The sequence below is a fragment of the Proteus sp. G2674 genome, assembly GCF_009915195.1.
Taxonomy (GTDB): Bacteria; Pseudomonadota; Gammaproteobacteria; order Enterobacterales; family Enterobacteriaceae; genus Proteus; species Proteus mirabilis.
The window spans coordinates 115,343-230,685 of record NZ_JAABLS010000012.1; the positions used below are offsets into that span (position 1 = coordinate 115,343).

Consider the following 115,343-nt stretch of genomic DNA (forward strand, 5'->3'; position numbering starts at 1 on the left):
GTCCTTTTGTACTATCCTTGCCCACTTCCTTGTTAATTTGTAATAGGTTATCCATTACCTATTTTTCTCCACATATTAGTCATTACAACAAATTAAATAATATTTAAATTCAATACGTTGTATCTCCACATGTAGGTTTAACGTGAAATCATTATCTATAAATTTTGTATTTTATACTAGTAACTTTGTTCGGTTATTGTCGGTTAATAGTGTTTAACCGAGGTTAACCGAATTATTTTTAGTCAAATAAACAAATAAAGTTGTTTTTCATGATAAAAATCAGTTAACAACAAATTAAAATACAAAAAAACAATAATATTACTGGTGATTGTACAAACTTAGGCTAATATAGAAGGTGGTGATAGGTTGATAATAAAGAGAAAATACCATGCGTGTTTTAACAATTTACTGTCCTGAATGTGGTGAAAAAGCGATGATAAAGAAAAGTAATCGCAAGCATAAAGAGTTAACAGATCTTTATTGTGCCTGCCGTGATCCGCTTTGTGGGCATACCTTTGTGCTAAATCTTACCTTTAGTCATACTCTAAGTCCCAGCGCCAAAAAACAAGATGCCCTTTTATTAGCAATGATAAAAAATCTCTCGCCACAGCAACGAGAAAAAGCCTTAACCTTGTTACAAGAGATATAACGCTTTTTTACTTACTCTATTTTGCCTTAATTTTATGATCCTGCTCCCATTCTGGCAGGTAAATAAGTTAACTGGTTCTTATATAACCATAAATGATGTAGATTTAATTTAATCCAACAGAAACATTCTTATATCGCTTATTAAAGCAACATAGCAATTCAACAACCACAGAACGCGGTTTTGATTAAAAAAGCCATAAAATGAGTCATTCCTTTAATCAGAATTTGTCGAAATCTTATGTAACAGCATTCTGTTACATAAAATTTCAATACAAGTTTTAAATGGAGTATATAGATGAAAAAGCTTATTAATCGTGTTGATGATGTTTTATCAGAACAACTGCAAGGTTTTGCTAAAGCCCACCCTGAAATCAATCTCCATCCCTCTTCTTTTTATGTCACCCGTCATGATGCCCCCGTAAAAGGTAAAGTAGCCCTTTTATCTGGAGGTGGCAGTGGACATGAACCAATGCATGCCGGTTTTGTTGGAAAAGGCATGCTTGATGGGGCATGCCCTGGTGAGATCTTTACCTCTCCAACCCCAGATAAAATGTACGATTGCGCAAAAGCAATTGATAGCGGTGAAGGTGTATTAATGATCGTTAAAAACTACACCGGTGACGTACTCAATTTTGAAACTGCGACAGAGCTACTACATGATGAAGGTGTAAAAATTGCTACGGTATTAGTTGATGATGATGTTGCGGTTAAAGATAGTCTGTATACCGCCGGTCGTCGTGGTGTAGCGAATACCGTATTAATGGAAAAATTGCTAGGTGCTGCAGCTGAGCGTGGCGATACACTCGATGATTTGGTTAAGCTAGGTCATCAAATTAATAATAATGGTTTTTCTATTGGTATTGCACTACAGGCTTGCACCGTACCTGCTGCAGGAAAACCCTCTTTTACTCTCCCTGAAAATGAAATGGAATTTGGCGTTGGGATCCACGGAGAGCCAGGAATAGACCGTCGCCCATTTACTTCATTAAATGATACCGTTGATGCAATGTTTAATACCCTAATTGAAAATGGTCACTATCAGCGCACCATTCGCAGTTGGGATCGAGTCAATGGTGATTGGATTGAAGAGACACAAGAAAAACAGCCACTAAAATCAGGTGATCGTGTTATAGCCCTAGTCAATAATCTTGGCGCTACTCCCCTTTCTGAATTATATGGTGTTTATCATCGCCTTGCCCTGTGCTGTGAAAACTTTGGCCTTAACATCGAACGTTCGTTAATTGGCTCTTATTGTACATCGCTCGATATGTCGGGGATCTCAATTACCTTATTAAAAGTAGATGACGCGCTACTTACTTTGTGGGATGCACCCGTTGCTACACCTGCGATGACAAAATAAGTTTTCCTATAACGATAACTAAGGATCAGAAAATGGTATTAACTCATCATCAAATTATTCTTTGGCTACAACAATGCGCCCAACTTTTTGAACAAAACAGTGACTATCTCACCGATCTCGACCGTGAAATTGGCGATGCTGACCACGGCTTAAATATGAATAGAGGCTTCAAAAAGGTAGCGGAGAAATTACCTGAATTTGCCGATAAAGATATTGGTTTTATCCTTAAAAATACCGGTATGACATTACTGTCTAATATTGGTGGTGCCAGCGGTCCTCTTTTTGGCACCTTCTTTATTCGTGCCGCTAAGCCCACTGCATCATTACAAAGTCTCGATGTAAATCAACTTTATGAAATGACTAAAGAAGGTGTTGATGGCATTGTCAGTCGTGGTAAAGCACAACCAAAGGATAAAACTATGTGTGATGTTTGGTGGCCTGTGGTTGATAGTTTAAAGCATGCGAATGACCAAAGTTTACCTATTGAAGATGCTATCGATAATGCACTGAAAGTTGCAGAAAAAGCGGCGGAGGAAACTATTCCTATGCAAGCGAAAAAAGGCCGTGCCAGTTATCTTGGTGAGCGCAGTATAGGACATAAAGATCCCGGCAGTGCCTCTGTGGTATTGATCCTCCAAGCGCTGTCTAATGCTATCCACGCATAATCATTCACAATATAATCAAGAGAGGTCTGCCATGATTAATATCGTGATTGTTTCTCATAGTAAACATCTTGCTGAGGGTATTGAGGCCTTGGCGAATCAAATGCTTAACCCAACGCATTGCCGACTAGCCATTGCCGCAGGTGTTGATGATGAAGCGCACCCTATTGGTACTGACGCTGTTAAAATTATGACGGCGATTGAATCGTTCTCCGATGCTGATGCCATTATTGTTATGATGGATTTAGGTAGTGCCATACTCAGTACAGAAACAGCAATTGAACTGCTTGATACAGAATTAGCGCAAAAAGTGACACTATGCTCAGCTCCGCTGGTAGAAGGAACATTAGCCGCTGTTGTCGCAGCGTCATCCGGAGCTAGCTTAGAAAAGGTTCTCGAAGAAGCCAACCATGCACTAACCCCTAAAAAGATACAATTGGGTGAAAACATCGATGGCTCAGAGCCAAATGATGTCACGCCTTCTATCCAAATGCACGGCAAAGAAGCTCATTGGGTGGTAAAAAACCCTCATGGTTTACACGTTAGACCTGCAGCGACACTGGTTGAGCTACTGTCAAAATTTCGTGCTGACTATCAATTAATTAAGGGAGATAGACGCATTAATCCCCTTAGTTTAAATCAACTTTCTCTTATTCAAATTCGTCAAGGTGATGAAATAACCTTAATTGCTTCAGGGGAACAAGAAAATGAGGCTATTGATGCCTTTTTAGCACTGGCTAAACAAGGTTTTGGCGAAGCATTACCGAATGAACTCACAGAGCAAAGTTTAACCGGTACTCTCGTACCCGCTTCCCCCATCAAGGGACCGGCTTTTATTTGGCATGAGCTAGAATTAGCCCCTATTGAAAATTTATCTGCACCACTCGATAGCACAATACAAATTGAGCAATTTAATCAAGCGATAAAAGATACACTCAATGATTTGAAGCACTATGCTGAAAAAGCCAATCACACATTAGGTGAACAAATAGGCGCTATTTTTAACGGCCATATCATGATGCTGGATGATGAAGAATTACTCACCAATGTTATCGATCGTATTAAAACAGATAACGTTAGCGCTCAGCAGAGTTGGACGAATGAAATGAAAGAACGTATCCAACTCTACCGTACTCTCAGTGATCCTTATTTGAGAGCACGGGAGTTAGATCTTCGTGATCTGCGCAATCAAGTTCTTTACCATTTACAACAGAAAACGCCTCCTAAATTTACCCCATCACAACCCTCTATTTTAGTGGCTAAAGAGTTATTCCCCTCGACATTAATTCAGTTTGATGCGACTCAATTATTAGCCATTACCTTAGCTGAAGGGGATAGTTGTTCTCACAGTGCCATTATCGCCACGCAGATGGGGCTACCTATGTTAGTTCATTTAGGTGATGGATTATTAAAAATAAAAGAAGCACAAGAATTAACCCTTGATCTCAAGAGTAGTGAATTAATTATTGAACCAATAAGTTAATCAGTATAAATAAAAAAACCCGCACATAGGTGCGGGTAAGTCAACAAATATACTATCATTAACAGGTCATATCGACTTTTTTATTATTAAGGTATAGATAATACCAGTGTCGTTGAACCACTGAAGTTACCTAATGAAGGCGTGCCTACTGTTTTTAATGTAGATTCGACATTAATATCAATGTACGCATTTTTTTCCGCATAAACGATGAGTCCTTTTTTAATAGGCGTATTATTTAGCGTTAAATAGGAACGAATACTTCCATTTGGCGTTAGTTTTAAATAATCCTCTATTAATGAACTTGATATTTTAATGTACATATTTTGGTTACAAGTAACAGTAAATATATCACTAACACTCTGATTATCAATATGAGATGGGTCTAATTTGCCGTGGGATAATGTCAAGTTACTCGCATTAAATGCACATCTACCTTCTGGTGGCGGAGCAACACCACAGACTCCATTCGGGACTATTTGACCATAACCGTCCTCAGGTCCTTGTGTTAAAAAGAATCCAACACACTCATCAGTAATAATAGCGCCAGCATGCCTACTGGCATTAGCCATAGGAAGAATTAATCCACACTCATTCTTTAAATAATCCACAAGTGCTTTTTCATTAGGAAGCGATGAAACATCTTTCCGACAACGCCAAGCTGCTCGATCTGGAGCTCCCCCCATCGTTGCTCCTTGATGTAAATGATTGATATGTATATAACATCTCGAATCAATGCCAAACCTCATATGGCATGGATTTGGATTGGAACTACTGGCATTCCAATATTCCATTATAAAAGAATAAGTTGTTTCTGGGGGACTGACATTCGTAATATAAGAAAAATAACTTGCTTTAGTATTAAATATTAATAACGAAAGCGAAATCATCCATAACATTAAGAACCTATGTAATAATTTCATAATAAATTTACTCATATTTTAAAGAAAATGTGGCCTTAGCCGTAAAAGCCCCTGGATTAATAGTTTTATCTGTAATACCTTTTGAGGTAGATTTTAAATTAGCACCAAAATTCAGCTCAATATCACCAGTATGAGTAATATTATATAGCTTACTAAACTCACCTAATGTAATGGAATTACCTTCTTTAGTGGTAATCTCAATACCAAGCTCTGGATTATTAGCACTATCATCTAATGCCAATAACCCTAATAATTTAGCATGGGGTTTCCCATCAAATTTAACTTTCACTTGTTGGGCGATGGAAGGATCGCATTCAGATAAATTAATTTTAAAACTTTTTCTCTCAATTTGGGGATTATTATATATATCACTCAGTTGAATTTCACCAAAATCAACTTCAAGTTGAGCATCCCCTGATAAGACTTTACAAGGAGTATTAATTAATGAACCGTGGATCTTTAAGTTATCAGAAAAACTAAAGAATGAAGATAGTAGTAAAAAAAAACTAATTATATAGTAAAAGATATGTAATTTTCTCATTATTGATACTCCACAAATAAAGTACCATAAGAAGAGAAATCACCCGTTTTTAATACGCTATTTTCTTTTTTAACTAATACAGCCCATATCTGCTCTGGCTGATTAATATTCACAATATACTTTTTATTTAACTCTATAATATTCTTTCCCATCATAAATTTAATCGCTAAATCGTCTATATTGGTTTTTAACCCATTGATATCAAAATTACTTTTATCACCATTTATCCATAAATATGTCTTTAAATTATTTGAATTACTTTCACAAGTAATTTTATAATTCAGTTCCCTTTTCTGCTCATATCCTTTAATACTTTTAGCTGAAATTAGACCAAAACCAACGTCAACGACATTACCATTGTTTACTTTACAGGGTGGAGCCGTAAGTAAATTACCATGTATATAAATTTTTGTGGTAGTCTTCTGATGAGAATTTACTAAAAAGGAGAATGAAAATAGAAAAAACATAACAATAAATTTATAAAAATACATTTTTTCTTTTCCTTATTAAAGATAAATTAATTGCATAGTGGCATATACATAAAATTTCCCATTCCGTAAATTAGCGCCTTTCTTTTTAGTTAAAATAGCATAAATTTCTGGCTGTTTTTTATAATTAACAATGATCCCACTCCCCATATTAAAACTTTTATTGCCGTTTTTAAAAGCAATAAGTAAATTATCGTTATTAGTTTTTAAATAATATCCTTCTCTTTCACCAAGAATTGACATCAAGAACTCGGGATTACCGCTAGATTTACAATTTATATTATAATCAATTTTTCGTTTATAATACTCATCCTTGATTTTATCTATGTAAACATCATTAAAATCAACATCTATAGTTTGACCATTGTTAATAGAGCAAGGAGAGGCCTCCACACTCCCATTAACATTTAATCTCAAAAATCCTGATACAGCCCATACAGAAGATGATAACAGGCTCAAAAAGATAAAAAATAGTATTCTTCGGATTATTTTCATAAGTTTTATCTCTTTTTGTTATCACCACTAACTATGCAACGATTTCCATTACATTGAAATGTGGTTTCAACTAATCCACCAAAATCATTAATATATTCAAGTTTTGTTGTTTTTCCTAAGTCAATAATATTATTTCCTAAAGAATGCTGTCCAAAAGGTTCGACCATAATAGCCTCAAAATCCTCTACTTCTTGATTATTTTTTTTAACTTTCGTTATTGTCAGATAATAAGGGGAAGGATTTTTTATATTATAGTGGCCACCTTGTTTTTCCAGTATAAAATCTTTTTCCATTGGGTTTGCTTCTAAACGATTTGGTACCACAATACTTTTAGGTCGATAAAACATTTTTATTTTAGTTTGTAATGCTATTTGTAAAACATTTGGTGAATCGCTACGTGGTGGTATTTCACGAACATTAAGATAGTAAATACTTTCTCTATCTGTAGGTAATGTCTTTATAGCTGGTAATGCTTGAATTTTTATCTGACTTTTATTTCCAGCTTCAATACGTTGTACCGGAGGTGTAACAACAAAAGGTGAATTGATTTTTTCATCTTGACTATTCTCCAGCCAAGATTGTGCTAAATAAGGTTTAGATTTATTTTCATTTTCTAACACCATACTGACTGAACGCTCGCCTTCATTGTATAATACTCGTGTCCTATCTAATGCAATAGCAGCATAAGTTGATTGAGAAAAAAGGCTAAGCATTACAACAGCACTAAGCATTTTTATATTTTTCATATCATTCACCATAAAATTAAAAATAACTTGTTGACTTAAAATTATTTACAAGGAAGCAATAACGTATTGCTTAAATTATTTTCTAGTGTTTCAGGTAATTGAAATTCACACATTCCATTTTCCCATTTAACACCTAATGTCTCTCCCACTTTAACCCCTGATAAATAAACAAAACCATCATCTGATATCATTCCCACTTCGATATTATTTTTGTTATAAACACTCGCACCAAAAGGTGGAAAACTATGATCGGTAACACGGGTAATGACGGCAAGCACCTTCTCACCTTCAATCACATTAAATTTACGATAACCAATCGCCCCTTCTGTTAAAGTGGCATATTGTGATGATTGAACCGCATCTGCCTTTTCTGGTAATTGGTTAATATCAATAGAAATATTACTACGAGAATAATTTTGTCGAGCCATCAATACCGCTTTACCATGGCGATTTGTTTCTACTGGTACTAATCCTGTTTTTATTGGTATATCTGCAACATGATTGGTATCAACTAATATTCTAGAACTTCCCATAGTCGAAATACGATGTATCGCTCCACCTTCAGGTGTAAGAGTTATACCTCCCATTAACTGCATAGATAATGCACTTTGATTCCCTTCTGTATAAGTTCCACTTGCAGATAATTTTGCTAAATTACCATCATGCGTATAAAAACCTGAAAGATTCGTTTTATTGCTATCCCACGTTCCTGCGGATAAATTATAATTACTCTTTTCATCTAATCGCTCATAGTAATTGACTGTGTTACTGGTACTTCGACGATTAAACGAGCCAGAATAGCTAACATTCGCTTCATTACGTTCAATAGGTATACCTAATGAAACATAAACCCCTTCATCATTATTCTGTACTGATTCCACTTTATAAGCAGATAAATTAATAGATACATTTTTAAAATTAGCCCAATCAAAATAACTAGAAAGAGTCATACTATAATTATTTGTTGACGGACGATCCCAATAGGTTTGTCGTGAGTAATTTAAGTAGGTATTAATATGATAATCAGGAAATGCCGTACCAAAAATAATACTATATAATTCTTTCCCACTATCGATAGCCACGCCTCGATAACGCCCATCTAGAAATTGCGACATACTCATATAATCGCGTTGAGAAAAACGATATCCTGCAAAAGTTATCTGACTATTAATTTCATCGAATTGTTTCGAGTAAGTGACATTATAAGAGGTGCCCGAAAGGGTTTTATCACCCAAATAGTGTCCCATTTCAGCACGGGAAGCTGAAACATTAAAAGATAATACGCCAAATGGTGCTAAGTCTTGCCCCACGCCTAATGCAATATTTTGATATTCTGTTGATGCTAATAAACCACCATACAACGTTGTATTATTCATCGCCCCCCATGAAAATGAGCCTAATGAAAAAGCAGGTCCTTCAGTATCATGCTCATTTTTTGTTGGCTTACCCATAACAAATTTATATAAAAATTGTCCAGGTCGTGTCAGTGTCCCTAATCGCGACGTTTCCATCTGATAATTTTGCACAGAACCGTCTTGCTCTTCGATAGTAACATCTAAGGTACCTCCGCCAAAAGCATTCACATCTTGAATACGAAATGGGCCAGGACTGACATCATTTTGATAAATAATTCGGCCATCTTGGCGAACAATAACGGTTGCATTAGACTTAGCAACCCCAGCTATTTCTGGAGCATAACCTTGTAAGCGGGGAGGGATCATCGCATTATCACTTTCTAATGACACACCAATATAACGAAAACTATCGAACAACTCAGATGCTAGATATTGCTCACCTAACATCAATTTAGCACTTAAAGATCGAATAGCACGAAACAAATAAATCTGATCCCAACGCCAAGATCTATCGCTACGATTTAGGTTCCCTCCTGATGCCTGCCAATCAGCACGTAAACGCCAAGCACCCATATTAATGCCCATTACACCATTAATATTAGTACCTGTTTTCGTGCTTTTATTATTGCTTTCATTACGAATTAAACGACTGGACATATTATAATCAATAAATGCTCCAGCTATACCATCATCCCAACGTGAAGGTGGATCCCAATTCGGATCCTGATATTCCATAAAGGCCTGTGGAATACTGATATTAAGCATACCAGTGTAAAGATCACCTACCGCACTCATATTTGGAATAGATCGAAAATCAAGACACTGCATATTATTTGTTGTTAGCCAAGTGACTTTCTTTTCCCATTCAGGTTTTAAACCTAACAATGGGTAGACCTCTGTGGTAATACATGGAAGTGATAATTTATTATCGTAATCTGGCACAAAAAATAAGATTGATTCTTCGTTTTGTATTCTTTGTTTATTTACAGCTGTAGCTAATAGATAGCTACCCGGTTGAATATAATTAGCATAAGCAAATTTAGAAAAATCCGTATTTTCAACACCGGTATCTGTTAAAAAATCGGTATTAAAATCGACAGCATCTTCAGCAAAAATAGGTAATGAGAGAGATGAACAGAGTAAAATGATTATCTTTATGTTGTTTTTTATTTTCTCATATTCCATCTTACACACCATCTCCTGCACTCTTAATAGAAGATAAAAACAACAGTTAATCAATATGTGGTGCATAAGCACCACATAAATTATGGATAAATCTATTACTGATAAACCACTTTGAAGTTAGCTACAGTATCAAAAGAACCAGTGGTTGCTTTCTTATTATCATCTTCATTACCTTTTACATAGGCTGAAAATTGAAGGGTAGTTTTTGCACCATCACCATTATTTAATGCTTTACCGTCAGTTGGGAATGCTTTACCAAAGGTAATTGGGTTATTACCACGGTCGGTAATTACAATACCCGCATTCTCAACTTTGCTTCCTAATCCCAATAACTCACCTGTATAACCTTCAAAACCACTTACTGTTGAACCAGTAAAAGCAACTTTTGCTGTTTTATAGGTTTCTGTAGAGCAGTTTTTTAATACGATATCGAAATTCTCACTATCTGAACGGAAGTTGTTGGTAGTCAGTTCATGTAATGCGATTTCGCCGAATTTTACTGTTTGGTTTAAGTTATCGTTATCAATAGAGCAAGGAACATCATTAATAAATCCTGTAAAACGAATGGTACCTTGACTACTTTCTGCTTGTGTTGTTGGATTTGTTGGATTTGTTGGATTTGTTGGTTCTACTGGATCTTCTGCAAAAGTGGGGGCAACAACTATCATAGATAAAGCTACGCCTAATGCTAATTTATTAAATTTCATATCTTTTCCTTAACGCTCAATGAAGTTTATTGATATTTATTAGAGATAAGCCAAGTAAATAATAAATAAAAATATAAAATCATATTTTTATTTAACACTATCATTACATAGTTAAATATTAAAAAAATACAAACAATAAATGATTGTCATATTTTGATAAGCCATTTATATATTCATAATAATTTTTTAGTACTATGTTATTACTTATTAATATAAGTGAAATTGAAACTAAAATAGGTTTAAAAAACATAATTTGAAAACCTACCTTTTGTTAAAATGATCTCATTCTATTGTTATTATGTCAAAGCTGAATAAGACGTCCTATTTTCACCTAAACAATAATTTATTATTAACCAATCAATAAAAGATAAATATTAGATAAAAAAACCATGCAAAAAAAAATATAAATTTTTTATATTAAAAAAAAAGCTAAATAACTACAAACACCTAAAAAGAGTAGATTAGGATTCAAAATTACAAAAGCAAATAAATCTCAACAAATAAATCAAAAAAAATAAAATTTTTAGTTTTAAAAATCAAAAAAGAAAGAATTACAAGTTATTTAGCAAAAAGATACTTATGTAACGTTTTTTATTTTATTTTCTTTAGATAATCTAATTCTGAAATATAAATATATATTCCTATCTATTTAAGATAATCTCTCGTTGATAAAGTGATTAAGTGTATTGTATAAATATATTAATTTATCTATATAAGATAATCCATTGATGACTCAATTAAGTTTATTATATAAAAGCAACATTTAATTTATAATAATAAAGAAACGTTATTAACGTTTCTTTATTGTTTACCTTGTAAATAATAATTGTATTAAATAATCATATCAAACCTTAGGTTTATAACTCTCTTTATCCAGTTCATGCTTTTTCATGCGTAAATAGAGTTTTTTACGTGGGATACCTAAATAATCAGCCACATCGCTCACACGGCCAGCAAATAAATAGAGTGCATCTTCAATTAAGCGACGCTCATAATCATCAACTAAGTTATCTAAAGGCCCTTCAGGGGGGATAATGGCTCGATGTTGCTCACTATCAACCATTTTCACAATACCAACAGCATAGAGTTCAGCGACATTCCGTAGCTCACGAATGTTTCCAGGCCAATCATAACGTTTTAATATATCGAGATAATTACGATCAATTTTTGGTACGGCGATCCCAAGCCGCTGAGCACTTTGCCGTAAAAAAGCTCTAAATAGAGGAATAATATCCGGGCGTCTTGCGCTTAATAGTGGCAAAGAAAAAGTTATTTGCGAAAAGTAGTAATAGAACTCAGGTATCAATCGCCCTTCAGTGACCAATTGCTGGGTATTATTTTCTAAAATCGCGATCGTTCTAAATTGACGCTTACCCTGCCTTTCCATATCTAATAGGTAAGCACTTAACCAACGTTGTGCACCAGAAGGTAAATCATAAGGGGAGCGTAAAATCAGTGTACCGACTTCCTCTTGCTCTATTTGAGCAATCAGTGGCTTAATATCTACTAAATTTTGACAATCTACCGTAGTCACCGCTTTATCGCTGTGAGGACTTAATTCATGTAATAACTGAGCGAGTAGATGTCGCCCTGTCCCCATCTCACCTTCAATCATTAAGTCTTTATCAATATCAGCAATTTGCTGTACTTGCTGTCTAATGGCGGTAATTTGTGCACTATCGCCAACTAAACGCTCTTGAGTGGTGGTGATCATCGTTTTTCTAAGTGAAAGAAGTGATTTTCGCTCTTTATGCGCTTTAGCAACTAACTCTAAAAATAGCGGTGGATTAATGGGCTTTTCAATAAAATCATAAGCGCCTTTTTTAACGGCCTCTACAGCAAGGGGTATATCACCGTGGCCGGTGATCATAATCACCGGAATACGAGGATCAATTTGTTGAATACGCGCTAAGACTTCCATGCCATTCATCGCAGGCATGTAAATATCTAACACTACCGCACCTTCATATTCTGGTGTCAGCAGACTCAATGCTTTTTCTGGCGAATCAGTCACTCTGGCAACCATTCCGGCAAGATTAAGCAAATGACGATAAGATTCGAGAATATCCTCATCATCATCAATTAATAGTACATCAATATCAGACAGCAGTGACTGTGTCATGAGTAAACTCCAAAACAACCATCGCACCGCCATTTAATGCCGATGCTAAGTAAATTTCATAACCAAACCGTTGCATAATAGAACGGCAAATCGATAGCCCTAACCCTAGCCCAACATCTTTGGTGGTGGTAAAAGGGGTGAATAATTTTGGTAAAACATCAGCATTAAATCCTTTGCCACTATCGGTAATGGCCACTCGTTGATATTTAGCTTCATCCGATAATAGGTCGACGCTGATCTGACTTTCGCCCATTCCTGCGACCGCATCCATTGCATTAACAAACAGGTTAACTAAGACCTGCTCTATTTGTGTTGGATCGGCACAAATATTCAGTTCACTGGGGATATTATTGATAATGGTGCACTGCTCTCGTTTAGAGCGCGATTCCACTAATACCATGGCACTTTCCACCAGCCCTTGTAACGGCGCTGAAACATAACTGACTTCAGATGAGGATTTTTTAGAAAAATTACGTAATGCCGTAATGATCCTATTCATACGAGCACATAATTTTTCAATACGCTCAATGGGATCAGGGAGTTGGTCATATTTCTTCATCTGTAGTGTTAATTTAACGCTATATAAGTAGGTATTAATAGCTGAAAGCGGTTGATTTAATTCATGAGCAAGACTGGTCATTGCCTGTCCTACTACTGCCATTTTGGCCGCTTGCACTAACTCTTCTTGTGTCTGAATTAAGTGTTTTTGTGCTTGTTCACGACGCACAATCTCTTCATTTAATTGTTGGTTCTTTTCTTGTAAATCTTGGGTTTTTAATGCCACAAGATGTTTTAATTCTAATCGACTTAATTCTTGGCGAGTAATATCCGTGATAGTCACAATATATTTATGCTCGTCTTTATGAGGATATTCGCGAATATTAAATTGCAGAAAATGAGGCTTTCCTTGTTTTACCATGCTCACAATAGACTCACTTTGCCCAAACAAATAAAGCGGACTTGTGGGACTAAACTGCGCTCTTAATATCGTATTGGCTTCACCACTAAATAATAACCATAATGGTTTATTGCTCTGTTCATGACCAATACCTAATAAAGTAGCAGCACTGGGATTGACGGTTTCCATACGTCCATCATGATGACAAGTAATTAAACTGGCATCGGTATTATTAATCAGATTCAGGGCATTCGTGGCTTCAACTTCTTTCATTTGACGCCAAAAGCGTCGCAAACGGCGACTTAATAATCCAATTTCATCTTGCCCTTCAATTAATACAGGCTCTGTTAAATGACCTTTAGCAACATGGGCGAGATCATCACTCAACTTATTTAATCTAGCAATCAGTCGCCTATCTATTAAGATTTTCATGACAATAATGCTGAGCAATAGTGAAGCAACGACAATTAAGATAATGACAATTTTTCCCGTTGCCATCAGTTGTCGCGTATTATCATTGAGCTTATTCAATGCTTCACTGGTGGCAAGCACATTACTTCTTACTGCATTATCAAACTGAGATAATTTTTCATTTAATTTAGGGGTAAGTGCTTTAAGTTTTTTTTCGGTTTCGACATCATCAATCAATGTTTGATAGATATCACCGTCAAAACGAGTGATCGCAATAATTTCTTGCAATACTTGGCGATGAGCAATGGTAGAAGGATAGCTTTTTAGTTTTTGATTTAAAGCGATAATTTCATCAATTTTGACACTTATATAGTGAAAGGCGACATCAATATCACGGCTATAGCGTTGATGTGCAATTTCTTCCACTAAGCTAATTAATTCATTTTCTGTAGTGAATAACTCTTGAAGTAACGTTGATTCTAAAAGCAGTTGTAAGCTATTTTCCTGTACATTTTTTTCATTAAGCATTTGGCTGACATGCCACTCAATTTCATTAAGTAGAGGCTTAATATCTTCACCTACCGCATCATGCATCCAAGCCAATTGACCTAAAAGCTGTGCTAACCTATTTTCGAGTTCACGACGTTTATCTAATAAAATATCTTGCTGCTCGATTAAGTTTGATAAGTCATCCACTAATTGATTATAAAAAGTGCGTTGTGATTGTTGCTCAATCGGAAACTCGCGCAGATTATCTAATAGTTGATAAATCTGCTGTTTTTGTTGTTCTGAAACTGATTTACGTTGTGTTTGTTCACGCTCTTTTAATAGCATCTGTAAATTAGTGCTGTAACGCTCCATATTATAGCTGGTGGTTAACATAGGTAAGGAGTCACCAACAGACGCATTGATTTGAGTGGCTAATTTTCCCCACATAAAAAATATCACCCCACCAATCAATAAAGTGAGTAACGAACTAAAGATAAACGCCAAATAAAGGCGTCTACCGAGTTTGCCCGATTGCTTAGGCATTAATATCTGCATCCATCATACCTTTCAAAAAAACAGTATTTTCAACTGTATATCTGAACCACAAGGCGGTTAGGGAGATTTAGTTTCTTTCAATAAAACTAATGCTTGTTCAAGTTTTTCCGCTTCTAATGTACGCCATTGGTACAATACGGCTAACGCTTGATCTGAATATTCCCGCTGATCGGCTTCTTTCATAAATAAGGCTTGTAATGTCGGTGAATTGGCTTCTTTTTCGCTAATTAGCACTGAACTGGCTATTTTTCGGGCTTGACTGGTTGCCGCGATCCGTTCTGGTGATCGATTTTGTTGTTTTTCTGCCTCGTGGATCTCATTCCAAACTTGGCGCATTAATGGAAAATTATGGGTGATCATTTGATCAAAAAGAACATTGACCACTTCGCTACGGCGATAGGCTTCATTACTGTTTAAAATAAACTCAGTATTATTAGCAAGTTCATCATTATTACGTAAAATTTCTTTGCTGAGGGGGATCTTCGCCATGTCACTTTTATAGATAATCTCTTGTCCTTCATCCGATAAAAGAAAGGCGATAAATTTGGCCGCAGTATCTCTTTTACTGCTTTCAGCCACAATAGCGACATAAGCAGGTAAAATAATTGATTTATCAAAATAACTAAAATCAACAAAATCAAAGCGTTTTTGGTGGTTAAAAGCGTAATTATCAATAATAGGCCCCGCCCCCACAATACCTCTGGCAATAGCGTCACTCACTCGTGAACTACGTGCCGATATCGAAGAAAGGTTACCACTGGTTTCTAGTAAAATTTGCCATCCGCGCTCCCAACCATATTCTTGCAGCACATTTTCAACCATCAGTTGCATCGTGCCAGAGTTGGCTGGTGTCGTCATAGTTAAGTGCCCTTGGTAAATCGGATCACTTAAATCAATCCAACTTTTAGGTGCCGGAATACCTAACTTTTGCAAGTATTGTCTGTTACTCATGATCCCAATACCTGAATAACCCACCGTGGTTATTTTGTCATTTAAGATATCACTATGACGAGTTAGCCATTTTGGTGTTTCATAGTTAATCGGTAAGCGCGCGAGTAGTCCTTCTCTATCTAAATGATGAAAAAAATTAGCCGAAGAGGACATCACTATATCAACAGGTTGCGTAGGATACTGCTTCATCATCCGTGTAGCGATCGCAACACGCCGATAAACCACTTGTACCTTAGTTTCAGGATAACGAGCACTAAAAGCTTCGGTAAGTGGTCGCATGGGTGTATCTGAAAGTGTCGTCAGTATAACCAATGGCTGCTCATCACTTTTTGCTGGAGTGATAAACAGCCAACTAAATAATAGTATGAGGCTAAAGATTATTTTTATTCTCATGACATACCCCCTGATTTTGTGTTGAATAAACCTAAAAATGTGTTGAGCATCAAATTTCTGATATTTAGCAATATTTATTATTTTCAGTGAATGAGTCCTTAATGACCCATTTTCGATGATGATACGACGATATATTCACTCATTTTTAGTCCAACACCTAATAGCAATGTTACAAATTTGACTCACCGATTCAGCAGAATGTGTCAGCTCTGACTCAAATTAGCGCTTTTGCCCTCTGATGGCCTAAATGAATAGCATCTGCCCTGAAAAACAAAATCAGCTTCAGGCATGAATAATATTCGGAGTCATCTCTATGTTAAGTTTCTTTAAAACCAGAAAGGATCTGCCGCTAATCGAAGCGTCCAATGAAAAGATCCGCTCAATATATAAAAAATATCAGTGGCAGGTTTTTCTTGGGCTAGTACTAGGTTATGCCATGTTCTATGTGGTACGTATGGCACTTGGTGTCGTTAAAAAGCCGATGCTAGATGCCGGTATTGTGACCACTGCAGAACTGGGTTTAATGGGGTCGGCGTTCTTCTTTACCTATGCCTTTGGTAAGTTTTCCAATGGCTTCTTGTCGGATTATGCCAATATTGGCCGCTTTATGTCCATCTCGCTGATTGCGTCCTCTTTTGTTTGTATCTTTATGGGAATGTCGACTGCGAGCCTATTCTTCATCTTATTGTGGGGAATTAATGGTTGGTTCCAATCGGTAGGATCTGCCCCTTCTTGTGTGTCTATTTTCCAATGGTTTTCTCCGAAACAGCGCGGTACAGTCTATTCTATCTGGGGTGGCTCACGTAATATCGGTGAAGCAATCACTTGGATATTAACTGCGACCATAGTGAGTTTCTTTGGCTGGCGTGCCGGTTTTATCGGTGCAGGTATCGCGGGTATTGCAGCAGGTATCATCTTACTGATGATCTTAAAAGATCGTCCTCGTACTTATGGTCTACCTGATCCTGCTAGTGCGTATGGTGAAGAGTCAGAAGCCGTTAAATCAAGTGATCCAAAAGAAACTCGCCGTGCTCAATTATTTGTCCTAAAACAACCTACCGTATGGATCATCGCTGCAGCTTGCGCTGCTATGTATATCTCACGCTACGCAATCAGTTCATGGGCGGTACTTTATCTGCAAGGCTCAAAAGGCTATTCACTGATTGATGCTGGCTTTGCTATGTCAACTTACCCTATTGCGGGCTTCTTTGGCGCCATCTTAGCCGGTATGGCCTCTGACAAACTATTTAATGCCAATCGTCATATCCCAACACTTATTTATGGTATCGCCAATATTGCCGGTTTCGCCCTCATGTTCTGGGGACCACAAAGCCGTGTTATGGATGCCATTGCATTAAGTATGATTGGCTTTGCTATGGGCGGACTGGTGGTGTTCTTAGCGGGCTTAACGGCTTGCGATCTGATGCCAAAAAACGCAGTAGGTGCAGTAAAAGGCTTTATCGGACTTTTTGCTTATATTGCCGCATCTGCTCAAGAGCTTGTTTCTGCCTCGCTGATTAAAGTCACGCAAGTCGGTGATATCACTCACTATGATTTCACAACGGTACAGTATTTCTGGATTGGTTCTGCCATCGTGTCCATGATCTTAGCTACGCTGGTCTGGAATGCGAAAAAAGTCACCATGGATTAATAAATTAAGTTGTTATCAAGGGATACTTTTCAGTATCCCTCTTTAAAAAAGAGAATGTCACTATGCGTAAGACAAAAATTGTTGCGACTCTTGGCCCTGCTAGTTGCTCAGAACAGATGATTGAAAAACTGATTTTAGCTGGCGCTAATGTATTTCGTTTAAATTTTTCACATGGTACTCGCGAACAGCATCAGTCCACAGCCGCAACTATCCGTCAGGTCGCAAAAAAACATCGTGTATTTATCGGCATTTTAGCTGATCTGCAAGGCCCTAAGATCCGTATAGCGAGTTTTAAAAATAATGCTATTCAATTAACACAAGGAGATAGTTTTATCCTCAATGCAGATTTAGACAGCACACAAGGCGATGAACAACAAGTGGGGTTAGATTACCCACAACTTGTACAAGAAGTCACACCAGGGAATATTCTGTTACTTGACGACGGTAATATCCAATTAAAAGTCCGTGCAGTAAATAATAATAATATTGAGACAGTGGTCACTGTCGGTGGAAAATTATCTAACCGTAAGGGAATTAATTTACTCGGCGGCGGTTTATCCGCACCAGCCTTAACGGACAAAGATAAGCAAGACATACACACAGCAGCCGCTATTCAAGCAGATTATATAGCCGTTTCTTTCCCTCGTAACGGTGCTGATATTGAGTATGCCCGTCGTTTAATTGTTGCTGCTGGCAGTCAGGCAAAAATTGTTGCCAAAGTAGAGCGTGCAGAAGTCGTTTCATGTCAAGCCAATATGGATGACATTATTAAAGCATCGGATGTCATTATGGTAGCGCGAGGGGACTTGGCGGTTGAAATTGGCGATGCCTGTCTTCCTGGTGCACAAAAACAGTTAATTGCTCGTTGTCGTGCTCTAGGCTGCCCGGTTATTACAGCCACCCAAATGATGGAGTCCATGATTGAAAATCCCATGCCTACCCGTGCGGAGGTGATGGATATCGCTAATGCAGTAGGTGATGGCACAGATGCGGTGATGCTTTCTGCAGAAACAGCTGCAGGTAAATATCCTGAAGAAGCCGTTCGTGCAATGGCTCGTGTTGCAGAAGGTGCAGAGCGCTCTTTTGCCGCCAATGCCGAAAACCCATGGCAATCCCCTTCTTACTATTCACAAACAGGCCGTTGGATTGCTTTAGCGGCGACCACAGCAGCTTTTCATAATGATAAACATCTGAGCGTTGCTGCTTTAACTGACAATGGTCAATCAGTCACGCTTCTATCGCGCTTTATGCCAAATAACAATATCTATGCATTAACAGATAACCCCGCACTTGCTGGTCAGTTGACTGTATTACGTGGTGTAACGCCTGTCACTTATCAACGTCAAAATAATAATGATGGTGATGAAAACATCATGCAAAAACTGCAAACAGAAGGATTATTAACAGATATTCATTCACTCTTAATCACCCGTTTATCGACCTTTGAAAAAACCGGTGAAAGTGACTGTTGTCATCTGGTTCCGGTAAAACAAGTTACAACAGCTTTAACTTAATTGTCTGTTATCAAATAGCTTATGAGAGAGGCAACCTGAAGAGGCCAATAACAAGAAAAACAGTATAGCCAATTATTTTAGCCACATGGAACGTGGCTATTTTTCTTTTTAATGTACCTAACCATCATTATCTATCAAAAAATAGTGCTCCTAGCTGTTGCTTTTTTCGACAGCATCCCAATATTAATTCCTATATTCACTGTATTAATAGGAGAATATGATGGCAAGTGGATGGGCAAATGATAGTGCTGTTCAAGAACAAATTGATGCCACTATTGATGATGCCATTGCAAGAGCGCGTAACCAAATGACTCAGGGAGAAAGTGCTGAGTTTTGTGATGAGTGTGGTGAAGCAATTCCATTAGCTCGGCAAAAAGCGATTCGAGGGGTTCGCTATTGTATTAACTGCCAAGAGGCGATAGATAAAAAATATAATACCTTTAGTGGCTATAATCGCCGTGGTAGTAAAGATAGCCAACTCAGATAATGAGCACACTTCTTATACAAAAAACTGTACCTTATGTAAGCTTACTCAATCAAGGTACAGTTTATTTTATTCAATCAACTCACGAGTTAAATCTTGCTAACTTTCTTAGCACTTAAACTATGGCTCATTTCAGTAATTATTTTTAAGAAATTATCAATATGGGAACGTTCCGTATTCGGGTTCATAAAGACAGCTTTTTCCCCCGGAATATAAACATAGCGATTATTTTTTGCATACTTAGAGCAAGCAATAGAGTCAACCCAGTTGGTAAATAATCCTTTTTTACCCCGTTGTAAGAATAATTTTCTATGCCATTGTGCATTATGTACCATAAAGTCATAGGCTTCTTTATCTGTCGCACAGGTTGATTCTAGATCAAAGGCAACATTAGGATCAGAGACTAAGTTTGGATCATATAATTTAAACCCAACACTTGGGCCTTGGTTTTGAGGCACTATGACTTTGGCATTCCCCATAGCAAGTAATTGATGGCGCATATAGTTCGCGTTTTGTAGGCAATGGGCAATGATAGTTTGATAGCCTTCAATCCCCATATAATGCATCGCAGAATAAGCACCAAAAATACCAACCCCACTACGTGTACATTCAATAGTTGATTGTAAATGGGTTTGACCTTCTAATTCATGTTCAAAGTAAGTGAAGTTTTCCGGATCATTTTCAAGGGCAACAAAGTCATTGCCATTTTTCACTAACACTAAACTTGAGGTATAAGGTACATATCCCCACTTATGGAAATCGATAGTAATTGAATCAGCATATTTTAGATGTTTAAATTTCGCCACATTTTGGCGTAAACCTTCTAAAGTAATATCGTTGATAGCCAGAGGGTTGCTATTAAAATCATAATCTAAGAAGAAAATAATTGGCCAACCTACTGCTGCATCGACGTGAATATGTGGTTTAACCGCGATTTCAAATTCTTCACACAGACGATCTCTTAATTCGCAAACGCCTTTAACATCATCAACGCCAAAGGTGTCCGTCGTCCCTGTCGTCAGCATAATAGTTGGTACTTTACACTTAACAGTAAAACAAGCTCTTAATTCACGCTCTAAGTGTTCTAAATTAATCGTGTTATCTTCAGACACCTTAATGCGGATAGTCTTGTTATTAACATCAACCCCTAATAGCGCCAAGTTGGTCATATTAGAATAATGGCCCCCTTGAGAGTTAATAATACGATAATCCTGATCGGCTGCCATGCCTAAATGTTTAGAATTAGGCATTGATTTACGTAAACCAAACAGATAACCATATAAGTTACACATGGTGCCACCTTGGGTGAAAACCCCAGAGGCGACTTCGGGATCGTACCCTACTAATTTAGCTACTTTTTTAATGGTGACTTTTTCTAAAACGTCAGCAACACCTGAGTATTCACAATAAACCATATTAGGATTGCCCATTAATCCTAATATTGAGCCATAAACACCCGGATCGCTTGGCATCGCAATGACATTCTCAACCGCTAATGGATTTTCCCAGTTTTTGCATAACGTCGACACTAACATGAGTAACTCGTTAGGGTCATTCTCTGGATAATTAATATGTTGCTGGATCTGCCCATCAGCCATTAAACGGTCAAATAACGCCTGTCCATTCTCATAACGCTGTAATTGATCCTTATCATTCGTCATGGTCTTTCTAAACTGTGTAATAGACTGAATGGTTTTATCCTGAAATATCGGCCAATACTGCGGATCACGGCTGAAAAAGTGAGTAATAACATCACGGTACTTCTTCTCAAATTCAGCATTTAGAATGTTAGCAGAAGATAAACCCAACAAATCTTGACTTTTCACTATATTCTCCAAATAAAAACCGACAATAGCTTAAATAAACTGAATAGCAATACTATACATTTTCTTATTAAAATAGTTAGTGATCTATATATAACAGTTGTTATTTAAATAGTTAACTAATAATTTATTTTATTTAAAAAATATCAATAAGATAGGGATAAATGGCAAGCTATATTGACAGTCATTGCACTCCTACCCTTGCTTTTATGTGACTGACATCACAATAAAAATAGTCTCACTATTAGCATTATCGCCGGAATTAACTGTAATAATTTGATATATAATGAAAAAATATTAAAACCAAATAACTTATTGAAATTATTAGAATAGATATTTAATTAAATTAATTAATCTATTTTTAATGAAATTAATGCAATTAAAATTGCATTTAATGTAACTACAATACTCAAAATAAGAATAAAAAACCATATTATTCTTTATTGATAGATAATTTATTTTTTACTTAACTTTTACGTGACATTAAATATTAAAATAATAGTTAATGATGCTAAAGCAGCTTAATAAAAACAATCAAGTTAATAACATTAGTTATTTATACTAAAAATAATTAAAAAATTAGCATAAGTTAAAAACTTAATATATTAAACTGTTAGGGCAAATAGTATTGGTAAGCAATGATAACGAACTTTACTAATAAACTGATAATAGTGATGAAACAGCTGAAATAGCTGATAGAAGATTGAGTAGGAAAATCAAATTGAGATGGGGATTAATACATAAAGCGGGAACAGTATTTCTTCCCGCTTTATTAATTAGAATTCGACCTTAATGTACAAAAATTAAAACAGTCCCAATAATGTGCCAACACCTAGGGTAAAGAAGCTAAATAGCCAAATCCAACCAAATGAGTAACGTAAATGTTTACCCATATCAGTGCCTGCAAGCCCCATAGCAAGCCAAGCAGCTGGTGAGAATGGACTTACAAAGGTTCCGGCATTATTACCTATGGCCATAGCATACACAACATCAGCAACATGGACACCACCACTAGCAGTGACCTCCTGCACAATAGGCAATAGCGCAAAATAATAAGCATCAGTGCTGGTAAAGATATCCATGGGAACGCCTAATATACCCACAACAATATGCAAATTATCGACCCAATGAGAAGGTAATACTGCTGCTAAATCGAGGGCAATAGCTTCCAGCATCTTCCCATTAGACATGATGCCTAAAAAAGCACCTGCCGCTAAAATAATTGCTACCATAGAGAGTGCTTGAGGAGCATGATGATTAATTATCGCTATTTGATCTTTCGGCTTAGGATAGTTGATCACTAGGGCGGCTGATAATGCAACCATAAAAATATAAGGCGCCGAAAATAATCCTAAGGCTAAACACGTGATTGAGCCGATAATTAACAGAAGGTTGATCAAAAATTTTTGTGGTTTTTCTGTTCCTGTTTCTGGCTGATCTTCATCAAATTGTCTTAATAAAGAATCTTGCTCATAAGGCGTAGTCCCTTTTAGTTTTGCTTTAGCAATACGTTTGGTTTCTCGCACTCCCATAACCGCAGCAAAGAGCATCGAGCCAAAAATACCAATTATCTGTACTGGGATGATCTTTTGCCACAATTCCGCAGCCGAAATACCGGTTACAGCCGAGGCTCTACCTAAAGGCCCTCCCCAAGGTACCATATTCATCACCCCCATACTGGTGCACATAATTAGCAACATAAGATAAGGGCTCATACCTAAACGGCGATATAGCGGTAAAAAAGCAGGAATAATAATTAAGAATGTCGCCGCACCCGAACCATCTAAATGTACAACAGCCGCGACTAACGCTGTGACAATACACACTATAATGACATTGCCACGGGTGATACTGATCATCATACGGATCAGAGGATTAAAAATATGCAGATCTTTCATTATGCTAAAAAAAAGTATCGCAAATAAAAACATCGTTGCGACACTACTCACCTTTTTAATACCTAATTCAAAAAAAGTAGATATTTCAGTAAATGAATAACCTGCGACAAGCGCACCAATTAATGGTATGACCGACATTGCAATAATTGGGCTTGTTTTCCCCATCATTAGTAATGTCACAATAGAAATAATAATGAGTAATCCGATAATCGTTAGCACATGAGGATCCTTGTAGTCGTTATTATATTTGCACTTTATGTTACAAAAATGCTAACCACTCATGTAAAAACAGTTTCAATGATGTGAAGTTAATCACCGATTATTTTCTATATAAATATACTTAGTAAAAATCCTAATTATATTAAATAAAGTTAAAAATCAAATGAATAAAAAGAAAAATAGACATAAAAAAACCCAATGCAACATTGGGTTTCAATTCAATTTAAGCAACGAAATGTATCAATTAGTCTTCTAATAACAGAACAGATTCTAATGCAATTTCAATCATTTCATTAAAGGTAGTTTGGCGCTCTTCTGAGGTTGTTTGTGTACCTTTCTTAATATGATCAGAAACAGTACAAATTGTCAGGGCACGTGCACCATATTCCGCAGCTACACCATAAATACCTGCAGCTTCCATTTCAACACCTAAGATGCCGTATTTTTCCATCACATCAAACATTTCTGGATCAGGCGAGTAGAAAAGATCCGCTGAGAAAATATTACCCACACGAACTTTAATATCTTTTGCTTTCGCAGCAGATACAGCATTTTGTACTAATTCAAAATCAGCAATAGCCGCAAAATCTTGGTCTTTAAAGCGTAAGCGGTTAACTTTAGAATCTGTACATGCTCCCATACCGATCACAACATCACGTAATTCAACATCTGGTAATACCGCACCACATGAACCCACGCGAATAATCACTTTTACACCAAAATCAGTAATTAGCTCTTTAGCATAAATTGAGCAGGAAGGAATACCCATACCGTGGCCCATTACAGAAATTTTACGGCCTTTATACGTACCAGTAAAACCTAACATGCCACGAACATTATTTACTTGACGTACGTCTTGTAAAAAAGTTTCAGCAATGTATTTAGCACGAAGCGGGTCGCCCGGCATTAAAACGACATCAGCAAAATCGCCCATTTCTGCGTTAATATGAGGGGTAGCCATAATTCTTCCTTTTAATATTGATCTTTCACTATTCAAATATAATTCGGTAGACATATTGCTATGCCTACCGAAGTAAAATTAAAACATTGCTTTACCGTATTCTACTGGTGATAAACCGAAGTATTTCACAACAGTTTGTCCGATATCAGCAAAAGTTTCACGGTGACCTAATGAACCTGGTTTAACTTTTGGCCCATAAACCAGAACAGGAATGTGTTCACGGGTGTGATCTGAACCTTGCCAAGTTGGGTCACAACCATGGTCTGCGGTTAAGATCAAAATATCATCTTCTTTCACTAATTCCATCAGCTCAGGTAAGCGACGGTCGAATAATTCGAGTGCTTCACCATAACCGACAACATCACGACGGTGACCATAAGATGAGTCGAAATCAACAAAGTTAGTGAAAACGATAGTGTTATCACCCGCTAATTTCATCTCTTCAATCGTTGCATCGAACAGAGCATCAATACCTGTTGCTTTCACTTTCTTAGTAATACCTACATTTGCATAGATATCAGCAATTTTACCGATAGAGACAACGTGGCCTTGTTTTTCATCAACCAGTTTTTTCAACATAGTTGGTGCTGGTGGCTCAACAGCTAAATCATGACGATTACCTGTACGTGAGAAATTACCTGGTTTGTCGCCAATAAATGGACGAGCAATGACACGACCGATGTTGTAATCACCTTTGTTTAGTTCATCACGAGCAATTTCACATAGCTCATATAATTTATCTAAACCGAAGGTCTCTTCATGACAAGCAATTTGGAAAACGGAGTCAGCAGAAGTATAGAAAATAGGTTTCCCAGTTTTCATATGCTCTTCACCCAGTTCATCCAGAATAACTGTACCAGAAGCGTGACAGTTACCTAAATAACCCGGCAAATTGGCACGTTTAACAATGTTGTCTAGCAACTCTTGAGGGAAAGAGTTTTTCAAATCTTTAAAGTATCCCCAATCAAATAATACAGGGACACCCGCGATTTCCCAGTGGCCTGACGGTGTATCTTTACCAGAAGAGATCTCACTCGCGTAGCCATAAGCACCAATAATTTCCGCATCTTTGTCTAAACCAACAGGGAATTTACCTGTTGATTCTTCAGCCGCTTTACCTAAACCTAAACGGCAAAGATTAGGTAGGTGAAGAGGACCTTTACGACCATCTTTATCCGCTTTACCTTCTGCAAATGCTTGTGCGATATGTCCTAAAGTGTCTGCGCCTTGGTCACCGAATTTCTCCGCATCACCAGCAGCACCGATACCAAAGGAATCTAATACCATGATATGTACACGTTTCATAATTCTCTCTCCTGTGTCATTTTCCGTAGACCACGGATATGTCACTTATAAATCATCATTGAGTTCTTATTCGCTGACTTGGCGATACACCATTGGTGACGTTTCACGTTTTGTCTCACCAATTACCATCGCTTTACGGACTTCTGCCGCAGCTTCTTGCCATGATTTTTCACTATTGGCATGGATCATCGCGAGTGGTGTATCTGTATTGATTTCTGTTCCTAGTGCCGCGATTTCACTTAATCCAACACTGTAATCAATAGCATCAGTTGCTTTACGGCGACCACCGCCTAAAGTCACAACTGACATACCTAAAGCACGGGTATCCATTTCTGTGACAAAACCGGTTTTCTCAGCAAATACAGGCTTACTTAATACCGCCGTTGGCAGGTATTTATTGTAGTTTTCAACAAAATCTGTAGGACCATTTTGGGCTGCAACCATACGAGCAAAGACTTCCGCTGCTTTACCGTTATCCAGCACATCTTGCAGTTTTTGGCGAGCTTGTTGACGTGAGTCAGCTAAACGACCTGACACTAACATTTCTACACACAGTGCCATCGTAACTTCAAATAAGCGTGGATTACGGTATTCACCCGTTAAGAATTGTACTGCTTCACGGACTTCCACTGCATTACCTGCACTTGATGCTAATACTTCATTCATATCAGTCAGTAGTGCTGTAGTTTGGCATCCTGCACCATTTGCTACTTGTACAATTGATTCTGCTAGCTCTTCCGATTTCTGATATGTTGGCATAAAGGCACCTGAGCCAACTTTAACGTCCATCACTAATGCATCTAAACCTTCAGCTAATTTTTTACCTAAAATAGATGCAGTGATAAGCGGGATTGAATCAACAGTAGCAGTAATATCACGTGTAGCGTAAAAGCGTTTATCAGCAGGTGCTAATGAATTGGTTTGCCCAATAATTGCTACACCAACATGACGAATAATATCGCGGAATTTTTCATCATCAGGGAAAATATCAAAGCCGGGAATAGCCTCAAGCTTATCAAGAGTTCCACCAGTATGACCTAATCCACGACCAGAAATCATCGGAACATAACCACCACAAGCAGCGACCATTGGCCCTAACATCAGTGATGTAACATCGCCAACACCGCCTGTTGAGTGTTTATCAACAATAGGACCATTTAAGTTTAGACTTTTCCAGTTTAGTACAGTACCGGAATCACGCATGGCTAATGTCAAAGCCACACGTTCAGGCATGGTCATATCATGAAAATAAATTGTCATTGCAAGTGCTGCAATTTGACCTTCAGAAACAGTATTATCTCTGACGCCATTAATGAAAAAACGGATCTCTTCTTCAGTTAAAGGATGACCATCACGCTTTTTACGAATAATTTCTTGGGCAAGAAACACTGCAACCTCCTGGTATTATAGCATTGATAACGCCCACCCATTGTAGGGTAGGCATACTTCATAAATGAATTAATAACCACTAGACGATTTTTGTTCGCCATGACCGAGTGTGGCTAATAAATTACCTAACAGACTTGATGCACCAAAACGGAAGTGGCGAGCATCAACCCAGTTATCACCCATAATACGGTTTGCTAATGCAAGGTATTGCGCAGCTTCTTCAGCTGTACGTACCCCACCCGCTGGTTTAAAACCAACTTCTTTGCCAACTCCCATATCGTGGATCACTTGAAGCATTAATTCAGCGCTTTCCAGTGTTGCATTAACAGGCACTTTACCTGTGGATGTTTTGATAAAATCAGCACCTGCTTTAATTGAGATTTCAGATGCTTTACGAATGAGCGCAGCATCTTTCAACTCACCCGTTTCAATAATAACTTTCAGTAAAGCACCCGCTTTAGCGCAAGCGTCTTTACATGCTTTAACGATATCAAAACCGATCTGTTCATTACCTGCCATTAATGCGCGGTAAGGAAAAACAACATCAACCTCATCAGCACCATAAGCTAATGCTGCATTAGTTTCAGCTAATGCGATATCTAAATCATCATTACCATGAGGGAAGTTAGTTACGGTTGCAATACGAATTTCTGGTGTTCCCTGTTCACGTAATACTTTACGAGCCAGTGGAATAAAGCGTGGGTAGATACAGATTGCGGCTGTATTACCTTCTGGGCTTTTCGCCTGATGACATAGTTTTGTCACTTTTTCATCAGTGTCGTCATCATTTAAGGTGGTTAAATCCATCAAAGACAGCGCAAGGCGCGCTGCAGCGGTTAAATCTGTCATAAAACTCTCCAACGATGTTTCTCAAGCCCTCTATGGGCATACGCTTTAAGGTTAGCGATTAATTTTGTTGGCGAGCGGACTTGGTTCCTTGAAGATGTGGTTGTAACAAGTGCTACAACGACAGCTGAGCTCCCTCTCACCGCGCTATGCTCACTTCGGCGACCCGTCATTGAGCTTTCGCCATTCCATGAAGTTTCAGCACATCTTATTTGAACACGCTAGAGAACAATTAGATGTGCCTTCTGTCACAATAATAAAATGAAACTTGCAACTAAAGACATTAAATTGTGATTAGAATCACAAAAATTTTATTTTCTGGTTTAATGTTACTCGAATAAAGTCAGTAAGTCGTCTTTATAACGTAAAAACTTTTACTTTTAATGAAATGACTCATTAATTGGCTAACTTCTCTACAAGTTGCGAAGTAACTCACATATATATAAAGGTAGTTAACATTACAACAGAAAACAAACAAAAAGAGCAGATAAGCAATTACCTATCTGCTCTGTAAATACTTTCTTATTTAAGCAGCAACCACAGCCATTGCGGTTAATGCAAAAAAGAAGCCGGCGATGGTTGCACTCATTAAGTTAGAGAGTGTACCAGCCAAAACGGCTTTCATACCTAAGCGTGCGACATCTTTACGACGGTTTGGTGCCATTCCCCCTAAACCACCCAGTAATACCGCAACAGAGGAAAGGTTAGCAAATCCACACAGCGCAAAAGAGATAATCACTTTTGTTTGTTCAGACAAGGCCATTAAGCCTGCTGCTGCTAATTGTGATTCATCTTGCAGATATTTACTAAACTCCGAGTAAGCATAGAATTCGTTGATCACCAGTTTTTGACCAATAAAAGAGCCAGCAATGGTTGCCTCACTCCAAGGCACACCAATTAAGAAGGCGATTGGTGCAAATACCCAGCCTAAGATTAATTCTAGCGAGAAATCTTCATAACCGAACCAGCCACCAATTCCGCCAAGAATACCATTAATTAAGGCAATTAATGCGACAAAAGCGAGCAGCATTGCACCTACGTTTAACGCAAGCTGTAATCCTGAAGAAGCCCCTGATGCCGCAGCATCAATAATATTAGCGGGTTTTTCTTCATCACTTAAGTTATCAAAAGCATCTTTTTGATCATCCGGTGTTTCTGTTTCAGGAACCAAGAGTTTTGCGAAGAGTAAACCACCGGGTGCTGCCATAAATGAAGCGGTGATCAAATACTCCAATGGCACCCCCATACTTGCATAACCAGCCAGTACCGAACCTGCCACTGATGCTAATCCACCACACATCACCGCAAAAAGTTCTGAGGTTGTCATTCTAGCAATATAGGGGCGAACCACCAGTGGTGCTTCTGTTTGTCCAACGAAGATATTGGCTGTTGCAGACATTGATTCAGTACGAGAAGTGCCTAATACTTTTTGTAATCCGCCACCTAAAATCTTAATGACAAATTGCATGATACCTAAGTAATAAAGTACTGCTATCAATGAAGAGAAGAACACAATAACAGGTAAAACACGCAAAGCAAAAACGAAGCCACCGCTGCCAAATAGCTCAAACATTTTGTCAGAAACTAAGCCAGCAAAAAGGAAGCTCATGCCGTTTTCACCATAATCGATGACATTTTTAACGGCATCAGAAATAGCCAATAACACTTTACGGCCACTTTCTGAATAAAGTACAAATGCGCCTAAACCAATTTGAATAAGGAATGCGCCACCGACCGTGCGTAATTTAATTGCACGTCGGTTGCTGGAGAAAAGAATGGCTATCAATATCAATGTGGCCATTCCGACCAAGCTCATAATGAGGTGCATTGAAGGATCCCTGTTCATATAAAAATTTAATGGATTATCAATAAGCTTGTTACTAAGTTTATTGACTCTTTTTTTGCCAGATAATTATACCTAGTCCCAGAAAAGAACCCTCTATATCCATCACAATTAGCATCTTAAAAAAGTAACATAAAAGTCACAAATGAGATCTAAATCACACTAAAAAGCAAAAAACGCACTTAATGGATAAAGTTTATTTGGAAAAGTGGTTAGCAGTTTAATAAAAAACGGTAATACGAATGGCAGAATAATTACTAATTTACTTAAAACCAGGCATCATCTGTTAACTGAAATAATTGTAGACTATTCAGGTAAAGTTGGTTTGCAATAACCTCTGCTGACTCTTGACGCAATTCACAAAGAGAAGAAAAAACAGCGAGAATTCGCTCAGGGCGGTTAGGCTCGCCTTGAAAACCACTTACAGGCATATCAGGCGCATCCGTTTCTAATAACAAGCGCTCTAAAGGTAGAGAGGCAATTGCACGACGTGTTTTTTGTGCGCGTGGATAAGTGATAGTGCCCCCTACCCCAATAAAATAGCCTTGTTGAACAAAACGTTCTGCTTGTTGCAGACTGCCGGAAAAACCATGGATCACACCTTTACGAGGAACTGAATAACGGCGCAAAATAGCACTTAGATTATCATGAGTTTTACGTGAATGAAGGATCACTGGTAAATCAAATTCTATCGCCAATTTAAGTTGTGCTATTAAAAATTGTTGCTGTTTTTCCGGATGTGGATTTGTCATATAGTTATCCAAACCCATCTCCCCCATTGCAACACAACGTGGCGTCGTTTTTAGGCGTGTTTTAAGTTCAATCAAGTGCTGCTCTGTATGCGCTTCAATATATAAAGGATGCAAACCTAGTGCACAATATAGTGCATTGTTATAACGAGACAATTCCGTTACCGCGTCCCAATTCCACTGAGCAACCGCAGGAATAATAATTTTTTTTACCTGAGCCTGTTGTGCTAAAGCAAGGCTATTCTCAAGGTCGTGATAAAAGACGGGAAAATCAAAATGACAATGCGTATCAATAAATCGACTCATTCTTGAACACTCCTTACTTCAGGGTGCACACTCCGAGTTCCTTTTTGAATGATTTCGGCATCTTCAGCTTTATCTGCTTTTGCTTCATTTTCAAATAGGCTAAATATTTTTTTATCGTGTTGCTGAAATTTTTTCTTAGAGAAGTGTTGACCAATAGTGGCTAGAAAATAGCGCCCACAGCGTCTACCAACATGATAATCATGATTTAATGCACTTAAACGGCTTCCTAATGCACTAGATTGTAGTGTTGTTGGTGGATATATTTCAATGATAACGGCATCTTCAGGTGGAGATTGGATAAATCTTAGTGTGTCAGTATAAGTTTCAATATGGACTTGAGCCATATTGAGAAAGCGTTGAAAACGGCCATTCTCAAACCATTTTCCCATTTTATCCACCCACTCGGTGGTATATTGATATTCAGACGGTACGGTTCGTATAACGACAATTGTACGACAACCACGACGATAAGCCTCTTTTACCGGGATCGCATCACTAATACCGCCATCATGGTAAACAACATCTTGAAATAAAACACCATTGCGATAAAACGCGGGGATCGCACTGGAGGCTTTCACAATATCAAGCCATGTGCTTTTTTCTGGTTGAAAATAATTTGCCTTAAAATTGTCGGAGCGACTTGCCACCATATAAAACTCGCGGCCACTATCGAAACGACGTAATGCTTTAGGCATATTTAAAGGCATTTCTTTCGAAGTGGTTTCTATATACCAGTCAAGATCGAGTAAATTCCCCCCACGAACAAAGCGAATCGGATTAAAGAATTGGTTATTGGTGGTATAACGGTTAATGACTCTGCGGGCGTACCCCCTTTGTCCACAAGCAAAAGCAGATAAGTTTTGCGCCCCCGCGGATACCCCTAGGAGTAGATCAAAAGGATCAAATTGAGAGCGCATAAATTCATCAAGAACACCGGCAGTAAAGATGCCTCGCTGTCCACCGCCTTCGCAAACTAATGCAACTTTGCCTTGTGGTAAGGATGATTGAAATTCAAGTGCAGTAATATTATTTAATGTAACCGGTATATACTTCCCCATAGAGTCTCCTTAATACAACCTTATAAGGATACTCGCACCTGTTTTCAAGGTCATTCTTTTTAATCACTAATTAAAATAAATTAAGTCGCTATTAAGTTAGCCTTGAATATTCACTGATGATTCAACGCTTTTTACACCATCAATTTTTTCAATGATCTGAATGATCTGTTTTTCCTGCTCTGCATTTTTAACAAAGCCGGCAACTGTGACATGACCAAATTCAGTACGAATTGAAAGTGATCCACTGTCAATGGAGGGGTTAGGTAATAGTGTTTCTTCGATTTTTTTCGATATTGCCGTATCGCTTAATTCATTGTTAACATTACTGGTAGTTTTATCAATTTCGTTATACCACGATGTCTCCGCAATAGTTGCTGTACTTATCATTGTCACCGTCATACCCGTGACTAGCGCTAATACAAATTTTATTTTTTGTTGATTCATTGCTTCCCCCTGCTCATAAATTAATCATGACAGGAAATGTGTGTATTTTTTATCAAATTATTAACAAGTACTTCAGTTACACTACTAAGTTATGAGTAGCAAATAAAGTAATAAATAGTAAATAAAGATAACTTTTTGTAATTTTAATCTGAAAAATAGCCATTTATATGTAAAAAGTTTTTATTTTATTTATACAATGAGTATAAAAATATCATTATTAGGATAGCAGAGAATAGAAAGAGTAATAGCTGATTAAAGGGTAGTTTTTATTAGAATATCGACGGAATATAAATAGTATAGATAAGATTATTGAGTAAATCTAAACAGATACTGGGGTTGATTTTACAATACATCATTGTGAAAAAAGCCATAAAAAATATGGCTTTTTATATGATTTATAAAAGAAAATTAGTGTTCACGCGTTTGATGGAACTCAATATCAGGATAGCGTTCACGGGTTAAATTTAAGTTAACCATCGTTGGTGCAATATAAGTTAAGTTATCACCACCATCTAATGCCAGATGTTGCTCATTTTTACGCTTAAATTCTTCGAGTTTCTTTTCGTTACTACATTCAACCCAACGAGCCGTCGATACATTCACTGATTCATAAATGGCTTCAACGTTATACTCACCTTTTAAGCGTGCAACCACGACATCAAACTGTAGCACCCCAACTGCGCCAACAATTAAATCATTATTAGCTAGGGGTCTAAACACCTGTACCGCACCTTCTTCAGATAATTGCACCAGACCTTTTAACAATTGTTTTTGTTTTAGTGGATCACGCAGACGAATACGGCGGAATAATTCCGGAGCGAAGTTAGGAATACCGGTGAATTTTAACATTTCACCTTGAGTAAAAGTATCACCAATTTGAATGGTACCGTGATTATGCAGGCCAATAATATCACCAGGATAAGCATGCTCAACATGAGAACGATCCCCTGCCATAAAGGTCAATGCATCTGAAATCACCACATCTTTTTTCGTGCGTACTTGGTGCAGTTTCATCCCTTTATCATACATGCCTGACACCACCCGTAAAAAAGCAACACGGTCGCGGTGTTTGGGATCCATATTAGCTTGAATTTTAAAGACAAAACCCGTGAATGTCTCTTCAGCCGCTGTCACTTCTCGCATATCAGTTTGACGAGGCATTGGCGCTGGCGCCCACTTCACCAAACCATCAAGCATGTGATTAACACCAAAGTTACCTAATGCGGTACCAAAGAAAACCGGGGTCAATTCACCCGCTAAGAAAGCTTCATGATCAAACTCATGTGATGCACCTAACACCAACTCTAGCTCATCACGTAATTGAACGGCTAAATCATCACCAATCGCTTCATCTAACTCAGGATTATCCAACCCTTTGATTACTCGTGAGTTTTGGATAGTATGACCTTGGCCTGTTTGATAAAGATAGGTTTCATCTCTTAAGATATGGTAAACCCCTTTAAACAGTTTTCCACAACCAATCGGCCAAGTAACAGGGCTACAGGCAATTTTTAGCTCAGTTTCAACTTCGTCCATTAATTCCATCGGATCACGAATATCACGATCCAATTTATTCATAAAGGTCAAAATTGGCGTATCACGTAATCGAGTCACTTCCATTAATTTACGGGTACGATCTTCGACCCCTTTTGAAGAGTCAATGACCATTAAACAACAGTCAACGGCAGTTAAAGTACGATACGTATCTTCAGAGAAGTCTTCGTGCCCTGGGGTATCAAGTAAGTTAACTAGACAATCAGCGTAAGGAAACTGCATAACAGAAGTGGTAATGGAGATACCACGTTGTTTTTCCATTTCCATCCAGTCTGATTTAGCATGCTGATTTGAGCCACGCCCTTTTACTGTTCCTGCACGTTGGATAGCTTGTCCGAATAACAACACTTTTTCAGTGATGGTTGTTTTACCCGCATCGGGGTGGGAAATAATGGCAAAAGTTCTACGACGAGCAACTTCTTGCTGAAAAATAGGATTAGACATCAATAGTGATCTTCTAGTTGATAAACAAGTGAATGCACTGCACTGAGATATTTCTATAACGACTTATTAAGTGACTATAAAGCACATTCACCCGTAAGTTAATCTTAGTTGGCGCTTATTTTCGCCTATCTTGGCTTTATAAACAATCAATGGTTATCTATTTATTCTCAGCATTGTGCCAATGCTCTGTTGTCGTTGTTTGCAATCGTTGTTTTTTTAGCTGATGAACAACCGAGGCTAGGCCACAAATTTCTTTGCTACAAAAAATCGATAATAGCTTATCGTGCTACACCAATGATGGTGCCGTTATCGTTGCTCGCTGTTGCTGAATATTGGGAGTCCAGAGGCTTTAGGTATTTCTGTTCATCGTCAATGACCAACTGCTTAAAGGTTGCTTCTTTCGAATCATCCAAACGCGCAACAACCAATAAATCTGAAGAATAAGATAACTCAGGATCAACAACGATCACAGCCCCCTCGGGTATGATTTTTTTCCGCTTGGATTTTCCATACTGTCGCCTTTTACGCGAAGTGCGAAACCACCCTCATGCTTTCCCTGTGACTTCACGCCACTCTTCAGCATCTTCATAGGCAAATTCCTTCGCTATTTCAGTCCAATCACCGGCCTGAACCCAGTTAATGAGAGGAATTCTTCCCTTGATATCAGGCACGACTTCTACATTACCGACTCCCAAGTCAATCTCGACGTCAAAGCAATGACATTTCGTTGATCAATGGCCTTTTTCCACAAAAAAACGTCACCGATTAAGAACCTTAGAATAAAGGGCATCAATGAAAATGCTACACTGCTCTTTCATTTTCCTATTAAAATCAATATAAGTATCTTCAGGGATTTTTAGAAAAAGCACATGGAACGGTATCTCTTGCCCTTGCTGGTGAATAATATCTGAAATCACCCCCTGTGTTTTTTCAAGGTTAAGTGAAGCCCATCGTTCTTCTGATATAGGGTAAATAAACCCACACCCCTTGATTGCGGCAATATTTCCATACTGACCTATGTAAGTATGTAGCTGAAAAAGATCTTCACGCTTCACCCCAAATTGTGAATCAAATGCTTTATACTTCACATCAAATACGAATAATCTCTCATCGATTTCTATAACAAGATCAGGTTCAAGTTTTCTCATATAACCGCTGAGCGCACCAGATGCTATTTCCTGACATAGCTCGAACTTACCTAGCAGGCGTAACCCATCTCGCTTGATGAGCTTACGAATGAAATATTCAAACAACATCGAAATATCGAAAAAGAAAGCACTCGAATCCTGCTGCGAATCAAAATCAGAGCCCTTCCGGCCAATAACTTGCTTAGATAAGTCAATGAGCACGTTATAATCATTGTAGAAAGGATTGGTGAAATGAGAAGTCCTCAAAATTTCTTGCTGTGACCTTTTTATCCCCTGATTGGCAGTCAGAAATGCACTATAGATATTTCGTGTTTGGTGACAAAATGAGTAATGTGCAACTGCTTCATAAGCTTTTATAAAAAGTGAAGTTGCAGGGCTATCGTAGCTGTGCTCTCGGTACGAGCATAAATATTTTCCAGATGATTTATTCTGGAAATAATCTGTAGCATTTATAGTTCCCCTTACGCGGGAAATACGATCATTTCTTGTAATATAAGTCTTTGGCAAGCCCAAGCGGTAGGCTCTCTTAAACTTAATGTTCCATAGATATGCTAAAAGCCATTCGTAACCGTCTGCGTGACTTTCTCCTCCAATGTTTTCTAATTCGAGAAATCCATCGGCATCTGCAATGATGTATTGAAGGAAAGCATCACCAAAACGTGAGCTGATCTTCAGAGAGTAATCTCCTCGCTTAACAAATCCGATTAAATTGCCCGTGTCGAGATTAAAATTTCTGGCATCCGTACCAGAGACATCGATGAAACCGCCATCTGTATTGTGTTCGTAATCTTCATCATTGAAGAGTATTAAAGCATCGGAAATATTATCATTCAGCGTTTTTTCGACATCACGAGATACCGAATTCAAAAAGTGCCAAATTGCAGACTCGTCGTTATGAGGATAGGTCCACTGCCCTTTTGATTTGGTTCTAAGGGTTATCGACTTTCCTAAACGTCTATTTTTCAAAATGCCTTCGCTGACAAAATAGGACTGGTTATCGACCAGTGTGCCGTTCTTAATGATATCGAAAAGCCACACTGTTTAAACCCCAAACGCCTTTCCGAAGGAGCTAATCAGTTCAGTCTCCTTACCCGTTCCACGAAGATACTCCTGTAATAACGGACGAATACAATCATCCCATACACGCTCTCGTACCTCCGAAACTGTAAGGCTGGTTGCATACTTCAAGTCCATCAAATAGGCATGACCAATTTGGTAATCATTACCAAGCAAAGGCTCTTTAGCTATCAATTCATTCAAGCGTTCAAGGTTATCCACCAGGGGCAGCCAAGCTTTGCAAAATTGGTTCAAATGGTATTTCAATAGCGCCATATCAGGCACCACTTCTTCCCAACGGAATCTTCGACGTAAAGCGAAGTCAAAACTTTCGACACTTCTGTCTATCGTGTTCATCGTTCCAATAAGATAGATGTTTGTTGGAATGAAGAACAAATACCCTTTAGCGTCCTTAAGCATACCAGTATGTTCATTGTTCAGATTGGCATATTGGGTTTTAACGCAACCTCTAGTGCCTCGGTATTCCAGACAGTACATTAACTCACCAAAAACGCGAGACAACTCAGCCCGGTTTACCTCATCAATTATAAAGAAAAATGGTGGTACTGCTTCCGATACAAGCTTGGATGTATCTGATATTTCGAAAATATCCCGCCAATGCTCACCTGATAACTTTTCTCTAAACGGGAGAAGTTCCTTGATAGTAAGAGACTCCCACTTCTGAGCAAGTCCAAGCCCATATACATCGATTTCCCACTTACCAGCGCTTCGACAAAACTCTTTAAAAACACCATTTTGCAACCTTAATTGGGATTTCCCATCACTGCCCAAAACCGGACGTAGCCCTTCCATAAAGTCTTCATAGCTGAAAGAAGGATGAAATTGAACCAACTCAATCTGACTTGCATGTGTGAGACGGCTATTGGAAGCAAATTCCTCTTTCCAGATGTCAAACATGAGCGAAGTTTGCAGGCGTGCTTGATAAGTTTTCCCTGTCCCCGGTGCCCCGTATTTAATAATCTGCTTCTTTAAACTGAATGGGTTTGACAAATTCTCATAAAGCACCCAAACAAACTGACTAAGATAAAACTCATCAGTTTTACCTTCCCGAAGCTCATTATCAAACTCGCTTTTGATGCTTTTTAATAGAAAAATGTTTTTAGCAAACCAACTTTGATTTTCTTCTGTTGGGTATACTGGAATTATTCCTTCGCGTATAAGCCAACTAAAAACCTGATTGAATTTACCGGAGTCAACCGTTGTGGAGACTTCGAGTGTACAAGCTGCAGCCACTCGATTAACGAGAACAGGATTGTTGGATTTACCTTGGTTAGACCACGCATCAGAAAAAATCGTGAAGTTTTCACTGTTTGGAATCAATATAAATTTTTCTAATGCGGATATGAAATTCTTGTTTTTAATGAATGACTGGAAATTGTCATTGCTCAACACAGACTGTCCGCGAGAAGCGATACCGTTGCTCTTCTCATAGATTAACTGCTTCAGAAAAGCTTCATCATTTTGAGACAAGCCTTCTCCAGATGTGATTCGCTCACGAATTTGAGCGACCTGACTGTAAAAGTCACGATAGGCTTTGTGCCATCCATTGACTTCATGTTTCCTGTTCTCAATAAGATATTTATATAGGTTTTTCAGTCTACTTTTCATTTATTCCCTTGTTACTGGATTATCGGACACACATCTTGATTTCATTTTGAGATTTTTTGAGAGACTTATTTAGTCTGAAAACAGTAACCAAAGTCTTCATTGCTCCTGACTGAACGACTACAAAATGCAAATCACTGTTACTGTGCAGCCAAATATCAGCTTTGTTACTATATTTTTGGTTCTTATGAAGAGCTACCTTTTCAGGCAAAATTGCTTTTGTCAATGATGAGCTAAATAACCTTGAAGCCAAAGCCTTCCAAGGATGCTTGGGCACTCTGTCAGAAAACCATTCAACAAACCTTTCCTGTTCATGACTAGTCACCACGACAGGTCCAATATTTGGCACATTGATGACTTCATCGATTTCTCTCACGGTAGCATTATCGACACTGTATTCCTCGAAGGGATATGAGAGCCAATCGTCACGCTTTTCTACTGAGAGTTGTGCTTCCTTGTGTCAATGATCTTCAAAAATCCACCGCGATGATTATTGACACCATAAGGTAAAAGAGTTTTAAGAGACTGCTTATATGACTCTTTCACTGTTTCGCGCTGGGAATGACTAACCATTGCGTTCCTCCTTTCTCTAGTTTATCTTTTTAGGATTTTACGGCGAAATTCGCCGTGTAATTGATATTTTTTAAACTAATTCAACTAAAACTGAGAAGGCTTACCTAATTCGATATGCGAGTAACATCTGTGATACTTTGGTGCGTTTTTTTGTTAGAACCAATCCAGCTATTAACTCAGTAATAAAATATCAAGCCCCATCCGCAGAGGTACTTGTTAGCTCAACTTGATGGGATTCACTTATAGATACCAGTAGCGATTTTCTAGTTTATAAACAAATAAATGTACAATACTAATGTATTTTCCTATCTTAATAGGCTTTTTATAAACTAACGATAAATTTAAGAACTAAAGTAAACATGCGTTTTACTTATTTTAACGCCCTTCATATTGTCTTTATTATTCTCACAATATGTTTTACTAAATACCCCCTGTAACTAAAGTAAAATTATTTACCAAAATATCCATTAGGTAAAATTTAAATAAAAGAATAAAAGTCTACTCACTTCACATAAAATAAAAAAAGACGCCTAATAGAAGACGTCTTTAATTTAACTTAAATAAGTATTTAATTAGAATTTAATTGGATAAGCCATGATTATCGCATCTTCTTTTCCCGTTGCTGTTGGATAATAATTCTTACGTACAGATACTGAATTAAATCCTATAGATTCATAGAGATTAGATGCTTTTTGATTGGATTCTCTTACCTCAAGCCATAATGTAGCAATATCTTTTCTTTCAATATTATCAATAAGTTCTAATAACAATGCTTTTCCATAGCCTTTACCTTGATAATCAGGATGTATTGCGATATTAAAAAGCGTTGCTTCATCTAATATTAATTGCGTAATAGCAAAACCTACCATAATATTATCAATGCAAATTTTTAGATTAAAATAATGATCACCTTGGTTACTATAGAATGTTTCTTCGCTCCAAGGGAATGAATGACTTAGTTTTTCAATTTCCCATGCTAAAGGTAAATCAGCAGGGGTTAATGGGGAAATGGTCTTCATGTTGATAGATTTGTTTCCAAAGATCGCGTTTTGCATTGGCATCAAAATATAATTGATGTAATGAAGGGCTTCTCAGAGAAGTATATTGAGCAGGTAGAGTGATATCAGTACCTAATAGCCAACAGGCTGGTGTAAATGATCCTGTGAGCAGGCTCACATCCTCTGAGGTAATACAATAGATTTCACTTTTATCTATTCCCATAGTGCTAAAAATATCAGAGAAAAGCCCGTTATTTAGATCAACAACATCATCAGTAATGATAAGTAAACGAGTGGTATCCGGAAATTGCACAGAATGTTCGCCTTTTAATACAGCAGGCTTACGAAGTACCCATTGACGAATTCCAAGTTGGGCTAACATTTTGTCTTTACGGCTCATGATATTTACCTATCAAGTGTAGAACAACGGTACATAGTATCAGAGGGCATAAACTACGCCAATAAATAGCGTCAGTTTCTTTATATCTGATATCATGCGTTTTATGTTTTTTAAGGAGTAATAATCATAATGTCCTCATTGTCCCCTGCCAGCGAAGTTATTCTTCGTCATCTAGATCATTTCGCAGACAGGCACGTACTCATAGCAGGTGATCTTCAAGACACGCTAGCATCACAAATTCAGGCCAAAAGTGTTAGAGCCTATACAAATCAATATCACCAGTGGCTACCGCTACTCAAATCCATGGGTGATAATGCATTTTTTGGTTTAGCGGCAGATCAATCATTCGTAAAATATTGCGACACTTTGATTTATTTTTGGCCTAAGAATAAGAATGAAGCAACTTTTCAGTTACGTAGCTTATGCGCAAGTTTATCTGTCGGGACTGAAATCTTCATCGTCGGCGAAAACCGTAGTGGTGTAAAAAGTGCTACGGAATTAATGAATGGTATAGCAAAGCTAAAAAAAATAGATTCAGCACGTCGTTGTAGCCTCTTTTTTGGTTCACTAACCTATCAAACACTCTTTGATCGAAATAACTGGTGGCAAACTTATCGTTATGACGATTTAACGGTGATGGCATTACCCGGTGTTTTTAGTCAAACCGCATTAGATGAAGGCAGCCGATTATTACTCTCTACATTTGATGATACAATGGTAGGTGATTTACTGGATATGGCCTGTGGTTGTGGGGTGATTGCCACTGTATTAGGCAAGAAAAACCCGATGTTAAAACTCACACTCTGTGACGTCAATGCAGCCGCTATTTCATCCAGTATTGCCACGTTAAACGTTAATGAATTAGAAGGACGGGTTATTGCAAGCAATGTCTATTCTGCGGTAGAAGAAACTTATGATTGGATAGTCTCTAATCCTCCTTTCCATGATGGCTTAGGTACCAGCTATCAAGCTGCAGAAGACATTATTCGTCTCGCGCCTAACTTTTTGAAAAAAGGCGGTAAACTGCGTATTGTTGCCAATGCTTTCTTACCTTATCAAGATATTCTTGATCACGTGTTTGGCTCTCATGAAGTGCTTGCATCAACAGGTAAGTTCAAAGTTTACCAAGCAACCAAGAAATAGTAATCACCAGCACTATTATAAAGATCGCCAGTAATTGATTTTCCAACTACTGGCAATCTTCTGTTTATAGCTGAAAACAGTCATCTAATAGCAGACACTTTTATTTTCAAACGAAATTATCATTTTTTTGAACCAATAACCTGACCACTTTTATCTCTGTAGATGGTAGTACCATTACTGTCTATACGGGCTGAACCTGTGACTTGACCACTTTTATTGAGATAGATGGTCTCACCGTTACTATTTGTACGGGTAGAGCCTGTGACTTGACCACTTTTATTTAGGTAGATGATATTACCATTACTACTTCTACGGGCGTAACCAATAACTTGACCACTTTTATTTAAATAGGTGATCTGACCGTTACTACCTGTACGGGTTGAACCAATAACCTGACCACTTTTATTTAAATAGGTGATCTGACCGTTACTACCTGTACGGGTTGAACCAATAACCTGACCACTTTTATCTTTGTAGATTTCCGCATATACATTACTTGATATAATCACAAACAAGATAACAATCAATATATTGATTTTTTTCATAAAAAACCTCATAAACCTACTGCATAATCGGTTTTTGTCATAATTATTTATCTTAGTTCTAAAAATAGAATCTATCTATTTTATATTATAACTCTCGCTGTTTTATTTTATCTCCAAGATAATTTATTGATAAAAATAATTGACGCCAAAATTAAAAAGCATAAAATTCGCCGCCTATCTATTAAGATATTGTGTTTTGCGAGAGTGGCGGAATTGGTAGACGCGCTAGCTTCAGGTGTTAGTGTTCTTACGGACGTGGGGGTTCAAGTCCCCCCTTTCGCACCAAAACAGACTGATGAGTTCAACCCTACTTTATTTACTTCCTTCCTTTTTATTATCAGCAGGTTATCGTGCCTTTATTTTCGGTTATCTACCCATGATAGGTTAAAAAAAAGGTCATTAAGCTATAGGTGATCACAACGCCGGCGGGGATCATCACCCACATTTGTAATTTCTTATGAAATAACATAATGGTAGATAGCAACATAGAAATAACAAGAACCAATGTAAATGCTGCTGCTCCTGCAATAGAGTGGGTGATCACAGTAAATAACGAAGCAACGGCCAACATTTCCCATAAACTAATACGAGATGTCCAAGAAGAGACAGAGGAGATACGTGTTGATTTAGCCATGAGAGTCACCATTCGTTAATGATAATGATTTTCATTATTATATAACACATTGGTTAACTCAATGTCTATCAAGAAAAAAAAGTAGCCATACCCTTAATTTTAAAGAGGTTAAACAAAAAACGCTTTACCGCTGCCAACGATAAAGCGTTTTAGAGTCATCAAATGATGATGTAAAATAAGTGATTAATCTTCTTTATTAAAATTAAGCACTAAATGAATATCTTCAGGCTCTCTTTCATAAAGCTCAGTATCAGGCACATCAATTAAACGACAGCCCATATGCTGATAAAAATTAACACTATTTTCAGAAGGCGTTGAGGATATATATAATCCGCTAGCCCCTTTTTGCTTCGCATATTCCACACAATAATCAAACAATATACGGGCTAATCCTTGCCCACGCTGCTGGTGGCTAATATGTAAGAAAGAGAGCTGTAATAAGGTGTTATCTTGGCCTCGCCACTGTGGATCAACACTGGCAGCAGCGACTAACTTGTCATCTTCAAAGACTCCCCAAAAAGGGGCACCGCGCTCAGCGCTTTCAAGTAAAACAGGGGTATAATGTTCTGCCTCACCTTCAGGCCAGCCTTTCATATCAAAACGCTGTTCAGATAACACCAGTTGCCCTTGTTGTAAAACATATAGCCTTTCAATCAGTTCTGTTCTATCAATTTCCCAAACTCGAGGGATTTCATTATATGTTAATAAACGAATATTTTTTTTCATTGTTGAAGATTAACCTGTTCTGAAGAAGATCCGCTCCGCTCTAATGCGTGGTAAGCCACTGCACAGAATAAGGAGTTCAACCGTTTCATATCACCCAACAAACTGGTATGCAGCGAACTGGTTTCAATACTTTGCATATTATGCAAATGAAGACGTTCTACATGAGCAAACGAGTAACGTTGGTTGAGTAAACGGAATCGATGTTTTGCTCGGCGTAATTTACGCGCATGCTCCATATTGCCGGAAACAAACACCGACATCGCCAGATTCAGATTACTTTGCAGACGCTCAAGGAGTGTCTGTAATTCACGACGTCCTTCCTCCGATAAATTTAAGTGATGATCTAAACTTTTATTCACCACCTCACCAGACATACGCGCTATGATAGCGGAAGATTGTTGCAAATTCATCGCGGTATCAATAATTTCTGCCCAGCGACGAGAGTCTTCAGTACCAAGATCATGCTGCTGAATTTGTGCCATATACAATTTAATACTGCTATGGAGCAATTCCACTTCCTCTTCTAGCTGGCTAATCTCCCTTTTTTGCAGACGATCCCCTTCCATTAAGGCTTGAAAACGTTGCAACATCTGTTCAACCACATCCCCTAACCGTAATGTCTCTCTGACTGCATTAGCAATAGCTAAAGAGGGAGTATCAACGGCGGATGGATCTAAATAACGAGGTGCAACTTCTGTCCCAGTAACCGGTAATTCCGGCACTAATTTTTGACATAATTTCGCCATTGGCCCCACAAACGGCAACATCAACACACAGCGCACTAAGTTATAAATCACATGAAAATAGATAATCACTTCCGCAGGGGAAAAATCATATTGTTGGATTTTTGTCGCAATGATGGTGATCCACGGCAATACCAGCAAGGCGCCAATTAATTTAAAAAACAGACTTCCTATGACGACTTGACGTGAACTAATACTTTGACCACGGCTACTGATTAATGCCAACAATCCACTACCAATATTAGAACCAATAACAATACATAAACTAATATATAAAGGCATAAAGCCTGTTGCACTTAATGTTGCGGTAAGTAATACCGCCGCTAAGCTTGAATAACTAACCATCGCAAAAATAGCGCCGACCAGCAGTGCTAAAATCGTATCCCCACTCAAAGAGGTAAAAATAGCTTGTACTGCACTGGCATGGGTTATCGGCTCAGCAGAAGTCACAATCAATTGTAATGCTAAGATAATTAAACCAAGGCCTATTCCCACTCTACCCAGTTGCCCGATACGCTCTTTTTTACGACTTAAAAAAGTCATGACACCCAATAAAATCAGTAACGGTGATAACCACGAAAGATCGAATGTCAGCACCCGCGCCATTAGCGCTGTACCCACATCAGCCCCTAGCATAATCACCAAAGCGGGTGTAATAGAAATAAGACCTTGAGTGACGAACGAAATCACTAGCAATGCCGTAGCATTACTACTTTGTACTAAGGCAGTAACACCGACACCGGCAAGAAAAGCATTCGATTTTTTATTAATACTTTTACCTAAAATTCGGCGTAAATCAGAGCCGAACACACGCATAATACCGGTGCGAACAATATGTGTTCCCCAGACTAAAAGTGCCACGGATGAGAGTAAATGAAGCAGTGTTAGCATAGAAATTAGTCACCTTATTTTTTATCGTTGTTTATTGGCTCATATCTCCTTCAATGCCATAAAAAAGAGAGAGATCCTACGCAGATAACCATATCTGAAAAATGATTTTTATAGATAACGCCCTAATCAAAACGACGTTATTAGGCAAAAAGATATTGCGACTTAAGTGCAATAATCAATGGAGAAGTTAAGAATAGTATAAGAATATCATTGTAAATTCTGTTAATTATAGCAAACAAAAAGTAACTTTCAAAATTAGACTGTAAATAACGTCTTGATTTATTATCGTTTTCTTATTTTTTGTAAAGAAATCATAGAAAAAAACGCGACTTGAGGGTATCTCTCTAAGTCGCGTGAAAATACAACAATTTTAGTAAGACAATTCAACTACATTTCAGACAGACTACAATTCAGTCACCTTATCAAGGTTATTTCAATCCCATCGCATCGCGCATAGTAAAGAAAAGATCTGTTTGGTCTGTTAACCCTACGACATTAGCAGCATGTGGACCATAAGCGGCAACGCGTAATTGCGCGCCAGTATGCTCTTGTGAATCCGTTTCTGAGTTACCATAATTCACCACCATGACAGCGCCATCTTTGGTAATCAATGCTTGTGTTAAGCCACTTGATTTCACATCAGCTTCAATAATTTGACTAGAGTGAGCGTGATCTGCGGTCACTATAATAAGCGTATCACCATTTTGTTTAGCGAAATCTAAACCAATTTGTACCGCTTCATCTAATGCCACCGTTTCACCAATTTGACCACAAGGATTAGCATTATGATCTTGTTTATCAATGGAGGCGCTTTCGACTTGTAAGAAGAAACCATTTTCATTCGTTTTCAGCAAATCAATCGCTTTTTTGGTCATTTGCGCTAATGTTGGTGCATTCGGGTCTAATTTTGAATTCGGTTTACACTCTAAAGGAGGATTCTTTAAATTACCTTGATAAGTGGCTTTTGGCCCTTCCCAAGCGACGGCCATATTACCGTCATGAAATAGACCTAACACAGGTTTATCTTGATTTGCTAGCGTAATCGCCTCTAACGATTTAGCATCTTTCACAATTTGATAGCCACGCTCTATCGCTTGTTGCTCAAGCGTTTTCCCTTTATATTCACCGGCCGTTGCTGTTTGAGCAAAACTTTTCGCGCCTCCTCCCAGTGTAATATCTGCACGAGTCACTAACAATTGCTCAGAGATTGAACCTCTACCGCCATTTTCTAGCGCATTCGTTGAGCATTTTGCTAACGTTTCTACAGGCCCATAACACTTACGCCCAGTAACATGTGAAAATAGCGCAGCCGGTGTTGCATCTTGGATTTCAGAGGTAGTGACATTCCCCGTCGCTTTACCATTCGCTTTTGCTAATTCCAAAATCGTTTGGTGATCTTTACCAAATACATCAATCCCTAATGCCCCATTATAGGTTTTAACCCCTGAAGCCCATGCTGTTGCTGATGCGGCCGAATCTGTTACATAATTAGGTTTTTGTGTTTTTCTATCTAAAGAATAATGAGTATATTGGCCGGTCATCGGTAACGCATCAATCCCTTTAAAGAAGCCACCAGCCCCTTCGGCATAGTTACGTGCTACCGTTATCTCAGAATCCCCCATCCCATCACCGATAAATAGGATCACATTTTTAGCTTGATGATTATTAAGTGCTGCTTTTAATGCTTCAGTTTGATCTGAGGTTATACGGCGAGCACCACCAAATTCCGTAATATTACCTTTTGCTGCGCGATCTTGCGCCAAAATAGTATCGGCAGTGACGGGTGCTGCAAAAGAAGAGAAACTCACGCTTGTAAAGAGTGTTGCGACGACTACAGATAACGCAGAACGTTGATAACGTAGAGACATAGCTTTTTCCTTGCACGCAAAAAAATAAAGAATTTTGGGATTTATGTTTTAAGTCACAAAGAGCTTACGAGAGTAAAATGACAAACAGATGAAAGAAAAAAGCGATTTAGATGACAGCTTTATGGCAAATAAATGACAAATTAACCTAAAGAAAAAGGATGTGTAGTTCACCACCACTCACATCCCTTTAAGATAAAAAAGATGAATAATTAATCGTTAGTTAACGCTTTTGTGCCAATATAAAGCGCCTCACACCAAGAGATATAATCATGCCCGCTCGCCATCTCTAGCGATTGCACAGGATAGCCCCTTTGCTGTAAAACCTGCTTTAATTGGCAATTATTATTTAATATTCCTCCAGCGCCTTCGCGAGACTCAAATAACCCAGCCTCTAAGAAAAACTGTAATGGTTTTTTATCCGCCTGTTGATATTGGCGAATTAACCATTCTGGGGCTTCGTTTTCTGGCGCCCACCAATAAGAGCCTGACATACTAAGCACTTTCCCAAAGCGATCAGGACGGTTAAATGCCACCCATGCAGAGGCTAATCCCCCATAGCTTGAGCCTGAGACTATAGTTTCCTTAGCGGCTACTCGCAGGCCTTTCTCTTGCTCTAACCAAACCAAAAGTTCATCCGCTAAAAAGCGGTGAAAATCAGGATTAGGAGGTAATTCAACACTACGACGATCACTATCAATACTATCGACAAATAAGATAGCAATAGGAGGTAATTTCCCCTCTTCAATCAACTTATCAAAAAACCGGTCTATGCCATATTGTTGGCGATAAATTTGTCCATCAAATAGCACCAATAGTCGCGGTGTTGTCATTTTCTGTGCGGGTAAATAAAGCGCAACCTCTCGATCATTATTTAAAATTTCACTATGAAAACGACTGATTGATGTATTGCCATTCATTGCCCTATCTAAGATATCTGGCAACTGGCATTCACGGGGATAATCAAGTGACAGCAATGAAAAGTAATTATAGCGATCGTCCGCTTTACTTGGTGAAGGGTGAAGATTAAAAGGATCGGCCTGTGCCGTCGTTAAAATAGCACGGCGCTGCTGTGCAGCTGTCGCATTTTCAATGACTGGCACATCTGGTGCTAATTTATATTGCATTAATGTATCGTTAGGCACGATATAGCTACGATACCAAATATCACTATTGGCTAAACGTGTTAACGGATCATGATCACCTGCAGGCGATCCCAATAGATATACATTAGATTGCGCACCTTGCCATAAAAAAGTTACGCGCTTGTTATGATTATCGTAAGGTTCAACAAGGGGAGTTCCCTCTTGCTGTATCTGTTGCCAGAATAACTGTATATTGCTGGCGGTGAGATCTTGTGCCAGCATTTGCAATCTAGGGCTAGTTAATGCTATACCCGCATCTTTATCTAAAGGCTGATAAGGGTATGTTTTCAGTGTGATATGCCACTGTACCCCAACTTCTCCTTGGGCAATAAACTGATAATTTGCCGTTTCAGGTAATAGGAAGCGTATCTTTTGTTGTTGTCCATCAACGGGCACATCTTTTAATAAGCGACGAATATGAGTGCCATCTTGGTTTGCTAATTGCAGATTTTGTATACCTTTAACATCTAACTCAGCATAACGCTGGCTCTGTAAATGTGTAGTAAAACAGAGTGCCTTATCGTGATTAAACTGGCCTGATATTTCTTTATTTTCTGTTATTGATAAGCAATTGGCGAAACTAGAAAAAGAGGCCATCAATGCGCAGATCATTAGAGGAGTTCTCACTGTATTTTCTCATTATAATTTAGGTAAGAACTTATAGTAATGATAATTGTTATCAATTCAATAAGGATTTATTAGTGTATGAATTTGATCACTTAGAATAATAAAAAAACTCCACAATCTTTTAGTTTTCTTGTGGAGTTTTAGTAGCAAAATAATATTCAAAAGGTCTATCAACGTTCTTCTAATGGATAACTACGGAAGCTCCATAATCCCAATGCTTTTAAGCCATCGCGATAAATACCTTGTAAATCAGATTTTGATGTTTTTTGTAATTCAGCTAATGGCTTATCGGGGGCTACAACCGTTAAATAGGTGATATCACTGGGGCCACTTTGCCAACTCGCAACCGTAAAAATAGCATCAGCACGACGAACATGACTACCAGAGCTAATAATAACCGCTGTTTTAATTCGGTGTTTAGTTAATGCATAACGGCTAAATAACGCATTCTCCACCGTTGAGCGCGCATAATTGTCTTGGAAAATTCGCTCTGCGGGAATACCTTGTTTAACTAGCCAATCCGCCATTAATTTACCTTCGGTTTGATGTGCTTTCGGCACACCACCTGTCACAACAATCATTGCATCAGGTAACTGTTTTGCGACTTCAAGGGTTTTATTTAAACGATCAATCAAGATCTGATTCATCGTACCATCTGGATTAAGAGCATAACCCAATGTCACAATGGCATTATTTCCTTTGGTTTTATTTAGCGTTGCCAAATCTGCTGGCGTTAACTTATCACTTAATGGCATTTTGCTTACACGATCAATTTGAGCAAAAAAGCGGCTTAGCTCTTCAGCTTTTGCCGGATTAAGGGATTTTAACTTGTTAAAATAGGCTTCACTTTCTTTATCTTTACCTTCAAAACGCGTCCAAGAAGTCACATAAATTAATGCATCAATATCATCCGGTGCGGCTTCTAAAATTTGTTTATAAATCGTTACCGCACGCTCTATTTGATTGTTATAGACATAAGCACTGGCGGCACTAAATAGTAAATCTAAGCGATAAGGCTCTAATTTATAAGCTTGTTGTAGCTTTTGTGCTACGACTTCCATATTAGAAGGTAGTTTTCCCGTAAATCCAGCGTCAGAAACACGCGCTGGCGATTTAAATGCCTCTAATGCATCTTGGATCAATATATCCACCGTTTGGCGCTGAGAAATATATTGCTGATAGCTATTATCGGGTTGATGGACTTTTTGATAAGCCAATGCAGAAGAGGAAGCCGTAAAGCCTAAAGCAGCAATGGCTAATGAAATAACTGTTTTTTTGATCTGAAGTGAAATACGGGAAGGTTGCGCCATTATCTTGTCCTTTTGCGAAAATAAATCTGTTTCTTCAATTGGTTAAGCTTATGAAGACAAAGTGTGTGACTCCTCACACTTAAGAGAAAAAGAAATACACACCGATATATCTATACCTAACTTTTATCATAGAGATCTACCATTAATTTGCAGTAATCATTTTCACTAATTTGAAAAAAATAGCATTATTATGCTAATCGCTTAATGAACAGCCGTTTTTATCCATACTTTAGGTTTAAACAAAAATTTCATTCTTATTGTGACTATATAGCTAGCTATAAATAAAAAACGCCAATTAATGGCGTTTTTAAAAATACTTATTCGATATGCTTTGATTGCATCATCAGCAATTCCCTGACTAATTCGACACAACGAAGAAAGCGCTCATCATAATCAGGAGGATCTACTTTGACATATTCAATATTGTTTTTATCTAACATCTCTATCAACAATGTTTGAAAACGACGGCGCTCTTTATCACTCCCTAAACTACGTAAACCATCGGCAACCCATGGCGTATTGTTCTCTAGCAGAATAACTAAATCAAAACGATATTCATCAATCAATGCCTGTACAAAAGGATGTTCTTTTCCTTCATAACGTAAACAAAAAGCCTGTGTTGTTACAAAATCAGTATCGATAAATGCAACTTTATTAGCATATTTAACTGCAAAATCAATATATTGGGCATGACCTAAAGCGATTTTATCATAATCAGAATACTGCAATGCCATTTCGTCTCCTCCTAAATGAGAGAAGACATAATCACGGCCATATTCCCACGCACTGGTTGTATTAAAAATATTAGCAAGCTTATTTACTAAGGTCGATTTTCCACTCGATTCACCACCTAATATAGCCACTGTACGCACGAAAAAAGGTTTTACTTCGGTAGGAATATATTCCCAATATTTAAATGGCGCTTGACGGATTTGACTACCGCTAATATTCATAAACGAGCGCTCAGGATCGACCAGTACCGTTTCAATACCTAAAAATGCTTCATATTGACTGGCGTCCTCTCGTTCACTGGTATAGATAAAATCCGGCGCGATCTGTTTTTCTTGTAGAAAAGCTTTGATACCCTCACTCCACATTTCCCAACCATGAGGTTGAGGCTCTATACCATGTTCATTAAACTCATGAATACGAATATTTTTCTGATACTTAAAAGTTTGTAATAACCAGCGCAACCTATCACTTACCGTCGGCTGTTGTGACATCGCACTATTGATAAATAGCTCTTTATCACGAGGTTCGTCATGACATAAAATGACATGCAATTCATCGACTTGACTACAAGCTCGTTGAATTAAATAAATATGCCCAGTATGAAGAGGATAGAATTTACCAAAAATCACCCCAATGGTTTTCTGTTGTAATGGATATTCTAATCCCAAAAATTGGTGTAATGCGGACATTTTTTGTGCACTGGGGCTTTTGATTTTGTTATTAATAAGCTGGCTAAGATAGCCCTTTGTCATCTGACTTTCATCGGCAACTTGCTGTAAGGTATAGCCATTCTTTTTTATTGCCTGTTTGATATAATCAAAAGATCCCATGATTTACTCCTTTAGAAGTCGTCCAAATCATCAAGTACAGATAACGCATCTGATAGTTTTTTCACACCATACACTTTCATATCAGGTGGATTTTTCTTTGGCATATTCGCATTAGGCACAATAGCACGTTTAAAACCGTGTTTTGCTGCTTCTGCTATTCGCTCTTGTCCACTTGGTACAGGACGAATTTCTCCCGCGAGTCCTACCTCACCAAAAATAACTAAATCACGCGGTAAAGGACGATTACGAAAACTCGATACTAATGATAGTAATAAAGCTAAATCTGCACTGGTTTCGGTTACTTTGACACCGCCAACGACATTAACAAAGACATCTTGATCAGACATCTGTAAACCACCATGACGATGCAAAACGGCTAATAATATTGCTAAGCGGTTTTGCTCTAATCCCACCGCAACACGGCGAGGATTTGATAACATAGAGTGGTCGACCAATGCTTGGATCTCCACCAGTAATGGCCGCGTTCCTTCCCACACCACCATAACAGAACTGCCTGAAGTCACCTCATCACCACGACTTAAAAAGATAGCCGATGGATTACTCACTTCGCGTAAACCTTGTTCGGTCATGGCAAAAACACCTAACTCATTCACCGCACCAAAGCGGTTTTTATGACTACGCAATGTTCTAAAACGTGAGTCCGTTTCACCATCAAGCATCACTGAGCAGTCAATACAGTGTTCTAATACTTTAGGTCCCGCTAATGTGCCATCTTTGGTGACATGACCCACCATAATAATGGCAATATCATTCGTTTTAGCAAAACGAGTCAGATAAGCGGCTGTCTCTCGTACCTGTGCCACACTGCCTGGGGAAGATTGAATATCGGCCATATGCATTACTTGGATCGAGTCAATGACCATTAATTTAGGTTGCTCTTGAGCGGCAATTAAACAAATTTGTTCAATACTGGTTTCTGACAACATATTCAATTCGGTTGTCGGTAAACCTAAGCGGTGCGCCCGCATAGCAACCTGCTGTAATGACTCTTCTCCCGTGACATACAAGGTTTTCATTTCAGCGGCTAAACGACACATGGTCTGCAGTAATAGTGTACTTTTACCTGCCCCCGGATTTCCGCCAATTAAAATGGCACTTCCCGGCACAACCCCTCCGCCTAACACACGATCAAATTCTTTAAATCCAGTAGAAAAGCGAGGTAATGCTTCAAGGCTAATTTCAGAGAGCTTTTGAACACGACTTATTCCTTTCGCATCTCCGGCAAAACCGCTAAAACGATCGTTACGGGCAGAAGGTACCGCCGCAAGGCGCACTTCCGTAATGGTATTCCACGCATGACACGCAGAACATTGTCCTTGCCAACGCGGGTAATCGGCACCACATTCATTACATACAAAGGCTCTTTTGGCTGCTTTTGCCACACTGCTCTCCCCGTTATTTTCTTGACTGAAAACTTATCGTTCTTCGTGCTTTAATCCTGCACTTAAAATACACATCACACCCATTAAATCAGCATGACGAATAGCTACTTTGGCTTGTGCATATACTTTAGGTTTGGCATGGTAGGCAATACCTAAACCCGCCTTTCTAAGCATTTTAAGATCGTTTGCGCCATCACCTATCGCAATGGTTTGTTCCAGCGGTATATCTAAATCTTTAGCTAAGCGTGTAAGCACTTGCGCTTTATATTTAGCATCAACAATAGGGCCTTTGACTTTGCCCGTTAATTTACCATCTTTAATTTCTAGCTGATTAGCAACCGCTGCAACTAAACGTAATCGCTGTTTTAGGTTATCAGCAAAATAAGTAAATCCCCCTGATGCAATCGCAATTTGCCAATCCATTGCCTGAAGCTTACGCACTAAACTTGTTAACCCGGGCATCAGAGGTAAATTATCCATTACTTTTTGTAAAATATTCGCATCAGCTCCCGCTAATTGTGCAACACGCAATTTTAGGCTTTCACTAAAATCCATTTCACCTTGCATCGCTTGCTCCGTTATCTCGGCCACTTTATCACCGACACCGGCCAGTTTAGCGATTTCATCTATACACTCAATTTGAATAGCCGTGGAATCCATATCCATCACTAAAAGTCCCGGAGAGCGTAAACGTGGGATCTGCCCAAAGGGTACAACATCTAAACCACATTCATCAGATAACCGACGAATACGACGGGTTAAACTTCCCGCAATACGTACCACTTGGTAATCATCAATACGCCATGAAGAAACCACCACAATAGCCACACCTAATTTATGCTGGAACTCACTTATTCTTTTTTTATCAAGTTCTCGTCCATAAAGTAACCATCCGCTATCGCCTGCACGATAATCCAGTGGCATCACTTCTTCACCACTGAGTGATAGCGGTAGACCTGGCCATTTACGGATCTCATCCGGTAAATAGCAATAGGTCAGACTATTTGACATACTTATTCTCCTGTTTTCCCCTGTCTGAACAAAATAATTGTTATTCAGCCTATTCTATCTGTGATTCATCTGGCAACATGCACATACTTGCTTACGCAAAAGGTTGAATATGCTTAAAGATAAACTAAAATTCAAACTACAAAAAACCGCGATTATCCTGATTTGTATCGCATTATTGGCTTTTTTGATGCAAGGCGCCTCTTATTTTAGCCGTGCAAATCAGCACGCCCGTATCACCCAGTTTGAAGAGCTTGCCAAAACACTGGCAGAACAAGTTGCCTTCTCATTATCCAATTATATGGATGACAGTAGCAAAGATAACGTAAATCCACACATTATAGCTAATTTAAATCATCTAACTCACGATAGTCGGGTACTGGATGCAAGTCTTTATTGGCAAGATGGCACACAAATAGCGCATAGTGGTGAAAATGTGACGGTAAAAGAGCGATTGGCCTTAGAAGGACAAAAAAGTGGCGGTTCTTTTAATCATCAGCTGGTGGTGCCTATCCCTGGTCAAGATCAGCCAAAGGGTTTTCTAAGATTGACGTTAGATACACACCAACTTGTCACAGAATCTGGCCAAGTCGATAACACCACCAATTTATTGCGTGTGATGCTATTGGTTGCTCTGGCGATTGGTTTTTTACTGTCCCACAGCTTATTGCAATTAACACCAGTGCATTGGCAGCAATCGCCCTATTTATTAACCGCAAGTTTACCCACTCGTCATGAAAAAGAAGATGATGAACAAAAAAGTGATCAGCAAGAAGAAACAGAAAATAGATCTGAAGTTAAATAACACTGCCACAAATTAACATAAAGGTGAGTCATTAGTACTCACCTTCATTTCTTTATTTCTATCTAAAATAGGTCAAATTATTTTAGATATATCTAATTTATACGTATTTTCGTGCTATTCCCTTAAACTTTGAATGGGCTTTGTTTAAAATCACAGTAAATCTCAGTCAATTTATTAACCTAATGCGATAAATAAATCTTACATCTTTCTTTTGCTCTTGAGTTGCTGAGGTGGTTATGACTGAACAATCTGTTATCCAACGTTGTCAACAAATCGTAGAAAATCCAACCCTTTCTCCCGAACAAAAACGTCATTTTCTAGCATTAGAAGCGGAAAATATGTTGCCATACCCGACGTTATCTAACGAGGCGAGCCTTGCGCTAAATGAACGGGTTATCTGCGATATGTATGAAGGTCATGCCCCTTATAAACCACGTTATGTATTACCTGATTACGCGAAATTCTTAGCACAAGGCTCGCGCTATTTAGAGCTTGAACCTGCCCAAGATTTTGATGATGCGCTAAATATGCTGACTATCCTTTATCATCATGTTCCTTCTGTCACTTCAATGCCGGTTTATTTAGGTCGTATTGATAAAATCTTACTACCTTATGTGGGGAATTTGACGCAAGAGCAACTCTATCCAAAATTAAAGCGTTTCTGGCGCTATCTTGATAGAACCCTTCCTGATGCCTTTATGCATGCTAATATTGGCCCTGAAGACTCTATCATTACACGTTTAATTCTTAAGGTAGATGTTGAACTTCAACAAGTAGCCCCGAATCTCACCTTTATTTATGACGCGGCACTAACACCTTCTGATTTATTGCACCAAGCAATCACCAATATTTGTCATAGTAGTAAACCCCATATTGCTAACGGTACATTGCAAGATGCTATATTTGGTAAAGATGAATACGGTATTGTTAGTTGTTATAACTCTCTACCGCAAAGTGGTGGCGGTAGCACTTTAGTTCGTATCAATCTCAAAGAAGTAGCAAAGCGTAGCCAAAATAGTGACGACTTTCTAGAGAATGTATTGCCGTTTTATATGCAAAAACAAATCGAGATCATCAATGCTCGTTGCGAATTCCTCTATGAAAAATCACACTTTTTTCAACAAAGCTTTTTAGTAGAAGAAGGTTTGATCTCTCCAGATCGTTTTGCCCCGATGTTTGGCATTTATGGTATGGCAGAAGCAGTTTCTCTATTACTTGAAAAAGAAGGTCATACAGCAAACTATGGTCATAGCGAAGCGGCCAATAAACTTAGCTATATTATTAGTGAAAAACTAGCCCAATTTGTTGCACAGACTCCTGTAAAATATGGTTGGAAACAGCGTGCCATGTTACATGCTCAATCAGGCATAAGTTCTGATATTGGTACTACACCGGCTACCCGTATTCCTTATGGAACAGAGCCTGATCCTGTTACTCATTTAATGACCGTTGCCCCCCACCATCAATTTTATACTTCAGGTATTAGTGATATTTTAACCGTGGATGAAACTATCAAACAAAATCCTGACGCTTTAATGCAACTATGCTTAGGGGCATTTTCTTGCGGATTACGTGAGTTTACCGCTAATGTGGGTGGCAATGATTTAGTCCGTGTCACTGGGTATATGGTGCGGTTATCTGATTTAAAAAAATATAAAGAAGAAGGCTCTCGCCTAAATACAACTTGGTTAGGAGATGAAGCAACAACCAATTGCCATATTGCTGAACGAAAACCACGAGTGATTAGCCATGAACAGCAGATGCGCTTCGATAAATAAAATACTGCCTTTTTCTTGTGTTGATGGCCCAGGCAATCGCCTCGCCATCTTCCTACAAGGATGTAATTTACGCTGTAAGAACTGTCACAATCCCTACACTATGGGGATTTGTGATAACTGCGGGGATTGCATTGCCACTTGCCCACAGCAAGCGCTTTCATTACAAAACGGTGTAATAAATTGGAACGCTGACAGCTGTGAGCAATGCGACACTTGTATTCAGCAATGTCCTCGCCAATCAAGCCCTATGACATTGACCTATACGGTTGATGAACTAATTGCAATTACGCGTAAATATGCCGCTTTTATCAATGGGGTAACCGTAAGTGGCGGGGAATCTACGTTACAACTTCCATTTTTAATTGATTATTTTAAAGCAATCAAAGCAGCCCCTGATCTTCGACATCTTACCTGTTTAATTGACAGTAATGGCACTCTTTCACTTAATGGTTGGCAAAAAATCGCCCCCTTTATGGATGGAGCGATGATTGATTTAAAAAGTTGGAGTGAAGAAACACATATTTATTTAACCGGACGTAGTAATCAACGTATTAAAAAATCAATCAAATGGTTAAGTGAGCATAATTTACTTACAGAAATACGTCTTTTATATATTCCAGAAAAGACTGATTATTTAGAGAATATAGAACCGCTTTCTCATTTTATTAATTCACTTGGTGAATCAATTACAATTCGTATTAATGCGTTTCATCAGCATGGCGTATATGGTGAAGCGAAGAATTGGCGTTCCGCAAATAAAGAACAAATCATAAATCTACAAAATGAATTAATACTTAGAAAAGTAAATTTAATTAAAACACCAAATATATATACATAATAATAATTCCTTACTCATTATTATATATTAAATTCATTTCATTTTATCCAATTGACTTTAATTAATACAGAGGTTAACCTCCAGTTAAAATCTTATTTTTGGTATATAAAATGAAAATGAAAAATAAATCAATATTATATATATTGTGTCCTCTCTATATATGGCCTATTAATTGCTACAGCAATTATAATATAAATGATATGGGAGACTCAATTTATAACCCTTTTAGCATTGCAAATAATGCAAGTCAATATTATGAATTCAATCATAATAGATATGAATACATTAAACATCTCCACGGCCGTGTCTTAGATAAGCATAGTTACAACCAACAGTTAATGACGCCGTTTGGAAGCACTTACATATATGCAACAATAAGTGATGATACACTTTCATTATATAATCGTATAGCTGATGAAGGTGAACGTAATATTCAAAAAAAGATACCTAATTATAATGTTAGAGAAACCGTTTATTTCTCAGAAGAACTCTTACCAAATGAATTATTTATTAGTATAGATGGCGGAAAAACCATAAAAAAAATAAATAAAGAAAATGATCCGCAATTAGATCTTCTTTACCTTTCCCATATTTCAAAAAATAGTAAAACTGTTGTTGGGTATGCCTTTGCAGGTGCTAGAGCCAGATTAGAGCAGATGGTTAAAAAGAATAGTATTTTTGAAGATACTATCGGTTGTGGTACATACAATGGATGTTATGTATTTGCCTATAACGTATATAACAATACATTTTCTATTTTAAATAGAAACATGGAGATTAGATATTTAACGAAAGATGGTAATTTTATTTTATATGAATACAAAGGTGATGAGAGAAAGAAGCTATATATTTATGATATCTATAAAAAAGAAGACTTCGAATTAACATTCGATAACGTTAATAAGTATTTAGCTAATCATCCAGAAAAAGAAATTTTACTTTCACCAATTACTGAATATCCTTTCTTAAAGGGAATAAAAAGAAGAGGTGTTGATATTCAAAAAATCAGTGATAATGGTAAAGTCTTTATTGGTCAGCTAAACCGAGATTTGCCTAAAAAGAAATTACTGGATAGAGAATATCCTAAAGTTGCCTTTATCACAACAGCATCAGGCCCTATACGAGAACTTAGTCTCTCTGAATTTGGATCGACAAAACTTGCAGATACCTCAGCAGATGGGAACTATAGTGTTGGCTGGGGAGATGTTTGGCATCATAATTATGCAATTAGGTTACCTACTAGAACAAAAACTTCTTCAGCAATTTTTAGTCAAGCACTACTCTATGACTTCTCTAATGATAAGCTCATCAATATTGGTAATCTTTCTAAAAAAGGAGAAGAAGCAAGATTTAGAAATGCCAGAGCACTTGATATTACTGCTGATGGTAAATATGTTGTAGGGTGGTCTGAAACTGATGAGTATAACTTAAATACCATTCCAAAAGATCTAACAGGCACTGGTCCTAATGCCTTTATCATGTTTCATCGTCATGGTTTTATTTATTTCAATAATCATATGTATGACTTAGGAACACTTGACGGGGGAAAAGATTCAGAAGCACATGCCATCTCAGATGATGGAAGAATCATTTATGGTGTAGCCACTAATGAACGTAATAACTGGCGTCAAGTTATTTGGAGAAATGATGAAATCGATGATAACTATTTCAATACTGAACAACAAGAAATTGCAGATGAAAAAGATAAGCAAGCTGAGCAAGAAAAAGCGGAACAAGAAAAAGCAGAACAAGAGCGCTTAGCCAAACTGCAAGCTGAGCAAGAAAAAGCGGAACAAGAAAAAGCAGAACAAGAGCGCCTAGCCAAACTGCAAGCTGAGCAAGAAAAAGCGGAACAAGAAAAAGCGGAGCAAGAGCGCCTAGCCAAACTGCAAGCTGAGCAAGAAAAAGCGGAACAAGAAAAAGCGGAGCAAGAGCGCCTAGCCAAACTGCAAGCTGAGCAAGAAAAAGCGGAACAAGAAAAAGCGGAGCAAGAGCGCCTAGCCAAACTGCAAGCTGAGCAAGAAAAAGCAGAGCAAGAGCGCCTAGCCAAACTGCAAGCTGAGCAAGAAAAAACGGAGCAAGAAAAAGCGGAGCAAGAGCGCCTAGCCAGACTGCAAGCTGATAAAGAACTTCCCCCTGTAGAAGATGAACAAGTACAACAGGCTAAAGAAAAGGTAAAAGAGAAAGAAACAGCAAAATCATCGACAGCTATCAGCAAACCAATCGATGTAGAAAACAGTTATAAATCCATGCAATTAATGGCTGAAAACAGCTATAAACTTATCGATATGCAACAAGGGCAATTGCGCTATATCGCTTCCGCCACCTGTTCTGTCGGTACTGAAAAAGCATGTCTTAGTGGCTTCACACACTATCAAAATATTGATAAAGCCAACGCTATACAAACGGGCATTAGTGGAGCTTATCGTTTTGATATCAATCAAACACCATTAGTGGTTGGTCTTGCTATTGATAGCGATAGCTACTCTTCTTTACCAACAGGCTATGAATATCAAGGATACCCTTTACCGTTAATTGGTTTTAGCGTTGATTTAATCCCGTCACTAAACCCAACCTCGAATGGCAATGCATTACATCTTTCATTAAAAGGGGCATATGTAAACCGCAAAGTCACGATTAAAAGACCAATATTAGATAATATCGAAGCGGGTAAAGGCCAAGCAAGGATCTCCGGTTATTATATTGATTTTCAAGGGTATTATCCTTACACACTCAATAACCTTATCACTGTAACGCCTTTTGCAGGACTTACTTTTAATCAAACATCACGCTCTGCTTATAGCGAAACACAGGGGGCTAAACTTGCAGTCCATTACCAAGAACTTAATGCACATTCATTGCTTGCAAAAATAGGATTAGGAATAGAGTATACGGTCAATACCAAACTCAAACTGGATAGCAAAGCGGGTTTATTATGGCATTTATCACATCACCAAGGTGACTTCCAAAGTGATATTGATTATCTAGGTCAGCAAAAAATTAACTATAACGACAACAAAAAACAGTTAGCACAGCGTCCATTTGCTAGTGTAGGGCTAACTTACCAACTAGATAAACAGTCATCTGTTAATACGACAACAAATTGGCAAATGACCCCTTATCGTCATCAAGATATTCATATGGGTATTGGTTATACATATCGTTTTTAATTCCTTATTATTATTATAATTAGTAGTAATAATTTGCTTCCTATATTTCAAAATACAGGAAGCTTTTTTTTATTAAAATCGCTCTAGTATCCTTTTTACTATCAACATATTTTTTCCTTATCTACCCACCATATTCTGGTAGATACTTTTTCTAGTAAGGCTTTATTGTGGCTAAAGATAATTAAACTTAAAGGACGTTTTTGACTTTCATCGATTAATACTTGCCAAATTTTGGCTTGGATCTGTGCATCTAATTGTGCAGTCACTTCATCAGCAATTAATAATTGTGTTCGAGGATCAAGTGCTCGTAGTAATGCAATACGTGCCAATTCTCCTCCTGATAACTCATTAGGCCTACGGGTTAACCACTCTGGCTCTATCATCAATTTTTCAAGACACAGGCTATCAGGCTCCCATGCATCACGTACACTCTCTCCGGTTGTTCTAAATGGATTAAAACATTTATCAGGATGTTGCGGAACCAATTGAATGGGACAATAACCTTTCTTAGGCAGAGGTTGCTGATTAAAAAGAATTTGCCCACTAGTCGGCATTTGCCATTGTGCTAATACGCGACCTAACGTTGTTTTTCCTCTACCACTTGGCGCAGAAATACCTAAGCGCTCTCCCGCCTCTAATGAAAAAGAGAGATCATGCCATAACATCTTACCGGCTTGTTGCACAGAGAGTTGTTGTAGCGCTAAAAGTGGCATAAAAATAACCTCAAAAATAGAGTGTTAGAAGAGAAAAGAGCATAAAAAAGATAATCTATCACTACTCAATATGGGTATGGGTTGCAAGCACCCTCTTGTCGATCTAAAAACTGCTGTTCAGGCAGTGCATTCCACAATGTTTTTAGCCACTCACTCCCACCATGATGATAAAGCGCTTTAGCAGCGACTATCTCATTTAGCTCCCCTTGCCTCAACACAGCAATGGTATCGGCATAGCGAGCCGCCAAAGCTAAATCATGGGTGACCCATAGGACTGATTTACCTTGGTGACATAACTCTTTTAAATGCTCTAGCAATAAACAAGCGTGTTCATCATCAAGCCATGATGTTATCTCATCAGCCAATATATATTGTGCATTAGATAATGTTGCATTGCAGGCGAGTACTCGCTTAGCCATTCCCCCCGATAATTTTGCGGGGTAAGTTTTCACTAACGAGCTAGAGAGGTGATATAAACCAAATTGGTGTTTAATATCTTCATAGGTGATATCAGCACCACTTAACCGCGCTGAACGACCCAGTTGTTCACCAATGCTAATTAACGGATTAAGCGCTGTTACACCTTGAGGAATATAGCAAAAAGTATTACCACGATAAGCAATAAGCTCTCGCTCGGTTAACGGATGCCCATTAAGTTTAATTGTGCCTCGGGTTCGCATATTAGCAGGTAATAGTCCCAATGCACTTTGCAGGAGTAAACTTTTACCTTCACCGCTGCCCCCCACTAAAGCCAGCATTTTGCCAGGTTTAATATCAAGAGAAATAGATTTTAATAAAGGCTGCCAAGTGCGCTTTCCTAACCAACGAAACTGCGCAATATCAATGGAAAGCTGTTCAAAACTTAACATCCTGCCCCTCTTAACCATAGTTGCTGCATGGCTTTAGCAAATTGATCAAATATCAATACCAAGCACATTAAAATTAATCCGGGAAAAAACACCATCCACCAAGCACCGGTGCTTAAATAACGTAAGGCATCCGCTAATAGCAATCCAAGAGAAGGCTCATGCGCTGCTTGTCCAAAACCTAAAAAGCTCAACGCAGCACTATGTAATACCGCATGTGGAAACATAAGCAACGTTCCTACAATCCATTGCGGTAATAACATTGGGATATAGTGTTTTTTCACACACTCAAAAGGTGTATTGCCAATACGGCGAGATAGCATCACATAATCTGCTTCACGAATACGTTGAATTTCACCACGTAGAATTAGGGCTAATTTGGGCCAATGGGTTAATGCAACAGCCCAGATAACACCTTGCTGTCCCCCACCTAAAGTAAAACAGATCAAGATCAACAACAGTAAATGAGGTAATGCTAACAAGGCATCAACCACCCCTCTGACCAATAAATCACAATGGCGATTAATGGAGGAGATCCCAGCAAATATCAAAGCAATCGCACCACTGACAACGGCACTAGTGACACCGATATTTAAGCTACTTAACATACCTTGAAAACAGCGTAACCACAGTGAACGGCCTAAATTATCCGTGCCAAACCAGTACTGAGTAGATGGCGCTTGGTTTCTAGCTAAAAAATCCATCACAATATCAGTATGAGAAACAGATAAGCCATAAATAACCAGTCCCACTAATACGATTGAGACAAATAGCAGTCTAAATAAAGGCTTATTGGGATCGTAAATCATAAGTCGCGCAAAATTCCTTTATTAATTCGTCGTAACAAGTAGTTAGAGATACTGTTTCCAAAGAAAATGAGAATTGTGCTAAATACAACAATCCCCATTAATAGGGGGATATCCCCACGCAATCCGGCATCTACTGTCGCTTGCCCTAATCCCGGATAAGCAAAAACCTTCTCCGCCAATAATGAACCACCTAACAATTCACCAATTGATGCAAACTGTAAGCAAAGTGCGGGAGTAATGGCATGACGTAGAACATGAAAAAGCATCATAGCCCAACCTTTATCACCTTGGGCTTTAGCAAAATGAATAAATTCACTGCCCATCACTTCAGCAACTTTTGCGCGAGTATGCAGTGCGATATTACCTGTACCTAATAATCCTAACGCTATCATAGGTAAAATAAGATGCGAAAAACGTTGGCCCAATGTGGCTGCTTCAGCACTACTGCCCATCGGCCATGCACAGCAAATAGGTGCCCAGTGTAACGTTACCGAAAACAGCGATAACAACAGCAATCCAACCCAAAAAGTCGGTAATGAGGCCAGCAAATAAGAGAGGGTTGAGATGATCCTATCAGGCCAACGATTAAGATATCGTCCTGCCACTAATCCCATTAACACTCCTATTACACCTGAAAATAGCCATGCAGAAAAAAGCAGGATAAACGAAGGCCCTGCCCGTTGGCGAATAACATCAATAACCGGCATGTTATAGAGCATGGAATAACCAAAATCACCTTGGATTATCTGGCTAAACCAGAGCCAAAAACGCATCCATAGTGGCTGATCCATTCCCCAACGAGCCGCTATCAGCGGATACTGCTCAGGCGGAACGTTTAGCAAATCACTACCGATATAGGCCTTAATCGGATCAATCGGCGAAAAACTTAATAAAATAAAAACACCTGCTGTTGTTACCAGCAGCAGGCATAATAATCGCAGGAAAAATCCTACTGTTTGACGTATTACTGACAAGTCCACTTCCAAGTATCTACGCTATTTAATAATGACCATGAACCGTGAATTTCCGGAGCGCCAGTGCCTAAATCAACACAAGGATCGGTTAAGTAAGTATGCTGAATATTCATTAACCAAGCCCAAGCAGCATCACCTTTAATACCGACGCCATTTTTACCATCCCACTCTACCGCTTGCCAATGTGGAACCGCTTGTTGCCATGTCGGTGCATCTAATGCTGCTTGTAAATGTTTTTCAACGGCAGGATTTTTATAATACCCAGGATTATAGTAACCCACACCTGCGGCATTCATACTATAGTGATGATAGAGCTCCATCGGATCAAGACTTCCCCAACCAAACAAAGTCGGGTTTGAGTGCATATAACGCTCTACGGTATCCCAACTTCCTGACTTAAGATCCATTTGAATGCCAAGAGGTTGCACTAACGCACGAATTGATTCGGCTAAATCGCGACGAGTTGCGTCACCACTGGTGTACCAGAGTGTTAATTTCGCTTCTAGACCGTCTTTTTCTCGAATGCCATTTTTATTGAGTTTCCAACCCGCATCATCAAGAATTTGTTTAGCTTTTTCAATATCACCGTCTTTAAATGCGGCCTCGGTTTGATCCCAAGGTAATCCTTTTACGCCGGTATAAGCAGGAACTGCATATCCATCTAATACTTGCTCTGCCAGTAATTGGCGGTTAAGGGCATAGTTAATCGCTTTACGGATGGCGATATCTGCAGTGATATCATTACCGATATCATACCCTTGTGCATTTTTCTCACCTGATTTCACCATAGGAAAGACAATACCACGATTTTCAACACTGGCTCTTTCCCACAATTTTACATTAGGCAAATTTTTAGCAATGGCTGCGGTGGCAGGAGGAATACGAACAACCCCTAGTTGTCCACTTTGAGCGGCAGCAAAAGCAGCATCTTCATCAAGAAAAACAAAGATAAGCTTTTCGAAATCATTTTTCTTACCCGCATAATAAGGGTTTGCCTCAACGATGAGTTGCTGACCGGGTTGAAAACTGACCATACGATAAGGACCGGCACCAATCGGCTTTTGTGCATAGGTTTTTTCATCATATTTATCAGCCGAAACAATGCCTAGCGAGCCTAATACATTAACAAAAGTACTTTGAGGCGCTTTTAAAGTAATAGTGACATGTAAATCATCATCTGCCGTTGCAGAAAGAAAGTTTCCCATATCCACTTTACCGCCACTTGCCGCGGCATTGTTATAGGTAAAGGCAACATCTTTTGCGGTTAAAGGGGAACCATCAGAAAATTTCAAATCTGGTTTTAACGTCAGCTTCCATGTTGTGCCCTCTGCACTAGGCTGATAATCACTGAGCATATTGCTATGCCAAGTCAGATCCGCATTTTGCTTTAATAATGGGCTGTGTAGCAGTAAGTAGCTACCATGGCTCCACCCTAACATGGGATCAAAACCTTCTGTCGGCTCTTCACCAATGGCTAATTTTAAGGTTTGTGCTGAAGTAGTAACAGGAACACTAAGTGCGGCTAAGCAGGATAAAGCAATAAACGATTTTCGCCAACTAAACCGAATAGACATAAATATTCTCCGATTTTTTAGATACGACTTATCATCAGTCTCAATCTGTTTGAAAGAGGCAGAAAAGAAATAAGTTAACTGTTGTTATTATGATGTTCTGCACATTGATGCAGACAAAAGGATTAATTGCTTGGCATCATAAAAGCTTTTCTTGAATTACTCGAATAATATCCAACATTTTATTGATTTTACATAAACTTTCATCAAGCAATAGCATTCAATATGACAAAATTTTAAATAGAGCACAGTTTTTTTCTAATAAATCAGTTATATAGGTTATGCTCATTCTTAATAGTGAGCATATAACAAAATAAATTGCTATTTTTACGAAATAACCTAATTTTATGATAAGTATATTAATGAAAAAATAAAGGGTGCAAATTATTGCACCCATTTATATTTATTCTGCTAATATTTTTTTCAGTCGAAAATAACGCCGGCCTAAACGCCATTTTAATCTAAAATCTTTCGCATTTTTCCAAATTAATGCCCAAATTCCCCGCTCAAAAAATACCTTAACTATCTGTTTTTTGGTTTCTGGTGAACTAATCGCATCAATAGAATGAATAATACCTAAACCTTCTTTGGCTATTTGCCAATAACAAGCATTGATCGTTTTTGCTATCTCAGCATGGCGCTGATTAATAGCATCCAGCATCTCAAGTATTTTCATATAGTTATAAATTGTTCTTACATGAATACGATCATCAGGTGTCGTATGCGACACTGAGCCAGAATGAATAAAATAGTCGTAATAACGCTCATCGATATATTTTACCCGTTTCGCCGTTAATAACACTTCTGTCGTCCAAGGAATATCTTGGTGATGCAAACCCGGCTCAAAGTAATAACCATGCTCCAATAAAAACTGACGTCGATAAATATTTAGCCATGTAACATGTAAGAACTTTTTCGATTCAAGAGCACGTTCAAGCCATTGAGGCCCAGTTAATACCTCTGTGGTTGTTAAACGCGTTGAAGGAAAGATAGGGCGTGTTGGTCGGTTTTTATCATCATAAACATAATTCCCATTACAGGTTGCCACATCCAAATTATCGGCTTGGGCAATTTCAAGTAATCGGGGATACATGCGTTTATCTATCACATCATCAATATCAGGAAAAGCAACGTATTCCCCCTTTGCAACAGCAAATCCTGTATTCCGTGCAACGGAAACACCTTGGTTTTCTTGTGTTAAAATAGTGACATTGGGAAAGTGTTTTTCCCATTTATCTAAGATCTGACGAGAGTTATCAGTAGAGCCATCATCAACTAAAATAAGTTCCCAGTTTTCCAGTTGTTGTGCATGTAAACAATTAAAAAACTGTGGTAAAAATTTTTCACCATTAAAAACCGCCACCACAATACTTAATTGAGGAAAAGAAGAGGACATACCGAACCTTTTATTTTTTTAATAAGACAGAAATATTTTGTCGTGAACATTTTTGCTTAAGGGCATTAAGGGTAGCAAAGATAGTTAGCTTAATATGAAGCTAATCTTGCTATGTTACACTTAACATTAATCAAAAAGTGCGCTTTTTGAGCCAATTAGGCCTCTAAAATCCACTAGTTAGGCTAAGTATAAGTAATTTTGTCTTGATACTGATGAAGAAAGGGTTAAGGATGTGCGTTTTTTAAAAAAGATAGGCTCAAGATGACTGTTTACCAATGAGTGATATAAGTTACAAAACTGTCTTTTTTGGCGATTATGACACTTATATCACTCATTAATATAAAACATCCGCAAAACGGATGTTTTTTTACTTATGGATACTTATTTATACTTTATGTTTTTTATACTTTAATTTTTCTATTCTTCGATATCATCTTCATCACAGACTTCAAGTTCAGGAAAGTAATCAACTCGCCAAGACTTAATGCCTTGATAAACTTTATCAACAGCGTTTCTTACCGCTTCGGTCATTGGGTAATAGAATCCCACCAGATCGGGCTGGATCCCCAAGAAAGTAATATCGGGGATATCGTCCTTTAATTGATCTATCAGAAAGTTTAACGGCATGTTATGGGTGCTCATAATAAACATTTCTGCAATATAATCAGGATCTATTACCCTTATTTCACCAGGTTTTAAACCAATATCAGCCACATCAACAATGACAACACATTGCGGTTGTAATGCTCTTATTTGATAAGAAACATTCTCTGGCGCACTTCCCCCATTGATAACCATCCAACCATCAATCGGGTTTGCTTCCATTAAATCCGCTAACAGAGGACCGGCTCCATCATCCCCCATCATGCTATTTCCTACCGTTAATACGACCTTAGGTGCTGTCATTGTTTCACTCATGGTTTTCTCTTTACTATCAAATAAATCGCTGGCTCTATAACAATTTCACCTAATAAATTAATCAGCGTTTGGCTCCACTCACTAAAAAGTAGATCATCACTTTTGGCAATAGGGTCGAAAGCTAAAGCTAACATGTGAGTATGTTCAGAATTGATATTGATCTCACCGAAAGTTAGCAATCCTTGCATTTTTCGTTTTGCTTCCCCCTCAGGTAATAAATCAATCCATGCTTGATATTTTTCTAAAGGACAAACCAACTCCGTTTTTAAGCAGTCAATCATGCCGACGTGATGACCAATCGCCAGCGAGTAGTACATCACTTGTTGCGCCTGCTCAGGTATATCATCATCGCTATCAACAAACTTTTGTCTTAATGACCAAAAGTAAACTTTAGCGTCATCAGACATGAACGCCTCCTTGGTTTAATGAATGCACCAGTCGTTTTACAATTTCTGCTAAACGAGGATCATTCGCTTGGCGTAACCATTCATCAACACGCCCACTGACTTCTTGTACTGTGGCACCATCAAGTAAAGTGAGGAAATGATCACTAATTTGTCGCCCTTGATAATAACCAGCAAGACGACGAGCTTCACGCTCTATCATTACGCGAGTATCAAGAGGGATCGACGGCAGTAACAGTGACGCTTGCTCATTATCCACTTCAGTGTGATTTTGACCTTTTAGTTTTTGATCTAATAATCCTAATGCCACAGCAAAACCATAAATAGTTGCTGCAGGTGTCGGAGGACAACCAGGGATCCACACATCAATAGGAACGATGGTTTCACTCCCACCCCATACACAATAGAGATCGTGGAATATCCCACCACCACAACCACAAGCCCCATAAGAGATACAAATTTTGGGATCTGGTGCTGATTCATAAGCACGTAATGCCGGTACACGCATTTGGCGTGTTACGGCACCAGTAAATAACAAAATATCAGCATGGCGAGGTGAAGCAACCACCTTGATACCAAATCGCTCGGCATCAAAAACAGGTGTAATTGCAGAGAAAATTTCAATCTCACAACCATTACAACCACCACAGTCAACACGATAAACATACGCGGAACGTTGAATATCTTTCAATAACGTTTTTTTCAGCTTTTTCACCTGATCACTTAATGTGATAGGTTGGCTGACATGATGATTGATGGGAATTTCTGGTAGACTCATTTTTTCACACTCCCGACATTGCCCATACTAATATTTTCTTGACCATCAGAGAGTAGGTTATGTTTACGTTTACACTCAGGGCAAGTTTCAAATTGTGGACGCATTGCCTCAACAGTTTGTGCATCCCAACCCGATTGCACCAGCAGTGCCATAGCGTAATCAACAGATTTTCTAGGTGTAAAGGGTTGATGACACTCACGGCAGCTTAATAATTTAAATGTACCTTTAATATAAAGATCTGATTTTTGTGTGACTGCCGTTTCAAACATATCTGATAATACAATTGCCCGAGTTGGGCAGACTTCTTCACAACGGCCGCAATAAATACAACGACCAATAAATAACTGCCAGTGACGTTCACCCGTTTCGAGGTTGGTTTCCATGGTCAGTGCATTCGCAGGACATGCAGAAGTACAAGCCCCACAAACAATACATTGCTCAGGTGAGTACTCAGGTTTTCCTCTAAAACCATCAGGGAGTTCTAATGGTTTAAAAGGATATTTTGTTGTTGCATCGCCTGTTTTGATAATGGTTTTAAACAATTTTAACATCGTTCAGTCCCTCACTTGAGCGGCGAATTTTTACGTTCGATGCTATAACGTTCAATTTCTTTATAAGAAACTGTTTTCGATTTACGTTTTTTCACATCGACAAGCGTTACCCTGTCAGTACAGGAGTAACAAGGATCGAGGCTACCGATAATTAATGGTGCGTCAGAAACCGTATTTCCTTGTAACATATAACGTAGTACTGGCCAGTTAGCGTAAGTGGCCGCACGACAACGCCAACGGAATAATTTTTGATTATCACCCAACATACTCCAGTGAATATCTTCACCTCGTGGAGCTTCGGTAAAACCAAGTGCAAATTTATAAGGTTGGTAGGTAAAGCCTTCAGTTAATAACGGTCCTTCTGGCAGATTATCTAAGGCATATTCAATCATTGCCATAGAATCAAGCACTTCCTTAATACGCACCATCACACGTGAGAAAACATCCCCACCTTCATAACTAAATAGGGTTAATGGTAAGTTGCCATAATCTGCAAATGGGTGATCAAAGCGTACATCACGTTTAAAACCACTGGCTCTGATCATCGGGCCTACCGGACTGAAATCACGCGCGACTTTCTTATCTAAAATCCCGACCCCAACGGTACGCTGTTCCATATTTGGCGCAGAAAGTAAGATGTCGACTAATTCAGTGACTTCTTTGCGCATTTCTCTGACTAATTGGATAGTTTTAATACGTTGATCTTTTAAAATATCGCGACGAATACCACCAATTAAGTTTAAGCCGTAGGTTTTACGTGCTCCCGTCAGCATTTCAGCAATCTGCATGGATTTTTCACGAATACGGAAGAATTGCATGAAACCGGTATCAAATCCGGTAAAGTGACTTGCTAAACCGATATTTAATAAATGACTATGTAGACGTTCAACTTCTAATAAAATAGAACGGATAGTATGAGCACGACGAGGCACTTCAATCCCTAACGCATTTTCAACAGAAGTGGTATATGCCACGCTATGTGTAAAGCCACAAATCCCACAGACACGGTCTGATAGGAAAGTCACTTCATTATAGCCCATACGGGTTTCTGCCAATTTTTCCATACCACGATGTACATAGAACATGCGATAGTCAGCATCAACAATATTTTCACCGTCAACAAATAAACGGAAATGTCCCGGTTCATCAGACGTAATATGCATAGGGCCGATAGGAACGACACGCGCATCTTGTTTGCCTTCGTTCACAAACGGATAAGTTTCTGTTTCTGTGGTTGGCGTTGGACGTTGGCGATAATCCATAGCATCTTTACGTAACGGATACATATCTTCAGGCCAATCATCTGGAAGCACTAAACGACGCTCATCCGGTAATCCCACAGGAATAAGACCATACATATCACGAATTTCACGCTCTCCCCATACTGCTGCAGGAACTCGCGGGGTAACTGAAGGAAATTCAAGTGTAATAGGACTAACGTGTGCTTTAACGACTATCCAGCACTTTTCACCCTCTTCCATCGATAAGGCGTAATAGACGGCATAATCACCATTTAAACTACGTTCATCGTTACCAAATAAAACAGGTAACCAGCCTCCTAAACCGTAATATAGATACTCCACCACTTCAGGCAGTGATCCCGTTTTAACTGTTATCATCAATTGATCAGCGGTTTGTCGCTCTTCATCAAGAATAGCTGATGGGAATTTTTCTCGAACTTTAGCAACATAACCCGCACCGAGTTCGTTTCCCTCTTTTCTACTGACATAATTTTGATAGCTCACGTTACTTCTCCTGAACCGATATTGATGGATTGCTGATTAACGTTGTTGGCCATGTATAATTTGGTGATCCACTCTCATCGATATTCATCACGATATTGGCTGCGTTCTCTAATAACTCACTGACTGGCTTAGGAATATGTGTTCCCATTAACAACATAAGCGCAATCAAAATGATCATCGGTAGTGTGGTTAACAGACCTAATTCACCTTTGGCAACCACATCCGGTTTTGGACCAAATACCGTTTTAGCTACCATACGAACTAATCCACCTAATACTACGGTTAATAACAATAATAATAGAATTGTTAATCCCATATGCTTAGCTGCTAAGCCTGCAACAACAATCATAAATTCACTGATAAAGACATTAAATGGTGGCATGCCCCCTAATGCCAAAGCACCGCCAGCAAATAATGCAGCACTTAATGGCATGACTTTAAACATGCCTTTCACGACATTTAGATCCCGTGTACCGTATTTCAGTAACACGTTACCAGAGCCGCAGAACAGCAATGCTTTTGCTAAGCTGTGGTTTAACGTGTGGAATAAAGCCGCCAAAATCCCAATCGGGCCACCAATACCCAGAGCCACTGCAATTAACCCCATGTTTTCCACACTGGAGTACGCTAATAAGCGTTTCATATCGCGCTGGATCAGAATAAAGAACGCGGCGATAGCAACAGAGAGGAAGCCAAAGATTAACAATAGGTTACGAGTGAATTCAGTGCCTATTGCTGCATCAATAATAATGTAGTAACGAATAATGATTAACAGCGCACAGTTTAATAACACCGCAGATAACAGCGCACTAACAGGGCTTGGCGCTTCACTGTGAGCATCTGGTAACCATGCATGCATTGGGAATAACCCGGTTTTGGTACCGAAACCGATCAAAATAAATACAAAAGCTAAATGCATCAGTGTTGGATCTAACTGATGTGTATATTTCAACACTTCTGTCCAGAAGATGGCCTGATCAGGATCAGGCATAAAGCTTGCTGCATTGGCATAAACTAAAATTGTGCCAAAAAGACCAAATGCGACACCGACACTACAGATAATAATGTACTTCCATGCAGCTTCTAATGAAGAGCGTTGACCATAAATCCCTACTAAGAAAGCAGAGCTTAATGTTGTGGCTTCAATCGCGGCCCACATCAAGATCAAGTTATTACTGGTGATCGCTAATAACATGGTGAAAAGGAAGAGGTGGAAGAAACCATAGTAGTTACATAAAGTACGAACAGAAATTTCGCCCTCATCCACTTCATGATTCATATAACCAATAGAATACAGGCCGGTTAAAAAACCAATGATGCCTAAAATGGCTAGAAATAGTGCCCCTAAACTATCAACATGAACCCATTTCGCTGCTGCCAGTATTTCGCCATGGGACATCACATCAGCAACAGTGCCTAACGCGGCAATGACTAAGACAAAAATACCTATAGTATGAATGCCTGTAACGATAGGACGTGCTGCTGCTTTCAATAATGGGCTTAAAAATGCCAATATCGAAAATACCAGCGGTGCAAACATTAAGATTGTTAACATGGTTGTTTGATTCATCTCCTCACCCCTTCAGCGCGGTCAGTTGATCCACGTTCAGTGTGTTGAGCGTGCGGTAAATCTTACGCGCCAATACTGCCATGACAATCACAGCAAAAATGGCATCCGTTGCTATACCAATTTCTACCAACTCTGGGGCCCTCCACGCTAATAAAGCGAGTGTTAAGTGAGAGCCGTTTTCCATTAAGCAGTAACCAAATGCTTGTTTTAGAATATTTCGTTGAGTCACAATACACAGTAGACCTAGCATAAAATGGCCTAAAGAGACCGCTAATGCAGGTTTCAATTCCGCCACCATAGGTATTTGAATTGGCTCAACCACAAACCAACATAAAATCACAATCACGGCGGCTAATAACATCAATAATGCCGGTTTAATGACACTGATATTGGCGCTCGGATCGGATAATTTGCGGAAGGCAAATCCTAAGATAAGTGGAACGAGTAGAACTTTGGTAAAGAAGGCGGTTATCGCCCAAAGTGTCAGTTGATGTGCATCTAGCGTATTTGCTAAAGTGACAAAAATCATCACCAAAACAAAGGATTGCAGAGCATAAAACCAACAGGAAGCAATAGGCTTTCTTGCGCCTATCACCAGTAGCGAGGTGATCATCATTAACCCCGCTAAATTATTAACAATAAGTGCTCCAGTCATGATTTATCCCCTTATCCTAGCCAAGTCACAGCAATAACACTGGATGCGAAAGACATAATAATCAGTATTCCAATCACAATTTGCATTGCCATAGGAACCGGTTGTCCTTGCGCAACTTCTTTACTTGGTTCTCCTGGCACCACACGGCCAAACCAGTAGATAAACCAAGTGAAACTTGCAACAGATTCAATCAGTACCAGAACCATAATAGGCGTCATTACCCAGAACACACTCGATAATTCAAAGCCTGCTGCAAAGATAGGGAATTTACTAAAGAAACCATTGAGTGGAGGTACACCTGCAATCGCTAACGCAGCAACACAAAAGCCCACACCTAGCAATGGATATTTATTAATTAACCCTTTTAAGCGCGGTAACATACGAGTACCACAGCTATAACTTAGAGCACCTGCGACTAAGAAGAACAAACTTTTAGCAAAAGCGTGGTTAAAGATATAAGCTACACCACCATTAAAGGCTTCACGAGGTCCAAAGATTGAGATAGATAACGCGAGGAAGATATAAGAAAGCTGTGTAATGGTTGACCATGCTAACAGACGTTTCATATCTTTTTGTGGCAGATACATCATAAAGCCATAAATCAGAGTGATAACCGCCATGGCGATCCCCACCCAACCAATGATATGAGGGACATCACCGGCTGAAATAATGGCACGAGCAAAGATATATACCCCCACTTTAACCATTGACGCAGCGTGTAAGTAAGCACTTACAGGTGTTGGTGCTTCCATTGCATCAGGTAACCAAGCTTGTAAAGGAAGCTGTGCTGATTTACCCCAAGCAGCAAACAGAATACCGCCAAAGACAATCAGTTTTGTTGGCTCATCTAATGTTGCTATCGCAGTTAGTTCAAACGAACCCGTACTTACAAACAAGGTTGCTGCTGCAAGATACAGACCGATTGACGCAACATGAGTAATTAACAATGCCTTCATTGCCGAACGCAATGACTTCTCTGATTGGTAATAACCAATTAATGCCCAAGAACAACCACCGGTAATTTCGAAAAACAGCAGTTGCCCTAAAATGGTAGATGACAGTACTAAACCTGCCATAGCACCAATAAAGATCAACAGGAAAGCATAATAACGACGAGTCCCATCATGAGGATGCTCACGGTTACCGTTAGTGAGATAACCCGTTGAATAAAAACTAACGAGTAATCCTAAGAACACAACGGCAAAAGCAATTAAGGTACTGACGCGATCAATGGTAAAACCAAATAGCGCAACATCACCATATTGTACTAGCGTAATTGTGGTATCGACTTTACCTTCAGCGAGGAACTGCCAACCTAAAACAACAGTACCTAATGTGGCTAATAAAGCGAACAGTGTACATAACCACTTCGCCATCCGATTTGGCAGTATGGACGTAATTAACGCCCCTGCAAATGGGATGAGTAAGGTCGCAAGAGCTATATTTTCCATTGCAATCATCGCTCCTTATAGACCAGTTAAATAGAAAACAAAAGCCAGTGCCGCAACACCGAACCCTAACCATGTCACATGCTGAGTCAGTAAGAAGCGACCACGCGCTAAACTGTTTTCAACTAATGACGCTAATACAAACACGACCAGCAATTTCACGGCCATTAACACTAAGGCGACAAGAAGCGCGACAAAGGTAAATTCAGTCGCTTTGCCAAAAGGAATAAATACGGCAAGGAACAGCTCAGCAATCACTACTTGTTTTAAACCAATACCCAGTTTAACCATGGCAAAACCAGAGCCAGAGTACTCAGTTAGTGGTCCTTCTTGTAATTCTTGCTCTGCTTCCGCGACGTCAAAAGGCATTTTGCCCATTTCAATAAATGCCGCAAAAGCACAAGCCAATAAGGCTAAAAGTGTAGCTGTGGGTGATACCCAACCTTGGGCGAGCGTCGCACTGATAGTGCCGACATTGGTTGAACCCACAATCAATGCCACCACAATCAACGAAAGCACTAAGATAGGCTCAACTAATACACCCAATGTCAGTTCACGGCTTGCCCCAATACCTGCAAATGGACTACCTGAATCCAAACCGGATAAAGAGAAAAAGAAACGAAATAGTGCAAACAGATAAATTAATGCAATTAAGTCAGCTGCACCGCCAAACAAAGAGGTTGCCGTAAAGACAGGCAATGCCATTGCCACTAATAACATGCTGCCTAATAACACATAAGGCATCACTTGGAAGATCACGCCGGATTGCTCAGGGGCAACGGATTGACGTTTAAGTAATTTAAAAATATCTCGGTAATCCTGCCAAATACCAGGACCTTGACGCGAATGCATCTTGGCACGAATTTGGCGAGAAATACCTGTACATAATGGGGTTATCGCCAGCAGAAAGAGTGCTTGAATAACCGCGAATATTCCCATCATAAACGAAGGTGTTTCTTGGAAAGTCATCATTCCCTCTCCTTACGCTGCGATAACTAAAAGCAAGATGACCAGCGCTGCCACCACGTATAGACAATAGAGTCTGAAATCGCCGCCTTGTAGGCATTGGATACGTTTAGCAAAACGTTGGATACCACGAACCAATGGATAAATAATGCTTTCATCCCAGAATGGTTCGACCTTTTCAGCACCGCGCTGTGTTTTATTAAAGCCACGTGAAAGCCAAGGTGATGGATCAAGCTGTTTACGCATACGATAAAGTGGTGCAAACATACTACGTAGTGCTTGAGTAAAGCCCCCAGCAGACACCGCCATGTCTTTTTCCCAGACATAACCACAGGCCCATGGATTACCTTTACGGCGAAATGCAGGTTGACCACCTTTTAAGCCGAGATAAATTAAGAATGGAATTAGTGGTAAGGCGATTAATAAAATAAATGTTAAGGCAGGAGAGAACATCGCTTGTGATGCACTATCAGGGACTAATATCGCACCTTGCGTCACTGTTAATGCACTGGTTTCGCTAAGTGACATTGCAATATTGGCAATAATTGGCGCAACGAAAGCCGCACCCACACCTAATACAACACAGAAAAGTGCTAATAACCCCATAGCAATGGTCATTGGCAACGGTACTTCTTTAGCTTTAGTCGCTTGCTCACTACGTGGGCCACCGCAAAAACTGACGCCATAAACTTTGACGAAACACATTGCCGCTAATGCCCCAGTAATTGCCAACATAATAATGGCAATAGGACCACTTAAGCGCATGACAAAGTTACCATCGTAACTCATCGTAAATAGTGATTGATAAGTATACCACTCACTCACAAAACCATTTAATGGCGGTAATGCTGAAATTGCCATACAACCAATTAAGAATGCCGTTGCAGTGTAAGGCATTAGTTTGGCTAATCCACCCATCTTATCCATATCACGAGTGTGAATTTGATTAATAATGGCTCCGGCACCTAAGAACAATAATCCTTTAAATACCGCGTGGTTTAATAAGTGGTATAACGCACCAAGCAGACCGAGAGCGGCAATCACTGGATGATCGGTTGCCATACCTACCATGCCAACTCCCACGCCCATCAAGATGATGCCGATATTTTCAACGGTGTGCCATGCAAGGAGACGTTTTAAATCGTGCTCTGCTAATGCGTACATAACCCCTAATACAGAAGAGACAGCACCGAATGCGAGAACGACAATTCCCCACCACATTTGTGAAGCACCTAATAAATCAATGCCTACTTTGATGATCCCAAAAATACCAATTTTCACCATCACTCCAGACATTAATGCTGAAGCGTGAGAGGGTGCTGCGGGGTGTGCTTTTGGCAACCAACTGTGTAATGGCAACATACCAGCTTTGGCACCAAATCCGAAGAAGCCCAATAAGAACACCACAGAAGCCATTGCAGGGGAAAGAGAAAGTTGACGGAATGAATCAAAATCAAGGCTACCGCTTTCACGCCACATTAAGAAGAAGGCTATCATGATTAGCACAGAGCCTGCGTGAGCGATAAAGAAGTAGAGTAAACCGGCGTGGATAGATTCGTCATCTTGGTCAGCGATGACTAAGAACCAAGATGCTAACGACATCATTTCAAATAGGATAATAAAGTAAAACGCATTATCCATAACAATCAGTCCTACCATGGAAGCAATAAAGAGATTCATAAAAAATCCCATACTCCATGCGCCGCGACCTTTGTATTCTTGAACATAAGAGAGTGAATACAACGCACAAACAGTGACGAGTAAAGAAATGACAAACACCATAAAGGCGCCAAGCATATCCATACGCACCACAAAAGCGGCGAAATCAAATGGCCCAGCCATAGCAAAACTAATTGTTTCACCATTTAAAATAACCGGTAATGCGCTCAAAACACCTAATACACCACCGATGATTGCGCTGATCCCCGATATTAGGATTGCCAATCCTTCCTGTTTCTTTAAAAACAGTGCAATAACGCCACCAACAACATACAGGATGATTGACCACATCAGTAACTGAAGAGGTTCCATATTACTTGCGCTCCTGTGTCAACGTAGATAGATCATCAAGACTTGTCATAGGTTCCATCACAGAGTCTAAACGACGCGCTTTCATCTGCTCTTCAAGGCTATCTTCTTCAACTAGATGTAAGGCATCTGTCGGACAGACTTTTACGCAAGCAGGCCCCTCATCTGAGAAAGCACACAAGTCACATTTCACTGCTATTGCGCGAATACCCGCATTCCATGCAAGGAATGGATTGGTAGTAGGAAGACTTGCGGGCACATCTGCCAGCATCTCTTCAGGCACAAAATGGTCAAACACAGCCGGTAAGTTAACGGGTTTACTGCCTGATGGTGTAATCGCACCAAAAGGACATACCAAACCGCATAACTTACAGCCAATACACAAGCTCTCATTAAGAAAGATCATATTATCTTCATGAGTAATGGCATTGACTGGGCACACACTAGCACAAGGAGCATCCTCACAATGCCGACAAAGCATCGGGGCGGTCTGATCCTCCACTTTTACCACTGTAAGACGCGGATGCGCCTGTAATCCCACAGCTTGGTGTACTTCCGAACAAGCTGCCATACAGGTATTACACCCTATGCATCGTTGTGGCTCTGCAATAACAAAGCGATTCATTCGCCACATCCTCCGAGAAAAACGTTTAACAGCTCACGACTGTCGTTAATTTTTCTCTAGATGAAGCATATTTCATGCCAAGCGCAGTAATATTTTATTTTTAATAAAAATCAATATGTTATAAATAAAAATTAATTTGCTTGATGACGTGTCGACAATTATGACGTTGACACTTAAGTGGTGGGAAAGAGTGATATGATTGAAAAAGCCTGCAAAAGCAGGCTTACAAAAAAGGGATTAGTCAGTATAAATGCGCTTTTCAACCTCTTTCATGGTCTGTAAGCCACATTGTAAATCATCTGGGGTCGCTTCAGAAAACCCTTGTGTAAAGGTTGCAGATAAATAAGCATCTACCATCATATTGGCTTTAAAGGGAGTAATCAGTAACCCCCCCATGGCTAGCATATTGCAATTATTAATCACTTTACAAAAACGCGCAGTGGTAACACTCTCACAAACCCCGCAATAAACATTTTTATGTTTATTAGCACTAATACTTACTCCCATCCCTGTGCCACAAAAAACAAAACCAATATATTCAGGATGTTCTGAAATAATAGCGCCTACTTTATCACCAACATCACAATAACCAATAGGCCCTGATTCGGTAACATCTTTTATTGTGTAATTTTTTGCTTGTAGATGAGATTTGACGGCATTTTTAAGCTCATAACCTGAAGGATCTGCCCCCATAACAATTATTTTCTGTTCCATATCGCCTCCTAAATAAATTGAGAGTCATGGTCAAAGAAAAGATATTTGATTGATAATCATTAAAACCAAATAAAAATATCTCACTCAATGAGTCGTTACTTATTAAAGTATAAACGATAAATATTTTATTTATATTCAAAAATTTTAAATTTCTCTGTAATCAATTTAGAGAATTTTAAATAACCATCATAATTATAAGGTTTTATTTTTGATGAAAATCAAAAAATTTAATGATAATAAAATTGTGTTTATAGGATAGGAAGAAATTTTTTTAAAATAATATACAATCTGATTATGAATTTACACTTAAGAGGATTTACGTATAGAAAAAGGACTAAAAAGTATCAATCTAGTATAAAAAGTGCTAATTATCAGATAAATAAGAACGAAACGTAAGAAAAGAAAAAATAAAAGAGATATTTTAGATATAGTATTATATTGGAAATAGTTTCCCTAGTACAAAAAATAAAAATAAATATCAATAATATTACAGGATTACAGTTTTTATCTATATTCTTCAATATCTCTAAAAGGAAAGGTCAAAATACATTAAATAAATATTGCTGTGGATTATCTTTACCAAAATAATCAACAACTACATTGTAAAAAAATGGCTATTTTTTACCAATTCCAATCTGGCATTGCTCATGCTGTTTTGGCATAAATAAAGAATGAAATAATATATTGATTTTATATTATATCACTTATCTATATAACGATTTTATAAAACACCGTATTAAAGTAAATTAATCAATTTTTTTAAAGATAATTTGTTATATTTATCAAATTTTTTGCGTATAAAATAAAATACCACAATCAAGAGAGCATATGTGGTATTTTATATTGGTATAAACGTTCGGTAAAATAATCGCGATGATTATTTTACGCGTGATACATATTCACCAGAACGCGTATCCACTTTAATCACTTCACCGATTTGTACGAACAGAGGTACTTTAACCACAGCGCCAGTGCTTAATGTTGCTGGTTTACCGCCTGTACCCGCAGTATCCCCTTTCAGACCCGGATCGGTATCAACGATTTCTAACTCAACAAAGTTTGGTGGAACAACAGCAATAGGACGATTATCCCACAGTGTAACGATACACTCTGCTTGGTCAATCAACCATTTAGCATTTTCGCCAACTGCTTTTTCGTCTGCAGCTAATTGTTCAAAGGTTTCGTTGTTCATGAAATGCCAGAACTCACCATCGTTGTACAGGTAAGTTAAGTTGATATCCATGACATCTGCACCCTCAGCAGAATCAGTAGATTTGAAGGTTTTTTCCAGTAATTTGTTAGAAATCAGTTTACGCAGACGCACACGAGCAAATGCCTGACCTTTACCTGGTTTCACAAATTCACATTCAGTAATGACGGCTGGCTCGCCATCTAACATGATTTTAAGACCTGAACGAAAATCGTTGGTATTATAAGAAGCCATGAATATCCTCTAACTTTTTTAATTTAAAATGGCATAGCCAAAAATGGCACACATTGTAACTCATAATCACACCACCAGAGAAGTCTGGTTAACACAACTCGCGCAGGCAATCAGTGATCCTGTTGAATTACTCCAACTTTTAGCGCTGGAACATCACGCTGAACTACAACGGGGTGCTCAGGCGAGACGACTTTTTCCTTTACGGGTTCCCCGTGAATTCGTCGCGCGTATGAAAAAAGGCGATCCTAACGATCCATTACTTTTACAAGTATTAACTGCACATGCTGAATTTACCCTAACGCCGGGATTCTCTACGGATCCATTAGATGAGCAACAAAATGCGGTGCCGGGTTTATTACATAAATATCAGAATCGTGCATTGCTTTTGGTCAAAGGTGGTTGCGCTGTCAATTGCCGTTACTGTTTCCGACGCCATTTTCCTTACGAAGATAACAAGGGAAACAAAGCTAACTGGCAAAAGGCAATAGAGTATATCAAAAATAACCCAAAACTCGATGAAATCATCTTTTCGGGTGGCGATCCGCTGATGGCCAAAGATGACGAGCTAGATTGGTTAATTACTCAGCTAGAAGCCATCCCCCACATTAAACGTTTACGTATTCACTCTCGTTTACCTGTGGTGATCCCTGCGCGTATTACTCATAGGTTATGTCAGCGCTTACAGCAGTCACGTTTACAAAATATTATGGTATTGCATATCAATCATGCAAATGAAATTGATGATGCGTTAAGAGAAGCTTGCTTAAAACTAAAAAATGCCCATGTTACGCTATTAAACCAAGGGGTATTACTGCGAGGGGTCAACGACAATGCCCAAACCCTTGCTGATTTAAGTCGTGCACTATTTGACGCAGGCATTATGCCTTATTACCTTCATGTGCTAGATAAAGTACAGGGAGCGGCTCATTTTATGGTACCAGACAGTGAAGCGCGCGAAATAATGAAATCATTAATGAGTCTTGTCTCTGGCTATATGGTTCCTAAACTCACGCGTGAAATTGGAGGAGAGCCAAGCAAAACCTTGCTTGATTTAGGCTTACGTCAGGAATGATCTACATATACAGTCATGATAAAAAAACCACTAACCTTAGTAATATTAGGGTTAGTGGTTAGATATTAGTGAAACACGGCGTAATAACGCATTACTGACATTTATAAACTTGTCCACTCATTTTGCTATCTAGTGGCGCAAAGCTATCGACAATGCTACCTGCACCTGTACCAACATTAAAAATAACATTACCACCCATAGCGGCTGCTTTGTTGCGTAAATCATTAGCAGCACCACGTAGTGATTGGCTTTCAGTACGAGAGCCTGATAACCAATTATTCTGAACGCCGGTTACTGTGCCTAATAATTGGCACTCGCTGCCTGGTTGCGTATCAGTGATTTGTACCTGTGAACCTGCACTGGTCAATGTATTTGTTGCAGAACAGCCTGCTAACAACAACGCTGCAGTGGCTCCCAATAACAATTTAATTCGCATGATCCCCTCATTTCTTTGAGTGTCCGTTTAGTCATGACAACAATATACCCTGTCACTCCTCTTAAGCGCAAAAATAAATCATCCCTATCTTACATTAGCCAATAGTTTTAAGATGTTATTTTCACTTGTTACTTATTTTGACTTAATGATTTAATTTTAGGATAGACAAAGCAATATTGATTTATTTTACACCGCTTTGTGGCTTTTAAAACATATTGTGTGCTTTTCAGATACCACAGTGCGAGACTGGGCACATTATTTGGTCGTCGTTCTTAGCCTAGTCCTCTGCTTTAATGGCATAATCAGGCAATAGGCCATTGATAGAAATTATTTTTTGATACTTAAATAATAGGGAACATTAAATCATTATGTACTGGCTCAATATTAAATTTAACATTATTGCTATCATCGTTGGTGTACTGAGTATTTTTACTATTTTGATTAATCAAAGTTTGGAGCGCGAATATGTTCAAATGAGCCCCAAACTAGAACAAATCGTCCATGAAAAAGTGAGTAGCTTAAAAAAATCAGTTGTTGATGCGATAAAAGGGAAAACTTATCAAGCTCCTGCTATAGATATCGTGGCAGAGCAGCGGCAACAATTGTTAAATCGGATGGAACAAATCAAACAAATTGGTGTAGTTCTGAGTGTATTAGGGATTATTTTTACTGCAATTTCATTTATTCGACATGAAAACAAATACTCTTGTCGGATAGCCTTAGCACTTAATGGAAGTATTCTGTCTATTTCTCTTTTAATGTATGTTGCAACAAGTATTGCTAGTATTGTTTCCATATTACTTCTTATATGGCTGCTAGGTAATATCTTCGGTTTCTGTTAAAGACAATAAAAATGATATAAACAGCCAGAACGACTTATTATGTAAAAAACCCGAGCCTAAGCTCGGGTTTTTGGTGTAAAACAGCTAGCTGATGAATTACATCATGCCGCCCATTCCACCCATGCCGCCCATTCCACCAGCAGCACCTAAATCCATTTTTTCGTCTTTAGGTAAATCTGTCACCATAGCTTCAGTGGTGATCATCAGACCTGCGATAGAAGCTGCGAATTGCAGAGCAGAACGAGTTACTTTAGTTGGATCTAAGATACCCATTTCAATCATATCGCCATAAGCTTCTGTTGCAGCGTTATAACCGTAGTTACCTTGGCCTGCTTTCACATCGTTAACTACCACAGAAGGCTCTTCACCTGCGTTAGCAACGATTTGACGCATTGGCGCTTCCATTGCACGTAGTGCAACACGGATACCAACTGTTTGTTCTTCGTTATCACCTGTCATTTCACGCAGCGCATTAGCAACGCGAACAAGTGCAGTACCACCACCAGCAACAACGCCTTCTTCAACTGCTGCGCGAGTTGCATGCAGAGCATCATCAACACGAGCACGTTTTTCTTTCATTTCAACTTCAGTAGCTGCACCGACTTTAATTACCGCAACACCGCCAGCTAATTTAGCCACACGCTCTTGCAGTTTTTCACGATCGTAATCTGAAGTTGCATCTTCGATTTGTTGACGGATTTGAGCAACACGGCCACTGATAGCCTCTTGTTCACCCAGACCATCGATGATGGTTGTCGTATCTTTGTTGATAACAACACGTTTCGCTTGGCCTAAATCTTCCAGCGTTGCTTTTTCTAACTCCATACCGATTTCTTCAGAAATCACAGTACCATTAGTTAGAATAGCGATATCTTGTAACATTGCTTTACGGCGATCACCAAAACCTGGTGCTTTAACCGCAGCAACTTTCACGATACCACGCATGTTGTTGACGACTAATGTTGCCAGTGCTTCACCTTCAACATCTTCTGCAATGATCAGCAGAGGTTTGTTTGCTTTAGCAACACCTTCTAAAACAGGAAGTAATTCACGGATATTAGAGACTTTTTTATCAACTAATAGGATGAATGGATTTTCTAACTCAGCTGTACCTGTTTCTGGTTTGTTGATGAAGTAAGGAGACAGGTAACCGCGGTCAAACTGCATACCTTCAACAACATCCAGCTCATCTTCTAAGCCAGTACCTTCTTCTACAGTGATGACACCTTCTTTACCCACTTTTTCCATTGCTTGAGCAATCAGAGTACCAACGGTTTCATCAGAGTTAGCAGAAATAGTACCTACTTGAGCAATAGCTTTAGTATCTGAACATGGAACAGACAGTTTTTTCAGTTCTTCTACTGCGCCCACAACGGCTTTATCGATACCGCGTTTCAGATCCATAGGGTTCATGCCAGCGGCAACTGCTTTTAAGCCTTCGGCGATAATTGCTTGTGCTAACACTGTTGCAGTTGTAGTACCGTCACCTGCCGCATCATTAGCTTTAGAAGCAACTTCTTTCACCATCTGAGCACCCATATTCTCGAATTTATCTTCTAATTCGATTTCACGGGCAACAGAAACACCGTCTTTAGTGATAACAGGTGCACCGAAAGATTTATCTAAAACAACGTTACGACCTTTAGGGCCTAAAGTTACTTTAACTGCATCTGCAAGAACATTAACACCACGTAACATTTTATTACGAGCGTCTATACCGAATTTGACGTCTTTAGCTGCCATCGTATATTTCCTTTGAATTCGTTCAGTTTAAGAAGATCTTAAAAGAGAAAAATTATGCTTCTACAATTGCTAAAATGTCGCTTTCAGACATGATAAGCACGTCTTCGTTATCAATTTTTTCTGATTTAACACCATAACCATCGTTAAAAATTACGATATCGCCAACTTTAACATCGAGTGGTTTGACTTCACCGTTTTCCATAATACGGCCGTTACCAACTGCTAAGATTTCGCCACGAGTTGATTTACCCGCTGCAGAGCCAGTCAGTACGATACCACCTGCTGATTTAGCTTCGACTTCTTTACGTTTAACAATAACACGGTCATGTAATGGACGAATCTTCATTAATAGATCTCCTATAAAAAAGTCCATATCAGGATTAAGGTTGATACCAGTGCCTAAGATGAACCAGTACCATGACGATACAAGTGGGGGCATCCAATAAAACTTCAAGGGGGAGAAAAGTGTTTTTTTTCAAAAAATCCCCTTTTTAGATGATTATGCTTATAGTTAATTATTTTTTATCAGAAAAATGGTCATTATCCTGATGTTCATCCTTATTATTCAGTTGCTTACTAGGTGAATCTTCTTTACGTTGATATTCACCTTCAAAAGTACTCCCACCTTGATGGGAAGAAAAGCCATTTCCACCCTGTCCGGGGGTATAAATTTTGATACGCGTAATCAGTTTTGTTACCAATAGCGCTTGTAATGGGGGTAACAATAAAAGTAAGCCGAGGAAATCAGTAAAGAAGCCAGGGATCAATAACAAAATCCCTGCCAACACCAATGAAACGCTTTTCACCATTTCAGCCGCAGGCACTTCTCCCATGGCTAATTTTTGTTGCATTGAAGCAATATTTTTCACACCTTGATTTTTGACCAAAGAGATCCCGACACAAGAAGTCAGTACCACTAGGAATAGGGTTGTAAGAACGCCAATTGAAGAGGCAACATGCACAAAAATCACAGCTTCTATATAAATAAGAAGGCAGATAACAATTAATGGGAGCCAACGCACTTGGTTCTCCTTTTATAAAAAAGATTCATATTATTAATAGAAAGGAGTGTGAACCACCTCTAAGCTAACAGCTTATACACTCGCTTTTTCTTAGTTTATCTACATAATAATGGGGAGCCTAATCCTCCTTTTCAAGGGAGCATAAAAAGAGAAGTAGAACTGTAAAATCCATGAGATAGATCACAAAAAGAAAATAATTCAGCGTTATTTACTTATAAAGTGATCCAGCTTAAAGGTATTTGCTTACAACCCGAATATGATCGTGTCAGTACCAAGCAAAACGGTAAGTTATATTACATTATTAACCGTTAACGATTTATTTTATTAACAAGCGCATAACTAGACAGTTAAAATTTTAATAAGAAGGTTCTCATGTCAAATAAAACTCGTATCGAAGAAGACCTGTTAGGTAAAAGAGAAGTTCCTGCTGATGCTTACTACGGCGTCCACACTTTACGTGCAATTGAAAACTTCTACATCAGTGATCGTACAATCAATGATGTTCCAGAATTCATCCGCGGTATGGTCATGGTGAAAAAAGCCGCTGCATTAGCAAACAAAGAGCTTCACACTATTCCTCGCGAAATCGCTGATACGATTATCAAAGCCTGTGATGTTGTTTTAGAAACAGGCAAACACATGGATCAATTCCCAGTTGATGTATTCCAAGGTGGTGCGGGTACTTCATTAAACATGAATACTAACGAAGTTATCGCAAACATCGGTTTGGAATTAATGGGTCATCAAAAAGGTGAATATCAATATCTGAACCCTAACGATCACGTGAATAAGAGCCAATCAACAAACGACGCTTATCCTTGTGGTTTCCGTATCGCAGTTTATAACTCTGTTATTAAATTAACTGAGTCTATTGAGCTACTGAAAGCAGGTTTTGATAGAAAAGCAACTGAATTTGAAGACATCCTGAAAATGGGTCGTACTCAATTACAAGATGCTGTACCAATGACTTTAGGCCAAGAATTCCACGCTTTCTCAGTATTAATGAAAGAAGAAATCAAAAACCTAAAACGTACTGCTGAATTACTGTTAGAAATGAACTTAGGTGCAACTGCTATCGGTACTGGTTTAAATACTGCACCTGGCTACCAAAAATTAGCTGTTGAAAAATTAGCAGAAGTAACTGGTTTACCTTGCGTTCCAGCTGAAGACTTAATCGAAGCAACCTCTGACTGTGGTGCTTACGTAATGGTTCACGCTGCATTAAAACGTCTAGCAGTGAAAATGTCTAAAATCTGTAATGACTTACGTTTACTTTCTTCTGGTCCTCGTGCCGGCCTGAAAGAAATTAACCTGCCAGAATTACAAGCAGGCTCTTCAATCATGCCAGCTAAAGTAAACCCAGTTATCCCAGAAGTTGTGAACCAAGCTTGCTTTAAAGTTATCGGTAATGATACTTGCGTCACCATGGCAGCTGAAGCAGGTCAATTACAATTAAACGTAATGGAACCGGCTATTGGTCAAGCAATGTTTGAATCAATTTCTCTATTAAGCAACGCTTGCCGTAACTTAGTTGAAAAATGTGTTGATGGTATCACTGCTAATAAAGAAATCTGTGAACACTTCGTATTTAGCTCAATCGGTATCGTAACTTATCTAAACCCATTCATCGGTCACCACAACGGCGACATCGTTGGTAAAATTTGTGCAGAAACAGGTAAGAGCGTACGTGAAGTGGTATTAGAACGTGGCTTATTAACTGAAGAACAACTGGATGATATCTTCTCTGTTGAGAACCTAAAACACCCGGCTTACAAAGCAAAACGCTTCGATGATTAATATTTATGTTTCATAACATAATCATGTTAAACATAAGAATGAGCTCTTAAAAATACAAGGCACGGACTCTTTAAGAGACGTGCCTTTTTACTTGATTGTAAAAACAAAAATTTAACTTATCTTTCTCATTTTTTTAATTATCTCAAGGAGTAAACGCTATGTTAGCCGTAGAATTGATTATCGTTCTGCTGGCCATTTTCCTCGGTGCGAGACTAGGAGGAATTGGTATCGGGTTTGCCGGTGGTTTAGGGGTGTTAGTATTAGCCGCTATCGGTGTTAAACCAGGTACTATCCCTTTTGATGTGATCTCCATCATTATGGCTGTTATTGCCGCAATCTCTGCGATGCAGGTTGCTGGTGGTTTAGATTATTTAGTTGATCAAACAGAAAAACTATTAAGACGTAATCCTAAATACATCACAATACTTGCGCCAATTGTGACTTATTTATTAACTCTCTTTGCAGGTACAGGTAATATCTCTTTAGCTACATTACCCGTTATTGCTGAAGTTGCTAAAGAGCAAGGCATCAAACCTTGTCGCCCATTATCAACAGGGGTAGTTGCTGCACAAATTGGTATTACAGCATCACCTATTTCTGCTGCAGTTGTTTATATGGCATCAGTCATGGAAAACCCTGCAATGGTCGGTGAAGGTAATACAGTAAGTTATATCACTCTGTTATCTATTTTATTACCAGCGACTTTCCTTGCTATTATTCTGATGTCATTCATCATCTCTTGGGTATTTAACTCAAAACTGTCTGATGATGCGATTTATCGTCAACGTTTAGAGCAAGGTCTAGTTGAATTACGTAATAGTAAAGAGCGTAGAGAAACATTACCGGGTGCTAAATCTTCTGTAATGCTATTCTTACTTGGTGTTATTTGTGTGGTCACTTATGCCATTATCAATAGCCCAAGTTTAGGCATTGTAAAAGAGCCGTTAATGAACACCACTAACGCTATCCTTATCATTATGCTGAGTGTGGCAACACTTATTACTGTTTTCTGTAAAGTTAAAACAGATAACATCTTAAACTCAAGTACATTTAAAGCAGGTATGAGTGCGTGTATTTGTATTCTGGGTGTTGCTTGGTTAGGTGATACTTTCGTTTCAAGTAATATCGATTGGATCAAACTGACTGCCGGTGATTTAATCACAGGTCATCCTTGGTTATTAGCGGTTATTTTCTTCTTCTGCTCTGCCTTATTATATTCACAAGCGGCAACAGCAAAAGCATTAATGCCAATGGCTTTAGCTTTAGGTGTTTCTCCATTAACAGCAATTGCATCATTCTCAGCCGTTTCTGGTCTATTTATTCTACCAACTTACCCAACACTGGTTGCTGCCGTTCAAATGGATGACACTGGTACAACTCGTATTGGTAAATTAGTCTTTAACCATCCATTCTTTATCCCTGGTACTATCGGTGTGATATTAGCGGTCGGATTTGGTTTCCTCTTCGGCGGTATGATTTTGTAGTTTAAAACCAATATTTAAAAAGACATTGCAAAAAGCTTTACTTTTTAACTAGATATAAAAATAAGTCCCCTCACCCAAATGGATGAGGGGATTTTATTTTGACGCTATCCCTCTAGCGTCTGTGACTTTCATTTCTGATTAAAATCTGTTAATTATGGTGCTCTTGCGACACTATGATTTAAGGAGATTTCCGTGCAACGTGAAGCATTATTAGACCACGTACTTATCCAATTAGAGCAACATGGGCTTGCCGCTACGTTGCCTGAGTTATTGCAGGGATTTGCTATTACTGAATCTGAACTCCAACCTTTTTGGCCTGATAAAGACGCGTTAATTTTTGATTGTCTACGCCATCATGGACAGCAAATTGATATTTGGCAACGTCAAGTGATGTTAGATGAAACGCTGACCACAGAGCAAAAATTACTAGCACGTTACGATCAGCTGGCTATGCGCTTAGAAAAAAATCGTTTCCCAGGCTGTTTGTTTGTCGCGGCTTGTAGTGCTTATCCTGATGAGCATTCACAAATCCATCAGTTAAGCCAGCGCCAAAAGCAAAGCTCATTTGAATACTCTAGAACGCTACTACGCAAGCTTGATCTTGAAGATAGTGAGTTAGTCGCTAAACAAATGGAACTCATCTTAGAAGGCTGTTTAAGTCGCTTAATGGTCAATCGTCGCGCTGACGATATCACTACAGCAAAACTATTAGCTCAAGATATTCTTAAAATCGCCCAATGTCGTAAAAATGGTGCGCTAAGCTGATTGCATATCAATATTGCAATTAGAGTAATTGCTCATTTCATTCTCTTATTCCATTACTCTCAATGAGAGGAAGAGAAAAGCGGTTAAGTGATAAGCAAAGGAAAAATATCTCTTTAAAAGATAAAAATGGACTATCTTTACTGATTGTTATTTAAGCGTTTTTTATTAGAAAATCGCTTATGCTGAAAAATCAGACTCAAATAGAATAAAAAGAGAGCAAACAAACTTATTTTTGCATTTTTTATTAAAAAGACGTTGACGCATCACGCTGAATACGGTTTAATGCGCCTCGTTGCCCGGATAGCTCAGTCGGTAGAGCAGGGGATTGAAAATCCCCGTGTCCTTGGTTCGATTCCGAGTCCGGGCACCACTTTAAAACTTGTTAATCAGCAATTTAAATAGCTGAGAGAACAACTAAGGGTTAGAAAAATATATTTTGATATTATCATCTTATATTGAAACTCTTAAATAAAACAGGCTTGTTTTGCAAGGCTGTTTTTTTTATTTTTACTACTCTCTACCGCATTTACTTATATCGTAGTCAAATACTACTTCTAATATTCTCGCCCCATCAATTCCGCTTCAAGTATATCTCGCAAGTTATCAACACTTTCATCAATGTATTCTAATATCGATGTAATACTGGCATGCCCTAATAGCCTTTTCACAACATGCAGATTACGCTCTGGTGATTGCATCATAAGATAAAAATAGCGACATATTCCTCTACCAACTCCCTGAAGCGCCCCCACCACCACTCGAACCACCGCCACCACCGCTAGAAGAACTAGAAGAGCTTGATGAACTGGATGAACTAGATGAATAAGACGAACTCGAATAACCACCAGAGCCTGAATAACCACTACGTCTACGAATACGTTTTGAATATGGCAGTTGATTAAACGGTGAACCGAACGGACTAGCGACACAAATCGCTTTCCATTCTTTTCGTTGTTGCCGATAAATTGGAAATAACAGGTTGATAATACCAAATAAAACCACTAATACGATAAAATTACATAATAATGACAATATGACTATTATCACTAAAACAAAATTATCAATAATACCATCAAGAAAGACTTGTGTATAAAACATCACCGCCGCAAAACAGAGTGTCATGGGGAAAAATAACGTTGAAAATGTAGGAAAATAGTACGAATATTGCAGATAATTTTTCAACTGTTTACGTTGTTTTATACTTAACTTACCTTTTTGGTCTGCTGGATTTTTCTTTTTTCTTCCTCTAGGCGCTAATAATTGATTAATTTTGGTTTTTATTTTTCGCGTCGAGAATATCAACTGAAACCAATAAACACTGCCTAATATTACCAAATAAATTAGGATGAAATGTGTGTGGAATATTTTAAGTGTATTAGTATTTATCTGTGAGTTAGTGAAACTTATTGGTTCATGATTAACGGCTTGAATAGCCTTTTTAACCCCTTGTTCGATGCCTGCATAATAATTATTTGAACGAAAAAATGGCAACATTTCATTGCGAATAATTCGTCCTGCCAGTACATCAGTTAATGCTCCCTCATAGCCATACCCGACTTCAAAACGAACATTACGATCATTAATTGCCACCACGAGCAATAATCCATTATCTTTCCCTTTTCTACCTATCTTCCATTGATTAAAAACACGAAAAGCAAAGGATTCGATAGTTTCTTTCCCTGTCGTTGGAACGATATAGACAACAAATTGTGATCCATCATTACGACTATTTTCGAAGTTAACCAATAAAGTATTTAACGCTTTGAATTGTTGTGCAGTCAATAAATTTGCACTATCAATCACCCTATCTGTTTTTAGTTGAGGAATATCATTCGCTGATGCACTCACTATCACGCTAAAGCTAAATAAGAACAATGAGAATAAGAATAAAACCTTACGTATCATGAGGCAAAGTCCACCACTGGTGTTACTTTTATTTCCTGTTCACTCTCAACAGTGAAATTGACTTTTTTATCATATCCCATAACGATAGCTATGAAGTTATAAGGAAACTGTCTAATCTGAGTATTATAATGACGAACTGCCTCGATATATCGCCCTCTAGCAACAGAGATACGATTTTCGGCTCCCTCTAATTGCACCATCAGATCTTGATATAATGTGTTAGCTTTCAAGTCAGGATATCTTTCTGAAATAGCTAAAAGACGTGATAAAGATTTGCCCAAATCATCCTGTGCTTTTTGATAACTCGTAGCAAGTGTAGAATTTTCAAATAAACGCGTATTGATATTAATTTGTCCAACAGACGCTCTTGCCTTTACAACATCTTGTAATACTTGGCTTTCATAATTTGAGTACCCTTTAACTGTATTGACTAGATTAGGGATCAAATCTAAACGACGTTGATATTGATTTAATAATTCTGATGCCGCCGCAGTAACTAACTCGTCATTCTTCTGGATTTTATTATAAGCATTAATCAATACAACAAAAATAATGATAAGAAGCAAAACCAAACCAACGACTAACTTACGCATAAAATATCCTTTTATTGGTGAGCTTTTAGTTCTATGACAGCAATAAATTTATCATTTTTATCAACTAAAAAAAATCATTTAATATTATTACCCATTTTTTATTGTGGTTACTATTTTTAGTCGATCTTTTCTTCAGTATTTTTCAATAATACTCCTATCTTCTTAATGAAATAGAATATTCACTCAATATATTTATTTTTTGCACAACAAAATAATTATTATCTTAAGATAAGGTATTGCCATCAGAGTAAAATCACCTTTATCTTTTTTAAAGAATGATCTGATTTTCTAATACAGAAGAATTAATACTATCTCATTGCTATCTCAGTCATTTATCTTAACTACCAATGAACATAAAAATAAATTAAGATAGACAAAATGTGTTCTCAACCACATGTTTTTGCAACCATTTAACATAGTATTATTAGTATTAACCTAAAAGAGACACGCTCATCTCGTTAATTTAAGAGAACGCTTTATGAACCTTTTTTTCCAAAATAGCTTAGCCTTTCCTAGCATTATCTTTAGTGCCTTACTTATTATTATCCTCTTTTATTGGCTATGTGCTGCTTTTGGACTATTAGATATCGATTTATTTAATATCGATAGCGAATTAGATGTCGATGCGACGGGCCTTGCGGGTTGGCTAACTAAATTAGGGCTTGCCGGTATTCCGGTAACCATTATATTAACCTTCTTCACTTTGTTCGGCTGGTTTATTAGTTACTTTTGCGTACATTGGTTTATTCGTTTTATTGAAACAGATTTATTGCGTTATGTTATCGGCTTTATTGCTTTTATTATCATCAGCTTTGTTTCTCTTAATTTAACAGCGCTATGCTTAAAACCAATCCGCAATAAGCTCATTTCTCGTAGCAAACCTAAATCAGTTCACCAACTAGTGGGAAAATTTGCTGTAGTACGCTCCGAATATGTCACAGAAAATAAAGGTGAAGCCCTATTAGAAGATGGTGGTGCCGGTTTAATTTTACAGATCAGAGCGCCAACAACAGAAAATATTAAACGAGGGGATAGCGTAATTATTATTAGTTATGACGCGCCTACTCATAGTTATCAAGTCGTAACGGAAGATGAATTTCACCGCTAATGATAAATTCGGTGAAAGGAAAATAAGTTAACAGACACATTAAGATTAAAAATGACGACATCGTCTGAACCTATGGAGAAAAATGTATGGATTTGGCTTTCGTTATGCCTTTCTTAACAATTATTGGCTGTGTGATCTTAGTTATTTTAGGACTCTTTGGTTTGTTCAAAGCGTTTTATATTAAGGTTCCACAAGGTACAGCATTAATTGTTAACGACATGACATCACAACCTAAAGTTCATTTTACTGGGGCTTTAGTTTATCCGGTTATCTACAAAAAAGAGTTTATGCGTATTTCGCTTTTAACCTTAGAAGTCGATCGCCGTGGTAAAGATGGATTAATTTGCCAAGATAATTTACGTGCAGATATTACTGTCGCCTTCTACCTGCGTGTTAATGAAACGACAGAAGATGTATTAAAAGTCGCTAAAGCGATTGGTGTAGATAGAGCATCAGATCATCAAGCCGTAAGTACATTATTTAGTGCTAAATTCTCTGAAGCCTTAAAAACCGTCGGCAAACAATTTGAGCTATCGAAATTATTTGAAGATAGACAAAATTTCCGTGATCGTATTGTTGATGTGATTGGTAAAGATCTCAATGGTTATGCGTTAGAAGATGTGGCCATCGACTATTTAGAGCAAACCCCTAAATCAGCCCTTGATCCAAATAATATTTTTGATTCAGAAGGTATTCGCAAAATTACCGAAATTACTGCAATACATAATATCGAAACGAATCAAAAAGAGCGTGACCAAGAGTTAGCGATTCAAAAGAAAAATGTTGAAACTCGCGAAGCAAGTCTGGCTTTAGAGCGCCAACAAGCAGATGCAGAAGCTCGCCAACAGCGTGAAATTGATAATATCCGTGCCCGTGAAAGTTCAGAAACCTTACGAGTACAAGAAGAAGAGCGTCTAAAAGCAGAGCAAGCTCGTATTCAAACTCAGCAAGAAATTGAAATACGAGAAGAAAACCGTATGCGTGAAGTCGAAGTCGCGCAACAAAATCGCACCAGAGCGGTAGCTATCGAGCAAGAGCGCGTTAATCGTGCCCGTGAATTAGAAATTGTCGCTCGTGAGCGAGAAGTTGAACTACAACGTATTGAAAAAGAAAAAGCGTTAGAAGAAGAACGCAAAAATATTTCAAATGTGATCCGCGAGCGTGTTGCTGTTGAAAAAACGGTCGCACAAGAAGAAGAGCGTATTAAAGAAGTACGTGAAGTCTCAGAAGCTGAGCGTATGCGCCAAGTGACGGTGATTAATGCGCAAGCTGAAGCCGAAGAATCTTTAGTACGCCAAGTGAAAAAAGCCGAAGCGGATGAATCAAGTGCGAAACATAAAGCTGAAGAAATCAGCACCATGGCAAAAGCAGAATTAGAAGCCTCTGTGAAACAAGCTGAAGCGAAAAAACGCTTAGCTGAAGGGATCGAGGCTGAACACGCAGCATTAGGCCTTGCCGAAGCACGTGTTCGTCAAGCGACTGCCGAAGCAGAAGAAAAAGAAGGTTTAGTACAAGCCAATATCACAGCGGAACAACTGTTAGCACAAGCGCGTGGCTTGAAAGAAAAAGGCTTAAGTGAAGCGCAAGTCATGGAAGCAAAAGCACAAGCGCAACAACAACAAGGTTTTGCTGAAGCGAAAATTCTTGAAGAGAAATTAGCAGCTCAAGCTCGCGGTGAAGAGCAACAAGCGAATGCCAAAGAAAAACTGGGTCTTGCTGATGCGAAAATTCTTGAAGAAAAACTGGCTGCTCAAGCGCGTGGTGAGGGTCAATTAGGTTCAGCACAAGCAGAAGTGATCCGCCAACGTCTGAAAGCAGAAGCTGACGGTTTAACAGATAAATTCAAGTCAATGGATCACCTCAGTGATACTGCTCGTGCTCATGAAGAGTTCCGTATGCGCCTTGAAAAACAATTTGAACAAGCCATGGCTTCTATTGAAGCAAATAAAGAGATTGCCCGTGAGCAAGCAGATGTATTAGCAGCTGCACTGAGCAAAACGAATATTGAAATTGTCGGTGGTGATGGCAACTTCTTTAATACCTTCTCTAAAGCACTGAGCTTAGGTAAAGCGGTTGATGGTTTTATGGATAAAAGTAGCTTTGCCAAAGAGAACGTTGAGAAATTGATTAATCGTACTCAACAAGATAAAAATTTAGATGTTGCTTCACTGCTAAAAAATCCAGAAGTTCAAGAATTAATTAATGGATTTATGGCGACTAAAGGTGCGGGTCAACTGATCAAAGAAGTCACAGCAAAATCAGACACCCCAAAAGAAGATTAATATCGCTCTAAAAGGAGAGGAAAAGACATAGAGAAATTCTCTATGTCTTTTCGATTGTTTCTATCGTTTAAGCCAAGGAAATCCGTTATACCATGTCTGATATTCATGATACGAATCGCGAACAGGAAATACTTGATAGCGCTGTTGCACAAGGTGGCGCATATGAAATATTGCGTAAACGCCTTACCGAGCAAGGTCAGCAGTTACATGTAAAAGCCACTGAACTCAATCAGCATCGATTAGCTGAATTTGGTCAAAGCCAAATGGATATCATTGGCCGTATTCGTATTCGAACAGAGAATAATTGCCAAGCAAGAGATATTGTTCGCGTTGGTGAATGGTTACTATTTGGTTATAACGTTTTCCTCGGTTTAAAACGAGAAACGCATCTTGAAGATGTTTTTTCACTTTATCGCTTAATTGATAATGATGGCGAGTTTGATGTTGAAGCGGTTGCTTATGAAGGCACTTTTTTAAATGATAATCGCTTTATCCAAGATTTTACCGAGTTATACACTTACTATAAAAATACGCAACTACTACAGCTAGTTGAGCGTGATGGTAAATTACTCGCTAGTTTTCAAATTGGTGATCGTATTACCGATGTACGCGTCTTCCGTTGGTCGATATCCAGTGACAAACAACGTATTGAATATATTGATAATCGTGGCGAACGCGATATAGCACTCCCCCCTGCTTACGATTTTGATTGGATAAAAACACAACGTGAAGATACGGTAAATGGGCGTTTTCCTCATATCAACATTTTAGATACAGTCTTTGTAGAAACCACCGGTGGCGATCTGACTGTCAAATGTGAAAACAATACCGAAGATGGTTTAGGTATTTATCGTGAAGCGGTATTAGATAAAAACCAGTCCCTTGATGATGCACAAATTGAATATGCACAAACTGGCAGTTTAATTTTATTAAAAGTGCTTCCTTACCGCGAAGAGAATTGGCGTTATTTAGTTTATAACACACTAACACAAAGTGTTCAGCGTATTGATGCCATTGGGCAAGCTTGTGTGCAACTTCCGGAAGATCACGGTATCATTTTTCCCGGCGGCTACTATCTACAAAATGGCGATTACAAAACCTTTGATCAACCAATGGAAGGTATGTATTTTCGTCGTTTACGTCGTTCACCTAACGGTGAAGATGTGCTGTATGTCTTCTATTCACCGACACAAGGTCGTCTCGCGCTATTTAATTACAATATGATTGAGCGTAAATTGGCGACACCATTGGTCGGTCATGGCTATGCCATGTTAGAAGATGGCAAAATGGTGCTATTTGAAGGAGAAGGCGAAGAAGCTACCCGTGTTCACCCGATGCAAGTTTGGCAAACGCCCTTCTATTCTGAAGAATTTGCCGATAAACAACCGCCACGAAACGGCTTTTATGGGCGTATTGGTAATGCCGATTTAGTTCGCGGGATCTCAGAAATTTTACATGTCGCCAAAGAAATTGAAGGTAGCCAAGTTTCCATCGCTCGTTATGAGCAACTTAGCCAACAACCAAAAAGCTTATTAGATCTCTATTACTGGTTTAATGATGAACACTGTCTAGGTATTGGCCCCTTACTAAAAGAGATCGCTCAAACAAGTGAATTAGTGCTTGATGAATATGAAAAAGTCGAAAGTATTCGTCAACAATCAGCGAAATCAATGCAAGAAGCGATCAACCGTCAGAAATCTCTGTTATCACTGACACTGCCTGATAGTTGGACCGATATTCAACAATTTGTTGATAGTTTAAATTCGCTCAATACACACCATGGACACCTTATTTCTTTGCGTGAATTCCGATATATGGATTTAACGCAATTAAATAAAATGGAAACGGAAATAACCGAGGCACAGCAACGTGTTTCGCAAGCCACAGCCCAATTTCTTGCCAGCGACAAAGCGCTACAGCCTTTTAAAACACAGCTTACTACTTTTGAACAACAGATAGAAAAAGCACAAAACAGTACTCAGCTTGATGTACCAATGAATGAGATGGCGCAGATGTCAGAAGATTTAGACATGCTGTCAAATCTGATGGCATCACTCACCTTTGAGGATGTGACGCAACAAACGCAGATTATTGATGCCATCTCCCAAATTTATGCACAACTCAATCAATCACGAGCTCGCTTACAGCAAAAAAGAAAATCACAAAGTAGCGTAGAAACCGTCGCTCAATTTGGTGCGCAATTCCGCCTATTTAGTCAGGGGATCACCAATGCTTTATCACTGGCAACAGATCCGGAACGTTGTGAAGAGCAGCTTTCACGACTGCTAGTACAGCTAGAAGAATTAGAAAGCCAATTTAGTCAGCATGATGAATTTCTTGATGATATCTTGTCAAAACGTGAAGAGTTATTAGAGACTTTTGAGGCGCATAAACAATCGTTACTTGATGATCGTCAACGTCGTTCACAAAGCTTATTAACTGCTGCTAATCGTCTCTTAGAAAATCTGCAACGTAGAACAACTCGGTTGCAATCACAAGATGAATTAAATGCTTTTTTTGCCTCTGATCCTTTAGCATTAAAAACACGTGAAATCATTGAAAAACTAAGAGAAATCAATGACAACGTTAAAGCAGATGATATTGATGCCCGTCTTAAATCGTCTCGTGATCAAGCCATCCGTATCTTACGTGATAAAACGGATATCTTTGAAGAGGGCGGCAATGTTATTAAATTAGGCCCTCGTCACCGTTTTAGCGTTAATACACAAGAGCTAGATCTTACTATTTTACCGAAAGAAGATAAGCTTTGGTTGTATCTAACTGGTACCGATTTCCAAGAGCCAATCGACCATCCAGAGCTTGAAACACTGCGCCCTTACTGGAATGCAACATTAAGTTCAGAATCTGAAACGGTGTATCGTGCGGAATATCTCGCCTATTCAATTATCTATGCTGCATCAAAACGTCAAGATGGATTAACCCTTGAAATCTTAAAAGAAGCACTGAGTGTACCTGAAAAATTAGAAAAGTTAGTACGTGATTTCGCAACACCTCGCTATAAAGAAGGCTATGAAAAAGGGATCCACGATCATGATGCTATCGCCATTCTAAAGAAACTCCTACCTGTAGGTGAAAGTGCCGATCTGCTTCGTTACAACCCAACAGCACGGGCAATTGCTGCGATTTTCTGGGAAAAAGTACAAACGAACGAATACCCAGCATTATGGCCAGAGCGCGCAAGAACGGCCGTGAATATTCAACAACTGTTTCATAATGATGATGCATTAATTGATTTACAGGCAGAAATAGAAGCGGATATTCGCCTATTCCTTACTGATAATCCGATTAAATGTGGATCTTATGTTCCGATCCAAGCCGCTGAATATTTAAGTTTTGCATTAGCAAGAACACCAATAGAATTGGTTTACAGTAAATATGCCAAAGAGCTCGTTCTTGCCCTACAAAACCGATTAGAAGCCGCTCATATGTGGATTGATTTTAATCGTTCACAACAAAATTTAGCCTCACGTTATGCACAACGTTGGGCATTGATCCAAAATTGGCTACAAGGATTGTGCTCTCAAGCCGATTATGCTCATCTAACCCCTTATATTCCGGGGGCAATTGCCATTATTATGTTAGATAAAATCGCCTCTGCACGTTATAGCGAGGTTGATTTATACTTTAAGGTAAACGGATTATTAGGTGAGCATCCTACTATTGAAAATCAAACACTTTCATTGAGTTTAGATGATTATTTCAGCCGTATGCGCGGACAGCGTAAAACCTTTATTCCCGCCTTTAATCATTATCTGACTTTACGACAAAAAATTGTTCTTGAAGAGCGCCAGCGTTTAAAACTGGATGAGTTTAAAGCAAAACCTCTCAGTTCATTTGTGCGTAATAAACTAATTAACGATGTCTATTTGCCAATTATTGGTGACAATATGGCAAAACAGATTGGTGCATTAGGTGAAGGGAAACGCACTGACTTGATGGGATTATTATTAATGATCTCCCCACCAGGTTACGGTAAAACGACCTTAATGGAATATGTAGCCGATCGTTTAGGACTGATCTTTATGAAAATAAATGGCCCTGCTTTAGGTCATAATGTTTTGTCATTAGATCCCGAACAAGCGCCAAACGCAACAGCAAAACAAGAGCTAGAAAAACTCAATCTTGCCCTTGAGATGGGCAATAATGTGATGTTGTATGTCGATGATATTCAACATACACACCCTGAATTCCTACAAAAATTTATCTCGCTATGTGATGGCACACGCCGTATTGAAGGGGTTTGGAAAGGGAAAACCCGAACCTATGATATGCGCGGTAAAAAATTCTGTGTGGTGATGGCGGGTAACCCTTATACCGAGTCTGGTGAACTATTTAAGATCCCCGATATGTTAGCTAACCGTGCTGATATCTATAATCTTGGTGAGGTATTAGGGGGAATGGATGACGCCTTTGCACTCAGTTATATTGAAAATAGCTTAACCTCTAACTCAGTTCTTGCTCCCCTTGCTTTACGTGATCTAAACGATCTCTATCTTTTTGTTGATAAAGCCATGGGTAAATCAGTTTCAACCAATTCCCTCAGTTATCCTTATTCGGATGCGGAAATTAATGAAATTGTGATGGTATTAAAACATCTAATTACTTTGCGTGATGTGATTTTAAAAGTAAATCAACAATATATAGCAAGTGCGGCACAATCCGATAAATATCGTACTGAGCCTGCATTCCGCTTACAAGGCAGTTATCGCAATATGAACAAATTAAGCGAAAAAGTCTCTGCGGTTATGAATGAGAAAGAAATTGAACGCTTACTCGACGATCACTATCTTGGCGAAGCCCAATTACTCACAACGGGTGCTGAAGAGAACTTATTAAAACTGGCGGAAATACGTGGCACATTAACCGAACAAGATGCTATTCGTTGGCAGCAAATCAAAAAAGATTTTATGCGCAACAAAGCATTAGGTGGTGATAATGCCGATATTGGCGATCGCGTAGTGTCACAGTTGGCGAATTTAGTAGAAAGTGTGCAGAGTTTACGCTAAAGAGATAAATTAACCTTATTTAGCTCACTTATTTTAGTGGGCTAAATAGGGCATAGATCATGTTTTATAAATTGAGCAACCCACTCCAAAAATCATTGATTAATTGGAATACTACAACCCATGTACAATCCTTACTAACAATCTTTCTCATGTTTCCATGTTCACGATATACATCTGTTCAAGATTAGTGAACAAGGGAATATCGTGAACAGAATATGGTTAAATATTTTTACAATTAAAGGTTTTATTTACCACGTCGCATAGGCATCGTTGATGTCTGCTTTAACGTTAATCCCTTCGTTTCTGGTGCAAACAGTACTGATACCATCATCCCAAACAGAGAAATAGCCGCCCCCACCAGCATTGTGGTATTGATCCCATAAGTGGCAATAAAAGCGGGAAGCGCACAGGTGGAAATAACCGTCCCAATACGACTTATCGACATAATAACCCCCACCGCCGATGCTCGGATATCGGTTGGAAATAATTCATTCGGATAAAGCCACTGTAAAATGCCAGGTCCTCCCGAGAAAAAAGCGTAGGTAGCAAACGCTAAGATAACGAATAAAATCGGTAAATTCGGGAATATCCCCAGCGTGAATAATGCTAAAGTCATCATCGCAAAACTACCAATTAACAGTGGGCGTCGCCCCGTTTGGTTTAACCAAAACATTGCAGGAATACAACCCAACATAAAAAATAGGCTGATCACGACATTGCCTAATGCCGCACTTCTTCCTGTATCCCATCCTAATAAACCGACAATTTGAGGGCCAAAGGTATAAATGGCAAACATCGGGATCACTTGGCAGGTCCAAATTACGGCAACAAAGAGCACAAATGAGAAGTGGCGTTTATTAAATAATTCGATAAAACGGGTCGTTTTAGCATCTTCTGCTTCAAAGACCACAGGCTCGCCAAAGAGTTTGATCATCATTTTATTACACTCTTTAATACGCCTTTGGCGTATTAACCAAAGCGGTGATTCAGGGAGATCAAAGCGACCAATTAGAATAATAACGCAAGGAATAAAAGCACTGCCTAACATCCAACGCCAGCCATCTTGGACATCATATAAAAGATAACCCACTAAATTGGCACATGTCGCACCGATATACCACATAGCAGCAATAAATCCGACGGCAAAGGCACGTTGCTTTTTATTGGAAAATTCGGTGATCATCGAAGTTGCAATAGGATAGTCAGCGCCAATCACAATCCCAATAAGGAAGCGCATCACTAACAACCCTATTGGTGTTGAAACAAACATGGTCGCAATAGAAATCACCGCAATAGCCACAATATCAACGAGGAACATTTTACGGCGCCCTACTTTGTCACAAATATAGCCAAAAAGTGAGGTACCAATAAAAAGCCCTGCTAATGTTGCCGCACCAAGCAAACCAATCCATCGCGTATCAAGCTGTAATATAGGTGTTAATTGTTCGAGCGCCACACCAATAATGACTAATACATAACCATCAAGAAAAGGGCCGCCACTTCCCCATAACATCACTCGACGATGTACTGAGGTAAAACGAATATCATCAAAGTTTCTGGGCTGCATGACTGCGTCCTAGTCTATTTTTTTAACCAAAGAAAGAAAAGCTCCCAGGCCGGAGACAGCGCTGGGAGAAAAGTAGCGATACATCATCCGTAACGATATTCCACGCCAAACGTTCCGCGTGGGTATTCCCATTTTTCAAGCGCACTGTCTAAACCGAGAATTCGACACGTTCCACACTCTAAGCACCCTGCATAATCAAAGCTGACGCTACCATCTTGTTGTTTTTTATAAAGACCCGCAGGACAAGCTTTTACCAGTGTGTCTAATACTTGCATATCAGGTTGCTGTTTAATGACGATATGTGGATTTTCTTCATCGACATTAAATTTATTGATGCCCAATTTGACATCGACATTTACAGGAGAACTCATATTGCTTTTACTCCTTTGATCCCATCTTTTATTAAATTCATCCACCCCACTTTTTTGCTATGACGCATGATGGTTTTACGCATCGGTACAGGGGCATCATCGGTGACAGTAAAGAGATCTTTTGCAATACCAACCACCATGTCAGGATAAGCAGTAAACATACGCGGATTATCTAGTAAATCAGGCATACGTTGATATGCTTTCATATCGCGCAAAGGCCCCTGTGCTAAATGATCGAGATACTCATTAAGGGTTTGTTTACTAAAATCATTTTTTGCCATTGCTGAAAGCACCGTTTTTGCAGCAGCTTCCCCTGAAGCCATGGCTAAATCCATCCCTCTAATGGTAAAACCTAGATTCATACACATGCCTGCCGCATCTCCTGCTATCAAAACACCATCGCGAACAAGTTCGTGTTGCATTCGCAAACCTGCCTCAGGTACCACATGGGCGCTATATTCCACCATTTTTCCATCAGCAATTAGCGGTGCTACAACGGGATGTTGTTTAAAATCTTCTAGCATTTGTGGAACCGATTTTTTGGCATCTTTAATATGGTGAAGCCCACAGACAAGCCCCAAAGAAAGCGTCGTTTTATTGGTATATAAAAAACCGCCCCCCATTAACCCATCGGTAGGAGAGCCGGCAAATAACCAAGCTACACCTTCGTTATCTTTTAGGTTAAAACGATCTTTAATGACACTTTCAGGCAGTTCGATGATCTCTTTTACGCCCACGGCAACATTTTCAGCTGCAACTCGTTTAGTCATGCCTAACTGTTCAGCCAAAAGTGAGTTCACACCATCAGCCAAAATCACTGCTTTGGCTTCTAATACATCACCATTTGCTTCTACACCGACAATTTTACCGTCACGCTCAACTAACTTATCAACAAGAATGCCCGTGATACACTGGGCGCCTGCATCTTCGGCTTGCGCCATTAGCCATTGATCAAATTCACCACGTAATACAGACCAAGAGGCATGATTAGGGTTATGCGTTTCAGCGTTTTGATAGTCGATAGTCATAGCCCCTGTTTGTGTCATAAATGACAGTTTTTCATGGGTGATCACCCGCTCAACCGGAGCCTGTTGCGCAAATTCAGGAATGATGCGCTCAAGGGTATGGGCGTATAGACGACCACCCGTTACATTTTTTCCGCCGGCGTAGTTCCCTCTTTCTATTAGCAATACCTGCGCACCTTCTCTGGCTAAAACAAGTGCAGCCACAGAGCCCGCTAATCCTGCGCCAACAATAATGGCATCGAAAATATCTTCGGAATCGGACATAACATCTCCAGAACTTGCAAATAAAGCAGAGAAGTTATCTTCTCTGCTGACTAAATCAGTTAGATAGTTGACGGGTAAGTGCAGGCAAAATCTTCATTAAATCACCGACAATGCCGTAGTCAGCAAATTGGAAGATAGGTGCATTTTTATCTTTGTTGATCGCCATAATGGTTTGTGATCCATTTGCACCAACCATATGTTGAATTTGTCCTGAAATACCTACCGCCAAATACAGATCTGGCTTAAGCATCAGGTTAGAAATGCCAACATAACGCTCATGCTCCATCCATTTTTCATTTTCAGCCACAGGGCGAGAGCAGGCGATTTCAGCCCCAATCTTTTTTGCTAACTCTTCTGCAATAGCAATATTTTCTTTACTGCCAATACCTCGACCAACACTGACCACAAAACGGGCTTTATCCAGATCGACGGCATTGATTTTTCTTGGCTGAATTGACTGGCAAATAATGCTTTGTGAAGGGGCAATCCATGCTACTTTTTGTGCCGTACCCGTAGCCTGTGTTTCTGATGCAACGTCAAAAGCACCAGTACTTGCGGTAACAACACAATAAGGTGTTGTTAATGTTTCATCACCAAAGGCAAGTCCACCGTAAACCATATGTTTTGCCACTAATGCATCATTTTGGGTACTTAATGATTGTGCATCATTTGATACTACCGCGGCTAAACGGTGACCTAAACGAGCGGCAAATAATTTGCCACGACGCGTATTCGGCAGTAAAACCAAGCCGGCATCGCTATGTGATTTAATGGTTTCAACGATACTTTGTGCATAATCTTCCATAATGCGATCATCAGGTTTACCTTCTAATTGGAAAACCGCTGTCGCCCCTAATTTAAAGGCAGCGATGCTTTGCTCATCATTAAAGGTAAAGACATTGATTGATTGACCTAATGAAGAAGCACCACCCATTAATTCTGGTAAAGGAGAAAGTACATCACTCAACACCCAAACAGTTGAAAACTGGCTCATAACTCCCCCTATTACTTAATAATTTTTCGTAAATATTCAGCAAATTCAGCAATTTGATCATCGCCATCACCTTCAATAATGATGCGCTGACGTACTTTTTGTTTCGGTGCTAACACGGTTTGCTCTGAACGTGGCGTTATGGGCTCTAAACCAAGATCGGCCAAACTCCATTGTTGAACCGGCTTTTTAGCGGCACCTAAAATGGCTTTCATGGATGGAATTTGCGGAGAGTTGATATCGGTAGAAACGGCAATCACCGCAGGTAAGGTGATAGTAAGCGTTTCAATTTCGTTTTCTAATTCGCGTTCAACGGTGATGGAATCAGTTGTAATAGAAACAATTTTATTAACCCCATTAATGGCAGGAATATTCAAGATCTCCCCCACTAACAAACTCACTTGTTGGGAACTTAGATCTGCCGAGCCATCACCACATAAGATAAGATCGTACCCCTGTTTAGTTGCAGCAGCAGCAAGCACTGTCGCCGTTTGATAAGGAAGAGAAGCTTCCAATTGCTCATCGACCACCACCACGAGATCATCAGCACCACGAGATAACACATCTTTACGTGCTTTAGCGTTAGTCAGCGCGTTACCACCTACGCTCATTGCCGTAATTTGAATACCATCAAGTTGTGTTTTTAACTGATTCGCCGCTTCAATCGCATTTAAATCATATTGGCTAATTTTGTTATTGGCGCGCGAAAAATCGAGTGAACCATCGGCATTATTGACCACAATATCCTGTTCATCGGGAACACTCTTGTAACATGTAATAATCTTCATTACATCTCCTGAAATTAATAAATATGTCATTTACTCTGGCAATGTAATATACAATTAGCACAATTAAATGATTAAGAAATTAAATCTAGATCACCAATATTGAAGATTATTAAATAAGAGATGGATAGCGTTCAATATTGCTAAATACATCACCAATATTGAAATTAAATTTAATTAAAGTGATTAACTTTCAATATTGTTATCTGGATCAACAATATTGAACATAATAAGAAATGAGTTATTTAATATTCAATATTGCCGCAAAGATCAACAATATTGAAAGAGCAAATATAACACATTTATCACAAACCCAAATATATTCTTATTTATCAATTAATTAAAATGAAAATAAAAGGTTATAAACCGTAACATAAAATCGACAAAAAGAATAGTGTGAAGTGAATAACAGAATGGAACATTAATAATATCCATTATTCTTCTTCATTAATAATTTTATAAATTAGCCAATCGGCTTGTTTTTTGATTATGATAAAAACCAATTAATGGAATATATAGGATCTAACTAAAAGAGTTTATTCGAAATTAGGAATTAACACTTATTAAACTTCTGCGCTAAATATATTTGGAAAATTTACCTATGAGCAAAGATAATAAAAAGGCAGGAATAGAACCGAAGGTTTTTTTTCCGCCATTAATCATTGTTGGTATTTTATGCTGGTTAACGGTACGCGATCTTGACGCTTCAAATGAAGTGATCAATGCCGTGTTCAGCTATGTTACCAATGTCTGGGGTTGGGCCTTCGAATGGTATATGGTGATCATGTTCGGGGGCTGGTTCTGGTTGGTTTTTGGACGTTATGCCAAAAAACGCCTGGGCGATGAGAAACCTGAATTTAGTACGGCAAGCTGGATCTTTATGATGTTTGCTTCTTGTACATCAGCGGCTGTGCTGTTTTGGGGCTCAATTGAAATATACTACTACATTTCAAGTCCTCCTTTCGGTATGGAAGGTTACTCCGCGCCAGCCAAAGAGATAGGGTTAGCTTACAGCTTATTCCACTGGGGCCCGCTACCTTGGGCAACCTATAGTTTCCTATCTGTCGCCTTCGCTTACTTCTTTTTTGTGCGCAAAATGGAAGTGATCCGCCCAAGTAGCACTTTAACGCCATTAGTGGGTGAAAAACACGTTAATGGTTTATTTGGTACTGTCGTCGACAATTTCTATTTGGTCGCTTTGATCCTAGCAATGGGCACCAGCCTTGGGCTTGCAACGCCTTTGGTAACTGAATGTATTCAATACTTATTTGGTATTCCTCACACTCTACAATTAGATGCCATTATTATCTCTTGCTGGATCTTACTCAACGCTATTTGTGTGGCATTTGGTCTACAAAAAGGGGTAAAAATCGCCAGTGATGTGCGTACTTACCTGAGCTTCTTAATGTTAGGTTGGGTATTTATCGTGGGTGGTGCCAGCTTTATTGTCAATTACTTCACAGATTCTGTGGGTACATTGCTGATGTATATGCCACGTATGTTGTTTTACACCGATCCTATTGGTAAAGGGGGTTTTCCTCAAGCTTGGACTGTCTTCTATTGGGCTTGGTGGGTTATTTACGCCATTCAAATGAGTATCTTCTTAGCGCGTATTTCTAAAGGTCGTACTGTTCGTGAATTATGTTTAGGAATGGTATCAGGTTTAACCGCGGGGACTTGGCTGATTTGGACTATTCTGGGGGGTAACACTTTACAACTGATTGACCAAAATATCCTTAATATTCCGCAACTGATTGATCAATATGGTGTGCCACGCGCCATTATCGAAACATGGGCCGCCTTACCCCTCAGTACAGCAACCATGTGGGGCTTCTTTATTCTCTGCTTTATCGCCACAGTCACTTTAATCAATGCCTGCTCTTACACACTAGCAATGTCAACTTGTCGCTCCATGAAAGAAGGGGCTGAACCACCATTATTGGTACGCATCGGCTGGTCTGTATTAGTCGGTATTATCGGCATTATTTTACTAGCATTAGGCGGCTTAAAACCGATCCAAACCGCCATTATTGCCGGAGGATGCCCACTATTTTTCGTCAATATCATGGTCACCTTGTCCTTTATAAAAGATGCCAAAGTGCACTGGAAAGATTGATCTCCCTATACGCAAAAAATGACACATTAAGAGGTTATTAACATGGATTTTAGATTGAATGATGAGCAGGAACTGTTTGTTGACGGTGTCCGCGAATTAATGGCCAGTGAAAACTGGGAAGCTTATTTCGCACAGTGTGATCGCGAAAGTAAATACCCTGAGCGTTTTGTTAAGGCCTTAGCGGATATGGAAATTGACAATCTGCTTATCCCTGAAGAGCACGGTGGTTTAAATGCCGGATTTGTTACTGTTGCCGCAATTTGGATGGAATTAGGTCGTTTAGGTGCGCCAACCTATGTGCTCTATCAATTACCGGGGGGATTTAACACCGTATTGCGTGAAGGGACTCAAGAACAAATCGACAAAATCATGGCGTTTCGTGGTACAGGCAAACAGATGTGGAATTCAGCGATCACTGAACCGGGAGCCGGCTCTGATGTGGGTAGCTTACAAACCACTTATACCCGTAAAAATGGCAAAGTTTATCTCAACGGTAGCAAATGCTTTATCACCAGTAGTGCTTATACCCCTTATATCGTCGTGATGAGTCGTGATGCGGCTTCCCCTGATAAACCCATCTTTACCGAATGGTTTGTCGATATGAGTAAACCCGGCATTAAAGTCACTAAGTTAGAAAAACTGGGTTTACGTATGGATAGCTGCTGTGAAATCACCTTCGACAACGTTGAACTTGAAGAAAAAGACATGTTTGGTCGCGAAGGTAACGGCTTTAACCGTGTGAAAGAAGAGTTTGATCATGAGCGTTTCTTAGTGGCACTGACTAACTATGGTACCGCCATGTGTGCGTTTGAAGATGCAGCGCGCTACGCCAACCAACGGGTTCAATTTGGTGAGACTATCGGTCGCTTCCAACTTATTCAAGAAAAATTCGCCCATATGGCGATCAAACTCAATTCAATGCGCAACATGTTATATGAAACTGCATGGAAAAGTGACAATGGCTTAATTACCTCCGGTGATGCTGCAATGTGTAAATACTTCTGTGCGAATGCAGCCTTTGAAGTGGTTGATAGTGCGATGCAAGTGCTGGGTGGTGTGGGGATCGCAGGTGAACACCGTATTGCACGTTTTTGGCGTGATCTACGCGTTGACCGTGTATCTGGTGGCTCTGATGAAATGCAGATCCTGACATTAGGACGCGCTGTACTCAAACAGTATCGTTAATTAATCGCAGAGCACTCTCTTAACATCGAGTAAGGGAGTGTTCAAACAGTCCACTGACGAGGTGACATTATGACAGAACATTTACCCATGCCACAATTTGGGCCACTAGCTGGAGTTCGTGTGGTGTTTTCAGGTATTGAGATTGCCGGGCCATTTGCAGGACAGATGTTTGCAGAGTGGGGAGCAGAGGTCATTTGGATTGAAAACGTTGCATGGGCGGATACCATTCGTGTTCAACCCCATTATCCACAGCTTTCCCGTCGCAATCTACATGCGTTATCGTTAAATATTTTCAAAGAAGAAGGCCGTGATGCTTTCCTAAAATTAATGGAAACCACGGATATTTTTATCGAAGCCAGCAAAGGTCCTGCCTTTGCCCGTCGCGGTATTACCGATGAGGTTTTATGGGAGCATAACCCTAAATTGGTTATCGCGCACTTATCCGGCTTTGGTCAATATGGCGATCCGCAATATACCAACCTTCCAGCCTACAACACTATTGCCCAAGCATTTAGTGGCTATCTCATTCAAAACGGCGATAAAGACCAACCTATGCCCGCTTTTCCTTATACCGCTGACTATTTCTCTGGTATGACGGCAACCACCTCAGCATTAGCGGCACTGTACAAAGTGCAACAAACGGGCAAAGGGGAAAGTATTGATATTGCAATGTATGAAGTGATGTTGCGAATGGGGCAATACTTCATGATGGACTATTTTAATGGCGGAGAAATCTGTCCACGAATGACCAAAGGCAAAGATCCATACTATGCCGGCTGTGGCTTATACCGTTGCCAAGATGGTTATATCGTGATGGAAGTGGTCGGCATCACTCAAATTGAAGAAATTTTTAAAGATATTGGTCTTGCTCATCTATTAGGTACTCCTGAAGTCCCCAAAGGGACACAACTGATCCACCGTATTAATTGCCCTCATGGTCAACTCTTTGAAGATAAATTAGATGAATGGCTAGCCAACCAGCCGATTACCCCCGTACTAAAACGACTATCTGAACTCAATATTGCCAGTGCAAAAGTGTTAACCATTCCTGAATTAGAAGGCAATCCACAATACGTGGCTCGAGAGTCAATTACTCAATGGAAAACGATGAGTGGTGAAACCTGTAAGGGACCAAATATCATGCCGAAATTCAAAAATAATCCAGGAAAAATCTGGCGTGGTATGCCTGCTCACGGCATGGATACCAATGCGATTTTGAAAAATATCGGTTATAGCGACGAACAAATTAGGGAGCTAGTCGATAAAGGGCTAGCTAAAATCGTAGAGTAAATACCGTTAGACTCAGGTACAAGTGGCACTATCCCACAATACCTGAGCTTACGGCAAAAGCATGGGATAACAGTTTAATGGATGTGATTGGCAGACAACACTTACGGCAAATGTGGGATGATTTAGCTGAAGTTTATGATAAAAAAACAGCGCTAATTTTTGAATCTGCACAAGGGAAAGTCAGACAATTTAGCTACAGTGAATTAAATGAAGAGATCAACAGAGCCGCAAATCTTTTTCATGCCTGTGGTATAAAAAAAGGCGACCATGTTGCCTTACATCTTGATAACTGCCCAGAATTTTTCTTTTGCTGGTTTGGACTGGCAAAAATTGGCGCTATTATGGTGCCCATTAATGCCCGCTTTATGTATGAAGAGAGTGCTTGGATCATTAACCATTGCCAAGCACACTTTGTGGTAACAAGTGATAATTTCTCTCCAATTTACCAACCGATGTTGCACGATAAGCACTCTCCTTTAACGCAACTGTTTTTAATAACAGAAAACTGTCTCCCTACTGAACAAGGGGTTGTTGATTTTTTAAGTGAAAAAGCCAAGCATCCCGTTACGCTTAATCATCACACCCCATTAAGTGTGGATGACACGGCTGAAATCCTTTTTACCTCAGGAACTACTTCACAACCCAAAGGAGTAGTTATTACGCATTATAATTTACGTTTTGCTGGCTACTACTCCTCATGGCAGAACGCCTTACGGGAAGATGATATCTATCTTACCGTCATGCCTGCTTTTCATATCGATTGTCAGTGTACCGCATCACTTCCTGCTTTTTCTGTCGGTGCCACATTTGTACTACTAGAAAAATACAGTGCAAGAGCCTTCTGGAAGCAAATTCTCAAATACCAAGCAACGGTAACAGAATGCATACCCATGATGATGCGCACCTTAATGGCACAACCAGTCTCACCAGATGAAAAGCAACATAAACTGCGCGAAGTGATGTTTTACCTCAATCTTGCAGATGAAGAGAAAGACGCCTTTGTTGAACGCTTTAATGTGCGATTACTCACCTCTTACGGCATGACAGAAACCATTGTTGGCTTAATCGGTGACAGACCGGGCGATAAACGCCGTTGGCCATCTATTGGTAGACCGGGATTTTGTTATCAAGCGCAAATTCGCGACAAACAAAATCAGCAAGTTCCTAACGGTGTAGTTGGTGAGATCTGCGTCAAAGGTGAAGCGGGAAAAACCTTATTTAAAGAGTATTACAATCGCCCCGATGCAACAGAAAAAGCGCTAGAGCCTGATGGTTGGTTACACACGGGTGACTATGGTTATCAAGATGACGAAGGCTTTTTCTATTTTGTTGATCGCAGTTGCAACATGATCAAACGCGGTGGTGAAAACGTCTCTTGTATTGAAATTGAAAATATCATCGCATCACATCCTAAAATCCAAGATGTAGCAGTAATTGGTGTACCTGATGATATTCGCGATGAAGCCATTAAAGCCTTTGTGGTACTGGTTGACGGTGAAACGTTAAGTGAAGAAGCCTTTTTCGCCTTTTGTGAACAGAATATGGCGAAATTTAAAGTGCCTTCCGCCGTTGAGTTTAAACAGGGGTTACCACGTAATTGCTCAGGCAAAGTGATCAAAAAGCATTTGAAATAAGCCATAAGTGGGTTTTCGTGACAGTTAATTATAACTGCTTATTTTTATTGAAAAAGGAATATGACATGAGCCAATCATTACATCTAACAACACGTGGTTCAGTGCTTGAAATTATATTAGATAGACCGAAAGCCAATGCAATTGATGCCAAAACCAGTCATGAAATGGGTGAGGTATTTATGCGTTTTCGTGATGATCCTAGTTTACGCGTTGCCATTATTACAGGTGCTGGTGAACGATTCTTTTGTGCCGGCTGGGATTTGAAAGCCGCAGCTGAAGGAGAAGCCCCTGATGCAGACTTTGGTGCTGGTGGCTTTGCGGGCTTAACGGAATTATTTGATCTTAATAAACCTGTCATTGCTGCCATTAACGGCTATGCTTTTGGGGGTGGCTTTGAATTAGCACTGGCAGCCGACATGATAATTTGTTCAGACAATGCTTCTTTTGCCTTGCCAGAAGCACAATTAGGTATTGTCCCAGACAGTGGCGGTGTTTTACGTTTACCTAAACGCTTACCTCCTGCAATTGTCAATGAAATGCTCATGACTGGCCGTCGTATGAATGCACAAGAGGCGCTACGCTGGGGCATTGCTAACCGCGTTGTCAGTGCGGCTGAACTGATGGATAGCGCCCGTGAATTAGCCGATCAAATCGCCAACAGTGCGCCACTTGCAGTCGCTGCATTAAAAGAGATCTACCGTGCCACTAGCGAGCTTTCGATTGAAGAAGGCTACAAATTAATGCGCAGTGGTGTTCTAAAATATTACCCAAGTGTTTTACATTCAGAAGATGCACTCGAAGGCCCGCTAGCCTTTGCCGAAAAACGCTCACCTGAATGGAAAGGACGATAATTATCACTTGAATTGATAATACAACTAAGAGGAAAACTGATGAGTATCTATGCATTTGAAGGTGTTATTCCTGTTGTTCATCCAACAGCTTACATTCACCCATCAGCAGTACTAATTGGCGATGTCATTATTGGTGCTGGTGTTTATATTGGCCCTTTGGCTTCATTACGGGGTGATTATGGCCGTTTAATTGTTGAAGCAGGTGCAAATCTTCAAGATGGCTGTGTTATGCATGGTTATACGGATATGGATACCATTGTGCAAGAAAATGGTCATATTGGTCATGGTGCTATTCTTCACAGTTGTATTATCGGTCGTGATAGCCTAGTCGGCATGAATAGCGTGATTATGGATGGTGCGATCATTGGTGAGGAAAGTATTGTTGCCGCCATGAGCTTTGTGAAAGCGGGCTTTCAAGGGCAGGCGCGACAAATGTTAATGGGAAGCCCAGCAAAACATGTACGTGATATTAGCGACCAAGATATGCAGTGGAAACGTATGAATACTCGTGAATATCAAGATCTCACTGTTCGTTGTCGTCAAAGCTTAGTAGAAACGACACCATTAACAGCCCCTGAAGCTAATCGTCCTCGTTTAAGGGGCACGACAGAGGTAAAACCTAAAGGCCAATAAGCCAACAGCGACAGGCACAACAAACGCCTGTCGTATTGCTTTATTTTAACACTCGGCTATCAATTAACGCCGTTGTGATTTTGACAACATCCATTGCCATTTTTGTTGGTGATTCAGCCCATGGGGGATCATAGCTGCTAATTTCTCTGGGGCGCTTAAACGACTTTTACTTTGCGTATGACCTTTTAAACGAGAGTAAAGAGCAGGATCAATATGACTGACTTTGATCATCCGTTGGCATTGGCACCCTCTTCCTTCCAATTGATTAGGAACACTTTTGGTTTCACACTCAATCTCTTTTACATCAGAAAGAATATAAGAAACGATATTAATCGCATTACATTGGGGGATATCAAAATTTTTAGCGATCTCTTTCGCACTCACCCAGCGTTGTTGCTCTTGAACCCAGTCTGCAATTAACAAATAGAGTGGTTTATTTATGTCTTCTTCACACATATTTACTCCAACAATATTACAAATCAAAGTTTATTTATCTCTAAATAAAGATAATAACTATATGTTAATTTTATTTAACCGCGGAGTATCGGCTTTCCCTGTTAATTCATTCAGTTAGTTATTTAAAAATAAATAATATTTTGTATATCATTAACAACCAAACTCTTTAATTAACACATTAATTACAATTTATTTTGTTGTTATTAAATATAAAATAACACTAATAAAAATAAATAAAATCAACTTACTGAGTTTACAGTAAGAACGGACAAAAAGAATAAAAGAACATGATAAAAGTGTTTATAAACAACAAAATAGCATAAAAATATTATATTATTAATCCATTAAAATGCTAAGGTTATAGTAATAGATTTATTTTTAGATTACCACAAAGGCAACTTATTGTTAGATATAAATCAATAATTGATTAAATTACACCTTATCCGCGTATGCGATAATTTAGCAGAGAATAATCTTACTTTAAAAACATAAATCGATATAATAAATTATTATTGCGCAATTTAATCAGATAATATTTCTACAATATAGTACAATACTCAGCATTCTATTCTTTTTAAATAGTCTAATTCATCAGTAGAGTTTTTATTTAATATAGACAGAAAAATTGAATAAGAATAATATTTATTTTACCTATGATTATTATTTTATTGGCGCCATTAACATTAAATGGCGCCAAATAACAAACACAATAAAATCATTACAATGATTGGCGATTAAAGGCTAATGACCAATCATCAGTAAATTTATTAATCGCATCATCGACTACGGGTGAACGGATAATAGAGTAGGCAAGCTCTATCGGAAGTGTTACTGCCGAAGCGCCAGACAACAGACAATCAACCACTTGGCGTGGTGTTTTAAAACTAGCTGCCAGTATTTTAGTGGGTAAATTATGCATGGAAATCAGCGTTTGCAACTCTCTTACTACTCTCACACCATCAGAGCCTTGTCTATCCATACGATGCACATAAGGAGCGATATAATCAGCCCCTGCTAGCGCCGCCATTAACCC

The 115,343-nt window shown here is 38.9% G+C and carries 97 protein-coding genes and 2 tRNA genes (1 of these 99 cut by a window edge); 28 read left to right on the forward strand and 71 right to left on the reverse strand.

Translation table 11 applies throughout. From position 1 onward, the window contains the following. The first annotated feature begins 388 nt into the window (after positions 1–388). From GWI58_RS04165 to dhaM, 4 genes are all read left to right on the forward strand, one after another. The gene (locus tag GWI58_RS04165; RefSeq protein WP_004245624.1) at positions 389–649 is read left to right on the forward strand and encodes an ogr/Delta-like zinc finger family protein; all 261 of its coding nucleotides are present in this window, start codon (positions 389–391) and stop codon (positions 647–649) included. A 294-nt stretch (positions 650–943) separates the two neighbouring features. Beyond that, complete coding sequence (gene dhaK / locus GWI58_RS04170; protein WP_004245625.1) at positions 944–2,008, forward strand: dihydroxyacetone kinase subunit DhaK; 1,065 nt, start codon at positions 944–946, stop codon at positions 2,006–2,008. A 32-nt stretch (positions 2,009–2,040) separates the two neighbouring features. Next, positions 2,041–2,673 carry a dihydroxyacetone kinase subunit DhaL gene (dhaL, locus tag GWI58_RS04175; protein WP_161768918.1) on the forward strand — a complete coding sequence of 211 codons (633 nt, stop codon included), beginning with the start codon at positions 2,041–2,043 and terminating at the stop codon, positions 2,671–2,673. Between the two features lie 31 nt (positions 2,674–2,704). Then, a complete protein-coding gene (gene dhaM, locus GWI58_RS04180; protein WP_161768919.1) occupies positions 2,705–4,153 on the forward strand; it encodes a dihydroxyacetone kinase phosphoryl donor subunit DhaM in 1,449 nt (482 codons plus the stop codon). 86 nt (positions 4,154–4,239) lie between these two features. On the opposite strand, the gene GWI58_RS04185 is transcribed toward dhaM, so the two are convergent. The 10 genes from GWI58_RS04185 to GWI58_RS04230 form a co-directional block, all read right to left on the reverse strand. Continuing rightward, a complete protein-coding gene (locus GWI58_RS04185) occupies positions 4,240–5,088 on the reverse strand; it encodes an MrpH family fimbial adhesin (RefSeq protein WP_423807104.1) in 849 nt (282 codons plus the stop codon). Next, positions 5,081–5,614, reverse strand: a complete 534-nt coding sequence (locus tag GWI58_RS04190; RefSeq protein ID WP_094959293.1) for a fimbrial protein — start codon at positions 5,612–5,614, stop codon at positions 5,081–5,083. The genes GWI58_RS04185 and GWI58_RS04190 overlap by 8 nt, the downstream gene beginning before the upstream one ends. Further along, positions 5,614–6,105: a fimbrial protein gene (locus GWI58_RS04195; RefSeq protein WP_161768920.1), complete on the reverse strand. Its 492-nt coding sequence runs from the start codon at positions 6,103–6,105 to the stop codon at positions 5,614–5,616. The genes GWI58_RS04190 and GWI58_RS04195 overlap by 1 nt, the downstream gene beginning before the upstream one ends. A 15-nt stretch (positions 6,106–6,120) precedes the next feature. Then, positions 6,121–6,597, reverse strand: coding sequence for a fimbrial protein (locus GWI58_RS04200; RefSeq protein WP_161768921.1), 477 nt, complete (start codon positions 6,595–6,597; stop codon positions 6,121–6,123). Positions 6,598–6,602: 5 nt separating this feature from the next. Then, positions 6,603–7,343: a fimbrial biogenesis chaperone gene (locus tag GWI58_RS04205; RefSeq protein WP_161768922.1), complete on the reverse strand. Its 741-nt coding sequence runs from the start codon at positions 7,341–7,343 to the stop codon at positions 6,603–6,605. Positions 7,344–7,384: 41 nt separating this feature from the next. Continuing rightward, entirely contained in the window at positions 7,385–9,883 is a 2,499-nt protein-coding gene (locus tag GWI58_RS04210; protein ID WP_161768923.1) for a fimbria/pilus outer membrane usher protein, read from the reverse strand. A gap of 95 nt (positions 9,884–9,978) precedes the next feature. Beyond that, complete coding sequence (locus GWI58_RS04215; RefSeq protein ID WP_161768924.1) at positions 9,979–10,590, reverse strand: fimbrial protein; 612 nt, start codon at positions 10,588–10,590, stop codon at positions 9,979–9,981. A gap of 844 nt (positions 10,591–11,434) precedes the next feature. Continuing rightward, the gene (locus tag GWI58_RS04220) at positions 11,435–12,712 is read right to left on the reverse strand and encodes a sigma-54-dependent transcriptional regulator (RefSeq protein WP_161768925.1); all 1,278 of its coding nucleotides are present in this window, start codon (positions 12,710–12,712) and stop codon (positions 11,435–11,437) included. Next, positions 12,690–15,053 (reverse strand): ATP-binding protein, encoded by a 2,364-nt coding sequence (locus GWI58_RS04225; RefSeq protein WP_237611665.1) that lies wholly within the window; start codon positions 15,051–15,053, stop codon positions 12,690–12,692. The genes GWI58_RS04220 and GWI58_RS04225 overlap by 23 nt, the downstream gene beginning before the upstream one ends. A 69-nt stretch (positions 15,054–15,122) precedes the next feature. Then, positions 15,123–16,409, reverse strand: coding sequence for an ABC transporter substrate-binding protein (locus GWI58_RS04230; protein WP_161768927.1), 1,287 nt, complete (start codon positions 16,407–16,409; stop codon positions 15,123–15,125). 313 nt (positions 16,410–16,722) lie between these two features. Here GWI58_RS04230 and GWI58_RS04235 point away from each other — a divergent pair, with 313 nt between their 5' ends. From GWI58_RS04235 to GWI58_RS04245, 3 genes are all read left to right on the forward strand, one after another. Further along, the gene (locus tag GWI58_RS04235) at positions 16,723–18,060 is read left to right on the forward strand and encodes an MFS transporter (RefSeq protein ID WP_004245631.1); all 1,338 of its coding nucleotides are present in this window, start codon (positions 16,723–16,725) and stop codon (positions 18,058–18,060) included. Between the two features lie 62 nt (positions 18,061–18,122). After that, positions 18,123–19,574, forward strand: a complete 1,452-nt coding sequence (gene pyk / locus GWI58_RS04240; protein ID WP_004250190.1) for a pyruvate kinase — start codon at positions 18,123–18,125, stop codon at positions 19,572–19,574. 220 nt (positions 19,575–19,794) lie between these two features. Then, positions 19,795–20,061 (forward strand): DksA/TraR family C4-type zinc finger protein, encoded by a 267-nt coding sequence (locus tag GWI58_RS04245; RefSeq protein WP_004249427.1) that lies wholly within the window; start codon positions 19,795–19,797, stop codon positions 20,059–20,061. A gap of 86 nt (positions 20,062–20,147) precedes the next feature. Here the strand turns inward: GWI58_RS04245 and GWI58_RS04250 are convergent, their stop codons facing one another. From GWI58_RS04250 to GWI58_RS04330, 18 genes are all read right to left on the reverse strand, one after another. Next, positions 20,148–21,884, reverse strand: a complete 1,737-nt coding sequence (locus tag GWI58_RS04250) for a pyridoxal phosphate-dependent decarboxylase family protein (protein ID WP_036895602.1) — start codon at positions 21,882–21,884, stop codon at positions 20,148–20,150. Positions 21,885–22,684: 800 nt separating this feature from the next. Further along, positions 22,685–23,998 (reverse strand): CitMHS family transporter, encoded by a 1,314-nt coding sequence (locus GWI58_RS04255; protein WP_020946230.1) that lies wholly within the window; start codon positions 23,996–23,998, stop codon positions 22,685–22,687. Between the two features lie 244 nt (positions 23,999–24,242). After that, positions 24,243–24,959 (reverse strand): purine-nucleoside phosphorylase, encoded by a 717-nt coding sequence (gene deoD / locus GWI58_RS04260; RefSeq protein ID WP_004249423.1) that lies wholly within the window; start codon positions 24,957–24,959, stop codon positions 24,243–24,245. Between the two features lie 78 nt (positions 24,960–25,037). Then, positions 25,038–26,264, reverse strand: coding sequence for a phosphopentomutase (gene deoB / locus GWI58_RS04265; protein WP_004245637.1), 1,227 nt, complete (start codon positions 26,262–26,264; stop codon positions 25,038–25,040). Positions 26,265–26,330: 66 nt separating this feature from the next. Beyond that, positions 26,331–27,653, reverse strand: coding sequence for a thymidine phosphorylase (deoA, locus tag GWI58_RS04270; protein WP_161768928.1), 1,323 nt, complete (start codon positions 27,651–27,653; stop codon positions 26,331–26,333). 69 nt (positions 27,654–27,722) lie between these two features. Then, positions 27,723–28,502 (reverse strand): deoxyribose-phosphate aldolase, encoded by a 780-nt coding sequence (deoC, locus tag GWI58_RS04275; protein WP_004249420.1) that lies wholly within the window; start codon positions 28,500–28,502, stop codon positions 27,723–27,725. 523 nt (positions 28,503–29,025) lie between these two features. Next, positions 29,026–30,327, reverse strand: coding sequence for a NupC/NupG family nucleoside CNT transporter (locus GWI58_RS04280; protein WP_004250187.1), 1,302 nt, complete (start codon positions 30,325–30,327; stop codon positions 29,026–29,028). A gap of 281 nt (positions 30,328–30,608) precedes the next feature. Continuing rightward, positions 30,609–31,397, reverse strand: coding sequence for a TatD family hydrolase (locus GWI58_RS04285; protein WP_094959300.1), 789 nt, complete (start codon positions 31,395–31,397; stop codon positions 30,609–30,611). Continuing rightward, positions 31,394–32,455, reverse strand: coding sequence for a patatin-like phospholipase family protein (locus tag GWI58_RS04290; protein ID WP_004245643.1), 1,062 nt, complete (start codon positions 32,453–32,455; stop codon positions 31,394–31,396). The genes GWI58_RS04285 and GWI58_RS04290 overlap by 4 nt, the downstream gene beginning before the upstream one ends. Positions 32,456–32,551: 96 nt before the next feature. Beyond that, the gene (locus GWI58_RS04295; RefSeq protein WP_161768929.1) at positions 32,552–32,899 is read right to left on the reverse strand and encodes a BON domain-containing protein; all 348 of its coding nucleotides are present in this window, start codon (positions 32,897–32,899) and stop codon (positions 32,552–32,554) included. A gap of 408 nt (positions 32,900–33,307) precedes the next feature. Beyond that, the gene (gene prfC, locus GWI58_RS04300; protein ID WP_004245645.1) at positions 33,308–34,897 is read right to left on the reverse strand and encodes a peptide chain release factor 3; all 1,590 of its coding nucleotides are present in this window, start codon (positions 34,895–34,897) and stop codon (positions 33,308–33,310) included. A gap of 278 nt (positions 34,898–35,175) precedes the next feature. Further along, complete coding sequence (locus tag GWI58_RS17995) at positions 35,176–35,385, reverse strand: LexA family protein (protein WP_442958939.1); 210 nt, start codon at positions 35,383–35,385, stop codon at positions 35,176–35,178. 57 nt (positions 35,386–35,442) lie between these two features. After that, positions 35,443–35,592, reverse strand: coding sequence for a hypothetical protein (locus GWI58_RS18000; protein ID WP_004245648.1), 150 nt, complete (start codon positions 35,590–35,592; stop codon positions 35,443–35,445). 63 nt (positions 35,593–35,655) lie between these two features. Further along, the gene (locus GWI58_RS04310; RefSeq protein ID WP_094959301.1) at positions 35,656–37,083 is read right to left on the reverse strand and encodes a 5-methylcytosine restriction system specificity protein McrC; all 1,428 of its coding nucleotides are present in this window, start codon (positions 37,081–37,083) and stop codon (positions 35,656–35,658) included. 3 nt (positions 37,084–37,086) lie between these two features. After that, positions 37,087–38,730 carry an McrB family protein gene (locus tag GWI58_RS04315; RefSeq protein WP_094959302.1) on the reverse strand — a complete coding sequence of 548 codons (1,644 nt, stop codon included), beginning with the start codon at positions 38,728–38,730 and terminating at the stop codon, positions 37,087–37,089. A 19-nt stretch (positions 38,731–38,749) separates the two neighbouring features. Further along, positions 38,750–39,103, reverse strand: a complete 354-nt coding sequence (locus tag GWI58_RS04320) for a hypothetical protein (RefSeq protein ID WP_004245651.1) — start codon at positions 39,101–39,103, stop codon at positions 38,750–38,752. A gap of 769 nt (positions 39,104–39,872) precedes the next feature. Continuing rightward, entirely contained in the window at positions 39,873–40,319 is a 447-nt protein-coding gene (gene rimI / locus GWI58_RS04325; RefSeq protein ID WP_094959304.1) for a ribosomal protein S18-alanine N-acetyltransferase, read from the reverse strand. Continuing rightward, positions 40,288–40,698, reverse strand: coding sequence for a DNA polymerase III subunit psi (locus tag GWI58_RS04330; protein ID WP_094959305.1), 411 nt, complete (start codon positions 40,696–40,698; stop codon positions 40,288–40,290). Before GWI58_RS04330 ends, rimI begins: the two co-directional genes overlap by 32 nt. A gap of 129 nt (positions 40,699–40,827) precedes the next feature. Between GWI58_RS04330 and rsmC the strand changes: the two genes are divergently transcribed. Continuing rightward, positions 40,828–41,841: a 16S rRNA (guanine(1207)-N(2))-methyltransferase RsmC gene (rsmC, locus tag GWI58_RS04335; RefSeq protein WP_017628533.1), complete on the forward strand. Its 1,014-nt coding sequence runs from the start codon at positions 40,828–40,830 to the stop codon at positions 41,839–41,841. 119 nt (positions 41,842–41,960) lie between these two features. On the opposite strand, the gene GWI58_RS04340 is transcribed toward rsmC, so the two are convergent. Then, positions 41,961–42,386, reverse strand: coding sequence for a hypothetical protein (locus tag GWI58_RS04340; RefSeq protein ID WP_094959306.1), 426 nt, complete (start codon positions 42,384–42,386; stop codon positions 41,961–41,963). Between the two features lie 198 nt (positions 42,387–42,584). On the opposite strand from GWI58_RS04340, the gene GWI58_RS04345 reads away from it, so the two are divergent. Next, positions 42,585–42,671 (forward strand) — tRNA-Leu (locus tag GWI58_RS04345). A gap of 85 nt (positions 42,672–42,756) precedes the next feature. On the opposite strand, the gene GWI58_RS04350 is transcribed toward GWI58_RS04345, so the two are convergent. The 9 genes from GWI58_RS04350 to serB form a co-directional block, all read right to left on the reverse strand. Then, positions 42,757–43,020, reverse strand: a complete 264-nt coding sequence (locus tag GWI58_RS04350) for a DUF1435 family protein (protein WP_017628532.1) — start codon at positions 43,018–43,020, stop codon at positions 42,757–42,759. Between the two features lie 183 nt (positions 43,021–43,203). Then, complete coding sequence (locus tag GWI58_RS04355) at positions 43,204–43,746, reverse strand: GNAT family N-acetyltransferase (RefSeq protein WP_161768930.1); 543 nt, start codon at positions 43,744–43,746, stop codon at positions 43,204–43,206. Continuing rightward, entirely contained in the window at positions 43,743–45,380 is a 1,638-nt protein-coding gene (locus tag GWI58_RS04360; protein WP_004245660.1) for a Na/Pi cotransporter family protein, read from the reverse strand. The genes GWI58_RS04355 and GWI58_RS04360 overlap by 4 nt, the downstream gene beginning before the upstream one ends. A gap of 428 nt (positions 45,381–45,808) precedes the next feature. Further along, positions 45,809–47,248 (reverse strand): alkaline phosphatase, encoded by a 1,440-nt coding sequence (gene phoA, locus GWI58_RS04365; RefSeq protein ID WP_012368409.1) that lies wholly within the window; start codon positions 47,246–47,248, stop codon positions 45,809–45,811. A gap of 209 nt (positions 47,249–47,457) precedes the next feature. Beyond that, positions 47,458–49,017: an alpha/beta hydrolase-fold protein gene (locus tag GWI58_RS04370; RefSeq protein ID WP_337247327.1), complete on the reverse strand. Its 1,560-nt coding sequence runs from the start codon at positions 49,015–49,017 to the stop codon at positions 47,458–47,460. Between the two features lie 170 nt (positions 49,018–49,187). After that, positions 49,188–50,327: a YdcF family protein gene (locus tag GWI58_RS04375; RefSeq protein WP_094959310.1), complete on the reverse strand. Its 1,140-nt coding sequence runs from the start codon at positions 50,325–50,327 to the stop codon at positions 49,188–49,190. 317 nt (positions 50,328–50,644) lie between these two features. After that, on the reverse strand, positions 50,645–51,889 hold the full coding sequence (gene nadR / locus GWI58_RS04380) for a multifunctional transcriptional regulator/nicotinamide-nucleotide adenylyltransferase/ribosylnicotinamide kinase NadR (RefSeq protein ID WP_004249296.1): 1,245 nt from the start codon (positions 51,887–51,889) through the stop codon (positions 50,645–50,647). A gap of 11 nt (positions 51,890–51,900) precedes the next feature. Then, positions 51,901–53,292, reverse strand: a complete 1,392-nt coding sequence (radA, locus tag GWI58_RS04385; RefSeq protein WP_161768931.1) for a DNA repair protein RadA — start codon at positions 53,290–53,292, stop codon at positions 51,901–51,903. Positions 53,293–53,325: 33 nt separating this feature from the next. Continuing rightward, positions 53,326–54,303: a phosphoserine phosphatase gene (serB, locus tag GWI58_RS04390; protein ID WP_004245668.1), complete on the reverse strand. Its 978-nt coding sequence runs from the start codon at positions 54,301–54,303 to the stop codon at positions 53,326–53,328. Positions 54,304–54,412: 109 nt separating this feature from the next. On the opposite strand from serB, the gene GWI58_RS04395 reads away from it, so the two are divergent. The 4 genes from GWI58_RS04395 to GWI58_RS17815 all read left to right on the forward strand — a co-directional run bounded on the left by GWI58_RS04395 (position 54,413) and on the right by GWI58_RS17815 (position 60,891). Continuing rightward, a complete protein-coding gene (locus tag GWI58_RS04395; protein WP_004245669.1) occupies positions 54,413–55,105 on the forward strand; it encodes a YtjB family periplasmic protein in 693 nt (230 codons plus the stop codon). Between the two features lie 236 nt (positions 55,106–55,341). Next, on the forward strand, positions 55,342–56,883 hold the full coding sequence (locus tag GWI58_RS04400; RefSeq protein ID WP_161768932.1) for a YjjI family glycine radical enzyme: 1,542 nt from the start codon (positions 55,342–55,344) through the stop codon (positions 56,881–56,883). Continuing rightward, on the forward strand, positions 56,855–57,721 hold the full coding sequence (locus GWI58_RS04405) for a YjjW family glycine radical enzyme activase (protein ID WP_161768933.1): 867 nt from the start codon (positions 56,855–56,857) through the stop codon (positions 57,719–57,721). Before GWI58_RS04400 ends, GWI58_RS04405 begins: the two co-directional genes overlap by 29 nt. A 200-nt stretch (positions 57,722–57,921) precedes the next feature. Then, on the forward strand, positions 57,922–60,891 hold the full coding sequence (locus GWI58_RS17815) for an autotransporter domain-containing protein (protein WP_237611666.1): 2,970 nt from the start codon (positions 57,922–57,924) through the stop codon (positions 60,889–60,891). Between the two features lie 101 nt (positions 60,892–60,992). Here the strand turns inward: GWI58_RS17815 and GWI58_RS04415 are convergent, their stop codons facing one another. From GWI58_RS04415 to efp, 19 genes are all read right to left on the reverse strand, one after another. After that, on the reverse strand, positions 60,993–61,604 hold the full coding sequence (locus GWI58_RS04415; protein WP_161768934.1) for an ATP-binding cassette domain-containing protein: 612 nt from the start codon (positions 61,602–61,604) through the stop codon (positions 60,993–60,995). A 65-nt stretch (positions 61,605–61,669) separates the two neighbouring features. Next, positions 61,670–62,473 (reverse strand): ATP-binding cassette domain-containing protein, encoded by an 804-nt coding sequence (locus GWI58_RS04420; protein WP_060555705.1) that lies wholly within the window; start codon positions 62,471–62,473, stop codon positions 61,670–61,672. Beyond that, complete coding sequence (locus GWI58_RS04425; protein WP_004245680.1) at positions 62,467–63,279, reverse strand: ABC transporter permease; 813 nt, start codon at positions 63,277–63,279, stop codon at positions 62,467–62,469. The genes GWI58_RS04420 and GWI58_RS04425 overlap by 7 nt, the downstream gene beginning before the upstream one ends. Continuing rightward, positions 63,276–64,259, reverse strand: a complete 984-nt coding sequence (locus GWI58_RS04430) for an ABC transporter permease (RefSeq protein WP_004245681.1) — start codon at positions 64,257–64,259, stop codon at positions 63,276–63,278. Before GWI58_RS04430 ends, GWI58_RS04425 begins: the two co-directional genes overlap by 4 nt. Beyond that, positions 64,244–65,827, reverse strand: coding sequence for an ABC transporter substrate-binding protein (locus tag GWI58_RS04435; protein ID WP_161768935.1), 1,584 nt, complete (start codon positions 65,825–65,827; stop codon positions 64,244–64,246). Before GWI58_RS04435 ends, GWI58_RS04430 begins: the two co-directional genes overlap by 16 nt. 400 nt (positions 65,828–66,227) lie before the next feature. Continuing rightward, positions 66,228–67,220, reverse strand: a complete 993-nt coding sequence (locus tag GWI58_RS04440) for a glycosyltransferase (RefSeq protein WP_012368418.1) — start codon at positions 67,218–67,220, stop codon at positions 66,228–66,230. A 417-nt stretch (positions 67,221–67,637) separates the two neighbouring features. Next, entirely contained in the window at positions 67,638–68,138 is a 501-nt protein-coding gene (gene hycI / locus GWI58_RS04445; protein ID WP_087726345.1) for a hydrogenase maturation peptidase HycI, read from the reverse strand. Continuing rightward, entirely contained in the window at positions 68,135–68,545 is a 411-nt protein-coding gene (locus tag GWI58_RS04450; protein ID WP_161768936.1) for a formate hydrogenlyase maturation HycH family protein, read from the reverse strand. Before GWI58_RS04450 ends, hycI begins: the two co-directional genes overlap by 4 nt. Beyond that, positions 68,538–69,320: an NADH-quinone oxidoreductase subunit B family protein gene (locus tag GWI58_RS04455; protein WP_004245686.1), complete on the reverse strand. Its 783-nt coding sequence runs from the start codon at positions 69,318–69,320 to the stop codon at positions 68,538–68,540. The genes GWI58_RS04450 and GWI58_RS04455 overlap by 8 nt, the downstream gene beginning before the upstream one ends. After that, a complete protein-coding gene (gene hyfH, locus GWI58_RS04460; RefSeq protein ID WP_004245688.1) occupies positions 69,317–69,871 on the reverse strand; it encodes a hydrogenase 4 subunit H in 555 nt (184 codons plus the stop codon). Before hyfH ends, GWI58_RS04455 begins: the two co-directional genes overlap by 4 nt. A gap of 11 nt (positions 69,872–69,882) precedes the next feature. Beyond that, entirely contained in the window at positions 69,883–71,616 is a 1,734-nt protein-coding gene (locus tag GWI58_RS04465) for an NADH-quinone oxidoreductase subunit C (RefSeq protein WP_161768937.1), read from the reverse strand. A 1-nt stretch (position 71,617) separates the two neighbouring features. Beyond that, complete coding sequence (locus GWI58_RS04470) at positions 71,618–73,186, reverse strand: hydrogenase 4 subunit F (RefSeq protein WP_004245690.1); 1,569 nt, start codon at positions 73,184–73,186, stop codon at positions 71,618–71,620. A 4-nt stretch (positions 73,187–73,190) separates the two neighbouring features. Next, complete coding sequence (gene hyfE, locus GWI58_RS04475; protein WP_004245691.1) at positions 73,191–73,841, reverse strand: hydrogenase 4 membrane subunit; 651 nt, start codon at positions 73,839–73,841, stop codon at positions 73,191–73,193. Positions 73,842–73,852: 11 nt separating this feature from the next. Then, positions 73,853–75,301 carry a hydrogenase 4 subunit D gene (locus GWI58_RS04480; protein WP_012368420.1) on the reverse strand — a complete coding sequence of 483 codons (1,449 nt, stop codon included), beginning with the start codon at positions 75,299–75,301 and terminating at the stop codon, positions 73,853–73,855. A 6-nt stretch (positions 75,302–75,307) separates the two neighbouring features. Further along, on the reverse strand, positions 75,308–76,258 hold the full coding sequence (locus GWI58_RS04485) for a respiratory chain complex I subunit 1 family protein (protein ID WP_012368421.1): 951 nt from the start codon (positions 76,256–76,258) through the stop codon (positions 75,308–75,310). A 12-nt stretch (positions 76,259–76,270) separates the two neighbouring features. Continuing rightward, entirely contained in the window at positions 76,271–78,286 is a 2,016-nt protein-coding gene (hyfB, locus tag GWI58_RS04490; RefSeq protein WP_004250169.1) for a hydrogenase 4 subunit B, read from the reverse strand. A 1-nt stretch (position 78,287) separates the two neighbouring features. Beyond that, positions 78,288–78,908 carry a 4Fe-4S dicluster domain-containing protein gene (locus GWI58_RS04495; RefSeq protein ID WP_004245695.1) on the reverse strand — a complete coding sequence of 207 codons (621 nt, stop codon included), beginning with the start codon at positions 78,906–78,908 and terminating at the stop codon, positions 78,288–78,290. A 237-nt stretch (positions 78,909–79,145) separates the two neighbouring features. Continuing rightward, positions 79,146–79,622, reverse strand: coding sequence for an RpiB/LacA/LacB family sugar-phosphate isomerase (locus GWI58_RS04500; RefSeq protein ID WP_161768939.1), 477 nt, complete (start codon positions 79,620–79,622; stop codon positions 79,146–79,148). An 877-nt stretch (positions 79,623–80,499) separates the two neighbouring features. Beyond that, complete coding sequence (gene efp, locus GWI58_RS04505) at positions 80,500–81,066, reverse strand: elongation factor P (protein WP_004245698.1); 567 nt, start codon at positions 81,064–81,066, stop codon at positions 80,500–80,502. 43 nt (positions 81,067–81,109) lie between these two features. Between efp and epmB the strand changes: the two genes are divergently transcribed. After that, positions 81,110–82,138 (forward strand): EF-P beta-lysylation protein EpmB, encoded by a 1,029-nt coding sequence (gene epmB / locus GWI58_RS04510; RefSeq protein WP_036895615.1) that lies wholly within the window; start codon positions 81,110–81,112, stop codon positions 82,136–82,138. Positions 82,139–82,229: 91 nt separating this feature from the next. Here epmB and GWI58_RS04515 read toward each other — a convergent pair whose 3' ends face one another. Beyond that, positions 82,230–82,574: a DUF4156 domain-containing protein gene (locus GWI58_RS04515; RefSeq protein ID WP_004245715.1), complete on the reverse strand. Its 345-nt coding sequence runs from the start codon at positions 82,572–82,574 to the stop codon at positions 82,230–82,232. A 368-nt stretch (positions 82,575–82,942) separates the two neighbouring features. Between GWI58_RS04515 and GWI58_RS04520 the strand changes: the two genes are divergently transcribed. Then, positions 82,943–83,416, forward strand: coding sequence for a hypothetical protein (locus GWI58_RS04520; protein ID WP_110229516.1), 474 nt, complete (start codon positions 82,943–82,945; stop codon positions 83,414–83,416). 96 nt (positions 83,417–83,512) lie between these two features. Here the strand turns inward: GWI58_RS04520 and groL are convergent, their stop codons facing one another. The 3 genes from groL to GWI58_RS04535 all read right to left on the reverse strand — a co-directional run bounded on the left by groL (position 83,513) and on the right by GWI58_RS04535 (position 86,181). Continuing rightward, positions 83,513–85,159, reverse strand: coding sequence for a chaperonin GroEL (gene groL, locus GWI58_RS04525; protein ID WP_004245716.1), 1,647 nt, complete (start codon positions 85,157–85,159; stop codon positions 83,513–83,515). 52 nt (positions 85,160–85,211) lie between these two features. Beyond that, complete coding sequence (locus tag GWI58_RS04530) at positions 85,212–85,505, reverse strand: co-chaperone GroES (RefSeq protein WP_004249265.1); 294 nt, start codon at positions 85,503–85,505, stop codon at positions 85,212–85,214. Positions 85,506–85,674: 169 nt separating this feature from the next. After that, positions 85,675–86,181 (reverse strand): FxsA family protein, encoded by a 507-nt coding sequence (locus GWI58_RS04535; protein WP_004245719.1) that lies wholly within the window; start codon positions 86,179–86,181, stop codon positions 85,675–85,677. A gap of 372 nt (positions 86,182–86,553) precedes the next feature. On the opposite strand from GWI58_RS04535, the gene aspA reads away from it, so the two are divergent. The 4 genes from aspA (at position 86,554) to GWI58_RS04555 (ending at position 90,597) form a co-directional block, all read left to right on the forward strand. Continuing rightward, positions 86,554–87,978 carry an aspartate ammonia-lyase gene (aspA, locus tag GWI58_RS04540; protein WP_004245720.1) on the forward strand — a complete coding sequence of 475 codons (1,425 nt, stop codon included), beginning with the start codon at positions 86,554–86,556 and terminating at the stop codon, positions 87,976–87,978. Positions 87,979–88,136: 158 nt separating this feature from the next. Then, positions 88,137–89,462 carry an anaerobic C4-dicarboxylate transporter gene (locus tag GWI58_RS04545; RefSeq protein ID WP_004245722.1) on the forward strand — a complete coding sequence of 442 codons (1,326 nt, stop codon included), beginning with the start codon at positions 88,137–88,139 and terminating at the stop codon, positions 89,460–89,462. 192 nt (positions 89,463–89,654) lie between these two features. Beyond that, on the forward strand, positions 89,655–90,227 hold the full coding sequence (gene dicD / locus GWI58_RS04550) for a division control transcriptional repressor DicD (RefSeq protein ID WP_004249263.1): 573 nt from the start codon (positions 89,655–89,657) through the stop codon (positions 90,225–90,227). Between the two features lie 294 nt (positions 90,228–90,521). After that, positions 90,522–90,597: transfer RNA gene (locus GWI58_RS04555), tRNA-Phe, on the forward strand. Between the two features lie 184 nt (positions 90,598–90,781). Here GWI58_RS04555 and GWI58_RS04560 read toward each other — a convergent pair. From GWI58_RS04560 to GWI58_RS04570, 3 genes are read right to left on the reverse strand one after another with little or no spacing between them, the layout of a single operon-like run. Next, complete coding sequence (locus GWI58_RS04560; protein WP_226895325.1) at positions 90,782–90,994, reverse strand: hypothetical protein; 213 nt, start codon at positions 90,992–90,994, stop codon at positions 90,782–90,784. Next, positions 90,954–92,132, reverse strand: coding sequence for a TPM domain-containing protein (locus GWI58_RS04565; protein ID WP_161768941.1), 1,179 nt, complete (start codon positions 92,130–92,132; stop codon positions 90,954–90,956). The genes GWI58_RS04560 and GWI58_RS04565 overlap by 41 nt, the downstream gene beginning before the upstream one ends. Further along, on the reverse strand, positions 92,129–92,725 hold the full coding sequence (locus GWI58_RS04570) for a LemA family protein (protein ID WP_161742528.1): 597 nt from the start codon (positions 92,723–92,725) through the stop codon (positions 92,129–92,131). Before GWI58_RS04570 ends, GWI58_RS04565 begins: the two co-directional genes overlap by 4 nt. 478 nt (positions 92,726–93,203) lie before the next feature. On the opposite strand from GWI58_RS04570, the gene GWI58_RS04575 reads away from it, so the two are divergent. The 3 genes from GWI58_RS04575 to GWI58_RS04585 all read left to right on the forward strand — a co-directional run bounded on the left by GWI58_RS04575 (position 93,204) and on the right by GWI58_RS04585 (position 101,142). Then, on the forward strand, positions 93,204–93,833 hold the full coding sequence (locus GWI58_RS04575) for an OB-fold-containig protein (RefSeq protein ID WP_161768942.1): 630 nt from the start codon (positions 93,204–93,206) through the stop codon (positions 93,831–93,833). 86 nt (positions 93,834–93,919) lie between these two features. Continuing rightward, positions 93,920–96,115 (forward strand): hypothetical protein, encoded by a 2,196-nt coding sequence (locus tag GWI58_RS04580; protein WP_004250158.1) that lies wholly within the window; start codon positions 93,920–93,922, stop codon positions 96,113–96,115. Between the two features lie 92 nt (positions 96,116–96,207). Then, positions 96,208–101,142: a DNA repair ATPase gene (locus tag GWI58_RS04585; protein WP_161768944.1), complete on the forward strand. Its 4,935-nt coding sequence runs from the start codon at positions 96,208–96,210 to the stop codon at positions 101,140–101,142. Between the two features lie 244 nt (positions 101,143–101,386). Here GWI58_RS04585 and GWI58_RS04590 read toward each other — a convergent pair whose 3' ends face one another. From GWI58_RS04590 to GWI58_RS04610, 5 genes are all read right to left on the reverse strand, one after another. Beyond that, the gene (locus tag GWI58_RS04590) at positions 101,387–102,709 is read right to left on the reverse strand and encodes an MFS transporter (protein ID WP_161768945.1); all 1,323 of its coding nucleotides are present in this window, start codon (positions 102,707–102,709) and stop codon (positions 101,387–101,389) included. 83 nt (positions 102,710–102,792) lie between these two features. Then, positions 102,793–103,080: a ferredoxin-like protein FixX gene (gene fixX, locus GWI58_RS04595; protein ID WP_017827370.1), complete on the reverse strand. Its 288-nt coding sequence runs from the start codon at positions 103,078–103,080 to the stop codon at positions 102,793–102,795. After that, on the reverse strand, positions 103,077–104,369 hold the full coding sequence (gene fixC, locus GWI58_RS04600; RefSeq protein ID WP_161768947.1) for an FAD-dependent oxidoreductase FixC: 1,293 nt from the start codon (positions 104,367–104,369) through the stop codon (positions 103,077–103,079). Before fixC ends, fixX begins: the two co-directional genes overlap by 4 nt. A 55-nt stretch (positions 104,370–104,424) precedes the next feature. Next, positions 104,425–105,363: an FAD-binding protein gene (locus GWI58_RS04605; RefSeq protein WP_049197623.1), complete on the reverse strand. Its 939-nt coding sequence runs from the start codon at positions 105,361–105,363 to the stop codon at positions 104,425–104,427. Between the two features lie 11 nt (positions 105,364–105,374). Continuing rightward, complete coding sequence (locus GWI58_RS04610) at positions 105,375–106,148, reverse strand: electron transfer flavoprotein FixA (RefSeq protein WP_110229520.1); 774 nt, start codon at positions 106,146–106,148, stop codon at positions 105,375–105,377. A 598-nt stretch (positions 106,149–106,746) separates the two neighbouring features. On the opposite strand from GWI58_RS04610, the gene caiT reads away from it, so the two are divergent. The 6 genes from caiT to caiE all read left to right on the forward strand — a co-directional run bounded on the left by caiT (position 106,747) and on the right by caiE (position 113,854). Continuing rightward, positions 106,747–108,261, forward strand: coding sequence for an L-carnitine/gamma-butyrobetaine antiporter (gene caiT, locus GWI58_RS04615; protein WP_004245792.1), 1,515 nt, complete (start codon positions 106,747–106,749; stop codon positions 108,259–108,261). Between the two features lie 42 nt (positions 108,262–108,303). Then, positions 108,304–109,446 carry a crotonobetainyl-CoA dehydrogenase gene (gene caiA / locus GWI58_RS04620; RefSeq protein ID WP_004245793.1) on the forward strand — a complete coding sequence of 381 codons (1,143 nt, stop codon included), beginning with the start codon at positions 108,304–108,306 and terminating at the stop codon, positions 109,444–109,446. A gap of 69 nt (positions 109,447–109,515) precedes the next feature. Next, positions 109,516–110,736 (forward strand): L-carnitine CoA-transferase, encoded by a 1,221-nt coding sequence (caiB, locus tag GWI58_RS04625; RefSeq protein ID WP_161768948.1) that lies wholly within the window; start codon positions 109,516–109,518, stop codon positions 110,734–110,736. Positions 110,737–110,813: 77 nt separating this feature from the next. After that, positions 110,814–112,370: a crotonobetaine/carnitine-CoA ligase gene (gene caiC, locus GWI58_RS04630; protein ID WP_110229521.1), complete on the forward strand. Its 1,557-nt coding sequence runs from the start codon at positions 110,814–110,816 to the stop codon at positions 112,368–112,370. Between the two features lie 65 nt (positions 112,371–112,435). Further along, positions 112,436–113,221: a crotonobetainyl-CoA hydratase gene (gene caiD, locus GWI58_RS04635; protein WP_004249231.1), complete on the forward strand. Its 786-nt coding sequence runs from the start codon at positions 112,436–112,438 to the stop codon at positions 113,219–113,221. 39 nt (positions 113,222–113,260) lie between these two features. Next, entirely contained in the window at positions 113,261–113,854 is a 594-nt protein-coding gene (gene caiE / locus GWI58_RS04640; RefSeq protein ID WP_017827367.1) for a carnitine operon protein CaiE, read from the forward strand. A 63-nt stretch (positions 113,855–113,917) separates the two neighbouring features. On the opposite strand, the gene caiF is transcribed toward caiE, so the two are convergent. Continuing rightward, a complete protein-coding gene (gene caiF, locus GWI58_RS04645) occupies positions 113,918–114,310 on the reverse strand; it encodes a carnitine metabolism transcriptional regulator CaiF (protein WP_004250151.1) in 393 nt (130 codons plus the stop codon). Positions 114,311–115,028: 718 nt separating this feature from the next. Beyond that, positions 115,029–115,343: the 3' end of a fructose-6-phosphate aldolase gene (gene fsa / locus GWI58_RS04650; protein WP_004250150.1), read on the reverse strand. The gene runs 348 nt beyond the window's last position; 315 of the gene's 663 nt are visible here — the last part of the coding sequence; its start codon lies beyond the right edge, outside the window; the stop codon is at positions 115,029–115,031.

Excerpts from the sequence above, each read along its gene's own strand:
- GWI58_RS04375 (WP_094959310.1), bottom strand. The coding sequence starts at position 50,327 with ATGGCGCAACCTTCCCGTATTTCACTTCAGATCAAAAAAACAGTTATT.
- caiD (WP_004249231.1), top strand. The coding sequence starts at position 112,436 with ATGAGCCAATCATTACATCTAACAACACGTGGTTCAGTGCTTGAAATT.
- GWI58_RS04360 (WP_004245660.1), bottom strand. The coding sequence starts at position 45,380 with ATGCTAACACTGCTTCATTTACTCTCATCCGTGGCACTTTTAGTCTGG.
- prfC (WP_004245645.1), bottom strand. The coding sequence starts at position 34,897 with ATGTCTAATCCTATTTTTCAGCAAGAAGTTGCTCGTCGTAGAACTTTT.
- caiB (WP_161768948.1), top strand. The coding sequence starts at position 109,516 with ATGACAGAACATTTACCCATGCCACAATTTGGGCCACTAGCTGGAGTT.
- GWI58_RS04575 (WP_161768942.1), top strand. The coding sequence starts at position 93,204 with ATGAACCTTTTTTTCCAAAATAGCTTAGCCTTTCCTAGCATTATCTTT.
- caiA (WP_004245793.1), top strand. The coding sequence starts at position 108,304 with ATGGATTTTAGATTGAATGATGAGCAGGAACTGTTTGTTGACGGTGTC.
- GWI58_RS04330 (WP_094959305.1), bottom strand. The coding sequence starts at position 40,698 with ATGAGCCGTAAAGACAAAATGTTAGCCCAACTTGGAATTCGTCAATGG.
- GWI58_RS04185 (WP_423807104.1), bottom strand. The coding sequence starts at position 5,088 with ATGAGTAAATTTATTATGAAATTATTACATAGGTTCTTAATGTTATGG.
- GWI58_RS04215 (WP_161768924.1), bottom strand. The coding sequence starts at position 10,590 with ATGAAATTTAATAAATTAGCATTAGGCGTAGCTTTATCTATGATAGTT.
- groL (WP_004245716.1), bottom strand. The coding sequence starts at position 85,159 with ATGGCAGCTAAAGACGTCAAATTCGGTATAGACGCTCGTAATAAAATG.
- GWI58_RS04285 (WP_094959300.1), bottom strand. The coding sequence starts at position 31,397 with ATGAGTCGATTTATTGATACGCATTGTCATTTTGATTTTCCCGTCTTT.
- dhaK (WP_004245625.1), top strand. The coding sequence starts at position 944 with ATGAAAAAGCTTATTAATCGTGTTGATGATGTTTTATCAGAACAACTG.
- GWI58_RS04545 (WP_004245722.1), top strand. The coding sequence starts at position 88,137 with ATGTTAGCCGTAGAATTGATTATCGTTCTGCTGGCCATTTTCCTCGGT.
- GWI58_RS04280 (WP_004250187.1), bottom strand. The coding sequence starts at position 30,327 with ATGCACCTCATTATGAGCTTGGTCGGAATGGCCACATTGATATTGATA.
- caiE (WP_017827367.1), top strand. The coding sequence starts at position 113,261 with ATGAGTATCTATGCATTTGAAGGTGTTATTCCTGTTGTTCATCCAACA.
- nadR (WP_004249296.1), bottom strand. The coding sequence starts at position 51,889 with ATGGGATCTTTTGATTATATCAAACAGGCAATAAAAAAGAATGGCTAT.
- hyfB (WP_004250169.1), bottom strand. The coding sequence starts at position 78,286 with ATGGAACCTCTTCAGTTACTGATGTGGTCAATCATCCTGTATGTTGTT.
- GWI58_RS04340 (WP_094959306.1), bottom strand. The coding sequence starts at position 42,386 with ATGAAAAAAATCAATATATTGATTGTTATCTTGTTTGTGATTATATCA.
- GWI58_RS04605 (WP_049197623.1), bottom strand. The coding sequence starts at position 105,363 with ATGAGCCAGTTTTCAACTGTTTGGGTGTTGAGTGATGTACTTTCTCCT.
- GWI58_RS04495 (WP_004245695.1), bottom strand. The coding sequence starts at position 78,908 with ATGAATCGCTTTGTTATTGCAGAGCCACAACGATGCATAGGGTGTAAT.
- pyk (WP_004250190.1), top strand. The coding sequence starts at position 18,123 with ATGCGTAAGACAAAAATTGTTGCGACTCTTGGCCCTGCTAGTTGCTCA.
- GWI58_RS04590 (WP_161768945.1), bottom strand. The coding sequence starts at position 102,709 with ATGCAGCCCAGAAACTTTGATGATATTCGTTTTACCTCAGTACATCGT.
- deoC (WP_004249420.1), bottom strand. The coding sequence starts at position 28,502 with ATGACAGATTTAACCGCTGCAGCGCGCCTTGCGCTGTCTTTGATGGAT.
- GWI58_RS04395 (WP_004245669.1), top strand. The coding sequence starts at position 54,413 with ATGCTTAAAGATAAACTAAAATTCAAACTACAAAAAACCGCGATTATC.
- GWI58_RS04450 (WP_161768936.1), bottom strand. The coding sequence starts at position 68,545 with ATGTCTGATGACGCTAAAGTTTACTTTTGGTCATTAAGACAAAAGTTT.
- deoD (WP_004249423.1), bottom strand. The coding sequence starts at position 24,959 with ATGGCTACCCCTCATATTAACGCAGAAATGGGCGATTTTGCTGATGTC.
- GWI58_RS04195 (WP_161768920.1), bottom strand. The coding sequence starts at position 6,105 with ATGTATTTTTATAAATTTATTGTTATGTTTTTTCTATTTTCATTCTCC.
- GWI58_RS04200 (WP_161768921.1), bottom strand. The coding sequence starts at position 6,597 with ATGAAAATAATCCGAAGAATACTATTTTTTATCTTTTTGAGCCTGTTA.
- dhaM (WP_161768919.1), top strand. The coding sequence starts at position 2,705 with ATGATTAATATCGTGATTGTTTCTCATAGTAAACATCTTGCTGAGGGT.
- efp (WP_004245698.1), bottom strand. The coding sequence starts at position 81,066 with ATGGCTTCTTATAATACCAACGATTTTCGTTCAGGTCTTAAAATCATG.
- caiF (WP_004250151.1), bottom strand. The coding sequence starts at position 114,310 with ATGTGTGAAGAAGACATAAATAAACCACTCTATTTGTTAATTGCAGAC.
- GWI58_RS04580 (WP_004250158.1), top strand. The coding sequence starts at position 93,920 with ATGGATTTGGCTTTCGTTATGCCTTTCTTAACAATTATTGGCTGTGTG.
- GWI58_RS04205 (WP_161768922.1), bottom strand. The coding sequence starts at position 7,343 with ATGAAAAATATAAAAATGCTTAGTGCTGTTGTAATGCTTAGCCTTTTT.
- GWI58_RS04220 (WP_161768925.1), bottom strand. The coding sequence starts at position 12,712 with ATGACACAGTCACTGCTGTCTGATATTGATGTACTATTAATTGATGAT.
- GWI58_RS04480 (WP_012368420.1), bottom strand. The coding sequence starts at position 75,301 with ATGATTGCAATGGAAAATATAGCTCTTGCGACCTTACTCATCCCATTT.
- GWI58_RS04485 (WP_012368421.1), bottom strand. The coding sequence starts at position 76,258 with ATGACTTTCCAAGAAACACCTTCGTTTATGATGGGAATATTCGCGGTT.
- GWI58_RS04165 (WP_004245624.1), top strand. The coding sequence starts at position 389 with ATGCGTGTTTTAACAATTTACTGTCCTGAATGTGGTGAAAAAGCGATG.
- GWI58_RS04230 (WP_161768927.1), bottom strand. The coding sequence starts at position 16,409 with ATGAGAATAAAAATAATCTTTAGCCTCATACTATTATTTAGTTGGCTG.
- GWI58_RS04245 (WP_004249427.1), top strand. The coding sequence starts at position 19,795 with ATGGCAAGTGGATGGGCAAATGATAGTGCTGTTCAAGAACAAATTGAT.
- GWI58_RS04455 (WP_004245686.1), bottom strand. The coding sequence starts at position 69,320 with ATGAGTCTACCAGAAATTCCCATCAATCATCATGTCAGCCAACCTATC.
- fixC (WP_161768947.1), bottom strand. The coding sequence starts at position 104,369 with ATGTCCGATTCCGAAGATATTTTCGATGCCATTATTGTTGGCGCAGGA.
- epmB (WP_036895615.1), top strand. The coding sequence starts at position 81,110 with ATGGCACACATTGTAACTCATAATCACACCACCAGAGAAGTCTGGTTA.
- GWI58_RS04415 (WP_161768934.1), bottom strand. The coding sequence starts at position 61,604 with ATGCCACTTTTAGCGCTACAACAACTCTCTGTGCAACAAGCCGGTAAG.
- GWI58_RS04565 (WP_161768941.1), bottom strand. The coding sequence starts at position 92,132 with ATGATACGTAAGGTTTTATTCTTATTCTCATTGTTCTTATTTAGCTTT.
- GWI58_RS04610 (WP_110229520.1), bottom strand. The coding sequence starts at position 106,148 with ATGAAGATTATTACATGTTACAAGAGTGTTCCCGATGAACAGGATATT.
- GWI58_RS04405 (WP_161768933.1), top strand. The coding sequence starts at position 56,855 with ATGAACAGCAGATGCGCTTCGATAAATAAAATACTGCCTTTTTCTTGT.
- GWI58_RS04295 (WP_161768929.1), bottom strand. The coding sequence starts at position 32,899 with ATGAATCAACAAAAAATAAAATTTGTATTAGCGCTAGTCACGGGTATG.
- GWI58_RS04290 (WP_004245643.1), bottom strand. The coding sequence starts at position 32,455 with ATGGGGAAGTATATACCGGTTACATTAAATAATATTACTGCACTTGAA.
- serB (WP_004245668.1), bottom strand. The coding sequence starts at position 54,303 with ATGTCAAATAGTCTGACCTATTGCTATTTACCGGATGAGATCCGTAAA.
- GWI58_RS04350 (WP_017628532.1), bottom strand. The coding sequence starts at position 43,020 with ATGGCTAAATCAACACGTATCTCCTCTGTCTCTTCTTGGACATCTCGT.
- phoA (WP_012368409.1), bottom strand. The coding sequence starts at position 47,248 with ATGTCTCTACGTTATCAACGTTCTGCGTTATCTGTAGTCGTCGCAACA.
- deoB (WP_004245637.1), bottom strand. The coding sequence starts at position 26,264 with ATGAAACGTGTACATATCATGGTATTAGATTCCTTTGGTATCGGTGCT.
- GWI58_RS04400 (WP_161768932.1), top strand. The coding sequence starts at position 55,342 with ATGACTGAACAATCTGTTATCCAACGTTGTCAACAAATCGTAGAAAAT.
- GWI58_RS04585 (WP_161768944.1), top strand. The coding sequence starts at position 96,208 with ATGTCTGATATTCATGATACGAATCGCGAACAGGAAATACTTGATAGC.
- GWI58_RS04235 (WP_004245631.1), top strand. The coding sequence starts at position 16,723 with ATGTTAAGTTTCTTTAAAACCAGAAAGGATCTGCCGCTAATCGAAGCG.
- rimI (WP_094959304.1), bottom strand. The coding sequence starts at position 40,319 with ATGAAGACCATTTCCCCATTAACCCCTGCTGATTTACCTTTAGCATGG.
- rsmC (WP_017628533.1), top strand. The coding sequence starts at position 40,828 with ATGTCCTCATTGTCCCCTGCCAGCGAAGTTATTCTTCGTCATCTAGAT.
- GWI58_RS04570 (WP_161742528.1), bottom strand. The coding sequence starts at position 92,725 with ATGCGTAAGTTAGTCGTTGGTTTGGTTTTGCTTCTTATCATTATTTTT.
- GWI58_RS04440 (WP_012368418.1), bottom strand. The coding sequence starts at position 67,220 with ATGTCCTCTTCTTTTCCTCAATTAAGTATTGTGGTGGCGGTTTTTAAT.
- aspA (WP_004245720.1), top strand. The coding sequence starts at position 86,554 with ATGTCAAATAAAACTCGTATCGAAGAAGACCTGTTAGGTAAAAGAGAA.
- GWI58_RS04225 (WP_237611665.1), bottom strand. The coding sequence starts at position 15,053 with ATGCCTAAGCAATCGGGCAAACTCGGTAGACGCCTTTATTTGGCGTTT.
- GWI58_RS04190 (WP_094959293.1), bottom strand. The coding sequence starts at position 5,614 with ATGAGAAAATTACATATCTTTTACTATATAATTAGTTTTTTTTTACTA.
- fixX (WP_017827370.1), bottom strand. The coding sequence starts at position 103,080 with ATGAGTTCTCCTGTAAATGTCGATGTCAAATTGGGCATCAATAAATTT.
- dhaL (WP_161768918.1), top strand. The coding sequence starts at position 2,041 with ATGGTATTAACTCATCATCAAATTATTCTTTGGCTACAACAATGCGCC.
- caiT (WP_004245792.1), top strand. The coding sequence starts at position 106,747 with ATGAGCAAAGATAATAAAAAGGCAGGAATAGAACCGAAGGTTTTTTTT.
- GWI58_RS04515 (WP_004245715.1), bottom strand. The coding sequence starts at position 82,574 with ATGCGAATTAAATTGTTATTGGGAGCCACTGCAGCGTTGTTGTTAGCA.
- hyfH (WP_004245688.1), bottom strand. The coding sequence starts at position 69,871 with ATGTTAAAATTGTTTAAAACCATTATCAAAACAGGCGATGCAACAACA.
- hycI (WP_087726345.1), bottom strand. The coding sequence starts at position 68,138 with ATGAGTGAAACAATGACAGCACCTAAGGTCGTATTAACGGTAGGAAAT.
- GWI58_RS04315 (WP_094959302.1), bottom strand. The coding sequence starts at position 38,730 with ATGAAAAGTAGACTGAAAAACCTATATAAATATCTTATTGAGAACAGG.
- GWI58_RS04420 (WP_060555705.1), bottom strand. The coding sequence starts at position 62,473 with ATGTTAAGTTTTGAACAGCTTTCCATTGATATTGCGCAGTTTCGTTGG.
- caiC (WP_110229521.1), top strand. The coding sequence starts at position 110,814 with ATGGATGTGATTGGCAGACAACACTTACGGCAAATGTGGGATGATTTA.
- GWI58_RS04470 (WP_004245690.1), bottom strand. The coding sequence starts at position 73,186 with ATGAATCAAACAACCATGTTAACAATCTTAATGTTTGCACCGCTGGTA.
- GWI58_RS04530 (WP_004249265.1), bottom strand. The coding sequence starts at position 85,505 with ATGAAGATTCGTCCATTACATGACCGTGTTATTGTTAAACGTAAAGAA.
- GWI58_RS04500 (WP_161768939.1), bottom strand. The coding sequence starts at position 79,622 with ATGGAACAGAAAATAATTGTTATGGGGGCAGATCCTTCAGGTTATGAG.
- GWI58_RS04435 (WP_161768935.1), bottom strand. The coding sequence starts at position 65,827 with ATGTCTATTCGGTTTAGTTGGCGAAAATCGTTTATTGCTTTATCCTGC.
- GWI58_RS04355 (WP_161768930.1), bottom strand. The coding sequence starts at position 43,746 with ATGAAAAAAAATATTCGTTTATTAACATATAATGAAATCCCTCGAGTT.
- GWI58_RS04425 (WP_004245680.1), bottom strand. The coding sequence starts at position 63,279 with ATGATTTACGATCCCAATAAGCCTTTATTTAGACTGCTATTTGTCTCA.
- GWI58_RS17815 (WP_237611666.1), top strand. The coding sequence starts at position 57,922 with ATGGGAGACTCAATTTATAACCCTTTTAGCATTGCAAATAATGCAAGT.
- hyfE (WP_004245691.1), bottom strand. The coding sequence starts at position 73,841 with ATGACTGGAGCACTTATTGTTAATAATTTAGCGGGGTTAATGATGATC.
- GWI58_RS04210 (WP_161768923.1), bottom strand. The coding sequence starts at position 9,883 with ATGGAATATGAGAAAATAAAAAACAACATAAAGATAATCATTTTACTC.
- GWI58_RS04520 (WP_110229516.1), top strand. The coding sequence starts at position 82,943 with ATGTACTGGCTCAATATTAAATTTAACATTATTGCTATCATCGTTGGT.